Consider the following 113761-nt stretch of genomic DNA (forward strand, 5'->3'; position numbering starts at 1 on the left):
CCCGCCCAGTTCCGTCAGTGCCGAAAACTGCGACTGTCCGCCCGGCCGTCGCTGATGCACCACAAGCTGCTGCGCCGTCCGACGAGCGATCTCCGGGCCGAGGTCGTCCTCGATCAGCGCGAGCGCCAGATCAATACCGGCTGAAATGCCCGCAGACGTCCAGACATCGCCATCCCTGATGAAGATGCGCTCCGCGTCCAGCCGGATCTTTGGATAGCGTCGGGCGAAATCCTCCGAATTGCCCCAATGGGTGGTGGCGCGACGCCCATCGAGCAAGCCGGCTTCGGCGAGGATATAGGCACCCGAACAGACGCTCGCCGTCCGTCGCGGCGTGACGCGCTTCAGCCATGCCAGCATCTCCTGAAACGCCGGCATGGAACGGATGATATCACCACCCGAGACGATGATTGTATCGAAACGCCCTCCCTGAAGCGGCCCGGCCGTGAGCTTCAGCGCGGAGGAACTTTCGATCTCACCTCCACCGGGCGCCATCAGCGTCAGCTTGTAGCTTTCCGGTCGAAACCGCTCGGCTATCTCGAAAGCCGTCGTCGGGCCAGCCACATCCAGTAGCTGGAAACCCGGAAAGATGACGATGGCGATCGCTCGGCGCATGGCAGGAAATGCCCGATTTATGTCATTCCAGACAGAACGTAGCAGTTGTAGTCTCGCTTTCAAGCCGGAACACGAAGGAACGAGCCGAGGCTAGCGATCATGAACTGGCGGCTTTTGTCGTGGAGCGTCCTGGGCGTGATCGCACTTTTGCTGGCGATCGGCGGCGTCTGGATTTTCTCGCTGCCTGCGGCGACGGCCGCGTCGGCCACACGACCGATTCCCTTTGCGGGAGGAGTGGGCCGATCGTCTGGCAGGCCAAGGGAGGATAACCAGCGATGAAGGTATTGATAGCAGGGGCCGGAATTGGCGGATTGAGCACTGCCCTTTTCCTGCATCGGGCGGGAATTGAGGTCGAAATCTTCGAACGCGCCGAGGAGGTGCGCGAGCTCGGCGTCGGCATCAACATGCTTCCGCATGCCGTCGGTCAACTGGTCGATCTGGGGCTGATGGCGGACCTCGACGAAGCGGGTATCCGCACGCGCGAACTCATCTATGCAAACCGGTTCGGGCAGGTCGTGTGGCAGGAATTGCGAGGCCTCGATGCCGGTTACGACGTGCCGCAGTTCAGCATCCATCGCGGCAAGCTGCTGGGGCTGATATACCGGGCCGTGGTCAACCGGCTTGGCCCGGGCGCCCTCAGGACCGGATGCCGGATAGATGGCTTCGAGCAGACCGCCGACGGCGTCACGGCATTTTTGACCGGGCGCGACGGCTCCCGTGGCGAGGTCCGGGGCGATCTTCTGATCGGCGCCGACGGGATCCATTCCGCCGTGCGAGCCGCGCTCTATCCCGCCGAGGGTTCGCCGGTCTGGAGCGGCATCATGCTGTGGCGCGGTGCTACGCAATGGCCAACATGGCGGGACGGGCGCACGATGGCGATCGCCGGCGGCAATTTCGCGAAATTCGTCTATTACCCGATCGAGGCGGATCCGGAAGAGCCAGAGAGACGCCTGACGAACTGGGCCGTGATGGCGAAGACCGCCGAGACGGGCACGCAACCTTTGCGACGGGAAGATTGGAGCCGATCCGGCATCATGGACGAAGTGCTGCCCTTCGTGCGCGACCGGTTCCATCTGGATTTCGTCGACCCGGCGGCGATCATCGAGGCGACGGGCAGCTTTTACGAATATCCCAACTGCGATCGCGACCCGCTGCCCCGCTGGTCGTTCGGGCGGGTTACGCTGCTCGGCGATGCAGCCCACCCCATGTATCCGGTGGGTTCCAACGGCGCGAGCCAAGCCATTCTCGATGCGAAAAGCATTTCCACGCATCTGCAGAAGGCCGGTGAAATCGAGGCTGCGCTTCTGGCCTATGATGCCGAGCGCCGGCCTGCCACATCCGATATAGTGCTCGCCAACCGACGGGGCGGACCGGAGGGCGTCATCGACATGATCGAAGCCCGCGCGCCCGGCGGGTTTGACGACATCGATGCAATCGCCTCCTACGAAGAGCGCAAGAGCGTCGTTCGCGGCTACGCTTCATTAGCCGGATTCGCGCGACCATGACCGCCTTTTAAGATATTAACGTCGTGACCAGCTACCGGGAGGAGTACCGGCGGCTTCGGCCCGAAGCATCGAGTTTGCGCTTTGCGAATAAGATATCGAGCACCTGCCGTCCTACACATAATTGTCACCTGAAGCTGTTACAGGCATAATCATCCGAATGAATTCAGGATTCATCCGAATGATTGAGATATCTGAAGCGCCAGCCATCCGCTCCAAATGGGGGCAATGGCAGACAGTCGAAGAACAGATCAGCAGGGACATCGCCTCCGGAACGCTTGGCCCCGGAGCCCGGTTGCCGACCGAGATCGAGATCATGCATCGGTTCGGCGTCGGGCGACATACCGTTCGGCGCGCGATTGCCGAACTCGCCAGCGCAGGAAAAGTCCGTGTCGAACAGGGGCGCGGCACTTTCGTGGAAGAGCAGTCCGTCATCCGCTATAACATCGCGCGCCGGACGAGGTTCAGCAAGAACCTCAAGGAACAGGGGCGCGTTCCCTCGGGCCAGCCGGTCGAGGAACTGGAAATCCCGGCGCCGCCCATCGTGGCCGCCGCGCTTCGGATACCGGAAAGTGACCCGGTCTATATGATCGTCCGGCGAGGCTTTGCCGACGATGTCCCGATCACCGTCAGTCGCGCCTATCACCCGGTCAGCCGGTTTCCCAACATGCACATTCGCCGGCATGCGGGCGTATCGGTGACCGAAATCTACCGGGACTTCGGCATTCCGGATTACCTGCGCCATCACACCACGATCTTCACCCGCCTCCCGATCACCGAGGAGGCACGCCTTCTGGCACAGTCGCAGGAACAGCCGGTGCTCGTGGTCCAGAAGGTCGATGTCGACATGCAAGGCTGCCCGATCGGTTATTCGGAAACCGTCTGGGCGGGAGAGCGTATCCAGTTCGCGATCGATTACGACGAAGAGCCCGGCAACGCCGATGCGGCGGCCGGTGCCTAGGAAGAGTAAGGAAGCATGACTGATCTCAAAGACTCAGAGCCGCTCATCGGCTCATACAGCCACGGCGAGACACTGAGCATCATGGCAGCCAGCCGGCCCGCCCGGATAAAGGCCTGCGCGGAAGCACTTCTGGATGGGCTCGGGGATGTGGACGTGCTCGTCAACCGCACCGGCCTTGCCATGCTGCCGATGGTCGACACGGTCCGCGACACGGCGTTCCATCTTGGCGAAGTCCTGCTCGCCGAAGCCCATATCCGCGTGCCCGAGCGAAACGTCGAGGGCTATGGCGCGGTCATCGGCCGCGACCTGGAGCATGCCATGGCGATCGCCGTCATCGATGCGGCAATCGCGGCGGAGCATTCCGGCGAGCTGGTGCTCGAATTTCTCGACTCCGAAAAGGCCCATCAGGAAGAGGGCGATCGCGAGCGGCTGAGGAAGGTCGAGGCGACACGCGTGCAGATGGAGACCTTCTGACCATGACCTTGTCCATCCTTCCGACCGCCGGGGACATCCGCACCAATGCGGCTTTCGAAGAGCTGATGTGGGCGCTCGCCCGTCCCGGGCTGGAGCGCCGCCTTCCCACAGCCGGCTTTCGAGCCATAGCCGAAACCCTCATCGATCGTGAATGTACGTTCCACGCCGCGGATGACGTCGCGCTTTCCGAACTGCTCATGCTGACGGGCGGGAAACCCGCCGCCATCGAGAACACCGACTATGTCTTCGCGCCGCTCGCAACTGCCGAGGATGTGGCCATGCTCTCGGGGTTGCGCATCGGCACGCTCGCCTATCCAGACGAGGCAGCCACGCTTTTTGCGTCAGCCCGTTTCGGCGCGGGACAGGCATTGCGTCTAATTGGTCCCGGCATACGCGGATCGCTCACCATCCGGATCGACGGCGTCCATCCGTCCTTCTGGCGGATGCGCGCCAGTTCCATCCACTATCCGCTCGGATGGGATCTCTACGTCCTGGATGGCGACCGGCTGATCGGCATCCCCCGCTCAACCAAGATCGAGGTGTTGTGATGGCCTATGTGGCAACGAGAGGCGGCGAACGCGCCATCGAACAATCCGAGAGGTTCTACCGAGGAGATCTCGGCATCATCACCCGCGAGCGGGTGGATGCCATGCGCGAGGGCCTTCCCTACCTGATCGACAGGCTGATGGGAGAAGCCTCGCTCTACGAACCCGACCTTGCCGCGCTTGCGTTGGCGCAGGCTGGAGGCGACCTCTACGAGGCGGTGCTCCTGCTGCGGGCCTACCGGACGACCCAGCCGCGGCTTGCCGTTGCAGAACCGGTGACGCAGCCGGATCTCTTCACGGTCCGGCGCATTTCCGCCGCCTTCAAGGATATTCCCGGCGGACAGATTCTCGGGCCTACGCTCGATTATTCCCACCGCCTGCTGCAGGTCGGCGTGCTGAACGGCCAGAACTACGAACCGCCGGCGGTCGAGCCCGCGAAGGAACCCGCACCGGCGACCCAGCCCTCGCTCGCTGCCTGGCAGAAGGCGCAGGGACTTATCCCCGACCATCCGGCTCAAACCGTGCCGCCGGAGGACATTCCGGATGTTACCCGCGAACCGCTGCTTTTCCCGACAAGCCGCGCCCACAAGCTGCAGAGCCTGGCGCGCGCAGACACGGGCGGGACTTTGGCGCTCGGTTATTCGACGATGCGGGGCTACGGCTCGGTTCACCCGACTGTCAACGAACTGCGGCTTGCCGAAGCACCGGTGCGCATGCGCCATCCACGCGGAACCATCTTCAGCGCCGGCCGCGTCCGCATCAGCCAGACGGAGGTGATCTCCAAGGCGAGGGAACTGGAGCTCGGTTTTGCGGCTACCTTCGGCTGGAACGAGGTGAAGGTGATCGCCGCCGCGACGCTCGATCTTGCTTCGAACCAGCCGAACCCGCATCCGGCGTCGAACGAGGAATTCGTGCTCTATCATACGGAGCCGGTCGAAGGTTCCGGTTTCTGCATCCACTTCAAGCTGCCGCATTACGTGACGTTCCAGTCGAGCCTCGACGCCTTGCGCCGGGTCAAAACGGACCAGCAGGAAGCCGCCATCGCAAAGGCAAAGCCCGAGACGGAAATGCAACCAGAGGAAGACGAGGTTTTGCTGTGAAAATCAATGAACTGACCAAGCCATGGTCGGCCTTCAACTATGGCTTTCTCGATGAATCGGCCAAGCGCGAAATTCGCCGACGCACGCTCAAGGCTGTTGCCATTCCCGGTTACCAGGTGCCCTATGCAAGCCGCGACGTTCCGATTGCCCGCGGCTGGGGTACCGGCGGGCTGCAGGTAACGCTCACGCTTCTCAAACCGGACTCGGTGGTGAAAGTGATCGACCAGGGGGCGGACGATTCGGTCAATGCCAGCAGCATCCGCAAGTTCCTCGCCAAGGTCGGCGGCGCCACCGAGACGAGTGATACGACCGAGGCGACGATCATCCAGTCCCGCCACCGCATTCCGGAGGAAAAGCTCCGCGAGGATCAGATTCTCGTGCTGCAGGTTCCCAATCCGGAGCCGCTGCGCCCGGTCCAGCCTGACATGTCGATCGCCCGCGAAATGCATGGTGATGCCGACTATGGCCAGCTCTGGCTGATCCTTTATGAGCAACTCGTCAGATCGGGGCGGATCATGCAGGGATCGAGCTATCCCAGCATGGTCAACGGCCGCCATGTCATGACCCCGTCGCCGATCCCGCGCTGGGACGTGCCCAAGCTTAACCAGGCGGACCACCTGACGATCCTTTCGGCGGGGCGGGAAAAGCGCATCTTCGCGGTGCCGCCCCATACCAGCGTCGAACCGCTCGTTTTCGACGACGTGCCCTATCGCGTCGAGGATCACCAGGACAAGACCTGCTACCGCAGCGGGGTCGAAGGCTTCTTCATGAACGAGCTGCCGCAGGACGACGGCTCGTCGCTCTATGAGCTCTCCGACAGTCATTTCGGCATCAAGAGCATCCGCAAGGCGGAAGGCGAACCGGTGACGCTCGGCGAAACCTGGTACAAGAACGGAAGGATGGAATGATGGCCGACGCATTCTTCGATGGCCGCACGCCGGCCATCCGGCACCGGCCTCCGCGACTGATGACGGCAGCGCCCATCCTGACGATGGGCGGCATCAGCCGTACTTACGGCGACGTGCAGGCGCTTCGAAGCGTCGATGTGATCGTCTATCCAGGGGAAGTGCTCGGCATCGTCGGAGAATCCGGCTCCGGCAAGTCCACGCTGCTGAGGATGATGAACCTCGAGGATACGCCCGATGCCGGCACCTATCACCTGGCGCTTCCCGGGCGGGTAGACGACAATCTCTTTACGCTCGACCGCTTCCAGCGGAGGATGCTCAGAGCGCACCATATCGGCATCGTCTACCAGAACCCGCATCTTGGCCTGCTGATGAAACACAGCAGCAGCGGCAATGTCGCCGAGCGATTGCTGATCGCCGGCGAACGCAACTTCGCTGCCTTACGCCAGCGCGCCAGGGAAGCGCTCGACGCCTCCGAATTTCCGCTGACGCGCATGGACGCGCGGCCTTCCGAACTGTCGGGCGGAATGCAGCAGCGCGTCCAGCTCGCCAAGGCGATCGCGCTCGAACCGGCATTGCTTCTGCTCGACGAGCCGACGACAGGTCTTGACGTCAGCGTCCAGGCCCTCGTCCTCGACACGCTGAAGACGTTGCAGCGCGACCGCAACATCACCATGGTACTCGTCTCGCATGATCTCGGCGTCATACGCACGATGGCAGACCGGGTTATGGTGATGCGGAGCGGCGAGGTCGTGGAGCAGGGGCTCGCCGACCAGATATTCCAGGACCCACAGCATGCATACACCCAGCAGCTCGTGCATGCGAAACTCTGACGTGAAGAGGCGAACGTGAACATTCACACATCCGCGACGCCGTCACCTGCGCCGGTGCTGCGCGTCGAAGGCCTTTCGAAACAGTTCGAAATGCATCATCTGAAGCGTACCCTGTTTGCCTTCGAAAACATCGGCTTCGAGCTGAACGAGGGCGAGTTCATCCTGTTGAAGGGGGAAAACGGCGCGGGCAAATCCACCCTTCTGCGGACCCTCTATCGATCTTACCTGCCGCGCGCGGGGCATGCCTATTATCACACGCGGGAAGGCGTCATCGACCTCGCGGCCGCCGCCGATGTCGACATCGCCCTACTGCGCCGGCGGGAGATCGGTTTTGTCACGCAGTTCCTCAACGCACGTCCGCGCGTGGCCGCGGACGAGATCGTCGCCGAGCCCCTCAGGCTTGCCGGCACGCCGCGCGCCAAGGCCCTGTCGGAAGCCCGCCGCTGGCTTGCCGCCTTCGGTGTCAAGCCGCAGCTCTGGCCAGCCTATCCCTCGACATTTTCGGGAGGAGAACAGCAGAAAGTCAACCTTGCGCGCGCGCTCATCCTGCCGCAGCGCCTTCTGCTGCTCGACGAGCCGACGGCCTCGCTCGACCGCTCGGCGCGCCGGGCGCTGGTCGGGCGCCTGGCCGAACTCAAGGCCTCCGGTGTTGCAATGATCGGGGTCTTCCATCATCCCGAAGACGTAGCCGGTCTGATCGACCGGGAAATTCAACTGGAAACAATCAGGATTGCAGATGGGGCAGAAGAGGATGTGGCTGAGTGATTTCGAGATCGTCCTGCGCGATCGGGTGATAGAATGCGGGGCTGTCAGGATCGAAGACGGGCTGATCGCCGAGATCCGCGATACGCCCGTAGCGGATGCGGATATCAGTGGCGATGGCCGGCTCCTCCTGCCCGGTTTCGTCGACATGCATGGCGACATGATCGAGAAGGAGATCGAGCCCCGCGCCAACGTGCGCATGCCGCTCGAACTCGGCATCTACGATCTCGACAAGAAACTCGCGGCCAACGGTGTCACCACCGCCTATGCGGCACTCGCCTTCACGCCGGCTACCTATGGCCATGTCCGCTCCGTCGAGCATACGACCATGATGATCGAGACGTTGGGGAAAATGCGCGACGAACTCCTCGTCGACCATCGGGTCCATGCCCGTTTCGAGATCACTTTCCCATCCGCGGTGGAAGTCGCCGAAAAGCTGATGGCGGCCGGCGCGCTCGGCCTGATCTCGCTGATGGATCACACGCCGGGACAAGGCCAATATCGCGATCTCGAAATCCACACCCGCAACATGGCGAAGGCGAGGAAGATCGACTACGCGGCCGCCGTCGAGATGGTGAAGGAGCGAATGGCCCAGCGCGAGGCCCATGGCGATGCAACGCATGTCGTCACGGGACTGGCGGAACTGGCCAGGGAGAAGGGCGTCTCGATTGCCTCGCACGACGACGACACGCTCGAAAAAGTATCGCTGATGCACGGCCTCGGGGTGGCGATCAGCGAATTTCCGATCACGCTCGAAGTGGCCGCCGAAGCCCGTCGCCTCGGCCTTGCGACCGCCATGGGCGCACCAAACGCGCTGCGCGGCCTTTCTTATTCCGGAAATCTCTCGGCGCGCGAGGCCTTTGCGGCCGGCGTGCTCGATATTCTCGCCAGCGATTATCACCCCTCCGCGATCCTGCCCGCCGTGCTGGCGCTTGCGGAGATCGGCGACGGCGGATTGCCGGCTGCCGTGGCGCTCGCCAGCGCGAATCCGGCGGCGGCCCTCGGACTGTCGGATCGCGGCCGTATCGAAGAAGGGTTGCGCGCCGATCTCGTCATCGCGGAAAGAGGCAGGATGCCGAGGTTGCGCGTCACCATCCGAGCGGGGCAGGAGGTCTGGTCGGATGGGGCCGTTGGCAATCGTCGCAGAGTGGCTGCATGAAAAGCATCTCAGGCCGGCCCCAAAGGCCCGGCCTGCGCACGACAGGCGGTTATTTATTCCAATAATTAGAGCAATCATTTGAAAGTTTCGAACGTTTACGGCCGTTTTAGGAATAAATTTTTGAATTTTCCTAAAATATAATAATTCTGTCATGCACGACAGCTAAGAAATACTTCCAGCAAGCAGGCGTTAACGTCCCTTCGATGGGAGACCAAATCCATATTGTCTTTTTGGGTGGGATAGATGCTGGAACTATACTCGCTGAAGAAATCCTTTGGGCAGGTGGATGCTGTCGATGATGTGACGGTGACCATCGATGCCGGCCAGATGGTCGGCATCATCGGAAGAAGCGGTGCGGGCAAATCGACGCTGCTACGGCTGGTCAACCGGCTGGTCGAGCCTTCGAACGGAAAAATCCTTTTCAATGGGCGAGATATTACCAAAATGAAGGGGCGCGACCTGCGTTTGTGGCGTGCGTCATGTGCCATGATCTTCCAGCAGTTCAATCTCGTGGAGAGGATGGATGTCCTCACCAATGTCCTGATCGGCCGCGTCGCGCATCAAGGTTTTCTGCCAACGATAGCGCGGCACTTTAGCGAAGCGGAGAGGGCCATGGCCGTCCACTCGCTCGATCGTCTCGGCCTTTTGCCGCAGGCCTTGCAGAAGGCGGGGACGCTGTCCGGCGGGCAGCAGCAACGGGTAGCCATCGCCAAAGCCCTGGTTCAACGTCCCGAAATCATGCTTGCCGACGAGCCGATTGCGTCGCTCGATCCGGCGAACGCGACCCGCGTCATGGAAGCCCTGCGGAAGATCAACCGGGAGGACGGGATCACGGTTCTTGTCAATCTCCACACGCTTGATACGGCGCGGGCCTATTGCGACAGGATCGTCGCCATGCGCGCCGGCCGCATCGTCTTCGAAGGCCTGCCCAACGAACTGACACGCGACCGATTGAACTCGATCTATGGCGTGGGCGACGATGCAGATTTCGAAATCGATGAATCCGTGACATCAACAGCCATCGCTCCTCCGGCAGGCTCTCAAGCCAGGCAGACGACAATGGCCTGACGCCAAACCCCCGGCAATAGCGCCGGGTACAATCAATCCCTGGAGAAACATAATGAAGAACGTCCTCTTGACGATGGCCGTAACGGCCGCGCTTGCCCTTGCCGGCTCCGCCCATGCACAGGAATGGAAACAGATCTACAAGACGATCCGCTACGGCGTCCTCTCGGGCGAAAACGAGAAGGATCGCGTCGCCCGCTGGAAGGGCTTCGAAACCTATCTCGAAAAGCAGCTCGGCGTTGACGTGGAAATCTTCACCGCCGGCAATTATGACGGCGTGATCCAGGCGCTGGCCGCCGACCAGATCGAATTCGCCTCGCTCGGCTCATCGGCCTATGCCGCCGCCTATACCGAGACGGATGGCGGCGTCGAGCCGCTGCTCGCGGGCGTCGACAAGGATGGATCAAGCGGCTACTTCTCGGTCGTCACCGTCCGCTGCGATTCCGGTTACAAAAGCATCGACGACCTGAAGGGCAAGGTTCTTGCCTTTGCGGATCCGGATTCCACGTCCGGTTATGCGGTTCCCTATTTCAACCTGGTGAAGCAGGGTTACGATCCAAAGACCTTCTTTTCGGCCGTTCCGTTCTCCGGCTCGCATGAAACCGGCGTGATGGGCGTATTCAACAAGCAGTTCGATGCTGCCGCCACCTATATCAATACCGAGAAGAACGGCATTCCGCAGCGCATGGAAACCAAGGGCATGATCCCTGCGGGGCAGATCTGCCGTATCTGGCAATCGCCGGAAATCACCAACGGTCCGCTCACCGCCCGCAAGAACCTGCCGGCCGACCTGATCGCAGCGGTCAGGACCGCCGTCAAAGACCTGCCGAAGAACGATCCCGCCGTCTACAAGGAAATCACGTCCGGCGACCCGACGGTGAACGGCTATATCGAGGTCGACCACAAGCGCTACGAATGGATCATCGAGATGCGCGACTGGCTGAAGAAGCAGCGCCGCCAGGGCTGATCCGGGAGAAAGGCGCGCGGCACCGGAAAGGCCGGTGCCGCCGATTTGCGGGACATCGATGATGAGCGATCTTTCCCAAACGATCCACGGTTTCGAGACCGAATATGCGAAGACCCGGAGGAAGGCGCTGCGCCTGCAGGTCGCCTCCACGCTCCTCTTTGCCGGCGCCGTGCTGTTTTCGGCCTATGTCGGCGGTTTCTTCGGCTTTACCGACGTCACGCTGCCTTCCGGCGAGCGCGTTTCGATGCCGAAGCTGTGGGCCGGCCTGCCGCGACTTGGCGAATATCTCGAAAAGACCATCCCGACGCTGAGATTGACAAGCCTCGGACCCGACCTCGCAGAGTGGTTCTGGCGCTGGGAGACATGGTTGCGCCTGCTTGGGGAAACGATCCTCATCGCCTATGCGGCAACTGTTCTCGGCGTCGCGGGAGGTTTCCTGCTCAGCTTTCTCGCGGCGCGCAATCTAAGCCCCGGCCGGTGGCTCTCGATCCTCGTGCGCCGCTATCTCGAGATCATCCGCACCGTTCCCGAACTGGTCTGGGCACTCATCTTCGTCTTCTGCTTCGGTGTCGGCCCGCTTGCCGGGATGCTTGCGATCGGAGTTCACGCAACCGGCTCGCTCGGCAAACTCTATTCGGAAGCCAACGAGAATATCGACATGCGGCCACTCGACGGCATCAAGGCATCCGGTGGAAGCTGGTTCCAGCAGATGCGCTACGGCGCCGTGCCCCAGGTCATTCCGAACGTGATCAGCTATACGTTGCTGAGGTTCGAGATCAATGTCCGGTCCTCCTCCATCATCGGTTATGTCGGAGCGGGCGGGCTTGGCCAGGAAATCCGTACCGCAATGTCCCTGCAGGAATATACAGACCTCTCGGCGCTCTTCGTCATCATCCTCGTCAGCGTCACCATCATCGATTTCCTGAGCGAGAAACTGCGCCACAGAATTATCGGCCTCTCGGAGCACTGGACATGACGCGCGCTTCCGATTTCCATGATATCGATCTCGTGAATGCCGCCATGGCCCGCCTGCCGGATGCGTTCCGCCGCCCCCTGTCGCGGCGTCTCGCACCGGCGATCATCACGACTGTGCTGATCGCCCCGCTTGCCTATAGCGCCGCGGCTTTCGGCGCCACGCCGGGAAGGCTCATCGAGGGCCTGTCACGGCTCGGCAATATCCTTGCCTTCATGTTCCCGCCGCATCTGTGGACCACCTGGCCGGAATGGAGCGAAATCCTCGAAGGCCTCGGCGAAACCGTCGTGATGGCTTTCCTCGGTACGCTGCTCGGGGCTGTCGTCGCCCTGCCGCTCGCCTTCCTCGGGGCGAAGAACATCATGCCGCTCACCTGGCTTCGGCTGTTGTCCCGCCGCGGATTCGATACGCTGCGTGCCGTGGAACAGATCATCCTAGCCCTGATCTTCATCCGCGCCTTCGGGCTCGGCCCGCTGGCCGGCATTCTCGCCATAGCCGTCTCGGAGGTCGGCACCTTCGCTAAGCTGTTCTCCGAGGCGATCGAGAATACGTCGCGCAAGCCCGTCGACGGCGTGAAAGCGTCCGGCGGTAGCAACGTGCAAGCCATACGCTACGCGATCATGCCGCAGGCACTGCCGGTGATCCTGTCGATCATTCTCTATAATTTCGAATCCAACGCCCGCTCGGGCACGATCCTCGGCATTGTCGGCGCCGGCGGCATCGGTTTTCTGCTGGCCGATCGCATGCACGCCTTCCGATGGTCGGAGGCCTGGTCGATCATCTTCCTGATCATCGCCACCGTGTATCTGATCGACGCCGCATCGGCCTGGATTCGCAAGAAACTGATTTGACGCGTACTACCGCGACCGATGGGCGGCGAATTCGCGTGTCGCCCAATCGATGAACACGCGCACGCGCGGCGAAAGCTGGCGGTTGCGAGGGTAGAGAAGCGAAACCGGCGTCTGCGTCGGAGGGAAATTTTCCAGGACCTGCACAAGCTCACCGGACCGAAGGGCTTCCTCGGCATGATAACGCGGGATCTGGATCAGCCCCAATCCGAGCGTTGCCGCAGCGACATAACTTTCGGCGGCAGTCACGGTCATTGTCGCCGGCAGAACGATTTCACGTACATGGCCGTTGACCGTAAATTCGAGCGGCAGGACGCTTCCGGTCGCCGACGACCGAAAGCCGACCATCCGGTGTCGGTCCGGCAACCCCTCCGGATGCTCCGGCGTACCGTATCTTTCGATGTAGTCGGGCGATGCCAGCGTTACCTCCTCCAGCATGGCGACCCGCCGGGCAACCATGTCGCTGTCCTGCGGGATGCCGACGCGCAGCACGCAATCGATGCCTTCACGCACGAGGTCGGCCAGCCGGTCACCCTCGCTCATGATGACTTCGATATCCGGGTAAGTCTTCAGGAATTCGGGGAGGGCGGGAAGGATGAAGTGCCGGGCCAGCGTGCCATGCACGTCGATCCGCAGGATGCCTTTCGGCTTGACACCGGCAAACGCCCCCTCAGCGTCCTCGATATCGGCGAGAATGGCAAGGCAGCGCCGGTAATAGGCCTCTCCGTCGAGTGTCGGGCTGACATGCCGGGTCGTGCGCTGAAGCAGCCGAACGCCCAGGCGCTTCTCAAGTTGCTTCACGGCATCGGTGACCGTCGAGCGGGGAAGACCGGTATCCTCTGCCGCCAGAGTGAAGCTGCGCCGTTCGACAATACGGGTGAACACCTGCATGGCGTCAAACCGATCCATTATTTGTTCGCCTTTTTCGGATAGTGATGCTGAATAATGAATGATTATCCGCGAAAGAGAAAGGTCCATCTTCCCCTCATCAACAACGCGCTGCGGCGCATTCGATGAAGGAGAACAGGAATGTCCGAGAACAGCAACAAGGTCGCCATCGTTACCGGCGCCTCGCGCGGCATCGGTGCCGCAATTGCCGAGCGGCTGGCCAGAAACGGCATGACGGTCGTCATCAACTACGCGGGCTCCGTCGGGCCGGCGGAGGAACTGGCCGCCCTGATCGAGAAGGCCGGAGGCAAGGCACTGACCGCACAAGCGGACGTAAGCGATCCGGCCGCCGTCGCGCGCATGTTCGATGCGGTGGAAGCCGCGTTCGGTGGTATCGACGTCCTCGTCAACAATGCCGGCATCATGAAGCTGGCAACCATTGCCGACGGTGACGATACGCTGGTCGACAGCGAGATCGCCATCAACCTGAAGGGCAGCCTCAACACCATGCGCGAGGCCGCGCGGCGGCTGCGCGACGGCGGCCGGATCATCAACCTGTCGTCGAGCGTAGTCGGCCTCTACCAGCCGACCTATGGCGTCTACGCCGCGACCAAGGCGGCAATCGAAGCGGTCACTCACGTGCTCTCGAAGGAGTTGCGGGGCCGCAATATCACAGTCAACGCGGTCGCCCCCGGTCCGACGGCAACGGCGCTCTTTCTGGACGGCAAGCCGCAGGCGGTGATCGACCAACTCGCCAAGCTCGCGCCTCTCGAAAGGCTCGGCCAGCCGGAAGACATCGCCAGTGCGGTCGCCTTTCTCGCCGGCCCGGACGGTTCCTGGATCAACGGCCAGATCCTCCGCTCCAATGGCGGGATCGTCTGATCCGCAAGCCAACACCCGAAACCTCGCAACACAAGGAGATCAGACCATGAGCAAGAAGATCATTCTCATCACCGGCGCCTCCAGCGGCTTCGGCCGCCTGACCGCCGAGGCGCTCGCCCGCGCCGGCCACACCGTCTACGCTTCCATGCGGGATATTGCCGGCCGCAATGCCGCCAATGCCACCGCGATCACGGAACTCTCCAGGAACGAACATGTCGATCTGCGTGCCGTGGAACTCGACGTCCAGTCACAGCCGTCGGTCGACAAGGCGATCGCGGCGATCATCGCGGAGGCCGGCCGTATCGATGTCCTGATGCACAATGCCGGACATATGGTCTTCGGTCCGGCCGAAGCCTTCACGCCCGAACAATATGCCCAGCTCTACGACAGCAATGTGCTCGGCACGCAGCGTGTCAACCGCGCCGCCCTGCCGCATATGCGCCGCCAGCATGAGGGCCTGCTGGTCTGGATATCGAGTTCAAGTTCCGCCGGCGGCACGCCGCCCTATCTCGCCCCCTATTTTGCAGCAAAAGCGGCAATGGATGCAATCGCAGTGCAATATGCCCGTGAACTGTCGCGCTGGGGCATCGAGACGTCGATCATCGTTCCCGGCGCGTTCACGTCCGGCACCAACCACTTCGCGCATGCCGGCGCGCCGGCCGATCAGGCGGTCGTCGGCGAATACGAGACCGGCCCCTATGCAGGCTTCGGCAAGCAGGTGCAAAAGGCTTTTGCGGAAATCGTGCCGCCGGATGCCGATGCATCGGCCGTCGCCGATGCGATCATCGAGGTCGTCGGCATGCCGTTCGGCAAGCGCCCGTTCCGGGTGCATATCGACCCGACCCAGGATGGTGCCGACGTGGGCTTCGCCGTGCTCGACCGCGTCCGGGCCGAAATGCTGCACAGGGTCGGCCTCTCCGACCTTCTGAAGCCACAGCTTCCGGCCTGACAAGGAAATCCTGCGATGGCAGGGTCCTTATGGCCCCGCCATCAATCTTACGGTCAGCTCCGCAGAACGCGGTAGACCGCCGGGATGACCAGCACCGTGAGCAGTGTCGACGAGGCAAGCCCGAAGAGCAGCGAGATCGCCAACCCCTGGAAAATCGGATCGGCGAGGATGACCGCGGCGCCGATCATCGCCGCAAGCGCGGTGAGCAGGATCGGCTTGAAGCGGATCGCACCCGCCTCCAGCAGCACGTCGACCAGCGGCCGATCAGGTCCGCCGGCATGGCGGATGAAGTCGGCGAGCAGGATAGAATTGCGCACGATGATGCCGGCCAGCGCAATGAAACCGATCATCGAGGTCGCCGTAAACGGGGCGGCGAACAGCCAGTGCCCCAGCATGATGCCGATGAAAGTAAGCGGAATCGGCGTCAGGATGACCAGCGGCAGCTTGAACGAACCGAACTGGGCGACCACGAGGATGTAGATGCCGAGGATCGCTACCATGAAGGCGGCCCCCATGTCACGGAAGGTCACCCAGGTCACCTCCCACTCGCCGTCCCATAGGAGCGTCGGATGGGTCTCGTCGTCAGGCTGTCCGTGAAGAGAGATGACGGGCTTTGGCAGACTGCCCCAGTCGGTCTTGTCGATAGCGTCCTGCACGGCGAGCATGCCGTAGATCGGCGCCTCGTAGGCACCCGCAAGCTCGGCCATCACCATCTCGGCCGCGCGGCCATTGTGCCGGAAGACCGGATAGGATGCCGGTTCGCGCTGGACATCGACTACGTCGCCGAGTTCGACCACACCACGCCCGCCCGGCAGCGTATTGGCAGGCACCGGCGTCGCCAATGCACGCTCACCGACCGTAGCGGCCTCCTTCGGCAGGGCGATCCGGATCGGGATCGGCTGGCGACCGCCGCGATGGGAATAACCGACCGTCGTGCCGGCATAGAGATAGTTCAACGTATCATAGACGTCGGACTGTTCGACCCGGTAATATTCGAGATTGTCCTGGTCGATGGCGATGCGCGTCCGTTCCGACTGGTTGTGATAGCTGTCGTCGACATCGACGATGAAGGGGACGCTTGCGAAGGCTTCACGCACCTTGCCGGCCACCGCGCGGCGGGTTTCCGGGTCCGGGCCATAGATTTCGGCAAGCAGGGTGCCGATCACCGGCGGGCCGGGCGGCGGCTCCACGATCTTCAGCACGGCGCCCTCCGGCAGGTCCAGCACCTTGAGGCGCTCGCGCAGATCAAGAGCGATGGCGTGGCTTGCGCGCTCCCGCTCGCCCTTGGGCGAAAGGTTCACGGCCACTTGACCCTGCTCGGGGTTGGCCCGCAGATAGTAGTGCCGTACCAGGCCGTTGAAATCGAAGGGCGCGGCCGTTCCCGCATAGGCCTGGAACGAGACGATTTCCGGAACCGGGGCGAGCCTTTCGACGACGGCCTGCAGGGTGCGGTCCGTATCCTCCACCGACGATCCCTTCGGCAGGTCGAGGACGACCTGGAGATCGGACTTGTTGTCGAACGGCAGCAGCTTCACCGTCACGTGCTTCGTGTAAAGGAGCCCGAGCGAAGCCAGCGTAGCGAAGCCGACGATTAGGAGAAACGCCCAGGAACGCGCCTTGGTCTTGAGGATCGGCCGGGCGGCCGCGACGTAGAGCCGGCCAAGCATGCCACCTGCTGCACCTTCCGTATCATGCCCCGCGCCCGCATGTTCCCTGCTGATCTTCAGCATCAGCCACGGAGTGAGGATCACAGCGACAAAGAACGAAAACAGCATGGCCGCCGAGGCGTTCGCGGGGATCGGGCTCATGTAGGGGCCCATCATGCCCGACACGAAAAGCATGGGCAGAAGGGCCGCGACCACCGTCAGAGTCGCGACGATGGTGGGATTGCCGACCTCGGCAACCGCATCGATGGCGGCTTGCGTTCGCGAACGTCCGTCATGCATCGCCCAGTGGCGCGCGATGTTCTCGATGACGACGATCGCGTCATCGACCAGGATGCCGATCGAGAAGATGAGAGCGAAGAGGCTGACGCGGTTCAGCGTATAGCCCATGATCCATGCCGAAAACAGCGTGAGCAGGATCGTCGTCGGGATGACGACCGCGACGACCGCGGCCTCGCGCCAGCCGATGGCAACGGCGACGAGCACGACGATGGAGACCGTCGCCAGGCCGAGATGGAACAGAAGCTCGTTGGCCTTTTCGTTCGCGGTCTCACCATAATTGCGCGTGACCGTCATCTCTACATCGGCCGGGAATATCTGGCCGCGCACCTGCTCGAGGCGTTGCTGGATTTCCTCCGCGATCACCACGGCGTTGGTGCCGGGTCGCTTGGCAATGGCGAGCGAAACCGCCGGTGCCCGGTTGAGCCCGTCCGAGGCCTTGCGGATATCCGTGACGCGGTTCTCCGCGGGAGACGTCGCAAGGACGACCCTGGCTACATCGCGTACGTAGACAGGACGCCCGTCTCGCGCGGTGAGCAGCAGGTTGCCGATCTCGGGCAGCGCCTGCAGGGTCTGGCCGGCGACGACGGCACGCTGGCCGCCATCGTCACGGATCGTCCCGATGCGGAACGAGCGGTTAGCTCCTTCGATCTTGGCGGCAAGCTGCTGCAGCGTGATGCCGTAGAGCGAGAGCTTTTCGGGGTCTGGCTCTACGCGGAACTGCTCCGGCTGCTCGCCGACGATGTAGGTAAGGCCTATATCGGGCAGTTTCGAAACCTCGACCTGCAGTTCCCGCGCCAACCGCGTCAGATCGTTCGCCGTCCAGCGCGAGGCGGCTTCCTCGTTCGGCCGCAGGGTGACGACGACGATCGCCACGTCATCGATTCCGCGGCCGACGATCAGCGGCTCGGGAATGCCGACCGGGATACGGTCCATATTGGCGCGGATCTTCTCGTGCACGCGGAGAATGGCCGCATCCGCATTGGTGCCGACCTCGAAACGCGCGGTGACCAAAGTGCCATCGTCCTCGGTCTGGGAATAGACATGCTCGACCCCATCGATGCTCTTGACGATGGTCTCGAGCGGCTCGGTGACGAGCTTGACTGCATCCTCCGCCTTGAGTCCGTTCGCGTCCACGTGGATGTCAACCATCGGCACGGAGATCTGCGGCTCCTCCTCACGCGGCAGCGTCAGCAGCGCGACCAGACCGAGCGCCAGTGCGGCGAGCAGGAAAAGAGGTGTCAGCGGGGAGGTGATGAAGGCGCGGGTAAGACCGCCAGCGAAACCAACTTTCATGGCAGCAGGATCCGATCGCCGTCGCGCAGGCCCGAGAGGATCTCGGTGCGCTTCATGCCGTCTTCTTCGAAGGTTTCTCCCAGGATCACGGCGACATCCATTTCACCGTCGGCTGTGGCGACCTTCACATAATCGACACCATGGACGGTGCGGATTGCCTCGGGCGGCACGGCAAGAGCCGTGCGCTTGCCGACCGGGATCGATACGAGCGTGCGCTCCTTGACGAAGTAGTCACCAATGCCTTCGACCTCGACATCGGCGATCACGCGCCCGTCGCTGATTTCCGGATAGACCTTGACGATCCGCCCTGCATGGGTGGCGTCGGCCTGGCCGGGCGACTGCGTGAGACCCCGTTCCCCGACCATGACTTCGGCGCCCTGCACGATTTCCGTCGCGTGGCGTTCCGGCAGCGACAGACGCAGATAATACGGGCCCGGAGCGACGCGAGCGATTTCCTCCCCAGCCAGAACGACGGAACCGAGGGTCACCGGCACCGTGAGTACCCTGCCTGTCGCCGGTGCGAGAACCTCGCCTTCCCGGGCATTCTGCTCGATCACGGCCTTCTCGGCCGTGGCGACGGCAACCTGATTGGTGGCTACCTCGAACTGCGTCCTTGCTTGATCCAGTCGAGCCTGACTTCCTGTGCCTGTTTCCCTAAGCTGCTGCGATCGTTCAAGCTCGATGCGCGCGTTGGCAAGTTGCGAATTGAGAGCCTCGATCCTGGCGTTCGCGGCGTTGAGCTGAAGCGCAAGCTTGTCATCGACGATCAGCGCTATTGTCTGGCCTTCTCTGACCTGGTCACCTTCGCCAACGCGTATCTCGCGGACGGAGCCGCCGATGCGGGTACGGGCCGGAACCACGATATGGCTTTCGACCTGACCGAAAACGGCCTTCATCTCGTGAATCGTGATAGGCTTGACGATGAACTCCGCAGCCCGGGCCCCCTGGGCTGCGAGAACCGTCGTCGCGATGAGGGCGGCACCGGCAAGGGGAATAAAAGATCGAAACATGGATACTGTTCTTTCGGGGAGCGGCATTGCCTGCTGCTCCCCATGTTGGAGGGATAGGGTCGGATCACCCGCTTCCGCTGTTCAGTGGAACGCGGTGCCGGCCTTGATTCCGAGCTTCTTGAAGACGATGGCCGCCGGGCAGAAGCCGGTGACTGAAGCCTGGATCAGGTTCAGCCCGACGAAGACCGTCAGCAGATACCACCACGGCGACACGTAGAAGCCGAGCGCCAGGGACACGAGGACCATGAAGCCGGCAAACATCATGACAGCACGATCGATTGTCATTGTTTTCTCCTTCTGCTTTCCCGGACGGCGTTCATTCGGCCGTCTCCATGTGGATTTCCTTCAGCTTTTTGATTCCGAGCAGATCGAGCACGAGGTTTTCATAGAAAGTGTCGCTCTTGCCCTGCCGGACCTTGTGAAGGAAATATTTCTCGAAGCCGACCTTGGCGGCGTGTACCCAGCGCCCCTGCGACGACCAGTTGACGTTGCGCGGCGGTATCTGCGGCTGGGCGACAAAGGCGATGCCGTCATCACCGAAATCGGCAAGGCAGACAGCATTCCAACTCGCAACGGCCTTCGGTTCTCCGCCCTTGACGAGGGCCGCGATGTTTTCCGCCGTCGCCGTGACCATGGATTCGATCATGAACCCCGTCTTCGGCACGCCGACCGCCAGGGGCGTCTTGCCGACAGGCGGGATGGCGACGCACACTCCGACCGCAAAGACATTCGGATAGGCCGGATTACGCTGATGCTTGTCGATGACGACGAAGCCGCGCGGATTGGTCAGTCCTTCTATGCCCGCGACCGCCGGCACGCCACGGAAGGCCGGTAACAGCATCGAGAAGGAAAACGGCAATTCGTGCGCCGTCTTGACGGAACCATCATCATTCACTTCCTCGACGAACAGCTTGTCCCGCTCGACCCTGGTAGTCCTGGCATTGGTGATCCATTTGATGTGTCGTTCCCTGAGAGCGCTTTCGATAAGCCCCTTGGTGTCGCCGACGCCGTCCAGGCCAAGATGGCCGATATAGGGTTCCGGCGTCACGAAGGTCATCGGCACCCGGTCACGGACGCGCGCGTTGCGGAGCGCGGTGTCCAGGATGAAAGCGAATTCATAGGCCGGACCGTAACAGGAGGCGCCCTGTGCGGCGCCGATCACGATCGGGCCCGGTGCCTTGACGAACTTGTCGAAGGCCGCCTTGGCCGCCACGGCATGATCGGTATGGCAGATGGATTGGGTATACCCATCCGGGCCGAGTCCTGGAATCTCGTCGAAGGCGAGATCCGGCCCCGTTGCGATGACCAGATAATCGTAATCGACGATATCGCCGCCGTTGAGTCGGATCCGGTTCAGGGCCGGCTCAACACGTTCGGCCCCTTCCGGGCGCAATGCGATGTCCCGCTGCTTCAAAACGGGAATGAGATCGACGGCGATATCCTCCGGCTGCCTCCAGCCGACGGCGACCCAAGGGTTCGACGGCACGAAGGAATAGGTCGAACCCAGGTTGACGACCGTGACGCGATCATCGCGCCGGAGCTTGGCCTTCATTTCGTAGGCCATTATGATTCCGCCGAGACCTGCACCAAGAATGACGATGTGAGACATGGCATTTCCTCCAGAGCCGTTTGCCTTATTCTTCCTGTGTCGCGCCAATCCGCCTTGATCCTGCTCAATTTCGCCGGACTGGTGGTGGAATCCGGCACCAGACTGGCCTCCTCGCCTACCTGGCGCGGTTCGAATGCCTTGCATGTAACATTCAAAGATTATAAATTCAAGAATATGAATGTAGAGAATATGATCCCAGCCGCCGAGTCGGCAGCCGAGCTGATGCGCAGCCTGTCCCATCCACAGCGCCTGCTGGTGCTGTGCGCTCTGGCGGAGGGAGAAAAATCCGTCGCCGAGCTGCGTCAGGAGCTCCTGATCGAACAGGTGCCCATGTCGCAGCAACTCATGCGGCTGAGAGCGGATGGGCTTGTCGAGGCGCGCCGCGAAGGAACCACGGTCTATTATCGCATCGCACGTCCCGAAGTGTCGGTCGTCGTCGGCGCGCTCTATTCGGCATTCTGTGGGGGTTTGGGCCTGAAGAAGTGACTGAAGTGAGAAAGACCGCTTCGGTGAAATCGTAAAGAGAGAGGCGCCATCGCAGGATGGCGCCTCTGCAGGTTCGCTATTGTGAGCGACCATCTGCCGTGGTCGAAGCGGATTGGGACCGCTTCTGCGCCGCATCATCCATCAGCTCGTACCACATGGCGTTGAGGACGGCGAAGGCGGCGGCAAGCGGCAAGCCAAGAAGCCATGCGAAATACCACATTCCAGTTTTCCTTTCCGTTCAGTAAGCGTGGCCGGTGCCGTCGCGGATTTCCTTTTCGTCGACCTTGCCCCACAAAACCCGGTAGACCCAGGCCGTATAGGCGACGATGATCGGTACGAAGATCACCGTCACGACGAGCATGACGAAAAGCGTGAGATGGCTCGACGAAGCATCCCAGACCGTCAGGCTCGACCGGGGATCGACCGACGAAGGCAGGATGACGGGAAACATCGACAATCCGACCGTCGAAATGATACCGAGGATCGAGACGGATGTGGAAAGTATTGTCAGGATTTCCCGCCGGCCACGCATGAAGACGAGGCCGCCCGCCGCGCCGAGAAAACCCAGGGCGGGCGCGATCATCATCCAGCCGTGAGCTGCATAATTTTCAAACCAGACGCCGGGAGCCTGTTCGGCGGTCTTGCCGAGCGGGTTCGACGGGCCGGTGGTCACGATCTCGCTGGTAATCCGGTAGCCGTCGATGCCGAGCCACAGCCACAGTCCCCCGATCGCGAACAGGGCGATCGTCGCGATCGCAGCGATGCTGCCATAGCCGCGTGCGCGCACGGCAACAGGCCCCTCGGTTTTCAGGATCAGCCAGGCCGCGCCATGCATGAGGAGCATGGCCACGGAAAGGAGCCCGCAGAGCAGGCCGAACGGATTGAGCAGTTCGAACAGCGTTGTGCCCTCATAATAGATACGAAGATCGCCGTCGAAATGGAATGGAACGCCCTGGAGGACGTTGCCAACGGCAACGCCCATAACAAGCGCCGGCACGAAACCGCCGATGAAGAGCGCCCAGTCCCAGGCGGACCGCCATGCCGCGCTCTCACGCTTTGAACGGTATTTGAAACCGACCGGACGCAGGATGAGCGCGAACAGGATCGCGAACATGGCAAGGTAAAAACCCGAGAAGGAAACCGCATAAAGCGGCGGCCATGCCGCAAAGATCGCGCCCCCGCCGAGGATCAGCCAGACCTGGTTGCCTTCCCATACCGGCCCGACGGCGTTGATGACGACGCGCCGCTCGACATCCGTCCTGGCGACGAAAGGTAAAAGAGTGGCTGTCCCGAGATCGAAGCCGTCCATCACGGCAAAGCCGATCAGGAGCACGCCGAGCAGCAGCCACCAGATGATGCGCAGGGTCTCATAGTCGATCAAATCATGCAGGATCATTGTCTTACTCCACGGCTACGAGGGAGGGCGATACGAGTTCGGCTTCCGGTTCATCATCCGGTTCCGGCCCCTTGCGGATTGCACGAACCATCAATGCCATCTCGATGATGAACAGCACCGTATAGATCAGTACGAAGCCGATGATCGTCAGGAGCACGGTCGAAGCGCCCAGGTTGGAAACCGCGGCGGCTGTCGGCAGCACGCCCTCGATAATCCAGGGCTGGCGGCCGAACTCCGCGACAACCCAGCCAAGTTCGGCGGCGATCCAGGGCAATGGTATCGCGAAGGCGGCCACACGCAGCAGGAAGGGATAGCGATCGAGCATACGCCGCGCGGAAAGATAGAAGAACAGAGCGGTCAGTGCGATGAAGAAGAAGCCCAGTCCGACCATGATGCGGAACGACCAGAAGAGCGGCAGAACGCCCGGCACGGTATCCCAGGCGGCGCTGTCGATCTGCGCATCCGTCGCCTGGCGCGGATCGTCGACATACCGCTTCAGGAGCAGCGCATAACCAAGATCGGAGCCACGGTCCTCGAACGCCTTGCGCACTTCCGGGGCGACAGTACCGCTCTCTCCCCCCGCGCGGATCTGCTGAAGAGCGTCGAAAGCGATGATGCCATTGCGAATGCGGATCTTCGCATGCTCGACCAAGTCCTCGATACCGGGTATCTCGGTTGTCAGCGAACGCGTGCCGATCAGCCCCATGACCCAGGGGACGTGGATCGCATAATGGGTCTCGCGGGCTTGCTGATCCGGCAGACCGATCAGTGTGAAGGCGGCCGGCGCCGGCTCGGTCTTCCACATCGCCTCGATGGCGGCGAGCTTCATCTTCTGATGCTCGGTGGAAAGATAACCGCTTTCGTCACCCAGCACGACGACCGAGAGCGACGAGGCAAGGCCGAAGGAGGCCGCTACGGTCATGGACCGTTTCGCCAGTTCGGCGTACCTGCCGTTCAGCAGATACCAGGCCGAAACGCCGAGCACGAAAATCGAAGCTGTGACATAGCCGGCGGAGACCGTGTGCACGAATTTTGCCTGGGCGACCGGATTGAAAAGAACGGCGAAGAAGTCCGTAACCTCCATGCGCATGGTCTGTGGATTGAAGGCCGAGCCGACCGGATTCTGCATCCAGCCGTTGGCGATCAGTATCCACAGCGCAGAGAAGTTGGAGCCGAGCGCTACCGCCCAGGTCGCGATGAGATGACCGACTTTCGAGAGCTTGTCCCATCCGAAGAAGAAAAGGCCGACGAAGGTCGCTTCGAGGAAGAAGGCCATCAGCCCCTCGATCGCAAGCGGGGCGCCGAAGATATCGCCCACATAGTGGCTGTAATAGCTCCAGTTCATGCCGAACTGGAATTCCATCACGATGCCGGTGGCGACGCCTAGAACGAAGTTGATGCCGAACAGCGTGCCCCAGAACTTCGTCATCTGCCGCCAGATCGTCCGGCCGGTCATCACATAGACCGTTTCCATGATCGCCAGCAGCACGGAAAGACCGAGCGTCAGAGGCACGAAGAGGAAATGGTAAAGTGCGGTAATCGCGAATTGCAAACGCGATAGTTCTACGATGCCAAGGTCCATTTCAGTTTCTCCGTTTGCTCCGGTCTGCTGCCACTATGGCAAAAACCCGGCAGGCCGCACTTGATTATCGTCAAAGTCTGGTTAGTCGGGTCGCAACGCGTCGAGGGCGTCGGTGAAATCAGGCTCACCCCGCCGCACGACGGCGATTATGGTTCCGCGATCCATGATGGCCAGACGATCGGCGATCGCAGCTTCCCGCCGGATATGCGTCGCGATGACCATCGTTCGGCCCGCCGATCTCGCGTCGAGACGGTCAATCACGTCGCGCGCCGTTGCGCCGTCCAGCCCTTCAGTAGGCTCGTCGAGCAGCCAGAGCGGCGTAGCGCGGAGGAAGAGTCGTGCGAGGGCAAGCCTACGTGCCTGTCCTCCTGAAAGGCCGTGACCGCCTTCCCCGAGCAGGGTCTCAAGTCCCGCCGGCAAAGCCTCAACATCGCGTCGCAAACCGGCTGCATCCAATGCATCCCACAGACAGATGTCGCTTGCCTGCGGATCGGCAAGGCGGAGATTGTCGCGCAGGCTGTCCTGGAACAATTCGGTACGCTGTGTCAGGAGCGTCGCTTTGAGACATTCAACGCGCCCGGCTTCGACGCCAATCTCGCCGGCGATAAGCGCAAGAAGGGTCGACTTGCCCGCGCCACTCGGCCCGATCAATGCTATACGCCCGCCATCGCGGATCGAAAACGTCATGTTACGCAATGCCGGCGCCGAAGTGCCGGGATGCCGGACCGCGACGTCCTGCAGGCGAACGGCGGCGCCGGGCGGTGGCGCGATGTCGACTGGCGCCAACCCTCGGTCTTCCAGCCGGGGCGAGATCCGATACGCGGCAAGCAGCGTGCGGCCGAGTTCGATCGCGCCTCGCCGCAGGGCGCCGAAAGGTTCGAGCGCCGCGAGCGCCAGCATCAGACCGAGTGCAGCGACCGGAGCACCGATCGAGCCGGCCTCCACGAGGAATGCCATTGCGACAAGGGTCGCGGCAAGCAGCAGCGCGCTCGCGATACCGAAACCCGCATCGGACCACGTTTCGATGCGGTTCAGAGCATCATCGCTCCCTGAGAGGTAGCGGTCGACAGCCGCAAGGCTTTCCTGGCGTGCCCGGAGCCGACCGGCCATGATCCACTCACGCTGGCCGGCAACGAGGTCTATGACCTGCGAGCGGAAGACCTCAAGGGCGCAGGCGCGACGCTGGACAGGCCGCCTCGCGGCCATGGCCGCCGCGACCGGTATGCCGATCCCGGCGATGATGAGAAGCGTGGCGACGGCAAGCCCCAAGAGCGGGTGCATCAGCCCCAGGGCGATGCCGCTCGCCAAGGCAACCAAAAGGGCGCCGGCAATCGGCACCAGCACACGCAGATAAAGCGAATCGAGTGCGTCGATATCGAGCGTCAGGCGAAAAAGGAGGCGCGCTGGTCGCTTGGCGAGCTCGCCCGCGGCGCCGGACACCGCCCAACCTCGAAACAACCGTTCGCGCAGGTCCGAAAGGATCCGCAGCGTCGCGTCATGCGTCGTCAGTCGCTCGCCATAACGGGCCGCAGTGCGCGCCAGTGCGAGAAAGCGGATGCCCGCCGCCGGCGCGAAAACATCGAAGGCGAGTGCCGTCGTTACCGACAGTCCGGCTATTCCGGTGGCGGTGATGAACCAGCCGGAAAGGCCAAGGAGCGCAATGCCGGACAGCACAGTCACGACCGAGAGAAGCGTACCGGCAAGAAGCATGGCGCGATTGCCGGACAGGAACAGGGCGGCGATCGGACGAAGCTGGCGGACAAGTCGTCTCATGCCACCCCCTCCGGGTTCATCGTCGTCAGATCAACGACGCGATCCATGCGTGCGGCCAATACGGGGTCATGGGTGGCGACGATCAACGTGCGACCTCGGGCAAATGCGATCAAAGCATCGGTTATGCTGCCGGCAGTGATGGTATCGAGATGGGCAGTCGGCTCGTCGGCGAGGACAAGCCCGGCTTGCGGGGTCGCTATGACGCGCGCCAGCGCCAGTCGCAAGGCTTCTCCGCCTGAAAGGCCGACACCGTTTTCCCCGACCGGAGCCGGCCCCCTCCTCGCGGCAACCTCTCCGAGGCCGGCGAGATTCACGGCCGCCCGGACTGCCTGTCGATCGATATCAGGCCGCCCGAGCGTCACGTTGCCAGAAAGAGTGCCGGCAAAGACATGCGGATTCTGCCCGATCCAGGCGATGTTCCGACGCAGCCGCGCCGCATTATCGGCCGAGAGCGCCTCTCCTCCGATCAGGATGCGCCCGCTTTCGGGAAGGGCGAGGCCGGCGATCAGCGCAAGCAATGTCGACTTGCCCTTGCCGCTCGGCGCAAGCAGGGCAATGTGCTCTCCCGACGCAACGCCCAGGTTGAATCCGTCGAATACGAGACTACCGTGCGGAGAATAGCGAAAGCGGAGATTTTCGATACGCACGGAGGATGCCGTGTAACCGGCTGTCGTGGGTGGCCGTTGATCGGTTTCCGAACCGGGCAGTTCCGGGCCTTTTTCCGACAGGCGACGGAGCGCATCGAGCGCCGCCTCTCCTGCCGCGCGATCATGCCATACGGCGGAAAGATCACGAAGCGGTTCGAAGAAGGCCGGTGCGAGCAGGAGAATGAACAGGCCCTCGCCAAGCGACAGCTTTTCTCCCCACGCGCCGAAGGGAAGCTGCCCGAGAAGGTGGAAGCCGACATAAACCGCGACCATGGCAACGCCGAGCGCTGCAAAAAGCTCAAGGACAGCCGACGAAAGGAAGGCGATCCTCAACACGGCCATGGTGCGCAGACGCAGGTTTTCGGCATTGGTTCTCAGTCTCGATGCCGTCACCTCCACCGCCTCCAGGGCGCGGATCGTCGCGAGGCCGCGCAGGCGATCGAGCAGAAAAGCGTTCATGCCGCCCATTTCGGCAAGCTGCGCCTCGCTCGCAGCCTTGGCCCGCCATCCGACCAATGCCATGAAGATCGGAATCAGCGGCGCGGCTACAAGCAGCACAAGGGCTGCGACCCAGGAATAGGCCAGCAAGGAAAGCAGAATTGCGAGCGGAACGACGGTCGCCCGCAACCGCGCCGGCTGGAAGCGTGAGAGATAGGGCACGATGGCTTCGGCCTGCTCAGCCAGCGTGCTGGCGGCGAGGCCGGAGGCCGGTCGTAGCGGATCAAGCGGAGAGCGGGAGGCGAGAATTCCAACGGCACGGGCGCGACATTGAGACAAGGCGACGCGTGCCTCTTTAAAAGCCACGCGATTGCCGAGCGCGGCCAGAACGGACCTGGCGATACCAAGCAGGAGGACACCGCTCGCGTACCAGAAAACCGTGCCGACAGTTCCTCCTGCGGCAAGACTTCCAATGCTCAGGCTCAACAGGCCGGCCTGCGGGAGCCAGAGCAGCGAGGCAAGGACCTGGAGAACCGGCCCGAGGCGCGACAGGCGAATCGGATCGGATCGTCCGGAGGAAATATTACCGTCATCAACTTCGGTCAGCGCGGTTTCGATGACGCTCTCCCCCGAACGCGAAGCGGTAGTCCCCATACGTGCCACCCGCGGCGGAGCGGCGAGCGCGCCGGTCGACGCCATCGTCATTGCTCCCCGTTTGCCGGTTTCCGGCGACCAATGGAGACGATCCTGTCCTTGGCCTCCAAGAGCTTGGTGACCTTCGATCCGAGTCCGAGCAGCATCGCCAACCGATCCGTATCGAGCTGTTTGACGTCATCGTACCAGTTCGTCAGGCGCTCAATCAACGCATGCATTTCCGCCATGCGTTCCTGCGCGAAACGCTCGTCGTCACCGGTGGGCTGCTGCATCAGGATCTCGCGTAGGACCGAGAGCGTGGGATCGATCTCGCGCTTCTTCCTTTCCTCGGCAAGTGTTCGCAGAATCTGCCAGACATCATCCGGCGTGGTGAAAAAATCCCGTCGGTCGCCAGGCAGATGCTTGAGGAGCACGAGGTTCCAGCCCTGGAGCTCGCGCAGGCTCATCGAGACGTTGGAACGGGAAATGCCGAGCGCCTCGACAATCTCATCGGCGCAGAGCGGCTCGGGCGATACATAGAGCAGCGCATAGATCTGACCGACCGTGCGGTTGATGCCCCAGCGGCTTCCCATCTCGCCGAAATGCAGCACGAAAGACTGGACGATGGGAGGAAGGTTCATAAAATTCAATCCAGACAGAGATTTCAGAAATTTCTGAAATTCATATACTCAGCGTGCTGCATCTGCGCAAGAAGGAATCCTCCTTCAGACGCTCACAAGAGCTTGAGGGAGCCGCCGACAAAGCGAGGCACGAACGCGATAAGACAGGCGACGCGAGACCGGAATGGGCGGCAAGGTTCCGTGCCGGGTCGTCCGGCAATGTCGGGGCGCCAACAACGCGGCCGGCAAGAAGGATCCTCCGCGACCGGGCTGCCGTATCACCCCTGTTTCGGAGATTTGCATCTGCGATCAAATTTAAAGTGGAGATTTGTAGACAACATTAATCGCGCGGATTAGGAATGCTCCCCGACACAGCAACCAATCGGGGACAGATGATGGTTCGGCTTATCCGTATTGCCTCTCGCGGCCTTCTCGCAGCTGCCTTCTCCGGCCTGCTGGCTGGCACCCTTGCTCAGGGCGTCGCGGCAGAGGAGATCGTCTTCAAGGATCAGGAAAACCGCGAGGTCCGCCTCGCCAAGGCAGCCGAGCGGATCGTCTCGATCGTCATCCCGATGGCATCAACTGTCATCGCGCTGGACGGTTCGACAAGCAAGCTCGTCGGCATGAACCCGACCGCCAAGAGCGCCGTGACGGAAGGCATTCTCGGCAAGATCTTCCCAGAAGCAAAGGATATTCCCTCCGATGTGACCGCGCCGAACTTCGTGCCGAATGTCGAGGCGCTGACAGCCACCAATCCCGACCTCGTCATCCAGTGGGGCGGTCGCGGCAACGATATCGTCGCACCGATCACCAATGCCGGGCTTACCGCCATGCTGATCCTCTACGGCACCGAAGAGCTGACCCGTGAATATATGACCATGGCCTCCACGGCACTCGGCAAGCCGGAGCGGATCGGCGAACTGGTCGAATGGCGCGACCGCGTCCAGAAGGATATCGAGGCGAAGGCCAAAGCCATCCCCGAGGACAAGCGCCCCAACGTGCTCTATGTCGGCCGAGCGCTCTCCGACATCACGGCGTCGGGCACCAAGGGCAATTACAATGCCTGGTATATCGAACTCGTCGGCGGCCGAAACGCATCTGCCGAACTGAACGGCACGGTTGCGATCAACAAGGAACAGATCGCCGAGTGGGATCCCGACGTGATCCTGCTGAATGCCTTCGAGGCCAAACTTGATGTCGACTGGGTCTACAACGATGCGATCCTGTCGCTCACCAAGGCTGCAAGGAGCAAGCGCGTCTACAAGATGCCGCTTGGTGGCTATCGCTGGGATCCGCCGAACCAGGAGTCGCCGCTCTCCTGGATGTGGGCAGCCAATCTGATCCAGCCCGACGTCTTCAAATACGATGTCCGCGGCGAGATGAAGACCGCATACAAGACGCTCTACAATTACGAGCTTAGCGACGCGGATATCGACGATATCCTCTGGACCAAGCAGCAAGGCGATGCTGCGAACTATACGCAGTTCAAGGTGGAATAAGATGGCGGTCGTGACGCAGGATGGGACGGCCCCGGTTGCCCGTCATTCACATATCGCAAGGCAGACGGCCGTCTTCGCCGCGCTCTTGGCGCTCTTCACCGTCGCCTTCGTGGTCAGCCTCTGCGTCGGCCGCTTCTCGGTGCCGGCGGGCCGGGCGCTGGAGCTCATCTGGCTCGGCATCATCAATCCGGCGCGGGAGCTTGCTAGCATCGACGAGCGCATCGTGCTGCTCGTCCGGGCGCCGCGCGTCGTTCTGGCGGCGCTTGCCGGTGCCGGGCTTGCCGTGGCCGGCGCCGCGCTTCAGGGCGTCTTCCGCAATCCGCTCGTCTCGCCGGATATTCTCGGCATTTCCCAAGGAGCGGCCTTCGGCGGAGCACTGGCGATCATGCTCGGCATCTGGGGTTTTCCGCTGATCGCCATGGTCTTTGTTTTCGGCATGGCGGCGCTCATCCTCGTCGGCATGCTCTCACGCATCAATGGCCGGACGGAGACGGTCACCGTCATTCTTTCCGGCCTCGTCATCAGTTCGATGTTTTCGGCAGTCGTGTCGCTTCTGCAATTCGTCGCCGATCCCAACACCTCGCTGCCAGCCATCGTCTATTGGCTGATGGGGTCATTCGCAACCGCCACCTGGGAGCGGACCCTGATCGCGGCACCCGGCCTCATCCTCGGAGCCGTCCTTCTATGGATGCTCCGTTTCCGCCTCAATATCCTGTCGCTGGATGAGGCCGAAGCGCAGAGCCTCGGCGCCAATACGACCCGCGAGCGCTGGCTGGTCTTCGGGCTGATCGCGATCATCGTCGGCAGCCAGGTGGCGGTCTCCGGCATCATCGGCTGGATCGGCATCGTCATCCCGCATGCGGCCCGCCTGCTGGTCGGCCACGATCATCGCGCGCTGCTGCCGGCCTCGGTCGTCCTCGGCGCCGGGTTCATGGTGATCATCGATACGCTCGCCCGCACCGCGACCGCCGCCGAAATCCCGCTTGGCGTGATCACCGCGCTGGTCGGCGCGCCGATCTTCGCGGTCCTGCTGCGCAACCACTACCGTGAAAGGACCGGATCATGATCGGCCTTGAGGACGCCATCGTCCGTTTCGGCGCACGGACGATCATCGACGGCTTGAGCTTCTCCGTACCGGTCGGCAGGACGCTCGCCATCCTCGGCCCCAACGGCCGCGGCAAGACGACGACGCTGAAAGCCATGCTGGGTTTCCAACTGCTGGATGCCGGCCAGCGGATCGCGCCGGAGATTGTCGGTTACGTGCCGCAGACCGGCACCAGCAACCAGCGCTACCGGGCGATCGATATCGCCGTCATGGGCCGTGCCGCCCATCTCGGCCTGTTCGGCCAGCCAGGCCCGAACGACTTTGCCATCGCTCATTCGGCGCTGGAGAAAGCCGGGGCTGTCCGATTCGCCGATCATTTCTTCGACCGGCTGTCCGGAGGCGAAAGGCAGCTCGTACTGCTTGCCCGTGCATTGGCGACCGGCTCGGAAGCACTGGTTCTCGACGAGCCCGCCGCCGCCCTCGACCTTCATAACCAGGAACGGCTGCTGACGCTGCTCAACGCACTGCGCGCACCGCGCGACAAGGCGATCGTCTTCACCACCCACGATCCGAATCATGCTCTGACCGCCGCCGACGATGCGCTGCTGATGATGCCCAACGGCCAGCCGCCGCTGTTCGGCCCCGTTGCCGAGACGATCACACCGGACCATCTGGAGCGCCTTTACGGCGTGCCGATGCGGGTCGTCGAGATTGACGGCCCCTCCGGAGAAACCCACCGGGCAGTTCTGCCCGCCTTTGCAGGAATCCGCGCCGCATGACCATCCTGATGATCCAGTCTCACTACCAGGAGCCGTTTGCCATGACGGCACCGCTCTTTGCGGATGCCGTCGCCTCGGGAGTCATGAAAGTGGTGCGCGAAATGGAACTCACCGAGGAACATTTCGACACAGCCCGCGGCCTGATCACCACCACGCATCTCGACCAGATCGGCTTCCAGCGTTTCTCATCGGCGGTCGCGGGTTTCCTCGATCGCGGCGGCCGGTGGATCCATCACGGTCATATCCTGCGGCCGATCCTGCCGGGGCTCGGGACTTACATACCCATGCCCCAACCGAAACGGCCTGATTTCGACCAGACCCGGCTCCACGATCACCCGATCTTCGCCGGGATCGACCAGAAGAAGCTCGAAACGAATCGCGGCGTCGCCGGCTTCTATGGCCGAGGACACAATCCGCCGCCGGAAGGTGCAGTCGTCATCAATGCGCTCGGGTCGGCTAAAATCCCGGTCGATTGGGTGTGGGCGCGGCCCGAGGGGGGCGAACTCCTCTCCCATGCGGGAAACGACTTCTGGGGTTGCGGCGACGATCCCGAAATCAAGAAACTGCTTGCCCATCGCTCCGTCGCGTGGCTTTCCGGAGAATTGAACTGATGAGCATCCTCGCGATCCATCCTGGCGCCTACTATCATATCGAGACGCTCGAAGCACCGCGTTATGCTCATTACTTCGACAGGCTCGTGCGGCCAGAAGACCTGTCCGGCGAGGATCTTGCCGAACACGCCGTTGTCTTCATTCCCTGCCGCACGCCTGCAGACCGGCTGGCGCCGCATGCCGACCAGTTCCGCGCCTATCTGGACCAGGGTGGCACGATCGTCGCCACCGGCGAGACGGCCCTGGAAGTCTTCCTGCACGGCATCACCTTCACGCCCCAGCCGACGAACTGGTGGTGGTGGCTGACACCCGGCGCCGACCTCGGCGTCCGCATCGCCTCGCCAGATCATTCTCTCTTCGGCCGCCTCGGAGAGAGGGACCTCACCTGGCACCTCCACGGCTGGTTCGACCCGCCTGATGGCTCGCAGGTGCTCGCCATCAATGGCGAAGGAAAGCCGATCTTCTATGTGGACGAGGTAACGACGCCCGGCCGCATGATCATCACCAGCCTCGATCCGTGCTTCCATCACGGATCGCATTTCATGCCGGCAACGACTCGCTTCCTGGACGGTTTCCTGCCCTGGATGCGCGAAGAGCTGGACGGAGCACCACGAAAATGACCGATAGAATCGATGTTCTCGAGAACGGCAAGCCGCTCTCCTACACCTATGCCGACATCATGCACTTCCACGGCTTCGGCTTTCCGGGTGGCGTGGCGCATGCCTTCAAGGTGATGCAGCGCGGCTTTCCCCTCGTCAGCCCAGACGGCCTGCCGGAACGGCGCGAGATCGTCACTCGCACCGCCTTTCGCGGTCCCGGCGGACGCGACGCCTTTGAAATGGTGACGCGCGGCCTGACTGAGGGACGCTATGCGGTCGATCACGCGCTGGAGAAGCCGGAACGCGGCGATGTCCTGCAGCGCTATGTCTTCGAGCTCACCTATCGCGGCAAGACGGTCACCCTGCAGCTCAAGGACGGCCATGTGCGGGAAGAATTCATCCGCCTCGGCCAGAAACCGGACCGCAGCCCGCAGGAGGAAGAGCGCCTGACCTACCTGAAGCAGGAAATGGCCGACCGGCTGCTCGCAGCTCCGGCCGACGCCCTTTACGAAGAGGCCTGATCGATCAGGCCTTGAACAAGTTCCTGAACTGGGATGGCTGGCAGCGGAGATATTGCGGCGCGGGCTTGACCTGAGCGCCGAGTTCCGCTGCCGCATGCCAGGGCCAGCGCGGATCGTAGAGCACGGCACGCGCCAGCGCGACGATGTCGGCATCGCCTGTCGCAACGATCGCCTCTGCCTGCACGGGCTCGGTGATCAGACCGACGGCGACGACCGGCATTTTGACCGCGGCCTTAACGGCACGAGCCAATGGAACCTGGTAGCTGGGGCCAAGCGGGATCTTCTGGTCGGGATGCAGACCGCCGCTCGATACGTGGATCGCATCGCAACCCCTCTCATCCAGCATCTGGGCAAAAGCGACGGTCTGGTCGATGTCGAGACCGCCCTCGACCCAGTCGGTTGCGGAAACACGCACCGTCACCGCCTTGTCGGATGGGAATGCCTGACGCACCGCATCAAAGACTTCAAGCGGGAAACGGGCGCGATTTTCGAGGGAACCGCCGTATTCGTCGGTCCGCTGATTGGACAGCGGCGACAGGAACTGGTGGAGCAGGTAGCCATGCGCGGCATGGATCTGGATCGCATCAAGACCGATCCGGGTCGCGCGCACGGCGGAAGCCGCAAAGGCGTCGCGCACACGCTTCAGCCCTTGTTTGTCGAGAGCGACCGGCGGAACGTATTTCGGGTTGAACGGGATCTCCGAAGCCGACTCGGTCTGCCAGCCATTCGGATGATCCGGAGCGATCTGGCCGCCGCCGGACCAGGGGCGATCGGTCGAAGCCTTGCGGCCGGCATGGGCAAGCTGGACCGAAATCGGCATGTCCGACCATTTGCGGATGCCTTCGAGTACCCGGGCCATCGCGGCCTCGGTCGCATCGTCGTAAAGCCCGACATCCGCATAGGTAATACGGCCTTCCGGCACGACGCCGGTCGCCTCGATCGTCAACAGCGCTGCACCCGACAATGCAAGCTGACCGAGATGGATCAGATGCCAGTCGGTCATGCAGCCGTCTTCTGCCGAATACTGGCACATGGGCGCGATAACGATGCGATTTTCGAGTTCGAGGTTGCGGACGCGGAAGGGCGTGAAGAGAACGGGCTGGGCCATGGCTGATTCCTTTGTGCGATCGATGGCACTCGAGGTGGGAGGAGGTTTGCGCCGGAGATCGGTTCCAGCTTTTTTTGGCAAATCATGCCTGCCGCTTCAAGTCACACTGAAGGGAGGCGTGCCCGGCCGCCGCCCTTACACCGTTTCTTGAAAGACAGCAGGTGCCGCAACGCTGTCGAATCGCCTTTCGGCATGCAAGCGGACCGCGTGCCGGACGATCCGACTGCACGTCGACGGCCATGCCGTTGATGCAAATCAAAGCGTCTCTGTTTGCCATATGTCAGCAGATCATGGTCAGCAATCCATCAACCAGCACCGCGCTCCCGCGTTGCGAGGCCAAAGACCATGAATCACGTCTCAGAAACCATCTGGTTGGCGATAGGCACGTTCCTTGCCCTGCTTGGAGCAGCCTATGCCTATGATAGTCTGTTTGCCGCCCACATGTGGGTCCTGTTCTTCGTGCTGCTCGTCAGCACGATCCTCATGCTCCGCCGGATTTCGTTTGCTTCGGCAGGACAGGCACCGGCTGCAGCGATAAAATCCGAATATTTCGACGAAGTCATCAAATACGGCACCATTGCTACAGTCTTCTGGGGCGTTGTCGGCTTTCTGGTCGGCGTCGTCATCGCTCTGCAGCTTGCCTTTCCGGATCTCAATATCGAACCCTGGTTCAATTTCGGCCGCATGCGCCCGCTGCATACCTCGGCGGTCATCTTCGCCTTCGGCGGCAATGCGCTGATCGCAACCTCTTTTTATGTGGTGCAACGCACGTCGCGCGCCCGGCTCTTCGGCGGTGACCTAGCCTGGTTCGTCTTCTGGGGCTATCAGCTCTTCATCGTCATGGCGGCGACCGGCTATCTGCTCGGGATCACCCAGAGCCGCGAATATGCGGAGCCTGAATGGTATGTCGACCTTTGGCTGACGATCGTCTGGGTCGCTTATCTGGTGGTTTTCCTTGGCACGATTCTCATGCGCAAGGAGCCGCATATCTATGTAGCAAACTGGTTCTATCTCGCCTTCATCGTCACCATCGCCATGCTGCACGTGGTGAACAACCTGGCTATTCCGGTTTCCTTCCTCGGCGTCAAAAGCTATTCGGCCTTTTCGGGTGTCCAGGATGCACTGACACAGTGGTGGTACGGCCATAACGCCGTCGGCTTCTTCCTGACCGCCGGCTTCCTCGGCATGATGTACTATTTCGTGCCGAAACAGGCTGGACGCCCTGTCTATTCCTACCGTCTGTCGATCATCCACTTCTGGGCTCTGATCTTCATGTATATCTGGGCCGGTCCGCACCACCTGCACTACACCGCGCTTCCCGACTGGGCACAGACGCTCGGCATGGTGTTCTCGATCATGCTGTGGATGCCCTCCTGGGGCGGCATGATCAACGGCCTGATGACACTCTCGGGCGCCTGGGACAAGATCCGCACCGACCCGATCATCCGCATGATGGTCATCGCCATTGCCTTCTACGGCATGTCGACCTTCGAAGGCCCGATGATGTCGGTCAAGGCCGTCAACTCGCTCAGCCACTACACGGACTGGACGATCGGACACGTGCATTCCGGCGCGCTTGGCTGGGTCGGCATGATCACCTTCGGTGCAGTCTATTACCTTACACCGAAGCTCTGGAACCGTAACCGGCTTTACAGCCTCGACCTCGTCAACTGGCATTTCTGGCTCGCCACGCTCGGCATCGTCGTCTACGCCGCCGTCATGTGGGTCGCCGGTGTGCAGCAGGGTCTGATGTGGCGCGAATACGACGATCAGGGCTTCCTGGTCTATTCGTTCGCCGAAACGGTGGCGGCCATGTTCCCCTACTACGTGCTGCGTGCCGTAGGAGGTGTCATGTATCTCGCCGGCGGGCTCATCATGGCCTTCAACATCACCATGACCATCCTCGGTTACGAGCGGCGCGAACGGGAAACCGGTGCGGCACCCGCCCTCCAGCCGGCGGAATAAGGAGGACCCATGTCCATTATCGATAAACACAAGTTCATCGAGCGCAATGCGACATTGCTGCTCGTTGGCTCGCTGCTCGTCGTATCAGTCGGCGGCATCGTGGAAATCGCTCCGCTCTTCTACCTGGAGAACACCATCGAAAAGGTGGAAGGCATGCGGCCCTACTCGCCACTGGAGCTAGCCGGTCGCGACATCTATATCCGCGAGGGCTGCTACGTCTGTCACAGCCAGATGATCCGCCCCTTCCGGGACGAGGTCGAACGTTATGGCCATTACAGCCTGGCAGCGGAATCGATGTACGATCACCCGTTCCAGTGGGGCTCGAAGCGCACCGGTCCGGACCTTGCCCGCGTCGGCGACCGCTACTCCAACGAATGGCACGTGCAGCACCTGACCGAACCGCGCGACGTGGTCCCGGAATCGGTGATGCCGAGCTATGCCTTCCTCAAGCAGATCCCACTGAAGGTGACCGACGTCTCCATGGAACTCAAGGCCAATCGCACGGTCGGCGTTCCCTATACGGATGAGATGATCGAGAACGCGAAGGCGGATCTGTCGGCGCAGGCCGACCCGAATGCCGACACTTCGGCACTGCTTGCCCGCTATCCGAAGGCCAAAGTTGGGGACTTCGACGGCGACCCCGCCAACCTGACGGAGATGGATGCGCTCGTCGCCTATCTGCAGATGCTCGGTACCTTGGTCGACTTCTCGACCTACGATGACGCTGCCGGCTACCGATAGGAGACAAGAGATGGAACTCTACACGGCCATGCGTCACTTCGCCGATAGCTGGGGTCTGCTGGCCATGACCCTCTTCTTCATCGGCGTTCTCGTCTTCACCTTGCGCCCTGGTGCAAAAGCCTCTGCGAACGAGGCTGCCCAGATCCCTCTGAAGGAGGATTGAAACATGGCGGACAAACATATCGATGACCTGAGCGGCGTCGAGACCACCGGCCACGAATGGGACGGTATTCGCGAACTCAACAATCCGCTACCGCGCTGGTGGCTCTGGACCTTTTACGGAACGATCCTCTGGGCTCTCGTCTATACCGTGCTTTATCCGGCGTGGCCGATGCTGACGGATGCGACCAAGGGCGTACTCGGCTATTCAAGCCGTGCCGAGTTGGCCGCAGACGTCGGAGCGGCGAAGGCCGCACAGGGCGTCGTTCTGGAAAAAATCTCAAGTTCGTCGCTTGAAGATATCCTCGCCGATCCGCAGCTCTCGCAGTTTGCGACGGCGGGCGGTGCGGCGGCCTTCCGCGTCAACTGCACACCTTGCCACGGCACCGGTGCCGCCGGCGGCCAGGGCTATCCCAACCTCAACGACGACGAGTGGTTGTGGGGCGGCGATGTCAATGCCATCTACCAGACAATCTCCCATGGCATCCGCGACACTGTCGATCCCGAGACCCGGATCTCCGAAATGCCGGTTTTCGCCGACATGCTGCAACCCGAGGAAATCCGCCAGGTCGCCGCTTATATCATCAGCCTGACCAGCGCGCCGCAAGATCCTTCGCTCATCGATGCGGGCAAGCAGGTCTTCGCCGACAACTGCGTCTCGTGCCACGGTGAAAACGCGGAGGGCAACCGCGAACTGGGCGCCCCCAATCTTGCCGACGCCATTTGGCTGAAAGCAAGCACCGAGGCGGAAATCGCCGCCCAGGTACGCTCCCCGAAGCACGGCGTGATGCCGGCCTGGACCGGTCGCCTCGGAGATACGGCAGTCAAGCAGCTCGCCGTCTATATCCACTCGCTGGGTGGCGGGGAATAAATTCCGCCCCTCGCCATGGGTGATTCAGATTGTCAGAAGGTCGCGCCGAAACCACCGGCGCGGCCTTCTTCTATTTCAGTCAATCCCTGGTCCAGATCGAAGAGTCGATCTTGCCCTTGAGTTCCGGATAATCCGCCGCATGGAAAACCGGTACGGCGCCGGCTTTCCGTTGATCGAAATAGTCCTGGGTGAGCTTCACCACGGTTCCGGAGAGCAAGAGGATGGCGATAAGGTTGATCGTTGCCATCAGGCCCATCGAAGCGTCTGCCGCATCGAAGACCGTCGTGACACTTTCATAGGCACCCCAAATGACCATTGCCAAGACCGCCAACCGCATGATCGCAAGCCCCATCCTGTTGCCGGCCCCGAGGAAAGTCAGCGCGTTCTCGGCATAGGAATAGTTGCCGATGATCGAGGTGAAAGCGAAGAAGAAGATGGCGATGGCGATGAAATAGGTCCCAAAGGCTCCGATATGCGCGTTCATCGCGGCCTGGGTGAGTTGCGTGCCGGTGACGCCGCTACCGGGAACGAGCGTGCCGGAAAGCAGGATCATCACCGAAGTCGCCGTGCAGATGAGGATCGTGTCGATGAACACGCCGAGCGCCTGCACGAAACCCTGCGAGGAGGGGTGGTGTGGATCGGGGGTGGCGACAGCCGCAATATTGGGGGCTGACCCCATGCCGGCCTCGTTGGAGAACAGGCCCCGTTTAACCCCGTTCATCATCGCGGCCATGATGCCGCCGGTAACACCGCCTGCTGCCTCCTGCCAACCGAAAGCGCTGCCAATGATCATGCCGACAACGCCCGGAACGAGGTTCGCGTGGGTGATCAGCACATAGATTGCCATCAGCAGGTAAGCAATTGCCATGAATGGAACGATGACTTCGGCGACGCGGGCGATCTGCTTGATGCCGCCGAAGATCACGACACCCGCAAGAATGGCCAAACCGATGCCGACGCCGATCTTCGGCAGGCCGAATGCGCCCAGCATGGCATCTGCAATGGAATTGGCCTGGACGGCATTAAAGACCAGGCCGAAGGACAGGATCAAGCAGATGGAGAAAATCACCCCGGCCCAGGGAGCCCCTAGTCCCCGCGCGATATAGAAGGCCGGCCCGCCGCGATACATGCCCTCTTCGTTCTTGATCTTATAGAGCTGGGCAAGGGCGCTTTCGGAATAGGCTGTCGCCATCCCTACAAGGGCGACCATCCACATCCAGAAGGTGGCGCCAGGTCCCCCAAGGTAAAGGGCCACGGCAACCCCGGCGAGATTTCCGGTGCCGACCCGCGAGGCGAGGCTGACGGTCAAAGCCTGGAACGGGCTGATCCCAGCCTTGTCTTCGCTCTGGCTCCTTCCCAGAACCCGGAACATCTCCCCGAAATGCAGAATCTGGATGAGCTTCAGCCGGATGGTGAAATAGAGGCCAACGGCGAGAAGCCCATAGATAAGGACATAACCCCAGAAGATCGTGTTGAGAAATCCAATTACAGCAGTCATTTCTTCCCCTCTCACTGCATCTCCAGTTCTCTGGAACAAAAATGAGAGTAGGGCGGCCGCCTGAAATGGGAAGCACCTCGCTGCAGTTCAATCGACAGCTATGTGTCGGAGCGTCATTCCGGCAATGACGGCAAGGCGAAGCTGTTTTGTCGCATCCGGTGCCTGCGGCGAGGCGGCGCATCGTTGACATAAGTCAAGGAGACTGGTGGCCGTCAGTGCGAGAAGGCAAGGGACAAAGGATCCTTCTCATGAATCTCTACACCGCGCCTTCTTCCGAACCCGCCGGCCAGATGGTTGAACGCATCGACGTCAAGTCGGCGCATCCGCCCAAGAAAGCCGGCGAACCACTTTATGAGAAACGCAAGAAGATTTTCCCCAAGCGAGCCGAGGGACAGTTCCGCCGCTTCAAATGGCTGGTGATGCTCGTCACGCTTGGCATCTATTATCTGACACCCTGGATCCGGTGGGATCGTGGCCCGTTCGCGCCCGACCAAGCGGTCCTAGTTGACCTTGCCACTCGCCGGTTCTATTTCTTCTTCATCGAAATCTGGCCACAGGAATTCTTCTTCGTCGCAGGCCTCCTGGTCATGGCGGGTTTCGGCCTGTTCCTCGTGACATCCGCCGTCGGGCGAGCCTGGTGCGGCTACACCTGTCCCCAGACGGTCTGGGTCGATCTCTTTCTCGCCGTCGAACGCTTCTTCGAGGGAGACCGGAACGCACGCATAAAGCTCGATGCGGCGCCATGGACCTTCGACAAGATCGGGAAGCGCATCGCGAAGCATTTCACCTGGATCGTCATTGCCGTCGCGACTGGCGGCGCCTGGATTTTCTATTTCGCCGACGCGCCTTCCCTCGCCTTCGATTTCATCACGGGCAATGCGGCCCCTGTCGCCTATTCCACCGTCGCCATCCTGACGGCAACGACCTACGTCCTCGGCGGGTTGATGCGCGAGCAGGTCTGCATCTACATGTGTCCCTGGCCACGCATCCAGGCCGCCATGCTCGATGAGAACTCGCTCGTCGTGACCTACAACGACTGGCGCGGCGAACCGCGCACCCGCGGGGCCAAGAAAGCCGCAGCCGCGGGCCTCCCGGTCGGTGATTGCGTTGATTGCAACGCCTGTGTCGCCGTCTGTCCCATGGGCATCGACATCCGCGACGGCCAGCAGCTTGCCTGTATCACCTGTGCGCTCTGTATCGATGCTTGTGACGGCGTGATGGACAAGATCGGCAAGCCGCGGGGCCTGATCGCCTATGCGACCCTCAATGAATATGACGCGAACATGGCTCTCGCTACGAATGGCGGCGCAACGACCATCGACCCGGCTCGCGTGCGCAACCCGGACGGATCCTTTGTCGACAAGGTCCGTCATTTCGACTGGAAGATCATCCTCCGCCCGCGGACCCTTCTTTATTTCGGCGTATGGACTGCGGTCGGCCTTGGTCTCATCTACGCGCTCCTTTCACGCGATCGACTGGAGATCAATGTCCTTCATGACCGCAATCCGCAGTTCGTGCTGGAATCCGATGGTTCGATCCGTAACGGCTATACGGTCAGACTGCTCAACATGATTCCCGAGCCGCGCACGATCCTGATCTCGATGGATGGGCTGCCGGAGGCAACCATGAAGATCACGGGGGTCTCCGACGTGCCCGGCCGCCTCTTTGCCGTGCAGGCCGAACCGGACAAGGCATTGGCCCTCAAGGTCTTCGTGACGCTTCCAAAGGATGCGATCTCCGACGAGGCCAAGGATTTTCACTTCATAGCCGAAGATCGGTCCAGCCACGAAAAGGACGATCACGGAGCAGTCTTCAACGCTCCTGAAGGCAGACACTCGGGAGGAAGGAAATGAGCACAACGCGCGTGAACACGAACCATCAAAAATCCTTCATTTTCACCGGGTGGCATATGGCGGGCGTCATGGTGCTCTTCTTCGGCACCATCATCTCGGTGAATTTCTACATGGCGTATAATGCCATCACGAGTTGGAGCGGATTGGTAGCTCAAAACACCTATGTCGCCAGCCAACAGTTCAACGGCAAGGCTGCCGAGGCGCGCGCGCTCTCAGCGACCGGTGTTACCGGTAAACTGAATGTCGCCGGCTCCGACCTTCGTTATGAGGTTTTCCATCCGAAGGACGGACCGGTCGCGGCAGATAGCCTGATACTGCAGTTCAAGCGACCGGTCGGGGAGCACCAGGACTTCGAGCTCGATCTTGCGCCTGGGACCAAGGGAGTTTTCACCGCCACGCATGAACTTCTTCCCGGCCAGTGGATCGTCGATGCCAGCGCCTTCAGGGACGGCAAGCGCATCCTGCATCAGGCCGAGCGCATTGCTGTTCTCCGGGGGCAATAATGAGTTGCTGCGCACCAGGCACCGAAGGTTCACTCGGGCGTTCTCTGCCCTCCTCGGACGAGCTTGTGCTGTCGAGCCGGGCTGTGGGGGCCGGGCTGCGTCAGACCGATCTCAGCGTGCCGCAGGTCCATTGCGGCACCTGCATAACGACAATCGAAAGGGCGCTGAAGGCGCTTCCGGCAGTCGAGCGCGCCCGCGTCAATCTTTCCACGAAGCGCGTATCCGTTGTCTGGAGAGAGAAGGTCGGAGCCGAGCTCACGGACCCGGTCACGCTTGTCAGGGCCATCATCGATGCGACAGGCTATGACGCCCACCTCTTCTCGAATGTTGAGGATACGGGCGGCAGGCTGCAGCGCGAATTCATTCGTGCCGTTGCCGTCTCTGGTTTTGCCGCGGCCAATATCATGCTGCTCTCCGTCTCCGTCTGGTCCGGTGCCGATGCCGCCACCCGCGATCTCTTTCACTGGATCTCGGCCATGATCGCAGCACCCGCACTGATCTATGGCGGCCGCTTCTTCTATCAGTCGGCCTGGCAGGCGCTCCGGCGAGGCCGCACCAACATGGATGTGCCGATCGCGCTCGCCATCACGCTTTCCTACGCGGTATCCCTCTGGGAAACGATGCATCATGGAGAACACGCCTGGTTCGACGCTACGGTATCGCTGCTCTTCTTCCTGCTGATCGGCCGTACGCTGGACCACATCATGCGCGACCGGGCGCGCGCCGCGATCAGCGGACTTGCAAGGCTCTCGCCGCGCGGCGCCATGGTCATCAGCACGGACGGTTCACGGGAATATCGGGCAATCGAGGAGATCGCACCGGGCGACCGCATTGCGATTGCCGTGGGTGAACGCGTTCCAGTCGACGGGATCGTGGAAAGCGGCGCAAGCGACATGGATGTTTCGATCGTCAATGGCGAAAGTGCCCCCCGGCCTATCAAGGCGGGCGATACGGTCCAGGCCGGGACACTCAGCCTCACCGGCATGCTCGTGCTGAAGGCGACAGCGGCAGCCAGGGATTCTTTCCTCTCCGAGATCATCGCGCTGATGGAAGCAGCCGAAGGCGGCCGAGCCCGCTATCGCCGCATTGCCGATCGTGCCGCGCAATACTATTCGCCCGCGGTTCATCTTCTGGCGCTTGCAGCTTTCCTTTTCTGGGGCTTCATCGGCGGGGACTGGAAACAGGCGATACTGATCGCCATCGCGGTACTCATCATCACCTGCCCCTGCGCGCTCGGCCTCGCCGTACCTGTGGTGCAGGTCGTGGCGGCCGGGCGGCTGTTCAAGAACGGTATCATGGTCAAGGACGGTTCCGCCATGGAGCGGTTGGCCGAGATCGATTCCGTACTCTTCGACAAGACCGGCACACTTACCCTCGGCAGGCCGAAACTGGTCGATGCAGGCAAGGCAGCACCACACCATCTGGCACTGGCCGCCAGCCTTGCGGCGCATTCGCGCCACCCTCTCTCCAGGGCACTCTATGATATCGCCTCCGGCCCCATGCCGGTTTTTGACGAGGTTGTCGAGCTGCCGGGCAAAGGGTTGGAAGCCCGCACGGTCAATGGAATCTACCGATTGGGTAATCGCCGTTTCGCCTGCGAGACAGCAAGTTTCGACCCTTCGGCGGATTCGACACTCGAAGTCGTGCTGTCGCATAATGGAGAAGAACTCGCCTGCTTCCGTTTCGAAGACGAGCTACGACCCGATGCCCGGGCCGTCGTCGACGATCTTTCGGCTCAAGGCCTGGCGAGTGGTATTCTCTCGGGTGATCGTACGAGCGCCGTCCGCAGCCTGGCATCGCGCCTCGGCGTGGATCATTGGCGGGGGGAGCTTACTCCGAAGGACAAGGCGGAATTCTGCCGTTCGCTGACGGAAAAGGGACACAAGGTGCTCATGGTCGGCGACGGCATCAACGACGCGCCGGCCCTGGCGGCGGCGCATGTCTCCATCGCACCGGCAACGGCCGCAGATATCGGACGGCAGACGGCCGACTTCGTCTTCATGCACGAGAGTCTTGATGCGGTGCCGCTGGCGATCGACATCTCGCGGCGCGCAGGCCGGCTGATCCGCCAGAACTTTGCGCTTGCCATCGGTTACAACATGATTGCTGTGCCGATCGCGCTTGCCGGATATGCGACGCCGCTCATCGCTGCAATCGCCATGTCGACTTCGTCCATCATCGTCGTCGCCAATGCACTGCGACTTAACCGGCTTGGCAACGCGCAAAAGACGGCGTCTGCCGGAGCTGAAATCAATCCGGCACATCCCGGGGAGGCTCGGCTCGCATGAACATGCTGATCTATCTCATTCCCATTGCGCTCTTTCTCGGAGGTCTGGGGCTTCTCGCTTTCCTCTGGTCGCTGAAGAGCGGTCAATACGAGGATCTCGATGGAGCAGCCTGGCGGATTCTTGAAGAGGACCCCCCTGAATGAGCCTGTCACCTCACCGGCGCCGAGTTATCCTCAGCGTTCAAGGGGCCTGAAACCCTAAATCTGGTGATTAGGCTTAGTCCAGAAGTTCCCGGAGCCGCACTGCAAGCTCCCGCGCCGTGTAGGGTTTCTTGAGCCAGCTTCCCGATTGGGCAAGTTCGCGTCCGGCGATTGCCGGCTCGGCATAACCCGACGTGAACAGCACCCTGATATTCGGCCGCCACGCACGGACCTCCGCCGCCAGTTCGTCGCCTGTCATGCCGCCCGGCATGACGATGTCGGTAAACAGCAGCGCGATGTCCTCGTTCTGGGCGAGCCGGTCGAGCGCTTCCACGCCATTCGAGGCTTCGATGATGCTATAGCCGAAGTCCGTCAAACGCGAGACCGCCACACGACGCACTCTGGGATCGTCCTCAACGACGAGGATCTTCTCCGTTCCACCGGGGATTTCGGCGATCTTACGGGAACCGTCATCCGGCAACCCCACGCCTGCGTTTGCTCTTTGCGTTGCCGGCAGGAAAATCCTGACACTGGTGCCCTGCCCCGGCTCACTGTAGAGCTGGATATTGCCGCCGGACTGCTTGGCGAAACCATAGACCATGGAAAGGCCAAGGCCGGTTCCGGAACCGACACCCTTGGTGGTGAAGAACGGTTCGAAGGCCTTTTCCTTCACCTCCGGCGTCATGCCCGTGCCTGTGTCCGTCACCGAGATCAGCACATAGTCGCCGGTGCGCATATGCGGATACATCTGGGCATAATCGACGTCCAGCTTGACCCTTGAAATGTCAATCGTCAGCTTGCCGCCGCGCGGCATGGCATCCCGCGCATTGAGGGCAAGGTTAAGAAGCGCGTTCTGGAACTGCGACGCATCGACGAGCGCCTCGTTGGAGGTGCCGTTCACGATAGTCCGAAGTTCGATGGTTTCCCCTAGCGTCCGCCGCAAGAGATTTGCAAATCCGGAGACAAGGCCACCGACATCCACCAGTTCCGGATTGAGGGGCTGGCGGCGCCCGAAGGCCAGAAGCTGGCCGGTCAGCTTGGCGCCGTCCTCGGACGCGTCCTGCGCCTCGTGCAGCAGAGCCAGCAGCTTTTCATCCGAGAGCTTGTTCTCGATCATCTCGAGATTACCGCTGATGACGGTCAGCAGGTTGTTGAAGTCGTGCGCCAGCCCGCCGGTGAGCTGGCCGATCGCCTCCATCTTCTGCGATTGCCTCAGTTCTTCCTCGATCTTGTGGCGGCTGGTGAGGTCGCGGATGAAGCCGGTGAAGATGCGCTTGCCATTGGTGATCGCCTCGCCCACCGCAAGCTCCATGGGAAACACAGATCTGTCTTTCCGCTGTCCTATGACGACGCGACCGTACCCGATGATGCGGCGCTCGCCTGTCCGAATATACCGGGCAAGATAGTTGTCGTGCACCTCTTTGGCTGACGCTGGCATCAGCAGGTTAACGGAGCGCCCGACAACCTCCTCAGAGGAATATCCGAACAGCCGCTCCGCTGCGGCGCTGAAAGACGTGATGATACCGGTTTCGTCAATGACGACCATCGCCTCAGGAACCGTATCCAGGATCGACCGCAGATGCGCCTCCCGTCCGGCAAGATCGTTCTGGACCTTTTTCATATCCGTGATGTCGTTGTTCGTCTGGATGATGATCGCAGCACCATCGCGCGACGAATTGACAGCCACCCATCGGGTTGCCGCGAATATTGGATGACCGTCCTTATGGTGATGAACGACCTCTCCCTCCCATACATGGTGGGTTTGGATATGCCGGCGGATTTCATCGAGCGGAAGTGGAAATTGTGCTGCGAGCAAGTCGTAGACCACCTTGCCGATCGCTTCGCTCCTCTGCCAGCCATAAAGCTGCTCGCAGCCGCCTGTCCATCGGCTGATGACACCATCCAAACCATGGACGATCAGATTTGCGTCATCGAGCACATTCGCAACAGCGTTAAGGAGATTCTCAGTGGTCGCGACGATGGCCGTATTCCCGCTCATGGTGGATCCGTGAATGATGCTCGTCAGTGGCGCCGGCGATCCCCTTGAACCATCAGGTCACGAAGCATTTCCGGACATTCGCTGTCATCGCCGGCAAGCTGGGCAAGCATTCCGGGCTTTTCGATCTTGATGAAATGACGGGCAGCGGGATTCACGACATTGACGACCCCCTTGCCGATGAGCTTGGTGATGGTGCGGGACACCGTCTCGATCGTGAGACCCAGATAGTCGGCCATGTCCTGGCGCGTCATCGGCAGTTCGAGAGTAGTATCGCGATTGCCTGCGGCTATTGTGCGCTGCAGGTGCTTGAGGAGAAACGTGCAAAGCCTTTCTTCGGCCGTCTTGCTCGACAGAAGCACCAATTGATCCTGAACCGCAGCCATCTCGTCACAGACACGAGAGAAAACCTCGGGGCGCAGGTCATCCGAATCCGCGACTGCCTCATCGAAAGTTTTGCGGGCAATCCGACGAATTTTGGTCGGAGTGATTGCTTCGGCGCTGTAGAGATACCGTTCCTTCAGGGAAACACCGACAATGTCACCCGCGTAGAGGAAGCCTGTGATGACCCGTCGGCCGTCCGACAGAATCCGAAAGATCCGGAGCGTGCCTTCGACAACTTCGAAAACGTGTTTCGCCTCGTCACCTTCGAAGAAAAGCGACTGGCCTACCGCCAGATGTTCGATCGGCTGCCTGGAAAAGAGCCCATGCAGGCTTTCGGCCTCCTTGAAGAGAGCTGCCTTCGCCACCTGGTGAGCATTCGCATAGCTGCTGAGAAACACTGTTTTCGCCTCCGTTCTTTCTACGGAGGATTTGACCTTTTCAAGTAACACGCGGATGCAAGGCGTGTGAAAAATGGTTCGATTTGGTAACAGTCTGTAACAAACGGGTCTACAAAACGTGCCAGCGGATCACACGTGGCCGGCAATGTGCTTCGGCAGATAACCCTGCCGGGCAGCGGCCCGCAATTCGACGCACTGCGCATTGCAACCCAGAAGGGCGGAGCTTCCGTGAAACGGAGCACTCTTTCCTGACGCAACGCCGTCGCTAATCGGGGATCAGCACACGTTGACAATCTGCCGTCGAGAGGCCCGCAAAGGCGAGATCACGGATTTCAGCTGCATCCCTCCCCTGCAACGGGACAGGACCTGCCGGCAATCCCCGTGCCGCTGGCCTGCCGCCGGCAACGGGAAGCAGGGCGAGCTCTTCGCAGGTGCCGTCATCCGCCAAGGTCAACCGGATCGCGGCGCTGCGCCAGACGTCGACGCCCCTTTCGTCATAGGTTGCGGAGCGTCGGGTGTGAAAGACGAAATTGCCGAGGCCGGGGATGATCGCCTTGCCGCGATGGAAAGTGACCGGCTGCATGACAGGCGCGCCCGAGCCGAGGATCACGTCTGCACCGTCTTCGATCAGGCCCCGGCAGATATCGGTGAACCAGTCCGGCGGCTTCTTCCAATCCGAATCCCAGTGATGGCCGTGGATCGCCACCGCAACGAGATGCCCGGCAGCCTTGGCGGTGTTCATGCCTGAAACAAGCCGCTGCATATCGTCTTCGTCGGCCAACCAGTGAGCGGCGATCGCCTGGCCCGAAACCACAGACGTGCCGAAAACTTCGAGGTCCGTATCTCTCCAGGTTTCATAACCGACCGCGGCGCGGGCGGCGGCGCGCTTGTCGTCCCCAAGGGCGCCGACGATCTGCCGTAGCGTTTCAAACTCCGTCGGTGGCACCCTGACGGTGCGTTTCATCCGAAGCGGCGCGATGCCGGCGCGATCGGCCGATGCATAATTGATATCCGGCTGCGGGCCGAGATCGACGGAGAAGATCGCCAGCGACTTCCCTTGCTTAGGCACGATGGCCGGTGCGGCGGCCTCGTCGATATTCACTCCGCTGCCGGCGAGTTCCAGCCCAGCCTGCTCCGCCATAGCCCGCGTCGCGGCGATGCCCGGCGGGCCGAGATCGAAGGCGTGGTTGTTGGCATGCGTCAACGCATGAAAGCCAAGTTCCCGCACGGAAGTGAGCGCGTCCGGCGACGCGAGATGCAATGTCTTCGTCTTGGTCGGCCAGGCGCCTGACATCTCGACCGTCGCCTCCAGATTGGCAAAGGTGGCGTCCGCCTTCAGGAAGTCCCTGACCTTGCGATGCCCCTCGCCCGTGAGATCGAGCGGGCTGTGGATGAGGATTTGGCCGGTGACGGCAATGATAATCGACATGGCTAATTCGCGAAGGGTTTCAGCGCCATCATCGCTTCACCGCGGACGATCGGCAAGCGGATCGCCGATGGCCGCGCGGCGTCACAAAATACGGAATTGCGAGCGATCTGCGTTGTGCGCCCCCGGCCTTCCGGGGCGTAGGTATTCGGGTTGACGTCGTATTTCGGGAAATTGGACGAGGAAATGTCGAGCCGGATGTGATGCCCCTTGGCGAAAAGATTGGCCGTCGCGAAAGGCTCTATCGTCACCTTGAAAACCTCGCCCGCGACGATCGCCTCTGGTTTTTCCCAGGATTTTCGGTAGCGGCAGCGGATAATCCCGTCGGTAATGTTGAGCGCATAACCGGTCGGATAGTCCTCGCTCGGTGGATAAACGTCGACAAGTTTCGCGGTGAAATCCGTGTCCGGCGCATCCGAGGAAACGTATAGCTCGACGATGATCGGGCCGACGACGGCGACGTCCTCTGCCAGTATCTCGGTCTCGAAGGAGAGCACGTCTGCCCGGGCAGAAAGAGGCAGTCCTGGGTGCTTCGAGCCGTAGAACTTCTCGCCTTCGCGCTGGTCAAAGCCGCCACCCTCAAAGATCGGCTGGCCGCTGGTCAGAGAACCACCGATGGTCGGCACGGGATTCTTCGGGTCGTAGTCGTAGACGAAAGGCTCGATATCGGCTTTCGGCTCGTCGGTAGAAAGCGAGCCATTCTGGTGAATGTAGAAATTGCGATATTCCGTTCCCGGCAGGGGCCAGTCGGCCGCTTCGATCCAGCGGCCTCCGTGATCCAGATGACCGTCCTCGTTGCGGATACCCGAGCCGCCGCCCATGACGAAGGTGCGCACTGCCGGTTCCTGCGACACGCCGTTTTCCTCACCCTTCAGCCATCGGTCGAACCAATTGCGGCGGAAAGCAAGCCAGCTTTCGACCACATTTCCTCCAAGCGACGCGGCCGCACCGAAGGAGGTGTCACCAGCGAAGGTCGTGTTGCGGTTGCCGTGCAGCCACGGCCCCATGATGAGTTGAAGCGGCCTGCTCTTCTTGCTGGAAAGGCCGCGAAAATTGTCGAGCGTCGATCTGACATAAGCGTCATACCAGCTCGACATCAGAACAATCGGCACCTCGGGGAAGGTATCGTAGAAGCCTTCCATATAGAGGCCAACGCGGCGCCAACTCTCATCGAACGTGCCGCTGCGCCATTGGTCAAGCAGATAGCTTTCATATTCCGGCATCCAGCGGACCGGTGAAACGCCTTCGCTCCAGGGCATGACGCTGAACCAGGCCTTGATATCTTCTGCTTCGATGGCGGCACGAGCCAACTCATCACCCTCGCCGATCGCCTGATTATAGGCCCATGTCGCCTGCTTGAGTTCGAAGGCGCCGCCCTGGCGGATGCCGCACTGATAAGCATTCGAAAAGCCGCCTGAATCCATCACCATACAGGCAAGGCCAGGCGGGTTAAGGCAGGCGAGCGCGGCTTGCGTATGCGCCGCATAGGAAAGCCCCATCGTGCCGAACCGGCCGTTCGACCAAGGCTGCTCGACCAACCAGCGGGCGGTATCGTAACCATCAGCGGCTTCGGAGATGTATTTGCTGAATTCGCCTTCGGAATTATAGCGACCGCGGCAATCCTGATAAACAACGGTGTAACCGGCGCGGACGAAATAGGAGGCAACCTCGTGGCGCTTCATCGGCGTGGACATGCCCACTTCGATCTCGGATCGGGAGCGTTCCGTCTTACCGTAAGGGGTGCGTTCCAGGATCGCCGGCAGCCGGGCCTCGATCACTTTGCCGTCCTTGGCCGGCTGGTAGATGTCGGTTGCAAGCCTGATACCGTCTCGCATCGTCACCATCACATCGCGTTCGACGACCACGTCGTCGGCTATCACCTCGCGGCGCGATGCCGTCAGGGTATCCATGTCCGTATCCTCAAAAATTGCCAGGAAAAGACCCGAACCGGCTCGCCACATCCCGACGCCGGCCCGGGGATGCCGCGTGCCGAGAGAACCAGCACGACGGCTTATCTCTTGCACTGCGGCTTACTCGGCGAGCCCCGCGAGCGTCGCGCTCGTGTCTTCCGTCATGTTGGCAATGTAGGAAAGATTCGCCTTGCCGGCCCAGTGGACCTTTTGCCAGTAGAGCGGAATGACCGGGACATCGGCAAAGACGGCCTTGGTCGCCTTCTGCAGCAATTCCACGCGTTTCTTCGCATCGAACTCGGCAGTTGCCGTGCGCATCATCTCATCGAAGGCCGGATTGCTGTATTTGACGCGATTGAACGAGCCGGTGCCGGCTTCCTTGTTCGCCGTCATCAGCAGGTTGCGCAGTCCCGTTGCAGATGTCGGCGTCGAGTTGCCGAGCGAGAAGATGAAGGCCGAAAATTCGCCTGCTGAGGCACCCTTGGTGTAGACATTGTAGGGCTGCGCCACGACACCATTCACTTTGAGCCCGCCACGGGCGAACATCTGTCCGAGCGCCTGAGCGACCTCCGCATCGCCGGGGAAGCGGTCATTCGAAGTATGGATGGTGACGCCGAAACCGTCCTTGTAGCCCGCTTCCGCCAGCAGCTTCTTCGCATTGTCGGCATTGAATGCCGGTGCGGCAATCGAGGGATCATTGCCCGCGACGCCGGTAGGCACGAGCTGGCCTGCCGGTTCGGCAGAGCCGTCCAGGATGCGGTCGATGATCAACTGACGGTTGATCAGTTCAGAGAGCGCGGTGCGGACCTTCACGTCCTTCAGCGGGTTCGTGTCGAGCGGTTTGCCATCCTTGTCGGTGATGAAGGGACTTTTGTCGCGGGCGCTGTCAAGCGCAAGGTAGATCATGCGGGCAGAGGCAATCGAAAAGACCTTGAGGCCGGAAATACCTTCAATTGTCTTCACATCGCCCGGCGGCACGGCGTCGATCAGGTCGACCGCGCCGGAGCGAAGTGCCGCGACACGCGACGCGTCGTTCGAGATGAACTTGATCGTGACATTGTCAAAATCCTGTTTCTCGCCCCAGAAATCGTCATTGCGGGTCAGGACCAGGTTGTCGCCTGGCGTCCAAGACTTGAACCTGTAGGCGCCCGTGCCGATTGCTGCCTCGCCGCTGTTGAAGTCCTCGATGGAAGCCCCCTCCGCGACCTTCTTCTCGACGATGTAGACGAAACCGATCTGTTCCATGAAGTCCGGTGTCGGCTTCTTGGTCTTGAACTCGATCGTCAGATTGTCCAGTGCCTTCATGCTGTCGATCGAGGCCACGTTGCCGGAAAACGGCGCCGGGCTGTTCGGAATGTCCTTGGCGCGGGTCAGCGAGAAGATCACGTCCTCGGCCGTCAGCGGGTTGCCGTCATGGAACTTGACGCCTTCGCGCAGCGTCACATGCCAGGTGAGAGGATCGAGGTTTGTCCAGGAGACCGCCAGCGCCGGCTCGACGTTGATCGCCGCGTCCGTTTGTACAAGACGATCAAAGATCTGCATGGCAATGTTCTGATTGTTGCCGGTGCGTGAGAACTGCGGGTCGATCGCCGACGGTTCGGTGGCGCTGCCGAGTACCAGGTCGGCGGCCTGAGCCGAGCTCAGTGCGATGACGGTGGCAGCAACCCCCGCCAGCAGGAATTTCATCGGTTTCATAAGTCTGTTCCCTTCCTTTTTAGATAGCCGGTTTAGATGGCCGGTTCGGCCGTTGCATTCTTCGTTTCAATCGCAGCCAGATCGTTCAGGTGGCAGGCGCTGACATGACCGACCGCATTCTGTTTCAGGACCGGCCGCTCCACACGGCAGCGGTCGAACGCCTTCGGGCAGCGGGGGTGGAAATGGCATCCCGGCGGCGGATGAAGCGGTGACGGGATTTCCCCCTTGATCGGCGTGAAAATGCGGTGGCGGTCGGCAACCGTCGGCAGCTCGCGAATGAGGGCCTGGGTGTAGGGATGTTTGGGATCATCAAAAAGTTCGTCGGGCGTGGCGCTTTCCACGACGCGGCCGAGATACATGACGACCACCCGGTCGCAGATATGCTTCACCACGCCAAGATCGTGGCTGATAAAGAGGTAGGTCAGGCCGAATTCCCGCTTCAGGTCCATGAAGAGGTTGAGGATCTGCGCCTGGATGGAGACATCGAGGGCTGCGACGGATTCGTCGCAGACCAGCAGTTTGGGTTTCACCGCCAGCGCCCGGGCGATGCCGATGCGCTGCCGCTGGCCACCGGAGAATTGATGCGGATAACGATCGAGATAGGAAGCGTCGAGGCCGACGCGCTCGGCGAGCGACGCGACATAATCACGAACCTCCCGGCCCTTGACGATGCCGTGTACCCGTGGCGCCTCACCGATCAGGTCGATCACCCGCTTCCTCGGATTGAGCGTCGACATCGGATCCTGGAAGATCATCTGGGCGGAAAGCCGCATGGCGCGTTTGTCGTCACCCTGCAGCGAGGTCAGCGGCCGGCCCTTCCAGCGTACCTCGCCGCCGCTCGCTGGCATGATGCCGGCCATCACCCGGCCGAGCGTCGATTTCCCGCAGCCCGATTCGCCGACAAGGCCGACCACCTCGCCCGGATAGACCGCGAGATTGACTTCGTCGACCGCATGTACGGTCTTTTCCTCGAGGCCCGCCCCGAAGAGATTGGCGATCTTTTCCGCATAGTCGAGCTTGCGGGAAAACCGCCGGCTGACGTCTACGGCTTCCACGAGCGGGGTCGTCATGCGACGCTCCAGAGGTGAGGGTGGAAACAGCGGAACTCGCGGCCGGCGGCGATTTCCGGCATCGGTTCGGTGGCGCAGACATCGGTGGCCCGGGCGCAGCGATCACGGAAGGCGCAGCCGGAAGGGCGCGACAAAGGCGACGGCGCGAAACCGGGGATCGGACGAAGCGGCTCGCCGCGCGGAACGGCAGCCGGAACCGCGCTGAGCAGCCCGGACGTATATGGATGACGCGGCTCGGTCAGCACGCCGTCCACCTGGCCAGCCTCGACGATCTTGCCCGCATACATGACCATGATCCGGTCCGCGAGTGCGGCGACGACGCCGAGGTCATGGCTGATCCAGATCAGCGCCATGCCGAATTCGGCAGCTAGCCGCTTGATCTCGAAGAGTATCTGCGACTGGATCGTCACGTCGAGCGCCGTCGTCGGTTCATCCGCAATGATCAGATCCGGCCGGTGCAGGAGCGCAATGGCAATCGCCACGCGCTGGCGCATGCCGCCAGAGAACTGGTGCGGATAGGCATCGAGCCGCTCCTCCGGCGAGGGAATGCCCACAAGGCCAAGTGCATCGCGCGAACGGGCCCAGGCCTCGGCGCGCGAGACCTTGCCATGGGCCAATACTGTCTCGATCATCTGGGTGCCGATCGAAAGCACCGGGTTCAGTGTCATCATCGGATCCTGGAAGATCATCGCGATGCGTTTACCCCGGATCGTCCGCATGGCGGCTGGCGACAGCTTCAACAAATCCTCGCCTTTGAACAGGATCTGCCCGGAAACGACGCGGCCGGGCGGATCGACGAGGCCGAGGATCGAAAAGCCGGTGATCGACTTGCCGGAGCCGGATTCGCCGACCAAACCGACGATTTCCTTCTGGCCAACCGCGAAGCTCACGTCATCGATGGCCTTCAGCACGCCGCGACGGGTCATGAAATGAGTGGAAAGGTTCTTGACTTCGAGAATCGGGGTCATCGTGCTCACCTTTCGCCCAGTCTCGGGTTCAGCACCTCGCGGAGGCGGTCGCCGACGATGTTGATCGAGAAAACGAGCACGAGCAGCAATAAGCCGGGATAGACGCTGATCCAGTATTCGCCGGACATCAGAAGCTGATAGCCGTTGGCGATCAGCAGGCCGAGCGAGGGTTCGGTGATCGGCAGACCGATGCCGAGGAAGGAGAGCGTCGCCTCCGCCGAGATGGCATGCGCGACCTGCAGCGTGCCGATGACGATCAGCGGTGGAAGACAGTTCGGCAGGAGATGGCCGATCAGGATGCGCGGCGTCGAAATTCCAAGCGTTACCGCCGCCTCGACATAGTCCTTGTTCTTCTCGACCAGTGCCGCACTCCTGACGGCGCGGGCGAAGGTCGCCCATTGCACGAGGATCAGTGCGAAGATGACCTTCCAGAGTCCCTGCCCCAGCAGAGCCAGCAGCATCAGCGCGACAAGGATGGTCGGGAAACCGAGCATCAGGTCGACGATGCGCATGATCAGCGCATCAATGCGGCCGCCGAAATAGGCGGCGATCAGGCCGAGCACCGTGCCCACCACCAACGCGACGAGGCCGGAGAACACCCCGACGCCGAGGCTGGTCCGCAGACCATAGATCATCGCCGAGAACATGTCGCGACCCTGGCCGTCGGTGCCGAGCCGATAAATAAGACCATCCATGCTTTCCGAGCCCGGCGGCAGCTTGGAATCGAGAATGTCGAGGACCGCGAGGTCGAAGGGGTCCTGGGGAGTCAGATAGGGGCCGACGATCGCGGCGAAGAGCAGGATGATGCAGACAATCGCGGCAATAACAGCTTTGGGGCTCTCGGCAATGCCCATGACGAGCCGGCCGAACAGAGTATCGTCACGGAATGAAGAAACGCGCGCATTCATTGGGCATCTCCCAGCCGGACGCGCGGATCGACCAGCGAATAGAGGACGTCGACCACGAAGTTGATGAAAATGAAGAGGCTGACAATGACCAGCAGGTAGGCAACCACGACCGGCCGATCGAGCCGCATGATCGAGTCGATCAGCAGCTTTCCGATGCCTGGCCAGGCGAAGATCGTTTCGGTCACGACCGCAAAGGCCAGCATGCTGCCGAGTTCGAGGCCGACCACCGTGATCAGCGGAACCAGGATGTTCTTGAAGACGTGGACGAAGACGATACGCTTTTCGGACAGGCCCTTGGCCCGGGCGAATTTGACGAAATCAAGCGGCATGGTTTCACGAACGCCGGTGCGGGTCAGGCGGATCACCAGCGAGAGTTTGAAGAGCGACAGGTTGATCGCCGGCAATATGAGATGAGCGAGACCATCCAGCGTGAAGAGGCTGGATCGGATGCCGAGGAATTCTCCCATCTGGCCGCGTCCGGTGGACGGCAGCCAGCCGAGCCAAACGGAAAAGATCATGATCAGCATCATGCCCTGCCAGAAACTTGGCAGCGAGAAGCCGAAGATCGAGCCGGTCATGATCGCTTCATCGGTGGCGCTATTCGGCTTCAGACCGGAGAGAAGGCCGAGCGGAATGCCAAGGACCAGCGCGAAAACGAGGCCGGTCAGCGTCAGCTCCAGTGTTGCCGGCAGGCGTTCGAAGATCAGGCTGATCGAGGGACGGTTGAAGACGAAGGAACGGCCCAGGTCGCCGTGCAACGCATTCCAGGCAAAGGTCAGGAATTGCTGCCAGAGCGGCTTGTCGAGGCCGAGCGATGTGATGACCTGCGCGCGTTCGGCGGGGCTCGCATCCGGCGAAATCAGCATCTCGATCGGATCACCGATCGCATAAATGCCGATGAAGACGATAATGGCCGTTACGAGCAGGACGGCGATACTCTGCAGGAAGCGACGGATGACAAAGACCGTCATGACATGCGCTCCCGCTGATCCATCCCGGCGGGACAGAGAATTTTCATGGAGAATGTTCCCCTGTTCTATTTGTTGAAAATGACGATAACGGCGCGCGAAAGATGCGCAATATTATGATTGGAATGCATGAACCTATGCATTTTGTGCGCGGAAACCTGTTTCGCTCTTCGCTTGTCTTCGTTGCAGCGTTACCTCTAAGATCGCGCCATGAACTTCAAGCAGCTCGAAATCTTCAAGACAATCATGGATACCGGCTCGACCATGGCGGCAGCCGCTCAGCTTGGCCTGTCGCAGTCGGCAATCAGCCGCCAGCTCGCTTCGCTTGAAGAGCAGATCGGGCGGGAACTTTTCCTGCGCGACAAAGGCCGGCTCATTCCGCGGCCCGAGGCGCATCTCCTTGTCGGTGAAGTGGATGACGTCGCCCAGAGCGTCGCGCGGCTGAGGATCAAGATCGGCGACGTCCGGACCGGCGCCTTCGGCGAGGCGCTCGTGCGCGTCGCCTTCCCGCACAGCCTGTCGACCACCATGCTGCCGCCCATCGTCGCCCGCTTCAAATCCGACCATCCACGTGTAACCGTGGAGATCCTGAGCGGGCCTTATGACGCAATCGAACGGATGGTCCGCAACCGGGTCGCCGACCTTGGCTTCGTCCGCTTGCCGCCGGAGGAGCATTCGTTCGATGCCCGGCCGCCTTTGTGAGCGGCACGACCTGTGTCATGCCGGCCGGCCATCCGCTCGCAGCCAAGCAGACGATCGACGTCAACGACCTCGCCCGCAACGACCTGATCCTGCTCGGCCGGCAGCGCGTCAACCGCAATGAGCTGGAGCATGAGCTGCGCCGGATGGTGCCGACCTATCGCTGCAGCCTGGAGGTCCATTCGGTCGAAACCGCCTGCGCCTGCGCCGCACAAGGGCTCGGCATCGCGATCGTGCCCTCTCTCATCGCCAACTTCTTCCGCAGCGACGCGATCGCCATGCGGCCTTTCCTGCCCGACAAAGTCTCCGATTACGGCATCATCACCATGCCAGGGGCGCCGCTGTCATGGACCGCCGAGGCCTTCATCAACATCATCAAGACAAATGCAACCGAAACGGCGCCTTGAATATCTCAGACCGGTCATCAGGTCAGTGCAAGCGCATCCTTGAGGCCCAGGCCCTGCTTGAGCTGGAGATCGAGATCGGCCTCGATGTGATCGATGTGATGAATCATGAGCTGGGTGGCCTGTCGGCCATCGCCTTTTTCAAGCGCGTCGAGAATGGCGGAATGTTCCGCATGCCCACAGCTCGACACACCGGAACGCCCGTATAGCGCGATAACAAGCGAGGAGCGCGCGACAAGCTCATCCATGAATTTCTGCAGGATGAGATTGCCTGCGACGGAGGCCAGCATGAGGTGAAAGTCGCCCGACGCCTTGATCTCGGCACGGCGGGCGGCGGGGCCGCGCTCGTTCATATAGCGCTCTTCTTCCTCAAGCTGACGGCGGAACTGTTCGATATCGGCAGGTGTGATGCGCTCAATAGCCGCCGCTACGATTCCCGGCTCGATCAACCGGCGGGAGGCGAAGATCTGTTTCGCCTCCTCCGGAGAGGGATTGGAAACGAACGCGCCGCGATTGCGCTCGGTTTTCACCAGCCCCTCGAACGCGAGCATCTGAAGCGCTGCACGCGCCACAGTGCGGCTGACATCGAAGAGAGAGCCCACCTCGCTTTCGGAAAGCTTCGTTCCCGGCGTGAGCCGCCGATCGATGATCGCATTGCGCAATGCTTCGCGGATCGCCAGCGAGCGGTCCTCGGGCGATGTCTCGGTGAAGGTGATCTTCTCGTTGATAGTCATGTCGTGATCCGATGCGGACCCTTTGTAACGCGAGCGGTCGCAAAATGCCAAGAGGATTGTTTTTGATCGAATCCCAAGATTGCATACGATTTATCCACATAATCGAAGCCGATCGCACGATTTTTGCGCAACACCTGGAACGAGCGTTCGTTTCCGGAGATAAATACAAGTCTTCCCAAAAGCTTAAATGAACTGGCACGGTTGATGCTTGGCAATATGCGACGCAAGTGGAGCGCCGGATGAGCAAAGCAGCCCAAATCGACATCGCCTCAGTCTCGAAGATCTACGGCACTACCACCGCCGTGCATGCCATCAGCCTGAAAATTCCGGCCGGTACCTATTGTTGCCTGCTCGGACCTTCCGGTTGCGGCAAGACCTCGACGCTTCGGATGATCGCAGGGCACGAGAGCATCTCCTCCGGCGATATCCGCCTCGGCAATGCGGTCGTCACAGACCTGCCGCCCGCGAGACGCGGTACGGCGATGATGTTCCAGTCCTATGCGCTCTTCCCGCATCTCGACCTCGTCGACAACGTCGCCTTCAGCCTGAAGATGAAGGGCGTCAGCAAGGATGAACGGCACGCCAAGGCGCTCGACATGCTGAAGCTGATGCAGCTCGAAGCCTATGCGACGCGACGCCCTGCCCAGCTTTCCGGCGGCCAGCAACAGCGCGTGGCGCTTGCCCGCGCATTGATCACCGATCCGGAAGCGCTGCTTCTCGACGAACCGCTTTCCGCACTCGATCCGTTTCTGAAAATCCGCATGCGCGCGGAGCTTAAGAAGCTTCAAACTTCGCTCGGCATCACCTTCGTACATGTGACGCACAGCCAGGAAGAGGCGATGGCGCTCGCCGATCTGATCGTCGTCATGAACGACGGTCGCATCGAGCAGGCCGCCCATCCACGCATGGTCTTCGAGCGACCGGCGACGGCCTTCGTCGCCCGTTTCATGGGCGACCACAATGTTATCTCCGGCCGCGTGATCGAGAGTTCGGAGAACATGCTGAAACTGTCGGTGCCGGCCGGCGGTGAATTTCTCGCCACCAATACCGGCGCAGCCGGCCTGACGGATTCCGCCGATATCGCTGTGCGGACCGATCGTGTCCGGATCGGCGAACCGTCGGAAAAGGGCCTGGGCTTCACCGGTTCGGTCACCAACGTCGAATATCGCGGGTCATCCGTGAAACTGTCGGTCAACGGAGCCGGCGTCGAGGACTTCACGGCCATCCTTTCCGACACTGCATTCTTCGCCAATCGAGTCAAGGTCGGAGAAGCCATCCCGTTGTGCTGGAACCGTGAGGACGTGGTCGTTCTCGGCCGCCTCAAGCACTGACGCCGCCTACAAAAATCCAACCAGAGGAGAACAAGGGCAATGACTGACACAACCAAGACCAGCAAGGGCATTTCGCGCCGCTCGCTGCTGAAAACCGCTTCCGCTGCAGCCGGTCTTGCCGCCGGTTCCGGCGCCATCAGCGGCTTTCCGACTATCTGGGCGCAGAATCCGATCACGCTGCGCCAGTTCGGCACTGGTGTTTCAAACCTCAACGCGATCGCCGAAAAGTGCAGGGCCGACCTCGGCATCACGCTCGAAATGACGGCAACCGACTCCGACGCTGCGGCGCAGCGTGCCGTCACCCAGCCGAATTCCTACGACATCGCCGACATAGAATACTGGATCCTGAAGAAGGTCTATCCGGCCGGCGTCATCCAGCCAATGGATGTGAAGAAGCTCAAATATTACGACAAGGTCGTGCCGCTCTTCAAAACCGGCAAGTTGAAGCCCGACAGCGTCATCGCGCAAGGCACTGCGCCGCACACCGTCGGTTTCGTGGAAAAGCCCGGCACCAAGACCTTCGCAAAGTCCGAGACCCAGTGGTTCACCATGATGCCGACGATCTACAACGCCGACACGCTCGGCATCCGTCCGGATCTCGTCGGCCGCGAGATCACCACCTGGGCAGACATCATGGACCCGAAGTTCAAGGGCAAGACTTCCATCCTCAACATCCCGTCGATCGGCATCATGGACGCGGCGATGATCATGGAGGCCATGGGCAACATCAAATATGCCGACAAGGGCAATATGACCAAGGAAGAGATCGACAAGACGATCGATTTCCTGATCAAGGCCAAGCAGGGCGGTCAGTTCCGTGCCTTCTGGAAAAGCTTCGACGAGAGCGTCAATCTCATGGCATCCGGCGAAGTCGTCATCCAGTCCATGTGGTCGCCTGCCGTTGCCGCCGTCCGCTCCAAGGGCATCGCCTGCAAATACCAGCCGCTCAAGGAAGGCTATCGTTCGTGGGGCGGCGGTCTCGGTCTCGCCGCGCACCTTTCCGGCGCCAAGCTCGATGCGGCTTATGAATACATCAACTGGTACACGTCTGGCTGGGTCGGTGCCTATCTCAACCGGCAAGGCTACTACTCGGCGGCGATGGAAACCGCCAAGCAGTTCATGAGCGAAGACGAGTGGGGTTTCTGGGTCGAAGGCAAACCGGCCAAGGGCGATATCGTCGCGCCGGACGGCAAGGTGATGGAGAAGGCCGGCGCGGTTCGCGACGGCGGATCGTTCGATGAGCGCATGGGCAAGGTCGCATGCTGGAATTCCGTCATGGACGAGGACCGCTACATGGTCCGCCGCTGGAACGAGTTCATAGCAGCCTGATCCGTCAGCAGTTGCGGCAGCCACGAGTGTCTCCTTTTCCCCGTACGAACGGGGAAAAGGCGCCCGGCGGGGCGGATGAGGGGCAAGACCCACAGGAGCAGCCATCATGGCGACGATGACATCCTCGGAAACGGGAAAAGCCGAAGGCGGGCGGGCGAAAGGTTTCCGCCTGTCGCCCGTCCTGATCTCCTATCTCCAGGCGGCGCCACTGACGCTGATCCTCGGCGGCTTCCTGCTCATCCCGATCCTGATGACCGGCATCGTCAGCTTCTGGGACTACGATTTCGCCCAGATGTATCCGGACTTCGTCACCTTCAACTACACTGAGACGCTCGGCTCCTGGGTAACCTGGAAAACCTATCTCAACACCTTGAAATTCGCCTTCCTAGTCTGGGCGGTCACGCTCTTCATCGGGTTCTGGGTTGCCTATTTCCTTGCCTTCCATATCCGCACCACCGCCATGCAGATGGTGCTGTTTCTCGTCTGCACCGTTCCCTTTCTGACGTCCAACATCATCCGCATGATCTCCTGGATACCGGTTCTCGGGCGCAACGGCCTCGTCAACTCGGCACTGACCAATGCCGGCATCGTTTCCGAACCGGTCGAATGGCTGCTCTATTCGGATTTCGCCGTCGTGCTCGCCATGGTGCATCTCTACACGCTCTTCATGGTGACCCCGATCTTCAATACGCTGATGCGTATCGACAAGACGCTGGTCGAGGCCGCGCGCGACGCTGGCGCATCGGGTTGGCAGGTCCTTACAAACGTCATCATCCCGCTTGCCAAGCCCGGTATGGCGATCGGCACGATCTTCGTCGTGACGCTGGTCATGGCGGACTTTTCCACCGTGCAAGTCATGTCCGGTGGCCAGAGCGCCTCCGTAGCGCTGATGATGAAGAACCAGATGTCGCTGCTTCAATATCCGGCCGCGGCAGCGAATGCCGTCGTGCTGCTCGTCCTCGTCCTCCTTATGGTCGCGGGCATCCTGCGCATCGTCGATATCCGCAAGGAGCTCTGACATGCATTCCGAAAAACGCTCCCGCGAATTCTATATCCTGGCGATCTTCTTCGCAGTCTTCGTGCTGTTCCTCTACGGCCCGCTCTCGGCGATCCTGATCCTGTCCTTCCAGGGGCCGAACGGCGGCCTCACCTTCCCGCTGAACGGCCTATCGCTGCACTGGTTCTTCAACCTGTTCGAGACCCAGGCGGTCGGTGATTTCGGCGGCTCTTTCCGTCGTTCGCTGATGCTGGGGCTGATGGTGATGATCGTAACGGTGGTCGTATCGTTGCTGGCCGGCCTCGCCTTCCGCCGCAGTTTCACGGGCGCAACCCCGCTCTTCTATCTCTCGGTCGCCAGTCTCGTCGTGCCCTCAATCATCATCTCGCTCGGCATCGGCGTGCTTTTCCAGCAGATCGGCCTTCAGCCGGCCTGGTATTCCTCGGCCTTCGGGGCTCATCTGACCTGGACGCTGCCCTTCGGCGTGCTGATCATGTTCGCCGTCTTCAACCGCTTTTCGCCGGCCTACGAGGAAGCCGCGCGCGATCTCGGTGCGACCTCATGGCAAACGTTCCGCCATGTCGTGCTTCCGATGATCGCGCCGAGCCTCGTCGGCGTCGGCCTGTTCGGTTTCACCCTCTCCTATGACGAGTTCGCACGCACCCTGATGACTGCCGGCACCTTCAACACGCTGCCACTCGAAATCTACGGCATGACGACCAATGTCACGACGCCGGTGCTTTACGCCCTCGGCACGGTGACGACCGTGTTTTCCTTCCTCGTTATTGCCGGCACGCTGGGCTTCATCGTCCATCTCAACCGACGCCGCCAGCGTTCGTGAACGCGAAATCATGCGCATCCTTGTTGTCAATCCAAACACCACCTCCAGCATGACCGCGACGATCGCCGATTCCGCGACGCGTGTCGCCAATGCCGACACTGAGATAGTCGCGGTCACCTCCTCCATGGGGCCGGTCTCCATCGAAGGCTATTACGACGAAGCTTTCGCCGTTCCCGGCCTTTTGATGGAAATTGCCAAGGGCGAGAAGGCAGGAGCGGATGCCGCCATCATCGCCTGCTTCGACGACACCGGCCTCGATGCCGCCCGCGCGCTCGCCCATATTCCGGTCATCGGCATCTGCGAAGCGGCGCTTGCCGCGACTGCCTTCATTGCCCAGCGTTTCACCATCGTCACGACCATGGAACGCTCGCGCCTGCCGCTCGAACATCTTGTCCATCGCTACGGCATGGCGGGCCGTTGCAAGGTTCGCGCCGCCGACATCCCGGTTCTCTCCCTCGAAGATCCAAACTCCAACGCACGTGACCGATTGCGCAGCGAGATCGCCACCGCGTTGCGCGACGAGGACAAGGCGGAAGCGATCGTGCTCGGATGCGCCGGCATGGCCGATCTGACGGCCGAGTTGCGGGCGGAGTTCGGCGTACCCGTGGTCGATGGCGTTGCCGCCGCCGTCAAGCAGGCCGAGGCACTCGTCACGCTCGGGCTTTCCACGGCCAAGCGCGGCGCCTATGCTTCGCCGGTGCCGAAACCTTACAAGGGGCTGCTCGAAGCATTCGAGCCGCGTAAGATCGCCGCCTCATGACCACCGATCCGATCATCCGCCCGCTGACGCTTGCCGAGACCACGACGCTCGTGGATTGGGCGCGCAGCGAAGGCTGGAATCCGGGATTTGCCGATGCACCGGCCTTTTATGCCGCTGACCCGCAAGGGTTCATCGGCTGCTTCGTCGATGATGAAATGGCCGCCGGCATCTCCGCCGTGCGGTACGGGGCCGATTTCGGCTTCATCGGGCTTTACATCGCCCATCCCGATTTTCGCGGTAAAGGCTATGGCCGCAGGGTTTGGGACGCAGGCATGGCGCATCTCGAAGGAAGAACTGTCGGCCTTGACGGCGTTCCCGAGCAACAGGCGAATTATCACAGTATGGGTTTCGAAACAGCCTATGAGACGTTCCGGTGGAGCGGCAGCCTCGTTGGCGATGCGGCCGACGAGGTGGTCTGCATCACTGCCGCTCTCGCTACTACCGTGACTGCTTTTGACCGAAAATTCTTCCCGTCGGAGCGCGATGCTTTTCTCGCCGAATGGCTGAAGCCGCCGAGGCTTGCCAAAGCAGTCCTCGAGGATGGTGAGATCCGGGGCTACGCAGTCGGCCGGAAATGTCACGACGGCTATAAAATCGGCCCTCTGTTTGCCGAAAGCATAGCTGACGCCGAACTGCTTCTTGGGACTTGCGCCGCCGAAGCGGGAGGTGCCCCTTTGCACATCGACGTCCCGGCCTCACAGGCCGAGTTTTCCGGCCGACTGGCGGCCTACGGTTTTTCCAAAGGTTTTACGACGGCGCGCATGTATCGCGGAAAGGCTCCCATTGTGCAAAGGCAAGGTGTCTTCGGTATCACGACACTCGAACTCGGCTAGTGGGCGAATATTGCAACGTCTACATAAGTCTCGGTCAGTGTCTCACAACAGCGCCGGTTCAAGCTATCGAGACGGCCGGCCGGTTTGAAAACCTTTCGATCATGTCAGGGCTTGTCCCGCACTTCCGATCGCTTCGCCGGAGCGCATGACAGACCGGCGGCCGCCCGAGCGGCCACGATCAGGAAAGAGCTACCTCCCGCACCTCCTTGAAGAGCACGCTTTGGTCTGTGAGGTATTTTGCGAATATCGGCAGGCTCGCACCGCCGATCGCTCGCGCCTGGGAACCAACCTGACCCTCGATGATATCGGGAATGATCACACCCTGAAGGTCCAGCTTCGCAACGGCTTCGATGGTGGACGTCACGATGCGCTTTCGCACCCAGGGAGGAAAACCGCCGTCGATCACGGCCGCGCCGAAATCGATGATCGACGCCGCGGCAATGATCGCCTGGGCAAGCGCATCTGCGGTCTGCTGGATCCAGATGTCTAGCGCTTCCCCGAAATCGATCCAGTCGTCGGCGGAATACCAGAGCGGCTGCGGATCGATATTCCGTTCCCGCAAGAGGTTTTCCAGCACGAAGATCGACGCTATGTCCAGCAGCTGCCGCGTTTCACCGGCTTTGCCGCGAACCGGCAGCGGGCCGACTGCGCCAGCCGTTCCCGTGCGGCCGGAGAAGATCGCCGAGTTCAACACAATTCCGCCGCCAATAAACGAACCGATGAAAAAATATACAAAATCGGGATAGGCGGATCCCACGCCGAACACGAGTTCTGCGCCGCAGGCGCTGGTTGCATCATTTTGCAGATAGACAGCATGCCGGACACGGCTTGCTATCTCCGTCTGCAGGTCGAACCCGCGCCAGGTATCCATCGCTCCTTCCGGAGCGCCCACTTCATCTGCCCAGTTCCAGAGCTCGAACGGTGCCGCAATGCCGATCCCTGCTATGCGACTTCGCTGAACATCGTCAAGCTGACCTTCAAGCCGTGCGATCCCCGCCGTGATGATTTCGAGTATTTTCCCCGGCAGCGGATATGCGTAGGTCTCATGATGCTGCAGGCGAATCCTGCCGACGAAATCCATCAACACAAGGTCAGCGCTGCGGCGACCGATCTTCACCCCGAACGAGTAGACCGCATCCGGATTAAGGCGCATCGGCACAGAAGGCTGGCCGACCCGTCCGCGCACGGGTTCTCCGCGCAAAAGCAGACCATCTTTCTCAAGTGCGCGCATAATAACGGAGACTGTCTGCGCAGAAAGCCCGCTGCGCCTTGTGATATCTGCCTTCGACATAGAGCCGTGGAGGCGCACCAGCGAGAGGACCAGCCTTTCATTATAGGCCCGCACGCGCACCTGATTGGAGCCGCCGGTAAAATTGCCCAGCAGCGTATGGCCTTGTGCCACACCATCTGAAACCGACATCGGCTCTTTCCTCCCGGAATACTCACTCACCTGGCACCATCATGCACGACCACGCACATCCGCTTGACGCTCCGCCGCAAACCAAAAGCGCATGATGCCCAAAATCAGATTCTCAACCTCCACCTCTCGTGGACTATGGCACGCAAAATAAATAATTCAATCGGAATTAATTATTGACAGGCTATTTCAACTCGTTCTTAATTATTGGGTAAAGGCATAGGGAGGCTCCGGGGAAACGCCTGTCGAACTTGAACGCCCGTGTCGCTTATTGGTCCGTGTAGCGGACAGTTTTTAACTCTGGGAGGAGACCATGAAGAAATCCATACTTTCTGCCGCATTCGGTGCTTTGGCCTTGGGCGTCGCGTTTTCCGCGCCCGCGAAGGCCGCGGATGTATCCGCCTGCCTGATCACCAAGACTGACACCAATCCCTTTTTCGTGAAGATGAAGGAAGGCGCGACCGCCAAGGCCAAGGAACTTGGCATGACGCTGAAATCCTATGCCGGCAAGATCGACGGCGACAGCGAAAGTCAGGTTGCGGCGATCGAAACCTGCATAGCGGACGGCGCCAAGGGCATCCTCATCACCGCATCCGACACCAAGGGCATCGTTCCGAATATCAAGAAAGCGCGCGATGCCGGAATTCTGGTGATTGCGCTCGATACACCGCTTGAACCCATCGATGCTGCAGACATGACCTTTGCGACGGACAACCTATTGGCCGGCAAGCTCATTGGTCAATGGGCGAAGGAAACGCTGGGCGATCAGGCCAAGGATGCCAAGGTTGCCTTCCTCGATCTCACGCCCTCACAGCCCTCGGTCGACGTCCTGCGCGACCAGGGTTTCATGATGGGCTTCGGAATCGACACCAAAGACCCAAACAAGATCGGCGACGAGGACGATCCGCGCATCGTCGGCCACGACGTCACCAACGGCAACGAGGAAGGCGGCCGTACGGCGATGGAAAACCTTCTGCAGAAGGATCCGACCATCAATGTCGTACACACGATCAACGAGCCTGCCGCCGCTGGTGCTTATGAAGCTCTGAAGGCGGTCGGCCGCGAGAAGGATGTGCTGATCGTCTCCGTCGATGGCGGTTGCCCGGGCGTCAAGAACGTCGCGGACGGCATCATCGGCGCGACGTCGCAGCAATATCCGCTGCAGATGGCGGCCCTTGGGATCGAGGCGATCAAGAAGTTCGCCGACACCGGTGAGAAGCCAAAGCCGACCGAAGGCAAGGATTTCTTCGATACGGGTGTGACGCTCGTTACCGACAAGCCCGTATCCGGAATCGAGTCCATTGATACGAAGGATGGCCTCTCCAAGTGCTGGGGCTGATCCTTCTATGACCTGGGTGGGGATGCGCTGCCATCCTCACCCAATCTTTGACAGAAGACCGAAGAAAGCGCAGCCTGAATATCCCCTGCTGCGGACCACGTGTCCGGCTGAGGGGATCCCGTGGGAGCGGGTCTTCAAGCGGAGGAGTTTCGATGAGCGAGCCAACGGCCGCCGCGCCGCATCACGATTATGAAAAGGTTCTCAAGGATAGTGCTGCGGAGGTTGCATCCTTCGACACACATGAGAAGACGGCCGTCCAGAGATTCCGGCATTTCCTGCATACAAGCCCGTCGGCGGTATCGCTGATCGTGCTCGTCGTATCGCTGCTGGTCTTCGGAACCCTATTGGGCACGAAATTTTTCTCGGCCTTCTCGCTGACGCTGATCCTTCAGCAGGTGGCTATCACCGGCATTGTTGGGGCAGCACAGACGCTCGTGATCATGACTGCCGGCATCGATCTGTCGGTGGGCGCGATCATGGTGCTTTCATCGGTGGTGATGGGGCAGTTCGCCTTCCGCTACGGCTTTCCTACAGAACTCGCCATCCTGTGCGGTTTCGCGGTGGGCGCGCTTTGCGGCTTCATCAACGGCATCCTGGTTGCTCGCATGAAGCTGCCGCCCTTCATCGTCACGCTCGGCATGTGGCAGATCGTGCTGGCCAGCAACTTCCTCTATTCCGCCAATGAGACGATCCGGGCACAGGAGATCGAAACGACGGCGCCCCTCCTACAGTTCTTCGGCAGTACATTTCGTATCGGCGGGGCGGTCTTCACCTATGGCGTGATCGCCATGGTGCTGCTCGTGTTGCTACTCTGGTACGTGCTGAACCACACGGCCTGGGGACGTCATGTCTACGCGGTTGGTGACGATCCGGATGCCGCGGAACTTTCAGGCGTCAACGTCAAACGCATGCTGATCTCGGTCTATGTACTTTCAGGCGTCATCTGCGCGCTCGCTGGCTGGGCCTTGATCGGCCGCATCGGCTCGGTTTCACCGACGGCTGGCCAGTTCGCCAATATCGAATCCATCACCGCGGTGGTAATCGGCGGCATATCACTGTTCGGCGGACGGGGCTCAATTCTCGGAATGATGTTCGGTGCGCTGATCGTCGGCGTTTTTTCGCTCGGCCTCAGGCTCCTCGGCACCGATGTTCAATGGACCTACCTCCTGATCGGCGTCCTGATCATCCTCGCCGTGGCGGCCGATCAATGGATCAGAAAGGCAGCAAGCTGATGGCCCAGGAATCCAATACGCAACCCATTCTCACCGCACGCGGACTCGTCAAGCGCTATGGGAGGGTCACGGCTCTCGACCATGCCGATTTCGACCTCTATCCCGGCGAAATTCTGGCGGTCATCGGCGACAACGGTGCAGGCAAGTCCTCGCTGATCAAGGCAATCTCCGGCGCGGTCCACCCGGATGAAGGCGAGATCCGCATGGAGGGCAAGGTTGTCCACTTCTCCTCGCCCAACGAAGCGCGCAAAGCCGGCATCGAGACCGTATACCAGAACCTTGCGCTTTCGCCGGCACTTTCCATCGCCGACAACATGTTTCTCGGCCGGGAAATCCGCAAACCGGGCTTCATGGGCAAGGTGCTTCGCAAACTCGATCATGCCGCGATGGAGAAATTCGCCCGGGCGAAACTTTCCGAACTCGGTCTGATGACGATCCAGAACATCAACCAGGCCGTCGAGACCCTGTCCGGCGGCCAGCGTCAGGGTGTTGCGGTGGCGCGCGCCGCTGCCTTCGGCTCTCGGGTAATCATCCTGGACGAACCGACCGCGGCGCTCGGCGTGAAGGAAAGCCGCCGCGTGCTGGAACTCATTCTCGACGTCCGGTCGCGCGGCATTCCGATCGTCCTCATCTCTCATAACATGCCGCATGTCTTCGAAGTTGCCGACCGCATCCACATCCACCGGTTGGGGAAGCGGCTTACGGTCATCAATCCCAAGGAATACACGATGTCCGATGCGGTCGCGTTCATGACAGGCGCCAAGGCGCCCGCTCAACCGGCGGCGGCGTGATCGCAGATTTTAGGATTTTCGCTGCAAGGCCGGAATTGCCTCTATCTCATGGCGAAGAGTTCCTGATGGAACCGTTGTGAGACGGGCATTCCCTGTGCAGCGAAGTCGCGACGCAGGACTTCGCCAAAGCCTACCGGACCGCAGAACCAGATGCTTGCCTCGCGCCAGTCCGGCACTGCGGCACGGATGCGCTCGCCAGTCAGAAGGCCGTCGCGGGAATCGACCAGAACATGCAGGCGGATATCTGCCGCTTCGGCATCTCCCGTCAGCTTGGCAATGGCTTTCTCGTCATAGTCGGCGGTCGTGTGAAACAGATCGACAACCGGCCGCCGACAGTGATCGAGGTTCGTTCGTCGCTCCAGCGCACGATGCTTCATGGCTGCGATGAACGGCGTTATGCCGATGCCCCCACCGACCCAGATTTGCCTCGACTGGCCATTGTCGAAATCGAAGCAGCCATACGGCCCTTCGACCTTCATCTCCTGCCCTATGTGCAGTGTTTCACGCAGGCGGCTGGTATGGTCGCCCAATTCCTTGGTGACGAAGGTGATGCGCCGCTCCTTATCATTCCAACCTGAGGCGATGGTATAAGGATGCGCACCTTCGGATGTGTCTGAAGTCACGAATGCAAACTGGCCGGCCTCGTGGCCGGGCCAGCCCTCCGGCACCTCGACCTCCGTCTCGAGCGCTCGAACGCCCGGGTAGTAGTGAAATGAGGTAATCCTCCCCCGAACCTGCCGTCCCGCGCCGACACGTCCCAACAGCACAATCACCGCGCTGTAGGTGCCTGCCGCCAGAAGCAGGCCTGTGACCACCCCGACAGGTGACGTCCAATAGCTGAACGTTGTCAATACCACCGAGTGAAACACCAGTACCAGATACACGAGGGCCAGCAGGCGGTGGGTTTTGTAGAATAGTTTATAAGGAAACTGCCTGATGAGCGCCAAGGCGATCAACAGTACCACGGCATAGAACGCCCACTCGCCTACTCCTTCCGCCGAGCCGCGCAGCGTCATGAAGAATTGCTCGATGGGATTTTCGATCTCTGCCCTTGCGCCGCGGGCCGGCCGTACAAGCCATCCCAGGCTCGTCGCCCATTTCGGAGTCTCGCTCCATAACCAATGGACTATGGATATGGCCAAGGCCGCGATGCCGAACCACTTATGTAGGCGATACATCTTGTCCAGTCCGCCCAGCCAGGGCTCCGGCAAGCGCGGACGCAGCGCAAGAACCATTGCGACACTCATGCAGCCTATCGCGACGATGCCACTGTATTGCATCATCGCAGCACGAAGCGCAAAGACGTTAGTCGACTGAAAGACAGAGGGCTCCGCCAACAGCCATAACCCGCTCAACAACACGAGAGCACCCCAGAAGGCGAGTCTGATATTCCGCATGGCTATCACTCTCACTGATGACCGGGTTTGCGTATCGTGGAGCGCCACTGCATGTCGTTGACGCATATCAAGGCCCGCGAGTACGAGCGCCGTGATTCAAAGAAAGTTGGCGCGCTCACATTGGAGTCGACATGCTGTGGTATAGATCGAATACCTGCTGGCGGCTGAACTCGCTGCCCGGCGTCGTGACGGCCGCAGCGCCTGCTGCGATTCCTAGTCGGAATGCTTCATCGAGCGGATAATTCTGCGTCAGGGCCCAGACCATTGCGCCCGTGAAACTATCCCCCGCGCCGACAGAAGATCGAACCGGGACGGCGAGCGCGGGTTCTTTGATGACTTTGTCGGCGCTTGCGACAAGCGCTCCCGCCTGTCCCATTGTAACAACCATATACTTCGCCGCGCCGCGTCTTACGATCATCTGCGCGGCCTCTGCCACCTGCACTTCATCCAGGGAGTGACCGACGACATATTCCAGCTCGTCGAGGCTCGGTTTCACAAGATAGACTTGAGTCTCGGAAAGTGTCTCCTTCAGCGCCTCTCCCGAAGCATCGAGAACAAACCGGCTCCCCTTCTCCAGGAACAGCTGCGCCATCCTGGCATAGGTGTTCGTCGGTGCACCGCGTGGCAGACTGCCGCTCGCCACCACATAGTCTGCGGTCGAAGCCTCAAGCGTCTCGAACATGACCTCCACTTCCCGTTCGGAAATGACGGGGCCTTCGGGAACGAAGCGATATTCAAGACCGGTCGATATTTCCTGCACCATGAAAGCAACGCGAACGGCGCCACTCATCGGCACAGGCCGAAGAGTAACGCTCATTCCCTTCAAGGCATCCTCAAGAACATTGCCCGTCGCTCCCCCGGAGAAATAGATCAGATCCGGATGCTCACCAAGTTCAGCCAGGACCCGGGCCACGTTGATACCGCCGCCGCCGGCATCCTGCCGCTGGTTGCGTGTCCGCATCTTGCGAGTCGGGACCAGCTTGTCCACATCGCTGGCAATGTCGACAGTGGGATTGAGTGCGATACAAAGGATCCGAGACAACGCACACCTTTCGTCACTGTTTCGACCTCGTCGTCCAAGTGGCTCTGACCAGACCGGTACCTGTAGCTGGCCGAGAACCTATCGCGCAAGAAAGACAGGGCGGCTCGGATGTTCCAGCATCGACCGGGTTACACCGCCGAAAATGCGTTCGCGCATGCGCGAATGACCATAGGCACCCATGACGATCATATCCGCCGCAACGTCATCGGCATATTGTTTCAGCGTCTCTGCAACCGTCCGGCCGTCGCTCCTCAACACATCGGCACTGAAGTTGACGCCATGCCTGGCGAGATAGATGCCGATTTCCGCCCCCGGCTGCTCAATCCCGGGTTCAGGATCGACCATGCCCCCGTGAACTTTGCTGGCGGCTTTCAAAAACTCGAGTCCCTGTTTGGCGGCTTTCGCCGCTTCCGGGGTGTCATTCCATGCCAGCACCACGGAGTCGGGTTTTAAGGTGGGGATCGCATTCCGGGGGATGATCAGGACCGGTACTCCCGAATGAAAAAGGGCGCCGTCGACGACCGCACTTTTCAATGGGCTGTCGGCCGCCAGTTCAGGACCGATAACCAGCAGGTCGGCATAACGCGCCTGATGCGCAACGACATTGTCGACATAGGTCCATTCGGTATAGATATCGATGATATCATGAGGAACTTCCGCTTGCTGCAAAAGGTCCTTTATTTTCGTGCTCCGCTCAGCCAGCTTTGCTCTATCGGCGTCTCTTTCTTCCAGCCATGCCACTGAAACATGTTCGGCATATTCGCCGAGCGGCGGCGGTGCTGCAATGGCGAGCAGCAGGACGGAGAGATGCGCACCGGACGACCGGGAGAGTTCGACTGCCGCACGAAGATCACTGTCCGCGTGATCGCACCGGATCACGCTCAAGATGGTTGTAAACGGCATCACCCTTCCTCCTCTCATCATTTAAAAGAAATCCTGGTACCATCGGCACCCCGGCACCTTGATTTCCGTCAACTCGGCTTCTGGGGAATCAACTAATTGATTGTCCATAGAGATCCACGCCGCGCCGAAGCGGCCGATTGTTATGGAGGCTAGCATTGAAACGCGACCCGAAGATTACGTTTCACGGAGCAGCCGGCACCGTTACGGGTTCCTGCTTCCTTCTTGAGACCGGCGAGAGCCGCGTCCTCCTGGATTGCGGAATGTTCCAGGGCTCGAAGACCGAGAAGGAACTAGATTACCGCCCTTTTCCGTTCTCGCCGGCTTCATTGGATGCCGTCATTCTCACGCATGCACACATCGATCACAGCGGGCTGCTGCCCAAGCTTGTGAAAGACGGCTTCACCGGTCCAATCTATTGCACTCCGGCGACGCTGGATCTCTGCGCAGTCATGCTGCCGGATTCCGCACATATTCAGGAAATGGAAGTCGAACAGCTCAACCGGCGAAACGAGCGGCGGGGCCGCAAGCCCGTCAATCCGATCTATAACGCGGCGGACGCCGCGGCAACGCTGGTGCAGATGAGGCCTCATCCTCTTGAACAATGGGAGGAGCTCTCACCGACTATCCGCTTCCGTTTCTGGAACGCCGGACATCTTCTCGGTTCAGCCTCCGTCGAAGTCGAGATTGGCGCCGGATCCGAGCGCCGGCGGCTTCTCTTCTCCGGCGACATAGGCCCCCACCACAAGCTGCTCCAATTCGATCCGGATGCTCCTGCAGGTTGGGATTATGTGATCTGTGAAAGCACCTATGGCGATGTCGACCGCAACGACCCCTCCGATGAGGGGCGACGAAAGATGTTGCAAGACGAGGTAAACCTGGCCGCCCGCCATCGTGACGGAGCTCTTCTCATTCCGTCATTTGCGGTCGAACGTACCCAGGAACTTCTGGCTGATCTCGTCTATCTCATGGACAAGGGAGAGGTCGCCCGTTGCCCGATTGTCATCGATTCGCCTCTAGCTCTTCGAGCCACCGAAGTCTTCAGGGAACATTCCCGCGAACTCGAGCATGGCCATCTTCTGCTGCGCGCGCTCGGAGCCAGGAACGTCCGGTTCACCCAAACCGCCGAACAGTCCAAGGCAATCGACAACATGCGAGGCTTCCACATCGTTATCGCCGCGAGTGGCATGTGCGAAGCCGGCCGGATTCGACATCGCCTGAAAAACTGGTTGTGGCGGGAGGAGGGTACCGTTCTTCTGGTCGGCTATCAGGCCACTGGAACACTGGGGCGTTTCCTGGAAGACGGCGCCTCGACCGTTCGGATTCAAGGCGACGAGATCGCGGTGCGAGCGAACATTCGCAGGCTCGATGTCTACAGTGGCCACGCCGACGGGCCGGAACTGGCCGAGTGGATTGCAGCGCGCCTGCCGGTAAGGAAAGCCGTCTTCCTGGTTCATGGCGAACTGCCGGCAATTGCTGGAATGAGAGAGCGCATGTCGCTGCTACGGCCCGAATTGACTGTGGTGGAACCTTACCTCGATGCAACCTACGACCTCACTTCCAAGGGCGCCGTAGACATTTCGGATGTCCAGGTCCCACCCCGGCTTGGCGCGCTCCAGGTCGGCCGCAAAGACTGGCATAACGACTTTCAATCGCTGGTCCTGGATTTGCAGGAAAGATTGGATGAAGCGGCCGATGAAAAGGCGCGTGGCATAATCCTCCGCAAAGTCAGACGCGCGCTTGATGAAGCCGATTGATAGTCTTTTGCTTCAACTTACGGCACCAGCACGGCGGCGCCGCTCAGACGCCCCCCTCTAAGATCGTCAAGCGCCTTGTTCGCTTCGGCAAGAGGATAGACGACGGTATGCGTTTTCACATTCGCGGCGGCGGCAATCGGGAAGAACTCCATCGCATCGTCTCTCGTCAGGTTCGCCACGGAGGCCACCTTTCGCTCGCCCCAGAGAAGAGCATAGGGCATCTGCGGAATATCACTCATATGGATGCCACCACAAATGACCCGTCCGCCCTTGCGTATTGCCTTCAAAGCCAACGGCACCAGATCACCGACCGGCGCGAAGATGATCGCCGTATCGAGAACAGCCGGCGGCGTTTCATCTGAACCACCAGCCCAGGTCGCGCCCAGACTTAGGGCAAAGGTCTGTGCCTGCCGATCGTCAGGCCGTGTGAAGGCATAGACCTGCCTGCCTTGCCATACGCAGACTTGCGCGATGATGTGGGCGGCGGCTCCAAACCCATAAAGCCCTATTTTCTTGCCTTCTCCCGCCTTTTTCAGGGAACGCCAGCCGATCAAGCCCGCACAGAGAAGCGGTGTAAGGGAAACGGGATCGGCTTCCTGGGGCAGATCGAAGGCATAGGCTGAATCTGCGACCACATGGGTGGCAAAACCACCGTCCCGGGTATAGCCGGTGAAGAGCGGCTCGTCGCAGAGGTTTTCCGCATTCGACCGGCAGTACGAGCAGTGACCGCAGGTATGACCGAGCCAAGGGATGCCGACCCGCGAACCGATGCGATGCGGGGAAACCCCTTGCCCGACTGCTTCAACGATACCGACGATCTCATGGCCGGGCACAAGGGGGAGTTTCGGGTTTGCGAGATCTCCCTCGACCACATGCAGATCGGTCCGACATATCGCGCACGCCTCCACCCGGACGAGCAGTTCGCCGGATTGCGGTTCAGGATCCGGCCGTTCCGCCAGTTCCAGTGGCTTGCCGACCTCATGCAATACCATCGCCTTCATGGCGTAACCTCGTCCTCGTCTGCCCCAGACCTCAGCGCTGCAGTTCACCCCGCTTATCGGGCCACATGATCGAGTCGCTTTCTTGATTCCGGAAACCATATTGCTGCGAAGGCAGTAACAGGAGAATTGCCAGGACCATCAGAACCATCGCAACGAGAAGCCAGAACACCAGCCGGCTCATGATGAAGCGGCGAAGTTGCATCCCGAAGTCCTCGATATGCATGTCTCTTGCTCCGCCATAACGTCTTCGGATCGATCGAAGTGCTTATGTTTGCAGTCTAGCGAAACATTGCAGGCATCATTTGATGCATCTCAATGAGCGGGCACGATGTTGACCCACGCTCCAAGGCATCGATGATTGACGTTGCTCCGAAATCGCGAGCTGCTCCCTATCGCTTGAACCGAAGATGAGCCTTATGATCGATAACATGAGAGGAAGACTTTCATCGACACCGGGCACTTCAAGCTTGCCTCTCGTTGGATACATGCGACCATTATCGCAGTGAAGCGCAATCTGATATGGAGACTGACGTGGGAAAAGAACAAAAAGCACGCAAAAAAGCAGCTGCGGAAGCAGATCGTGCAAAAGAGCAGGACGATTATCTCGAAGAGGCGCTGGAGGAGACATTTCCAGCAAGCGACCCCATAGCGCCCGGTCATCCGCAGGAACGGCCGACCGGTTCACCGAGCAAGAAGTCCGATTGAACGTCTTTCGCTCGGAGCCAGGATATTCTGCGTTGCCATGTTCAAGGATTCTGTAAGTCGCTCTTTCGTGACCAAGGTCAATGAATCAAACAATTGGCCCGCTATCATTCAGGGTGTCTTCCTCACCGACGATCGAGGCGTTCTCGGTGATTTTCGAAGAATAGCAACGCGCGTTGCGGTCCTTTTCCGATTGTAACCAGGCATCGGCTGCCGTCATTTAATTGCGAGTTGGTCCAGCACGTCCTGATCGGAAAGCTGCGAGAAATCCTGGTAATAGGCCCCGACAGCGCCGAAGCCGGACGGAGCCTCAAGGCAGATCACCTCGTCCGCCTCTCTTTGAAGTTCGGCGACAAGGTCGGCAGGAGCGACGGGAACTGCCAAAACGATCCGGGCAGGGTGGCGCATTCTCAAGGCCTTGAGCGCAGCTCTTGCGGTCGAGCCCGTGGCCAACCCGTCATCGACGACGATCGCAATTCTTCCTTCAAGATCATCACCTGCCAAGTGCCCCGCATAGACTTGCTGCCGGCGATGAATCTCTTCAAGCTCCTCTCTGCAACGCGCCTCGAAGACCTGGCCGGAGACGCCCGCGAGCGCGATAACTTCGTCGTTGCGTACGACGACGGGTTTTTTGCCGTCGATAATAGCGCCCATGGCAAGCTCGGGATTCCGAGGCAGGCCCACCTTCCGCACGAGAAGCAGTTTAAGCGGTGCTTTCAGCGCCACGGCAACTTCTGCCGCTACGGGAACACCTCCCCTGGGAAGGGCAAGAACGATGCATGGCTGCCCTTGATAACTCTCAAGCGCCTGCGCAAGTTGTCGCCCTGCCTGCCTGCGATCATGGAACATTCAGTACCTACCCGTGCAGCAGCAAAAATGACGTCGTGGCATTCTGCAGATTGCACTTTCGCGTTTATTATTCATGACACCACGATAAGAACGGCTCCACCTTGACAAGCATCAAGGTCTTTTGCCGCCAGTCGATTAGCTTCTCAAAAACTGAATTCGTGGATGACGACGCCAGCCGTCGAAACCGAGGTTCAAAATGAAGGCGATGGCTGCTGCCGTTGACAAAGATACGACTGAGAAGCTGCAGGCATCCGTACCAGCTCTGCCTGACCTCAATCTCGGGGTAGCAACCAAGCTGCGCGAATATGCGGATCTCCTTGTTCAACAGGGCGAGGGAGGATTTCGCTCCCGCGCCTATTACAAGGCAGCGGATGTGATTACGGCCTTGAAGCGCCCCCTTAACGAGATACTCACCGAGGAAGGCCGCATGGGTCTGGTTGCTCTCCCTGGCATTGGATATGGAATTGCGGCAGCCATCACAGAGATTTTGACGAGCGGCCATTGGAATCAATTGGCAAGGCTGCGTGGCGATCTGGCGCCCGAGACCCTGTTCCGGACAATCCCCGGCATCGGTCCCAAACTGGCCGACCGTCTGGCCGACGAGGGGCATGTCGAGAGCCTTGAAGACCTCGAATACGCCCTGCATTTCGGCGATCTCGCTGTGAAAGGAATTGGCGAGCGGCGAAAACGCATGATCGCTTCCGCGCTTGCCGAGCGGCTTGGGCGACCCACCGTTATTGCGAGCGGCCAAAGGGCGGCACCTTCCGTTTCACTGCTTCTCAATGTCGATCGAATGTATCGGGAGAAGGCGGCGGTCGATCAATTGCCCAAAATCGCCCCTAGACGATTCAATCCGAAAGCTGAAACATGGCTGCCGATCATGCATACCCGCCAGAATGGCTGGCATTTTACCGCTCTCTACTCGAACAGCCGTCTGGCGCATGAATTGAACAGGACGAATGACTGGGTCGTGATCCATTATCAGCGTGACGGCGAACCGGAAGGCCGGTGTACGATCGTGACGGAAACGCGTGGTCCAACAGCCGGAAAGCGCATCGTAAGAGGCCGGGAAAACGAGCAGGAAGAAAAGGAGCCCCAGAGATGAGGCAAGGAATTGGTAGCGAAGAGGTCGTGGCACCGGAACTGGCAATTCCGCTCGAAACGATCTGCTTCATCATCATCAAGGCGCGCGAGTTCGACGTGAAGGAAGGCGTGAGCGAACCCGACCCCGGTTCGAACCCCATCGACGACAACGAGGTGGCTGTCCTGCAGGATCATCCGGATGATCCGGTGCAAGAAGAACTGACGTCCGTCATTTCGGACCTTTCCGACGACGCGCAGGTCGATCTCGTCGCCCTCATGTGGCTTGGCCGTGACGGCTATACGGCAAGTGACTGGGCAGACGTGCGCCAACAGGCAGCGGATGCACACAACGAGCGTACTGCAGCATATCTCTGCGGCAATCCTTTGCTTTCCGATCATCTGGCCGCCGGGTTGGACGCCATCGGCCTATCCTGTGAAGATTACGAGAGAGAACACCTATAGCGGCCGTCAAAGGCGGATGGCGGGGCGGCGGTACCGCGCGTCATTCCGTTGGAACGTTCTCGGCAAGCTCTCTCAGCCAGACCTTTGCCTCGCTGTCGGACGGAGCGCGCCAGTCGCCTCTCGGCGAAAGCGAACCGCCGGACGAAATTTTCGGCCCGTTGGGCAATGTCGATCTCTTGAACTGGCTGGAGAAGAACCGCTTCAGGAACACTTCAAGCCAATGGCGGATTTCGGCAAGCGAATAGGCAGGCCGATCGGCAGCGGGCAAATCGACCGGCCAGACGCCGCTTTCCACATCGCTCCAGGCATGATGGGCCAGGAAGGCGATCTTCGAGGGCCGGAAGCCGTAACGGGTCAGATAAAACAGGTTGAAATCCTGCAATGCATAGGGGCCGACGATGTCCTGCGTCGACTGAATGGTTCCTTTTTCGTCAGGCGGCACCAGTTCCGGGGAGATTTCGGTCGCCAGGATGGCAAGCAGGATCTGCGCCGTCTCGTCGCTCACGTCACCCGATCCGGCTACAAAGCGAATAAGGTGCTGGATCAGCGTCTTGGAGACCGAGGCATTCACGTTGTAATGCGACATGTGATCGCCGACACCGTAGGTGCACCATCCAAGCGCCAGCTCCGACAGATCACCCGTGCCCACGACAAGGCCACCGTTCTGGTTGGCAAGCCGGAACAGGTAGTCCGTCCGCAGCCCTGCCTGGACATTTTCAAAGGTCACGTCGTAGACCGGCTCGCCCTTGCTGAACGGATGGCCGAGATCCGCAAGCATCTGACGCGCGGCGGGCCGGATATCGATCTCCATCCCCGTTACGCCCAGAGCATTCATGAGCGCCCAGGCGTTGGATTTCGTGCTGTCGGACGTCGCAAAGCCGGGCAAGGTGTAGGCAAGCACGTTCTTTCGGTCCAGCCCGGCCAGATCCATGGCACGCGTCGTCACCATCAATGCCTGCGTGGAATCGAGCCCGCCTGAAACGCCGATCACAGCGCGCTTGAGGCCTGTTGCGGCAAGCCGTTTCGCGAGGCCCTGAACCTGGATGTTGTAGGCCTCATAGCAGTCTTCGCGCAGGCGCGAAGGATCGGCAGGCACATAAGGATATCGCTCGACGCGGCGGCGCAGCGGCACAGGTTCGGTGGGGTGATCGAGTGAGAAGGACACCGTCCGGAACGGGCGGTGCCCATCGAGTTCCTCCCGGACACAGTCTCCAAAGCTGTTGACCCGCATGCGTTCCTGCCGCAGCCGGCCGAGATCGATGTCGGCTGCAACGAATGCGCTGTCATGCGGGAAGCGCTGCGTTTCGCCAAGGAGGTTGCCATATTCGAAAACCGCCGCATGGCCGTCCCAGGCCAGATCCGTGGTCGACTCCCCCGGCCCAGCCGCCGAATATGCATAGGCCGCGATCGCGCGCGAGGAGTGGCTGGCGCATAGCAGCCGGCGCGTCTCCGCCTTGCCGATCGTGATATTGCTGGCGGACAGATTGAGCAGCACTTCCGCACCGGCCATCGCCGCCCGCGTGGATGGCGGCAGCGGCACCCAAATGTCCTCGCAGACCTCCACCCCGAAGGTGAAGGGAACCGAACCGTTCGACCTGAACAGGAGGTCGACACCAAACGGCACGTTGTGCCCGGCCACCTGAATTTCAGCATTGGTCACCCCTGCCCCGGGCGAAAAGTGGCGGCGCTCGTAAAATTCGCGATAGTTCGGCAGATAGCTCTTCGGAACCGCCCCCAACACGGCGCCCCGGTGAATAACCACGGCGGTATTGAAAAGGCGCCCATCGCGCCGCAGCGGCGCTCCGACGACGAGGACCGGGTAGAGGCTCTCGGAGGCTTCGGCGATCCTGACGATCGCCCCCTCGACCGCGTCGAGAAGCACGTCCTGGAAGAGGAGATCGTCGATGGCATAAGAGGACAAGCCGAGTTCGGGAAAAAGCATGACAGCCACCCCCTCGGCATTGCCCTGCCGGGCCAGGCGAAGGGTTTCGGCAGCGGCGAAATCGGGATCGGCAACCTGGGCACGCGGCACACAGGCGGCGATCCGCAGGAATTCATGGCTGTAGAGAGAAAAGAACTGGTCCATCGCCGTGCTCGTTATTTTCGGTTGCCGTTGAAAATACCAGCCTTCGCCCGATTGTCATCGTCCTTCCGATGTTATCGGACATTGTCAACCGAAGGCTCGCCTCTCGCGATGTTTCTCAGGTTTCTGACACCAGTGGCAAAAAAGTTCGCAGTTGGCGTAAACTGCGCTTCGTGTCACATCATGCGTCGAACGCCATTGCACAGGGAGTTTTCTTGACCATCGGACTTGCCCACGCCGAACTGATTGCGGTTCTTGCGGCCGTTACAGGAGAGGAGCCGCGCGTCATGACGATAAGGTCCGGCGATGCATTGCCATCCGGTCCCTTCGAACTGGGGCACAGAAGTCTCCAGGCAGGCTTGAGAGAATGGGTTCGGGATCAGACGGGTCACCCTGTCGGCTATCTGGAACAGCTCTACACCTTTGCCGATCGCGGCCGTACCGGGGAGAATATCGACGGCCGAACCATCTCCATCAGCTATCTCGGTCTTGTCCGGGAACAGCCGGCGCCGGGGGCAGGGAGACCGGAATGGCATGGTTGGTACGAATATTTTCCCTGGGAGGACCACCGGAAGGGAAGACCGGATATCCTGGCCGATATTGCCAATCGCCTGCAGGACTGGGCGGATACGGAACCGGCGCGCCATGAATATCGCCAGCGCCGCATCGATTTCGCGTTCGGCCTTCATGGCGCCGCCTGGAACGAGGACCTTGCGCTCCAGCGATATGAGTTGATGTATGAAGCCGGGCTGGTGACTGAGGCCGGATACCCATCGGAACGTGGTTTTGGCCGCTCGATGTTTGCCGATCACCGTCGTATTCTCGCAACGGGCATTGCCCGGCTGCGCGCCAAGATCAAGTATCGACCGGTCGTCTTCGAGCTGATGCCGGAAAAATTCACGCTCCTGCAACTGCAGCGCACCGTCGAGGCCTTGGCTGGACTAACGCTGCACAAACCGAATTTTCGCAGGCTAATCGACCAGCAGGAACTGATCGAGGAGACCGGAGAGACGACCGCCGAGACCGGCGGCCGCCCGGCCAAGCTCTTCCGCTATCGCCACGCGATCCTTGAAGAACGGGCGCTATCCGGCTCGAAATTTCCTCTTTCACGCAATTGACATAAACTCAAAACGAGAATATCCATTTGCAGCCATAATACTCACTTTGAGTATAAAAGGAGCTGCTCATGAATTCCCCCCTTTCGGTATCCTCTCTCTACGACCGCGTCAGCCGCGTCATGCCCAAGGCCGAATGGATGGCTCATGAGGCGGATGTCGAGGCAATCATCGATCTGAAGCGCCGGCGCAATGCGGTCATCCTCGCGCACAATTATCAGACGCCCGAGATCTTCCATGGCGTGGCGGACATTGTCGGCGACAGCCTGGCGCTTGCCCGCAAGGCCGTGGAAGTGGATGCCGACGTCATCGTGCTCGCAGGCGTTCATTTCATGGCCGAGACGGCCAAGCTGCTGAACCCGGAAAAGACGGTGCTGATCCCGGACATGGGCGCAGGCTGTTCATTGGCGGAATCCATCACGCCGGAAGACGTGGCATTGCTCAGACGAGCGCATCCGGGCGTGCCGGTCATTACCTATGTCAACACGTCCGCCGCCGTAAAGGCCGCCTCCGATATCTGCTGCACCTCGGGCAATGCCAAACAGGTGGTGGAATCTCTCGGCGCTCCGAAAGTGCTGATGATCCCCGACGAGTATCTGGCGCAGAACGTGGCGCGGGAGACCGATGTCGAGATCATAGCCTGGCACGGGCATTGCGAGGTGCACGAACTCTTCAATGCCCAGGACGTCCGCGACCTGCGCGAAGCCCATCCAGGCCTCATGGTTCTCGCCCATCCGGAATGTCCGCCGGATGTCGTGGCGGAGGCCGATTTCGCCGGCTCGACTGCGGTCATGTCGGATTATGTCGGCCAGAAGAAGCCGGCGCGCGTCGTGCTGCTGACGGAATGTTCGATGAGCGACAATGTCGCGGTTCATCATCCTGATGTCGAGTTCGTGCGGCCCTGCAATCTTTGCCCGCACATGAAACGCATCACGCTCTCCAACATCCGCAAGGCTTTGGAGGAAAATCGCCACGAGGTGACCGTCGATGCGGCGGTCGCCACGGCTGCGCGGCGCGCGGTGGAAAGGATGCTGGCGATATGACCGAGGTCCTGAACCATCTTGCCGGCCGCGTTGCGATTGTCGGAAGCGGGCTGGCAGGCCTCGTGACATCCTTGAGGCTGGCACCGCAGCCGGTCGTGCTCATCACGCGGGCGGAGCTTGGCGCGGAAACGTCCAGCGCCTGGGCGCAGGGCGGCATCGCCGCAAGCCTCGGCGAGGACGACAGCGCCGACCTGCATCTGACCGATACACTGGCGGCGGGTGACGGGCTGTGCGATGCGGTTGCGGCAGCTTCGATCCTGCGGCAGGCGCCTGCTGCAATCGCCATGCTGGAAAGCTTTGGCGTCACTTTCGACAGGACGACCAACGGCGCATTCTCGCTTGGGCTTGAAGCCGCTCATTCCCGCCGCCGGATCCTGCATGTCGGAGGTGACGGCTCCGGCGCGGCAATCGTCCGTGCTCTGGTAGAGGCCGTCCTGCGGACGCCGTCGATCACGGTGTTGACCGACTTCGAGGTGCGGCGGCTGTTGGTCGAGGAGGGAATTCTCCGCGGCCTGCTCGGTGCAACGCGCAATGGCGCGGCAATCCTTCCGACCGCGCATATCGTAATGGCGACCGGCGGCATCGGCGGACTTTATGATGCCACCACCAATCCCGTCGGAAATTTTGGCCAGGGCATCATGCTAGCGGCACGCGCTGGTGCCGAGCTTACGGACATGGAATTCGTGCAGTTTCATCCGACGGCGCTTGATTCTCAGAGACGCCCCTTGGCGCTGGTAAGCGAGGCGGTCCGTGGCGAAGGCGCAACGCTGGTGAATGAACGGGGCGAGAGGTTCCTTGCAAGCGAAGCCGGTGCAGAACTTGCACCCCGTGACGTCGTAGCACGTGCAATCAGTGCCGAGCTCGCCCGCGGCGGCCGCGTCTTCCTCGATGCGCGGAGGCCACTCGGTAGCCGTTTCGCCAGGCGCTTCCCGCAAATCGACGCCTTGTGCCGGGAGGCAGGCGTTGATCCCTCTTGTGAACTCATCCCGATCAGGCCGGCGGCGCACTATCACATGGGCGGCATTGCAACGGATGACAATGCGCGAAGCAAACTCCAGGGGCTCTGGGCCGTTGGGGAGACCGCATCGACCGGCCTTCACGGAGCCAATCGGCTTGCCAGCAACTCGCTTCTCGAAGCCGCTGTCATGGGCATGCGCGCCGCGCAGGATATCGCCGGCATGGCGGCCGTTGCGCCGCAGCGGGTACGGGGGATCGCCCTTCCCGCACCAGCTGATGTCTCCGCCGTCCGGTCGATCGTCTCGCGCCATCTTGGAGTGCTACGCAATACCGGCGCCATTCACGGCGCAATCGCAAGCCTGCTGCCGCTTGCCGAAAGCGAGGGACCTGCCTCCGACCCCGCAATGGTCGCACTGTTGATTGCAGTCTTTGCGTCAATGCGGCGGGAATCGCGCGGCGCGCATGCCCGCACGGATTTCCCGCTCAAGCTTGCCTACGCCGAACGCCGGAAAATGAGCCTCGACGAGGCGCTCGAGATTGCCCGCACGACCGCTTCCCATCCTCTTGCCAGGAGCGCCTGATGTCCTTCGTTTCTCCTCCCCGGCTGATCGTCGAACCGCTGGTGCGTGCCGCACTCGTCGAGGACCTTGGCCTTGCCGGCGATGTGACTTCGGCGGCCGTCATCCCCTCCGAGCATCGCTCGACGGTCGTCATGGCTGCGCGTAAAGCCGGCGTGATCGCCGGCCTTGATGCCGCCTCCCTCGCCTTCGAACTCGTCGATCCCGCGATCACAATGGCCCGGCATGTTCAGGACGGGACGATCGTGGAGCCAGGTGATACCATCGCCACGATCGAAGGCCCGTCCCGCAATCTGCTAACGGCGGAACGCACCGCGCTCAATTTCCTCGGCCACCTGTCGGGCATCGCGACCGTTACGGCTGGTATCGTGAATGCGATAAGAGGCACCAGAGCGTCGGTGGTCTGTACACGCAAGACAACGCCGGGGCTTCGGGCCCTCGAGAAATATGCCGTCCGGGCCGGCGGCGGCATGAACCACCGCTTTGCGCTTTATGACGCCGTGCTGATCAAGGACAATCACGTTGCGATCGCCGGCGGTGTCGCGGAAGCCATCCGGCGGGCCAGAGCGAATGTCGGGCACATGGTGAAGATCGAAGTGGAAGTCGACACGCTCGACCAGCTTAGCGAAGCCATGGAGATCGGCGTCGACGCCGTGCTACTCGACAACATGACGCCAGAACAGCTCCTCGAGGCCGTAACGATCGTCGGAGGCCGGGCGATTACGGAGGCCTCCGGCGGCATCACACCGGAGACGGCAGCAGCCATCGCTGCTTCGGGCGTCGACCTCTTGTCCGTCGGCTGGATCACCCACAGTGCACCGACCCTCGATATTGGCCTCGACTTCCACTCCTGAAGACCCTGGCGATGCAGAGAGCACGACCAGGCAAGTTAGCCGGCCTTGCGAGTTGAATTCCTGTCGGACGATGCTATAAGGCCCGCCTAGCTTGTTGCAGGTTTCATCTGCTGGTTGGAGAGGACGCCATGTCTCACGACGCCCTCTTCCAATTGGGGATGGGCTCAGTCGAACTTGATGCCCCCCGAACGGAAGAATTCTTAAAGACGCCCGTCATCGGAGCGCGCCTGGGAGTATTTCGTCTCGTCTTCACGAGAACGAGACGAAGCGCCATTGCGCTGGTCCGCACGGCCATGCGACAGCGCGGCATGAGTGCGAAAGCTCTGGTCCAGCCCCGGATCGCCGTCACCATCCCCTCCTGATCCCTTCCGTCATCTCCGGCAGAAACGATCGCCCGAACCGCCTTCCGCGGTCCTGACGCCCGTTTTCACGCCGACGTTACATTATCGCGGCAAAAGGCCGACACACCGAACGCGAACGAGTTTTCAAGATGCAGCTCACGACCCCTTATTACCTGATCGACAAGGCGAAACTTCTCCGCAACATGGAGAAGATCGCCCATGTTCGCGAAAGATCGGGCGCCAAGGCATTGCTGGCGCTGAAATGCTTCGCCACCTGGTCGGTCTTCGATTTCATGCGCGACTATATGGACGGCACGACTTCCTCGTCCCTTAACGAAGTCCGCCTCGGCCACGAACGCTTTGGTAAGGAAACGCATGCCTATTCGGTCGCCTACGCCGATTACGAGATCGACGAGGTGGTTTCCCATGCCGACAAGATCATCTTCAATTCGATAGGCCAGCTTGAGCGCTTCGCGGACAAGGCTGCCGGCATCGTTTGCGGCCTCCGCCTCAATCCGCAGGTGAGCTCGTCGAGCTTTGATCTTGCCGATCCTGCCCGCCCCTTCTCCCGCCTTGGCGAATGGGATGTTGCAAAGGTTGAGAAGGTAATGGACCGCATCAGCGGCTTCATGATTCACAACAACTGCGAGAACAGTGATTTCTCGCTCTTCGACCGCATGCTCGACCAGATCGAGGAAAAGTTCGGTCCGCTTCTGAGACAAGCGGAATGGGTGAGCCTCGGGGGCGGCATCCACTTTACAGGCGAGAATTATCCCCTCGATGCTTTCTGTGACCGGCTGAAAGACTTCTCGGACAGATACGGCGTGCAAGTCTACCTGGAGCCGGGCGAAGCCTCCATCACCAGATCCACCACCCTGGAGACCACCGTTCTCGACACGATCTACAACGGCAAGCATCTCGCCATCGTCGATAGTTCGATCGAAGCCCATATGCTGGATCTTCTGATCTACCGCGAAAGCGCGAAAGTAGCTCCGAATGCCGGGCCGCATCGATACATGGTTTGCGGCAAATCCTGCCTGGCCGGCGATATCTTCGGCGAATTCGATTTTCCGAACGAACTGAAGGTCGGCGACCGCGTCTCATTCCAGGATGCGGCCGGTTATACGATGGTCAAGAAGAACTGGTTCAATGGTGTGAAGATGCCGGCGATCGCCATCAGGGAGCTGGATGGCAGCATTCGAACGGTCCGCGAATTCACCTACGTGGACTACGAGCAGAGCCTCTCCTGAGGCACATCGGATAGAAGGAGATATCCTCAAAATGAAGAAAAATGTCCTCATCATCGGCGCCGGCGGCGTCGCACAGGTGGTGGCCCACAAATGCGCCCAGAACAACGATGTCCTCGGGGACATCCACATCGCTTCACGCACGAAAGCGAAATGCGACAAGATCATCGCTTCGGTTCGCGAGAAGAACGCGATGAAACAGCCGGGCGTGCTCGAAGCTCATGCACTGAATGCGCTGGACATCGAGGCGACCAAAGAACTGATCAAAAAGACCAATTCGCAGATCGTCATCAATGTCGGCACCGCCTTCCTCAACATGTCGGTGCTGCGCGCCTGCATGGATACCGGCGTCGCCTATATCGACACCGCGATCCATGAAGAGCCGAATAAGATCTGCGAAACTCCGCCGTGGTACGGTAACTACGAGTGGAAGCGCGCTGCCGAATGCGAGGAAAAGGGCATTACCGCCATCCTCGGCGCCGGCTTCGATCCGGGCGTCGTCAACGCCTATGCGCGCCTTGCCAAGGACGACTATCTCGACAAGGTGACGGACGTCGACATCGTCGACATCAATGCCGGCAGCCACGGCAAGTATTTCGCCACCAATTTCGACCCGGAAATCAACTTCCGCGAGTTCACCGGCGTCGTCTATTCCTGGCAGGGCGGCGAATGGAAGGTCAACAAGATGTTCGAGATCGGCAAGGACTACGACCTGCCGGTCGTCGGCACGCGTCGCGCCTATCTCTGCGGCCATGACGAGGTCCACTCGCTGGCGAAGAACATGGATGGCGCCGACGTGCGCTTCTGGATGGGCTTCGGCGATCACTACATCAACGTTTTCACAGTGCTGAAGAACATCGGCCTGCTGTCCGAACAGCCGGTCAAGCTTGCCGACGGCTCGGAAGTCGTGCCGCTCAAGGTGGTCAAGGCCTGCCTGCCCGATCCGGCTTCGCTTGCCCCGGAATACGAAGGCAAGACCTGTATCGGCGATTTCGTGAAGGGCATTAAAGACGGCAAAGAACGGACGGTATTTATCTATAACGTCGCCGACCACAAGGCGGCCTATAACGAAGTGGGCTCGCAGGGTATCTCCTACACCGCCGGCGTCCCGCCGGTTGCCGCCGCCATGCTGATCGCCACAGGCGAATGGGATGTGAGGAGGATGGCAAACGTGGAGGAACTTCCTCCGAAGCCCTTCCTCAGCATCCTGAACAGGATCGGCCTGCCGACCTGGATCCGCGATGAGGACGGCGAGCGGCCGCTAAATTTCTAAACCGGATCGGCCGGAAAGGCTGCAGAGTTTCCGCCCCGGCCGACCAGAAACCTCGTCTTGTTGACGAGCCCGAAGGGGTCGCCGCCGGCGGTCCCTTCCAAACTGTCAATTCCGGTTGGCATTCAGTCATGTCTAGACCGAAATGATCTTTTGCTCCCTGACTGACCGAAGGGCTGCATCCGCCAGGGCAAGCGCGGCCAGTCCATCCTCGACGGAAGGCGATGGTGCCGAGCCGGTCTCAAGGCTGTCGATGAAGGCGGAAATTTCCGCAGCATAAGCCGCCGTATAGCGGGTCATGAAGAAGTCATGCAGCGGAGGGCGTGTAAAACCGTCCTTCGTGGCAAGCTCGATGGAAACGGGCCGCTGGTTTTCCGCCGCAATGGAACCAAGGGAGCCGTGCACCTCGATCCGCTGATCGTAGCCGTAACTGGCGCGACGGGAGTTCGAGATCATGCATTGCCGGCCGCTGGCCGTGGTCATGATGACGCTCGCACTATCGTAATCACCCAACGCGCGGATCTTCGGATCGACCAGGACCGTCCCGGACGCCATCACGCTCGCAATCTCCTCCCCGAGCAGGAAACGAGCCATGTCGAAATCATGGATGGTCATGTCGCGAAAGATGCCGCCGGAAACCTTGATATAGTCCGCCGGCGGCGGGCTTGGGTCGCGGCTGATGATGGTCACCATCTCCACGTTGCCAATCCTGCCGTCATCGATCGCCTTGCGGACGGCCCGGAAATGCGGATCAAAGCGGCGGTTGAAGCCAAGCATCACCTTCGCCCCGGTCTTGCTGATGGTCTCGGCGCAGGCTCTGGCGCGCGCCACATCGAGATCGATCGGTTTTTCACAGAAGATCGCCTTGCCGGCCATGGAGAACCGCTCAATCAGATCGGCATGCGTATTGGTCGGCGTGCAGATGATCACCGCGTCGATATTGCCATCGGCTTCGACGGCATCGATGGTGCTGACCGCGCAGCCGGTGCTGTCGGCGATCGATTTCGCCGCATCCGCCACGGCATCCACGACGCAGACGAGCTTCGCCCGCTTGTCCTCCGCGATCGCGCGTGCATGCACCCTGCCGATTCGGCCTGCTCCCAAGAGTGCCAGTTTCGTCACCATGATTTCTCCTCCGCAGGCTTTGCGAATACCCAAGCCTCACGGCATCGCACGACTGCTTGTTCGATTATCGGGATGATGTTCTTGTCAGACTGTCCAAGCGCTAATTTGGAATATATGTTCTATTTTGCTAGATTGGGATTTCGTTTGTGTCAAGCACTGAAACAGGAAGGGTGACCATGGGAGATATCGGCGTGCCGACCACCATAAAGGCATTCGAGGAGCGGTTGCTGGAAGTATCCGAAAGCCTTCCCAAACGGCTGCGGCAATGCGCCGACTATGTTGCCGCCAACAAGGATCGCATTGCCGTGTCCACGGTTGCCGAGATGGCCGAAGGCGCAGGCGTTCAGCCCTCCGCCTTCATGCGCTTCTGTCAGATCCTGGGCTTTTCCGGTTTCTCCGAAATGCAGCGGCTATTTCGCGACTCCTATGTCGGGGGGTGGCCGGACTATTCGACCCGGTTGGACCATCTGCGGGAGAAGGCGGAAGGCAGCCCTTCCGCCTTGCTCGCGGAATTCGTCGAAGCAGGACGGGCCTCACTTGAAAATCTGCTGAAGACGATAGAGCCGCACGCTCTGGAGCAAGCGGTGAAAATTCTTGCCAGGGCGCAGATGATTCACATTATCGGCATGCGCCGCTCTTTCCCGGTCGCGAGCTACATGGCGTATGCATTCGAGAAGATGAATGTGCCAGCCATGTTGCATAGCGCGGTCGGTCGGCTGGAGAATCGGAATGCAGTTCGAGACGGAGACGCCCTGCTGGCGATTACGTTTTCTCCCTACACGGCAGACACGATCGACATGGTCGAGGCAGTCTCCGCCCACGGCTTGCCGGTTGTTGCCATTACAGACACGATCGTCAGCCCGCTGCGCAAGTTTCCAGCAACTATTCTTTCCGTATCCGAGGTGGATTTCGGTGCTTTCCGTTCGCTTTCCGCCACGCTCTGCCTCGCCATCACGTTGGCGGTAGCCGTCGGGACCGAACGTCCGGAGAAATGAATTTTTGTATTGTAAATAAAGAAAATGGAATTTAAAATCCAAATCCAGGAGAAATGATGGAAATTGGCAGCTTCCGTCAGTAGCGGGCCGGAGGTTAGCTCCAAGCTGCAGGGAGGATCCGGCTTGTGTCACTCGATCTGATCACGATCGGCCGATCATCAGTCGATTTGTACGGAGTACAGGTCGGCGGGCGGCTGGAGGATATGGCCTCCTTCAACAAGTATATCGGCGGATCACCGACCAACATCGCCGCCGGGACTGCCCGCCTCGGCCTGAAATCGGCGCTCATCACCCGCGTCGGCGACGAGCATATGGGCCGCTTCATCCGCGAGCAGCTCGAACGCGAAGGCGTCGACGTCCGTGGCGTCAGAACCGATCCCGAGCGGCTGACAGCGCTGGTCCTGCTCGGCATTCGCGATCAGGAACAGTTCCCGCTGATCTTCTATCGCGAGAACTGTGCCGATATGGCCATTTGCGAGGACGATATCGACCCGGCCTTCATCGCGGAAGCTCGCTGTGTCTGCGCCACGGGCACGCATCTGTCACACCCTCGCACGGAGGCTGCCGTTTTCAAGGCACTGAAACTGGCCCGGGAGAACGGCGCTCGCACTGCGCTTGACATTGATTACCGGCCGAATCTGTGGGGGCTGGCCGGCCATGACGCGGGCGAAAGCCGCTTCATCGAATCCCGGCACGTTACTGCAAAGCTACAGTCCACGCTCTCCTTGTTCGACCTTATCGTCGGCACCGAAGAAGAGTTCCATATCGCCGGCGGATCGACCGACACGCTGGAAGCGCTTCGAGCGGTCAGAGCGGTTTCGAAGGCGACACTGGTCTGCAAGCGCGGTCCGATGGGGGCTGTTGTCTTTGACGGCGAGATTCCGGATTCTCTCGACAAGGGCCAGACCGGCCAAGGCTTTCCGATCGAAGTCTTCAATGTGCTTGGAGCTGGTGACGGCTTCATGTCCGGCCTCCTCAAAGGCTGGCTGAGCGGAGAAGACTGGCCGGCCAGCTTGAAATATGCCAACGCCTGCGGCGCCTTCGCCGTTTCGCGGCACGGCTGCACTCCCGCCTATCCGAGCTGGGAGGAGCTGCAATATTTCTTCCGCACCGGCATTCGCAACAAGGCGCTCCGCAAGGATGAGGCACTTGAACAGGTCCACTGGTCCACGAACCGCAACGGGGATTGGCCGGAAATGCGGGTCTTTGCGTTCGATCATCGCATGCAGATCGAAGCGATCGCGAAAGAGGCCGGAGCCGATCCAGCGAAGATCGATGCCTTTAAGAGCCTTTGCCTAAGAGCCACGCTCGATGTCGCGGCAGGACGCCCCGGCTATGGCATCCTCTGCGACAGCCGTCTGGGGCGCGAGACGCTCTACAAGGCGACTGGAACCGGTCTCTGGATCGGACGCCCGGTGGAGTTGCCGGGCTCGCGTCCCCTCGTTCTGGAGCCGGAGCTCGGGCCGGATCTTGGCGGCCTGTCTGAATGGCCTATCAACAACGTCGCCAAGGTGTTGTGTTTCTATCATCCCGACGACGACGCTCAGATGAAGCGGCAGCAGGAGGAGATGGTCTCACGTCTGTTTGCGGCCACCCGAAGGAACCGGCTGGAATTCCTCCTGGAGGTAATCCCTTCAAAAGTCGGACCAATGGATGATGGAACCGTCGCCGCGGTGATCGAACGTCTCTACGAGATCGGGGTCTATCCGGACTGGTGGAAACTGGAGCCGATGAAAACAGCAGCATCCTGGTCGAAAGCCTGCGACGCGATCGTCAAACACGATCCTTGTACCCGAGGCATCGTGGTGCTCGGATTGGATGCACCCATCGAGGAACTGAAGGAGAGCTTTCGCACCGCCGCCCGTTTTGATCTCGTCAAGGGGTTCGCAGTCGGGCGCACAATCTTCGGCGATAGTGCGCGGAAGTGGCTTGCCCGGGAGATCACAGACGAAACGGCTATCGCCGACATGGCAGCCAGATATCGCGAGTTGTGCGCGATCTGGGACCGTGCGCGCGAGGACAGCCGCGAGGAGAAAGTGGCATGAAAACGATAAGGCTCACGGCCGCGCAAGCGATGGTGCGTTATCTCGCCAGTCAAATGACCGAGGAGGGTGAATCTTTCATCGCCGGGATGTGGGCGATTTTCGGTCATGGCAATGTCGCCGGGATGGGAGAAGCCCTTGCGGGAATCAAGGACAAATTGACGACCTATCGCGGCCAGAACGAGCAGTCGATGGCCCATGCCGCCATCGCCTATTCCAAGCAGTTGCGACGCAGGCGCGCCATGGCGGTGACGTCATCTATCGGCCCTGGAGCGACCAATATGGTGACTGCGGCCGCGCTTGCTCACGTCAACCGTCTCCCGGTTCTATTGATTCCGGGTGACGTCTTTGCCAACCGGGGTCCCGATCCCGTCCTGCAGCAAATCGAGGATTTCGGCGATGGCATCGTCACGGTGAATGACTGCTTCCGTCCGGTGAGTCGTTACTTCGACCGCATCACGCGCCCGGAGCAGCTGCTGACCGCATTGCCGCGAGCCATGCGGATCATGACCGATCCTGCCGAGTGCGGTCCCGTGACCCTCGCCTTCTGTCAGGACGTCCAGGCCGAGGCCTACGACTATCCCGAGAGCTTTTTCGAGAAGAAGACCTGGTATCGGCGGCGGCCCCGCCCCGACGAGCACGAGTTGCGGCGCGCCGTGGATGCCATCAAGGCGGCCAGGAAGCCGGTCATCGTCGCAGGTGGAGGCGTGCACTTCTCGGATGCAACAGAAGAGTTGAAGGCATTTGCCGAGCGCCATCGCGTTCCCGTGGTCGAGACTCAAGCCGGCAAATCGGCTTTGCCCTGGGATCATGACGCCAATTTCGGCCCGGTGGGCGTGACCGGCGCATCAAGCGCCAATGCCGTCTGCGCGGACGCAGACCTCATTATTGGCGCCGGCACGCGTTTCCAGGATTTCACAACCGGCTCCTGGGCTCTGTTCCGCTATCCCGAACGCCGCATCCTGTCACTGAACGTGCAGCCTTACGACAGCACCAAGCGCGACGCGATCCCGCTCGTCTGTGATGCGAAAGCGGGGCTTGCGCTTCTCAGCGAGGCGCTGGGCGACCATCGCTTCAGCGAGTTTCCCGCCAACCTGAAACAAGCTTGGCTTGCCGGCTCCGATGCGATCACCGCCGCACCAAAAGATGCGAACACCCTGCCGACAGACATGCAGGTGATCGGCGCAATCCAGCGTGCGGCGGTCGACAATACCGTCGTCATGTGCGCCGCCGGCACTATGCCGGGAGAATTGCATCAGCTCTGGAAGGCCGGGCGGCCCCTCTCCTATCACATGGAATACGGCTTTTCCTGCATGGGATACGAGATTGCCGGAGGGCTTGGTATCAAGATGGCCGAACCGGACCGCGACGTGATCGTCATGGTCGGCGACGGCTCGTACATGATGATGAACTCGGAGCTCGCGACCGCCGTCGCCATGGGCGTCAAGATCACCGTCGTTATCACCGATAATCGTGGTTACGGCTGCATCAACCGGCTGCAGATGGCGACAGGCAGCGCCGAGTTCAACAATCTCTACGAACACACCAGCCAGACCCACGCAATGCAGATCGATTTCGTCGCGCACGCCGCCTCCATGGGAGCGCGGGCGGTCAAGGTTGCATCCATTGCGGAGCTGGAGATCGAGCTGGAGATGGCGCGCGATGCCGAAAAGGCGACCGTGATCGTTATCGACACCGATCCCTATCCCACACCGGATGTCGGTGGCTTCTGGTGGGATGTCGCAGTCCCCGAGGTTTCGCCTCGCAGCCAAGTCAACGAGGCCCGCCTCCGCTACGAAACGGCGCTGAAGGAAAGACGCTAGCATGATTCTCTACGGCACCAATCCCATCGCCTGGTCGAACGACGACGACCGTTCGCTCGGCGCCCATATCAGCCTCGACCAATGCCTGGACGAAGCGTTTAAAATCGGATTCGACGGCATCGAGAAGGGGCACAAATTCCCGCAGGAGCCGCAAGCTTTGAAAACCGCACTGGAACCGCGCGGGCTGTGTTATGTATCCGGCTGGCATTCGCTGAACCTGCTTACGAATTCGGTCGAGGAAGAAAAGACCGCCATGCAACCGGCGCTCGATCTCCTCAAAACGATGGGCTCGAAGGTGATCATCGTCTGCGAAACCTCGAACGCGATCCACGGCGACGACAACAAAGCGTTGAACAACCGGCCGAAACTCGCCGAGGATCAATGGAAATCCTTTGGTGCGGGTGTCGAGACGCTGGCCGAATATGCGGCAAGCCAGGGAATTACGCTGGTCTATCACCATCACATGGGAACGATCGTTGAAAGCGAAGACGAAATCGACAAGCTGATGGAGAATAGCGGCCCGCACACCAAGCTCTTGCTCGATACCGGCCATTGCCTGTTCGGCGGCGGGGATCCGGAGCGCGTCGCGAGCAAGTACATGGCGCGCGTCAGTCATATCCATGCGAAAAACGTGCGGCCGGAAATCGCCCGTCAGGTTCGGGAGGGGAACCTCTCCTTCCTTGAAGGTGTCCGGCGCGGCGTCTTCACGGTTCCCGGCGATCGGGAAGGGGGCGTGGACTTCTCGCCAGTGCTGAAGATTGCCGCCGAACACGGCTACCGGGGCTGGCTTGTGATCGAAGCCGAGCAGGACCCGGATGTGCGCAACCCGTTCGAATACCAGAGCCTCGGGCTTTCCTCGCTGAAGGCGATGGCGAAGGCTGCCGGGCTGGACAAGGCGGAGGCGGCTGCATGACAAACCTGCTTCGAAAGCCGAAAGGCATATCCGGCAAAGTCCATGGCGTGACGCCCAAGGATGCGGGGTGGGGATATGTCGGTTTCGGACTCTATAAACTGAAACCCGGCGAAACCGCCGCGGAGAAGACCGGAGACAAGGAAGCCATCCTTGTGCTTGTCGAAGGCAAGGCCGAGATCAGCGGCGGGGGCAAGAATTTCGGAGAACTCGGCGACCGGATGAACGTGTTCGAACGCAAGCCGCCGCATTGCGTCTACATTCCCGCAGATTCCGAGTGGAGCGCCTGCGCCACCACCGACTGCGAACTGGCTGTCTGCACCGCACCGGGAAAACCCGGCCGCGAGGCAATGGCGATCGGTCCCGAAGGCCTGACGCTCAACACGCGCGGCAAGGATGCCAATATGCGCTACATCTATCCGATCGCGATGGAGGAGCGCGATGTGGCCGACAGCCTGCTCGTGACGGAGGTCTTCACTCCTCCCGGAAACTGGTCCTCCTATCCTCCGCATCGGCATGACGAGGACAATTTCCCTGACATGACCTATCTGGAAGAGACCTATTATCATCGGCTCAATCCGTCGCAGGGTTTTGGCTTCCAGCGCGTCTTTACGGAGGATGGTTCGCTCGACGAGACCATGGCCGTCTCGGACGGCGACCTGGTTCTGGTGCCCAAGGGGCACCATCCCTGCGGCGCGCCCTACGGTTATGAGATGTACTACCTCAATGTCATGGCCGGCCCGATCCGCAAATGGCGGTTCAAGAATCATCCGGACCACGACTGGATTTTCCGGCGCGACAATCCGTGACGCGCCGTTCGATATTCGCATGCCGTTCGGGAGGATGAGATGACAGGTTTGGGCGTCGGCCTGATCGGCACAGGCTATATGGGCAAATGCCATGCCCTGGCGTGGAATTCGGCTGCCGGCGTGTTCGGCGATGTGGAGCGGCCGAGGCTGGTGGCACTCGCCGAAGTGAATGCCGACCTCGCCGCCCGCAAGGCCGCCGAGCTGGGCTTCGCCACTTCGACGGGTAACTGGAGGGACGTCATCGACAATCCGGACGTGGACGTCGTCTCCGTCACCACGCCGAACGCCTTTCATGCAGACATGGCGATCGCCGCGCTCGAAGCCGGAAAGCATGTCTGGTGCGAGAAGCCGATGGCGCCGCTGCTTGCCGATGCAGAACGCATGCAGACGGCGGCCGCGCGATCCGGCAAGGTCGCCGCGATGGGCTACAATTATATCCAGAACCCGATGATCCGTCATATCAAGGCGCTGATTGACGCGGGCGCAATCGGTACCGTCAATCATCTCCGCGTCGAAATGGACGAGGATTTCATGGCCGATCCACAGGCCCCCTTCTATTGGAAGAGCGAGGCAAGCTCTGGCTATGGTGCGCTCGACGATTTCGCCGTGCACCCCTTGTCATTGCTCTTCGTCCTCTTCGGTCATGTGGAGGCAGTCATCGCCGACATTGTAAAACCCTATGCCGAACGGCCGATTGCCGATGGCGGATCGCGCGCGGTCGAGAACCATGATATCGCAAGCGTCCTGCTGCGGCTTGAGGGCGGCATCTCCGGCGTGCTCATGGCCAACCGCTCCGCCTGGGGTCGAAAAGGCCGCATCGCCTTGCAGATCTTCGGTTCCACAGGTTCGATCCTCTTCGATCAGGAACAGATGAACGAGATCGAACTCTTCCAGAATGCCGGGGGAAAAGCGGAACAGGGCTTCCGCAGGATTTTGGCTGCTCCGGTCCATGCGCCCTATGATCGCTTCATCCCCGCACCCGGCCACGGCCTTGGCTTCAACGACCTGAAGATCATCGAATGCCGGGAATTGATATCGGCGATCAGAGGCGAAAAAGCGCACCTGATCCACTTCGATGACGGCTTGAGGATCGAGCGCAGCATCCACGCCATGGCCCGTTCCTTTGCAGAACGCCGCTGGGTCCGCCCCCTGGAAAGCTAAGCGCTCTCCAGGGAATGGAGATGCAAGGACATGAAATCCATGCTGGCCCTCAATGCTGCGGCCGGATCGTCGAGTTCATGCACCTCTTCGGCAAAGGGCTCAAAGGAGAATGATCCTTCATAGCCACCACGGAGCAGCGTGCGAATCTGGCCAAGGTTATCGAGACGATCGCCTGCATCCACCAGCACTCGGTGGGAGTCGCGCAAACCGCCGACCGGCGTCCTCCTATCGGTCACGCCTGAAATATGCACCAGGCCGGTCAGCTGCGGAAAGAAATCCGCTTCTTCCGCGAGCATGTGGTGAAAGGTATCGTGAACCAGCCGGAAGGTCTTTTCGAAACCAAGTTCTCCGATTGCGTCAGCCGCTTCCCTCTTCGAACGCAGCGAGCAGCCGACAAAACCCAGGGGCTCGACAAGCCCAATGAGGCCCGCATCGTCGAGCAGCGGCCGCAACTGCCGCAGCGCGATCCTCAGGTCGCCGAGCCTGTCCTTGCCGGCATGGCTATGACCATCATTGACGGGAACGAGGACAAGCGCCTTCGCACCGCAAGCCTCGGCATAGGACACAAGGGCGCGCGCCTCGGTCTCACGCGCACCATTCCACTTGTTGAAGCGCTGCAATGCATTGATCGAAAGAATCGAGAGGTTCCGCTCCTCGGCGGTCGCTTTGACGTCTGCGGGAGGCGTACCGTCGAGGATTGCCCGACCGGGAAGATCGTTGCGGATTTCGACGGCGCTGATGCCCAGCCTCTTTGCAAGATCGAAAAACGAGCCGAGCGGCAGGCGGGTCGCCGCTATATGATTGAGGCCGAAGGCGATCGCCATCGCAGATGTTCCTTGTTCAGCGCTGGGCACGCTTCTTTTGGCGATAGACATCGGCGACGACAGCGGCAACGATGATCATGCCTTTGACGATCTCCTGATAATAAGCATCGACTCTCAGGAAGGTGAAGCCGGAGGTCATGACGCCAAGGATGATGGTGCCGATGACCGTGCCGGTGATCCGTCCTGCACCGCCGGCGAGCGAAGTGCCGCCGATGACCGCTGCAGCGATGGCATCGAGCTCATACATTACACCCATGCCAGCCTGCGCCGTTTGCGCACGGGCAGCAGTCACCACACCGGCAAGTCCGGCAAGCATGCCGGCAATTGCATAGACCTTGACGATATGCCGTTCCACATCGATGCCCGATACCCGCGCCGCCTGGACATTCGCACCGATGGCATAGGTAAACTTGCCGTAGCGGGTATATCGCAGCGCCACGTGGAAGATGACCGCAACCAGGAGGAAGACCACGACCGGCCATATGCTTGTTCCGACGAAAGTGAACTGCTCGGTGAGACCAGAGACCGGCTGGCCTTTGGTGTACCACTTCGAAATGCCGCGGGCGGTCACCATCATGCCAAGCGTGGCGATGAAGGGCGGAATTTTTGTCTTGGCGATCAGCTGTCCATTGATGTAGCCGGCCAGAAGTCCCGCCAGAATGCCGACCCCGATCGGAATGAAGAACGGCAGGTCCGTCAAGCTCGGGTAGAGTGCGCGCGGCCAGGTGGAGGACTGGGCGAAGCTGGCGGACAACATGGCCGTCATGCCGACGACCGATCCGGACGAGAGATCGATCCCACCGGTGATGATGACCTGGGTCACCCCCACCGCAATGATCCCGATCACCGATACCTGCAGGATCATGATTGTCAGTCGCTGCTGATTGAGCAGGAAGCTCTGCCCGACGAAGATCCAGCCGAGCAGTTCATAGACCAAGGCTATGCCGATCAACACGAGGAAGATGTTCACCTCCGGCGGCATCCGCCTCCGGCGATGGGCGGTCTTGACCTTCAGGTCAGGTTTGACAAGGCTTTCGCTGCTCATTTTTCCTCCCCGAAGCCGCCCTAGTGTGAGGCGAGTTCCATGACTTTGACCTGTGTTGCTTCCTCCCGGGTCAGAAATCCGGTAACGCGACCTTCGTGCATGACCATGATCCGGTCGCTCATTCCGAGGATTTCCGGCATCTCCGAGGAGATCATGATGACAGCGACGCCTTGTTTCGCCATTTCCGTGACGAGACGGTGGATCTCGGCTTTAGCGCCGACATCAATGCCGCGCGTTGGTTCGTCAAGGATCAGTATGCGCGGATTGGTCAGCAGCCAGCGCCCGATCAGGACCTTCTGCTGATTGCCGCCGGAGAGGTTCTCGATCTTCTCCTGCAGGCTCGGGGTCTTCACCCTCAGCTTGCGACACATATCCTCACATGCCGCAGCAACATCCGTTTCATGAACGAAGCCATTACTCACGAACTTGTCCTGCAGGACGGCGATCTGCATGTTCTCGAGAACATCGAGAATCAGCAAGCAGCCGGTGTCCTTCCGGTCTTCTGTCAGGAAAGCCATGCGATGACGGATGGCCGTGGTCGGATTGTCGATTACGACTTCCTTGCCGTCGATCGAGATCGTGCCCGATGTCGCAGGCGTGACACCGAACAAAGTCTCCGCGACGTTGGAACGCCCCGAACCGACCAGACCCGCAACGCCCAGGATTTCGCCGGCGCGCACCTCAAATGACACATCGCGGAAGATGCTTCCGAGCGTCAGTCCTTTGACCGAAAGGACGATCTCGCCGAGCGGTACGTCCTCCTTCGGAAACATCTGCGTGATCTCGCGGCCGACCATCATCCGAATGATGTCGTCGCGAGTGACGTCCTTGGAGGAGCGGGTGCCGATATATTTTCCGTCCCGGAAAACGGAAAACTCGTCCGCGATCTCAAAGAGTTCGTTCATCTTGTGAGTGATGTAGACGATGCCGATGCCTTGGTCGCGAAGACTGCGGATGATCTGGAAGAGGTGGCTGACCTCTCGCTCGGTCAGCGCCGAGGTCGGCTCGTCCATGATCAGGACGTCGGATTCATAGGAAACCGCCTTGGCGATCTCGACCATCTGACGATTGGCGACGGAGAGTTCCTTGACCGGAGTCTCAGGATCGATTGCTATGTTGAGACGCTGGAACAGCTCCTCCGTCCTGCGGCTCATCTCGCCATGATCGATCAGACCGAACCGGTTCAACGGCTCCCGACGGATCCAGATGTTCTCCGCCACCGTCATGTAAGCCATCAGATTCAGCTCCTGATGGATCATGGCAATTCCGTTTTCCAACGCGTCGAGAGGGGAATCCAGGCGGATATCGACCCCCTTGAGCTGTACGCGCCCCTGGTCTGGCTTGTAGATCCCCGCAAGTATTTTCATCAGCGTCGATTTACCCGCGCCGTTCTCGCCCATCAGCGCATGGACACTGCCACGTTTGAGGCGAAAGGAGACGTCGTCGAGCGCGACGACACCCGGGAATTCCTTGCGGATACCCTCTGCCATCAGCAGGAACTCCGCGTTCGGGATCGCACCGCTCTTGCGTATGGCGGCCATGGTTGCAGGGCTGACGGCCATTTTCGTCTCCTCCTCTCGCAAAAAAGCGAAGCATGGGCCATGCCGAAGCGCAGCCCATGCAGAACGGATCAGTTCTTGGCGATGAAATCCTTGACGTTTGCGGGCGTGACGAGCTGGAAGGGGATGTAAACCTTCTTGTCCACCTCCTCCCCTTTGGCAAGTTTCAGCGCAGCATCCAGCGCACCCTTGCCCTGGCCCGCGGCATCCTGAAACACAGTCGCATCCAGGTCACCCGCCTGCATGGCGGCAAGCGCGTCCTGGGTGGCGTCGACACCTGCGACGACGACGTTCTTCATATCCTTGCCGGCGGCCTTCAATGCTTGGATCGCGCCAATCGCCATCTCGTCATTGTTGGAGATCACGGCGTCAAATTCGATTCCACTGGAGAGCCAATTGGTGACAAGATCAGCACCTTGCGTGCGTTGCCAGTTGGCCGTCTGCTCCTCAACGACTTTCATGCCTTTGCATTCATCAGCAGCGACGACGTCATGCACCGCCTTGGTGCGCATACGGGCGCCCTGGTTGGAAAGTTCGCCCATCATGATAACGACATTACCCTTGCCGCCCAGCAGCCGACATACTTCCTTGGTTTCAAGCGTGCCAGCAACAATTTCCTCGGATGCCACGAAAGCCTGCTTGTCAGGCAGACTATCCACATTCACCGGTTCGCGGTTCACGTAGACCAGCGGAATGCCCGCATCCGCAGCAATCTTGGACATGGCCGTGGTGGCATCGGTATCAACCGGGTTGACGATAATCGCATCAACTCCGGCGGCGATAAAGTTCTGAATCTGACTCTGCTGCTTGGCGACATCGTTCTGCGCATCTTCGACCTGAAGTGTCACACCGTCGAGCGTCTTCGCATAGTCCTGCATGCCACTGCGCAGAACAGTCAGGAAGTTATCGTCGAACAACGCCATCGAAACACCAATGGTTTCAGCATGAGCCGCCGTGTTCAGCAAAACCGACAGAGCAGCGCTCAGGAAAAGCTTTTTCATGTGATGTCCTCCTCTGGGGTGTCCGGGCACCCGTCCATCCGGAAACCAGCCCTCCCGGCCGGTTGCATATCCGCACGCCACGCTCCCGACGCGGCAGCAAAACGGAATAAATGAACCGTTACTTTAGAAATGCAGATGATTTATTCCATTTTTCCGAAAACTAGTCAATGGTGGCCGCTGGAAATCGATTGCTGGCAGTCACCATAACGGAATGCGCGGCGCCTTTTTCGATACCCCAAACCGCATCACCATCCCATCGCCTCCCATCAATGACATGCGGCCGATATAAAATTCTTAATTCCTATATAATTTGGAATTATATATTCCAATTCGCATCTTCGAGGCTGAGTTTCTGAGACAACCGCCGAGGATTGTCTTTCCAAACCTGATTTTGCATTTGCAAATGCAAATGAAGAGCCGGCTAGGGCGAAGACGCGCTCCACGGCCACACCTTGCTTCCGGCTTTGATGTTTTATCGGCCGGGTATCCGCTGCATGCCGGCAAACTCATTTCGCTAGACTATTGAAAATATTTGGTACGAATAAAAAATTCCAATATTAATTGACAGAACGGAATTATCTAATAGGTTGTGCCTGCCAATACGAGGGACAAGTGCCGGAACCGGATCATGGAGAAACGAGATAAGCTCTTCATCTTTGATATCGGCGGCGTTTTCGTGAAGCTTGATCCGGCTTCACGTGACCGGGCCATATCACGGGCCGGGGACACCGATCTCTCATTCCGCTACAGCGATGCTCCGGAGGCAATCTTCCGGAATTTTCGATTGGGGCGATCAACGGAACCCGATTACGTGCGCAAGCTCGCCGACATGTTCGCAGTGTCATCAGATCGCATTTACGAAGCCGAACATGCCTACGTTGCCGAAGGATACGGCGAATTCATAGACTTTGTCCGGCGGCTGCGAAGGCACCATCGGGTCGTGTGCCTGAGCAACAATCAGGCCATTCACTGGCGCTACATAAGCGAGAATCTTCTAGGCCCTGGCTATTTCGACCATGAATACCTTTCACATGAAATAGGCCTGGAGAAGCCTGACCACATGATTTTTCAGGAAGTGTCACGAACCGAGCGATGCTCCGACAAGGAAGTCGTCTATGTCGATGACATCGAAGAAAATATCATCGCAGCACGGAAGATCGGATGGCAGCATTGCATCGTGCATCGCGATCCGGTTGAAACGGCGAGAATGCTTGAGGCGCTTGCCGCCGATCAGCCCTTGAACTGAAAAGGATGGAGTCCCGCCATGGCACGGATGACCCTCAATGGCATCAGAAAGAATTTCAACGCTGTCAATGTGCTGCACGGCATCGATCTCGAAATCGCCGACAAGGAATTCATCGTTTTCGTTGGGCCGTCGGGATGTGGAAAGTCGACGCTGCTCAGGCTGATTGCCGGTCTCGACTCGATCAGCGCAGGTGAGTTCCGCGTCGACGACAGGCGCATGAACGAGGTGGCGCCTTCCAGGCGCGGAATTGCCATGGTCTTCCAGTCCTACGCGCTCTATCCGCATATGGATGTCTATGAGAACATGGCTTTCGGCGCGCGCCTGATGGGGCTGGACGGGATCGAGATCGATCGTCGCATCGATGAGGCGTCCAAAATGCTACGGCTCGACCCGCTGCTCAAGCGCAAGCCGCGGGAACTCTCCGGCGGGCAGCGCCAGCGCGTCGCGATTGGGCGTGCTCTGGTCAGAAAGCCAAAGGTCTTGCTGCTGGACGAGCCGCTATCCAACCTGGACGCAGCGCTCCGCTCCGATGTGCGGCTTGAGATCGCCAGGCTTCACCGGGAGATCGGCGGCACGACGATCTACGTCACCCATGATCAAGTCGAAGCCATGACGCTGGCCGACCGTATCGTCGTCATGAATAACGGCAAAGTGGAACAGTTCGGCAGCCCGCGGGAACTCTACGAAAGACCTGCGAACACATTCGTCGCGACTTTTATCGGCTCGCCGCGCATGGCGCTCCTCAACGTCGAGCGGAGCGGCAATAACCTCGGACTTGCCGGATCAGGCTCCGTTAGGCTCGACAGGCTTCCGCCCTCGGATGAGCGGGACCTGGTCATCGGCGTTCGGCCTGACGCGCTCACGGTTTCTACCGGCGAGGCGACCAGCGGTTTCCGGGGCAACGTCGTCTACACCGAATACCTGGGCGACAATACCTATGTCTATGTGAGGCTCGGCGACGGAACGCTTGTCAGCGTCCGGTCCTCCGACGGAACAGCTCTTAAGCCCGACGCGCCTGTCGTGGTGAGCGTCGCTCCGGAAGCGGTGCATTATTTCAGCCGGACAACGGGGGAGAGGTTGGCGGCCTGAAACCATGTTTGTCTCCTATAAATATCAAAGAGGAAGGAACCAGATGAAAAAGCTAGTTTTGAGCACGATAGCCGCGCTGGGAGCTTTGGCGACGGCTCTGCCGGCGGCCGCGCAGGAATTGACGTTCTGGAGCTGGCGCCAGGAAGACAAGGCGCAATACGAAAAGTTCATCGACGCATTCGAAGCGAAGAACCCGGGCATCACCGTCAAATTCGAGGCTTTCGAGGCGACCAATTACAACACCATCCTGTCGACGGCACTCGCCGGCGGGTCGGGCCCGGACGTGATGTTCGCCCGCGCGTATGGCGGCCTTGAGACGGTCGCAAGTGGTGGTTACCTGCTACCCCTCGACAAGGACAACGTGCCTGCTTTAGCAAATTTCGCACCGGCTGCGCTCGCTGCTGAGAGCATGCGTTCAGACAAGACGACCTATGCCGTGCCTTTCGCCAGCCAGACCATGCTGGTCATCTACAACAAGGACGTCTTCGAAAAGAACGGCATCAGCGAGCCGCAGACCTGGGACGAACTTGTCCAGGTATCGGAAAAGCTGAAAGCGGCAGGCATCATGCCGTTCGCAAACGGAACGGCGACTGCGTGGCAGAATGAAGTGGTCGTTGGCGGCATCGCCTCCACGATCATGGGTCGCGCCTTCTATGACGATCTGATGGGCGGCAAGGCCGACTTCACCGACAAGCGCTATGTCGAGGCGCTTACCAAGCTTAAGGAAATCAGCAAATATTTCCCCGACGGTTTCATCGGCCTCGATTATGCCTCCGCGCAGCAGCTCTTTTCTTCGGGCATGGCGGGCATGTTCGTCGGCGGCTCCTACGAACTGTCGAATTTCAAGAAACAGAATCCCGATATCAAGCTCGGCATCTTCGCCACTCCCGGCCTGAAGGCGGAAGACGAAAAGCTCGTCGCGCAGTATTTCGATGGCGGCTATGCCGTCAACGCCAAGACAGCAAACAAGGAAGCGGCGCTCAAGTTCGTGAATTTCCTTGCCAGCCAGGAGTTCGGGCAGATGTTTGCAGACGGCTTGAACAACATCTCGGCTGTGCCGGGTGTTACGTTCAGGAATGAGCTCCTGGGCGAAGTGGCGGAGCTCAACAAGCACTCCATCCCCTATATCATGCTGGTGCATTTCCGTTACGGTGAGCCATCGGGTTCCGTCCTCTTGCAGAGCGAGATCCAGAAACTACTCAGCGGCAAGGCGACCCCGGAAGAGGTCGGCAAGAACCTGACGACCGGGCTTGCCAACTGGTACGCCCCCTTCAAGAAGTGATCCAGATGCAGGGGCAGCAACCGCTGCCCCCTCCTAACATGAAGAGAGTTGTGATGCCCGGATCGCCTCTTATGGCGCGCAGGCTATGGATTTCGGCGCTCATCGTGCCGCCGCTTGCCTTCGTTGCTCTGTTTGTCGTCTACCCTATCGCTTCGGCCTTCGCCTATGCCTTTTTCCAATGGCATGGATTGGCGCGAGGCGAATTTGTCGGCTTCGCAAACTTCTACAAGGTCCTGTTCACACAGCCTTATATGGAATGGACGGTCAACGCTTTCCTGCACAACGTCCTGGTCTTCTTCGCGCTGATGGTGCTGCAGAACGGCGTCGGCTTCCTGCTTGCCTATTGCCTCTGGCGTGAGTTGCCGGGTGCAGCGTTCCACCGCATCTCCGTCTTTCTTCCCGTAGTGCTCTCGACCATTATCGTCGGCTTCCTATGGAAGCTTTTCCTCCATCCGCTTTTCGGAGTGGTGAATATCTCGCTTCGCGGCGTCGGGCTTGGCAGTCTTGCGCAGCCCTGGCTCGGGCAGGACTCCACCGCGCTCTGGGCGCTGATCGCTGCCAACGCCTGGCACATGGTGGGCTTTCCGACCTTGGTTTTTCTCGCTGGCATGCAGCGCATTCCAGGTGAAATTCTCGATGCGGTCCGGATGGAGACCGAGAGCGAGTGGGTCAAGATCAGCAAGATCGTCTGGCCGCTGGTTGCGCCGAGCGCGACCGTCGTCTTCACGCTGCTCTTCGTCGGCAGCTTCAACTGGTTCGAACTGCCTTATGTGATGGCAGGCCTCGACGGTTCCCCGCATGGCGCCACCGACGTGCTCGGCCTCTATTTCTATCGGACGGCATTCGGCAACCAGTCAGGCGCAGCGCAGGATTTCGGCGCGGGCAGCGCGCTCGCGGTCCTCATTTTTCTCTTCATTGCCATTGTGGCGGGTTTCATCACGTTCAGGCTGCGCGCCAGAGAGATTCAGATATGAGCGCTGCTTCCGAAAGCTACTACGACCGGCGGGGCGTTCTGTCCGCGCTCGGCCGGGACGGTCTTATTCAGATCATCCTGATCCTGAACACAGCAGTCATGCTTGCCCCCATCGTCATCATGGTCTTTGCAGCATTCAAGACGAATGCACAGATCTTCCAGTCGCCCTTTTCGATCCCCGATTTTTCCAACGTCACCAATATCGTGAAAATCTGGACCGAAACCAACTTCTTGAGATATCTCCTCAATTCGGTGATTGTGACGACCTCGGCGATCGTCATCATCCTGGCTCTCGGCACGATGGCGGCTTATGGGATCGCAAGATACCGGTTCTGGGGCGCAAGCTTCGTGCTGATGTTCTTCCTTGCCGGACTGACGCTGCCGTTGAAGCTTGCCATCATCCCGCTGTTCATTCTCATGCGTGATCTCGGCATCCTGAACACGCAGCTCTCATTGATCCTGATCTACGTCGCGATGGGCCTGCCAACAACGGTCTTCATCATGACCGGCTTCATCCGCACGTTGCCTAACGAGCTCGAAGATGCCGCGCGCATGGATGGCGCGAGCGAGCCGAGGATCATGTGGTCGATCATGCTGCCGCTGGTGCGACCGGCGCTTGTCATTTCTTGCATTCAGAACGTCGTTCCTATCTGGAACGATTTCTTCTTTCCCCTGATCTTCATCCAGAAGGACAACCTCAAAACGCTTCCTCAGGGGCTTACGACTTTCATGGGCGAGTATACGACCGACTGGGGTGTGCTATTTGCCGGTCTGTTGCTGTCCTCTGCACCGGTCATCATCGTCTACATCATCATGTCGCGTCAGTTCATCAACGGCATGACAGCGGGCGCGGTGAAGTAGAACGGGGCTCGTCCGGAGCGATGGTGAAAGTCGAGGCGGAGCACCCTCGGCATGGCTACCGCGTACTGCCGCCGAAAGACGGGCCCAACTGCTCTCAGACAATGCTGACGTTTGCACGAAAATTTGATCACGGGATACAAGCTCAGGAAGAGAGCGAATAGCCATCTCATGCGTGTTCGCATCCAGAGGGCATGGGAGGCCCGCTCGTCCAGAGATAGACGAAATACCCCACCATCCTTGATGAATATCAAGAATTTCCTTTTCCCGCCTCCCGAATACTAAACTAAAAATGGAAATATTTCCTGCCAATGAAATGTATGTTTAGAAGCCAAAATTATACCAATCTGATTTTCCATCTAGTGACTTTGACATATGCTCGCTTGAGGGTGTATTAGATATTAGAGAATATAAAAAATCTAATTTAACCAGAAAATCAGAAATCTACTCCTTATGGCTGACAGAATAGGAAGCTTTGATAACAAGTGAAATCAGGGGGAATCCGACTATGGACATGGAGCAAGAAAAAAGGACGGGCTCAATAGTTCTGATTGACATCCTTGAGATGCGGCGCGCCTGCCTTCTATCCGCACTCGAGCCGTGGGCGCGTAACGCAGCTTTTGAGCTTATATCTTATGCACCCGACGATATTCATAGGTTCAATGATGACTATGGGGATCTCATTCGCCTAGTGATTATCAATATGGGAGGAGCATCACTAAGCGATCACAAGCAACAAGAATTGCTCATGGCAGTAAAAACGGCGTTCAAGGGCCCTTATGCCGTTATCTCGGATAGGCATGATCCAAATGACGCTGTCGTAGTTGCAGGCTTAGGCTTTCAGGCATTTCTGCCTGCAGCTTTGCCTCTTGATATAGTAAAACGGGCCTTAAGCTTTATCATCCATGGGGGGACTTATTTCCCTCCTGAAGCGTTCCTTGCAAGCCTCTCGGCATCGGTGACCGCCGGCGCTAGTCTGCATCATCGTTCATCTGAAACCTCGGCGACCCTTACGCAACGCCAGCATGAAGTGCTTGAACGTCTACGGTTCGGAAAATCGAACAAGCACATCGCTCGGGAACTGAACATGCAAGAGGCTACGGTGAAGGTTCATGTCCGGCAAATCATGCGAAAACTCGGGGCGACGAACCGAACGCAAGCTGCATTGCTTGCACAATCTACGATGCATCCTGCGGGCTCGGGTCTTGCTTCCGATCACGTTTTCAATGAAATCCCACCAGACCTGTTGGGCAGCCTATCAACACGGGAAAGAATGGCTGCTGTGCCGCCCAGGGGTTGAATCCATTCACCGCTTCAGCTCCGTCCTTGGCAATCACCTGAATAAAAGCGCCGACAGGCCGATTACGGAAATGCGTGCTTCGAAGTTTCGCATCAGGGCTTGCGGTAGCGCTTGATTCATCTGAGCGATGTCGTCAAATCCGGAGCCGAAAGCCTCCGAAGATTTATCCGCCCACGAGAGGTGTGAGAAAGCTGCTTTCGAGAAGGCGTTGGCTCGGGACCCGATTGTGAGCCACGAAACCCTCCGTGCCCAGTTCACCTTGACGAAGCAGCAAGAGCAGGCTCGCAGCATAGCCCGAAGCAACGGCGGTCATGGCATTAAACGGACCGAGAGCGGAATTCGGGCGGAACTTCACGGATAGCGAACGTTCAACCTTCCGATTGTCGCTCAATCCTTTCGCCGTCAGGAAGAGCAGCAACACGTCGTCCTCGATGATCGGAAGACCATTCAAGAACAGGGACCGCAGCATGTCGCGCCGAAATTTCAGGCCGAGGTCGTCCAGCAGGAAGCGCATATAGTCGAGATGACCTGGATAGCGCAGCGTCTTGAACGTAACGTTCCTAGCCTTCATTTGACGGAACAGTTCGAGATCCTTGAGACCGCCTGACGTGGTGAACCCCTCATAGGCAACGCCATCCAGCATGATCCGCTCGATATCCTCCAACGGTGTGAGAGTTGTCATGCGACCGTCACGGATGGCTTCACAGGGCTTCGTATATTCGTCGATCAGACCGTCAACATCCCAAATCTGCCCGTAACCCAGACGGTTGGTGGGAAAGCGTGGTATGGAGCCAACCCGGATGGTCAGATCCTGGATCGGGCCAGAATCGGCAATGAGGCCGGTCGCGATGTTTTCGACGATACCGGGTGCAACGCCGCAGCCATTCAGAATAACTCGTTGGCGGGCAAGGGGTTCGAGTATCTGCCGCGTATCGGGCTGGAGAGGGGAGAAATCGAGAAAGTGTGTCCCGGCCCCTACCGCAGCCTTTGCGATTTCCGGCACGAGACGCTGAGGTACAGCCGCTACGGTTGCATCTCTTTCCCGCAGGAGAGCCGGCAGTTCGTCCCACCGGCGGAAAAGATGAGACTTCACCGACAGGTGTCGGTCACGAAGCCCATCGAGCGCCTGCTCCGACGGGTCTATCACCAGAACCGAGAACTCTTCCCGTGCGCTTAAGGCGATTGCCAACGCGGAACCGATCTTGCCCGCTCCGAAAATCGTGACCTTGAATACTGTCATGTTCCCCTCAGCCTCTGAAACGCGCCACAAAAGCCTGAAGGCGTGGATTCTGTGGATTAAGGATGACGTCGTTGGCGGATCCGGCTTCGGCGATGACGCCTTGATCCAAGAACAGCACGCGGTTTGCGACATCAGCGGCGAAAGCCATCTCGTGCGTGACGATAGCCATCGTCATGCCTTCTTCGGCAAGACGGCGAATGACAGCCAGGACTTCACCGACGAGTTCCGGATCAAGGGCACTCGTCACTTCATCGAGAAGGAGCACTTCCGGCTGCATTGCCAATGCACGGGCTATGGCGACGCGTTGCTTCTGCCCACCGGAGAGATGGTTCGGATAGGCAGCGTGCTTCTCTGCGAGGCCGACTTGGGCGAGCAGGTCCATTGCACGCTCCTCGGCCTCCCGTTTCGATGTCTTGCAAACGATGATCGGGCCTTCGGTCACATTCTGCAGGACGGTCTTGTGAGGAAAGAGGTTGAAGTGCTGGAAGACCATGCCGACATGACGCCTCAAGGTGCCGATGCCGATTTCCTCGCCATTATCGCGGAACCGGTCGCCAACCTTCTTCTGGCGAAAGCGGATCGTGCCTTCGGTCGGGATTTCCAGCATGTTGAGACAGCGGATGAAGGTCGACTTTCCCGAACCGGAAGGACCGATCAGCGCGACGACCTCGCCGCGCGTCAGGCTGAGGTCGAGGCCTTTGAGGACATCGTGCGTGCCATAGCTCTTGCGCAGCGCAATGGCTTCGATCACGGACGCATCGGTGTGATTGTTCATTGTCATGATCGTGTTCCCGCTCTCTTAGTCGCTTACCCGAAGGCGCCGCTCGATCCAGTCGGCTGCCTGTGTCAGCGGCAGCAGCATGAGAATGTAGAGCGCGGCCATCACCGTATAGGATTCCAAGGGTCGGTAGGTCTGACCGTTGACCACGGCTGCCATGTAAGCGAGGTCTGCAACCGAGATGACCGAGACCAGCGACGTGTTCTTGAACTGGATGACCGACTGGTTGATGAAGGAAGGCAGGACGCGCTTCAGCGCCTGGGGCAGGATAATGCGTGTCATCGACTGCCATGGACTCATGCCGATTGCTGCTGCAGCTTCCCGCTGGCCGCGGTCAATGGAGACGATCCCGCCGCGGAAAATCTCGGCATAGAAGGCGCCGACATAAAGCGAAAGCGTGAGCATGCCCGCCACCCGATTATCGATCGAGCCGCCGACTAGCAGGGGAAAGGCATAGTAGAACCAGAGAAGCTGCACCAGAAGCGGAGTGCAGCGAAATATCTCCTGGTAGATTCTTGCGATCGTCCTGAACATCCACCAGCGCGACAGGCGCGCAGCGCAGGTGGCAAAGCCGATGATGACGCCGAAGAAGATCGAACCGATCGTATAGAGGACGCTGATCCAAAGGCCGTAGAGAAACAGATCGTAGAACTGCCAGACCGAATGAAAATCCCAGTTATAGGTCATTGCGCCGCTCCGGCTTCGCGCTGGGCTTTTTCCGGCGCCCTATAACACCGTGCGCTGCTGGTCTTGGCAGTCATATGCGTTCCCCTGGTCTTTGAGAGCCGCCCAGCCTACGGGCAAGGCCTTGCTCCATGCAGTTTCCTACGTCGATTGGCGCCGAACAATGCAAAGCTCTCCGGCCGGCTTATCGTATTTCTTGGAAGGCTGCGGAAGCGGCGCTGAACCTATTGAGAATACCGGCCAGCTTTTCACGGTTGAAATCCGAAACCGACACAAGGGGAAGCCGCATTTCCGGCCCGGCCAAATTGGCCAAGGCAAGTGCCGCTTTTACCGGTCCCGGGTTGGACTCGATGAACATGCCGTCAGTGAGTTCCGCAATCAATTCATGAAGCGCAAGAGCACGTGCCGCATCTCCGGCCTGCCAAGCTTCGAGAAGCAGCGCCATTTCGCGGGGCGCGACGTTGGCGACAACGCTGGTTACGCCAATGGCACCGAGCGACAGGAAAGGAAGCGTCAGACCATCATCGCCCGAGTGGATTATCAGCTTGTTGCCGCACGTGCGGCGCAACTGGGTGATCCGTGCCGCAGAGCCGCCGGCCTCCTTGATGGCGACGATATTGGGATGGAGATCCATCAGCGTCGCGCAAGTTTCGGGCGCAATCTCCACGCCGCACCGGCCCGGAACGGAATAAAGCATGATCGGCAGGCTGGTGGCTTCCGCAGTTGCACTGTAATGGGCAATGAGACCTGCCTGTGTGGGCTTGTTGTAATAGGGCGTGACAATCAGCAATGCATCTGCGCCGGCCTTTTCCGCACGCTTGACTTTGTCGATGGTTTTCCTTGTGTCGTTGGAACCGGCGCCGGCCATGACCATGGCCCGGCCAGCCGCAAGTTCCTTTGTCCGGGCGATCAGCCGATCGGCTTCATCATCCGAAAGCGTAGCTGCTTCTCCGGTCGTGCCGACCGGCACGAGGCCGGCAATACCGGCAGCGATCTGGCGTTCGACCAATGCGCCGAACGTGGAAAAGTCGACGGCATCACCTTTGAAAGGCGTTGCGAGTGCCGTGAAGACGCCTCTGAAGCGGGCGACGAGATCGTTCATCGAATTGATCCTTTCTTTGTCAATCTGCCAGGCTGTCGGAAAGGCTGTAGCGACCGGACGGACTCGCCCGCGAGACCAGCCATTGGGCTGCCGCCAACGCACCTTCCGCATAGGCGGCGAGCGTGTGCACCCGATATGTGAAAATCGCTTGGGCCGATCCCAGGTCGAGACGGACTTCGTTAATGCCGACAGTATCGCCCTCGCGGTGAACGATGATCGGCGGCTCAGGCGCTGAAAACCCCATAGCGCGGCTTCTGGCCTCGTGCAGCTGTTGTGCCAGAAGCATCGAAGTTCCCGAAGGATTGGCTTTCTTGCGCGCGTGATAAGTCTCTGCGATGGAAGCATCCGCTTCCGGCATGCGGTTGGCAAAGCCAGTGGCGGCAAGGCGGAAAGCCTCGAAGCCGTGGGCAAAATTGGCGCTCACCAGGATCGGGCGATAAGCAGCGTATCTCGTGAGTTGCTCATCCTCTTCAACGCTGAAACCGGTGGTGCCGATGACAACCGGGATCGGTTTACTACCGATATCCGCCTGCAGGTTCATGCTCGCTGCGGTCGTCGAAAAATCGATCATCACGTCGCAATGGCTCTTTATAGCCGCCTCGGGCGGGCGGTATTCGATACTGCCGCCATTGACGGGCATGCCGACCAGTCTGGAGCGAGGGGAGACGAGTGCTGCGGCGAGCTCCAGGCCCGGATTGGCAAGAATGAGCTCCACGAGATGTGTTCCAACCCTTCCAGAAGCGCCGACGACTCCGATACGCATCTTCGCCTCCTCAATCGATCACGACCTTGGGCTCCGACATCTCGCGAAGCGCGATGCGGACACCTTCCCGCCCCAGGCCGGAGCGCTTGACGCCACCGAAGGGCACATGCTCAGCGCGGAAATCCGGCCCTTCGTTGATCATCACGCCGCCGACCACGAGATCACGCGAAAACATCTTGATGAGCGCATGGTCGTTGGTGAAAACACCGGCCTGCAGGCCATAAGCACCGGAATTCACCTCGGCGATGGCCTCAGCCGAGTCGGAAAAGCTGCGGATAGCGATGACCGGCCCGAAGGTCTCTTCGGCAATCAACGGTGCGCCCGGTTCCACGCCGGAAATAACCGTCGGGGCAAAGAGCGTCTTCTCACGCGTGCCGCCGTGCAGCAGCCGGGCGCCGGCGGCAATGGTTGCATTGATCCGATCTTCGACCTGCCCGGCCGCCGCTTCGTCGATGACCGGCCCCATGTCGGTATCGTCCCTCGACGGATCGCCGAATTCGACCGCACCGACTGCAGCCAGGAGTCTTTCGGTAAACTCTTTCTCGATCGCCTGGTGCAGGTAGAGTTTCTTGACGGCAGCACAGCTCTGGCCGGCGATTTCGAAACGATGGCCGATCGCTGTGGCGACGGCCCTATCGAGATCGGCATCCGGAAGCACGAACAGAGGATCATTCCCCCCTAACTCCATCAGGCAACGCACAAGCCCGCTGGCATTCTTGAGCGCAAGGCCCGCTGCCGGCCCACCGGTGAAGGACAGGAGATCGATCGGCGCGCGGACGAGCGAGAGAGCCGCCTCGGCGCCACCGTGAACGATCTGGAAGATATCCTCAGGCCACCCGGCCTTCAGCGCCAGTTCGCGCAGGCGGGCGGCGGCGAGCGGTGCCTTCGGCGACGGTTTCGCCACGACGGCATTGCCTGCGGCAATCGCCGGACCGAGTTTGTGGCAGAGAAGGTTGAGCGGATAGTTGAACGGCGTAATGGCACCTACGACGCCGACCGGCTC

At 60.3% G+C, this 113761-nt stretch carries 108 protein-coding genes (2 of these 108 cut by a window edge); 64 read left to right on the forward strand and 44 right to left on the reverse strand.

The genetic code is table 11. The features are described 5' to 3' along the window. Together J2046_RS07295 and J2046_RS07300 are read right to left on the reverse strand one after the other, a co-directional pair. A protein-coding gene (locus tag J2046_RS07295) for a GlxA family transcriptional regulator (protein WP_210050586.1) crosses the window boundary here: on the reverse strand, positions 1–612 show its 5' portion. It extends 321 nt beyond the left edge of the window; the window shows 612 of its 933 coding nt (coding positions 1–612); its start codon is at positions 610–612; its stop codon lies beyond the left edge, outside the window. Between the two features lie 59 nt (positions 613–671). Next, on the reverse strand, positions 672–821 hold the full coding sequence (locus J2046_RS07300; RefSeq protein WP_210050587.1) for a hypothetical protein: 150 nt from the start codon (positions 819–821) through the stop codon (positions 672–674). A gap of 66 nt (positions 822–887) precedes the next feature. Here J2046_RS07300 and J2046_RS07305 point away from each other — a divergent pair, with 66 nt between their 5' ends. The 13 genes from J2046_RS07305 to phnE (J2046_RS07365) all read left to right on the forward strand — a co-directional run bounded on the left by J2046_RS07305 (position 888) and on the right by phnE (J2046_RS07365) (position 12709). Then, positions 888–2117 carry a flavin-dependent oxidoreductase gene (locus J2046_RS07305; RefSeq protein ID WP_210050588.1) on the forward strand — a complete coding sequence of 410 codons (1230 nt, stop codon included), beginning with the start codon at positions 888–890 and terminating at the stop codon, positions 2115–2117. Positions 2118–2295: 178 nt separating this feature from the next. Beyond that, on the forward strand, positions 2296–3075 hold the full coding sequence (phnF, locus tag J2046_RS07310) for a phosphonate metabolism transcriptional regulator PhnF (protein WP_210050589.1): 780 nt from the start codon (positions 2296–2298) through the stop codon (positions 3073–3075). Between the two features lie 15 nt (positions 3076–3090). After that, entirely contained in the window at positions 3091–3549 is a 459-nt protein-coding gene (locus J2046_RS07315; protein WP_210050590.1) for a phosphonate C-P lyase system protein PhnG, read from the forward strand. A 2-nt stretch (positions 3550–3551) separates the two neighbouring features. After that, entirely contained in the window at positions 3552–4097 is a 546-nt protein-coding gene (gene phnH, locus J2046_RS07320; protein WP_233469604.1) for a phosphonate C-P lyase system protein PhnH, read from the forward strand. Further along, positions 4097–5194 carry a carbon-phosphorus lyase complex subunit PhnI gene (locus tag J2046_RS07325; protein WP_210050592.1) on the forward strand — a complete coding sequence of 366 codons (1098 nt, stop codon included), beginning with the start codon at positions 4097–4099 and terminating at the stop codon, positions 5192–5194. The genes phnH and J2046_RS07325 overlap by 1 nt, the downstream gene beginning before the upstream one ends. Next, positions 5191–6102, forward strand: coding sequence for an alpha-D-ribose 1-methylphosphonate 5-phosphate C-P-lyase PhnJ (locus J2046_RS07330; RefSeq protein WP_210050593.1), 912 nt, complete (start codon positions 5191–5193; stop codon positions 6100–6102). The genes J2046_RS07325 and J2046_RS07330 overlap by 4 nt, the downstream gene beginning before the upstream one ends. Beyond that, the gene (locus J2046_RS07335) at positions 6102–6932 is read left to right on the forward strand and encodes an ATP-binding cassette domain-containing protein (RefSeq protein ID WP_210050594.1); all 831 of its coding nucleotides are present in this window, start codon (positions 6102–6104) and stop codon (positions 6930–6932) included. Before J2046_RS07330 ends, J2046_RS07335 begins: the two co-directional genes overlap by 1 nt. A gap of 15 nt (positions 6933–6947) precedes the next feature. Further along, positions 6948–7697, forward strand: coding sequence for a phosphonate C-P lyase system protein PhnL (locus tag J2046_RS07340; protein WP_325169731.1), 750 nt, complete (start codon positions 6948–6950; stop codon positions 7695–7697). After that, on the forward strand, positions 7684–8853 hold the full coding sequence (locus J2046_RS07345) for an alpha-D-ribose 1-methylphosphonate 5-triphosphate diphosphatase (RefSeq protein ID WP_210050863.1): 1170 nt from the start codon (positions 7684–7686) through the stop codon (positions 8851–8853). Before J2046_RS07340 ends, J2046_RS07345 begins: the two co-directional genes overlap by 14 nt. 243 nt (positions 8854–9096) lie before the next feature. Further along, entirely contained in the window at positions 9097–9921 is an 825-nt protein-coding gene (gene phnC / locus J2046_RS07350) for a phosphonate ABC transporter ATP-binding protein (RefSeq protein ID WP_210050595.1), read from the forward strand. A 52-nt stretch (positions 9922–9973) separates the two neighbouring features. Further along, positions 9974–10885, forward strand: a complete 912-nt coding sequence (gene phnD / locus J2046_RS07355; protein WP_210050596.1) for a phosphonate ABC transporter substrate-binding protein — start codon at positions 9974–9976, stop codon at positions 10883–10885. A gap of 61 nt (positions 10886–10946) precedes the next feature. After that, positions 10947–11861, forward strand: coding sequence for a phosphonate ABC transporter, permease protein PhnE (gene phnE, locus J2046_RS07360; protein ID WP_233469605.1), 915 nt, complete (start codon positions 10947–10949; stop codon positions 11859–11861). Further along, positions 11858–12709 carry a phosphonate ABC transporter, permease protein PhnE gene (gene phnE / locus J2046_RS07365; protein WP_233469606.1) on the forward strand — a complete coding sequence of 284 codons (852 nt, stop codon included), beginning with the start codon at positions 11858–11860 and terminating at the stop codon, positions 12707–12709. The genes phnE (J2046_RS07360) and phnE (J2046_RS07365) overlap by 4 nt, the downstream gene beginning before the upstream one ends. 6 nt (positions 12710–12715) lie before the next feature. Here phnE (J2046_RS07365) and J2046_RS07370 read toward each other — a convergent pair whose 3' ends face one another. Continuing rightward, on the reverse strand, positions 12716–13615 hold the full coding sequence (locus J2046_RS07370; protein WP_210050597.1) for a LysR family transcriptional regulator: 900 nt from the start codon (positions 13613–13615) through the stop codon (positions 12716–12718). Between the two features lie 120 nt (positions 13616–13735). Here J2046_RS07370 and J2046_RS07375 point away from each other — a divergent pair, with 120 nt between their 5' ends. Both J2046_RS07375 and J2046_RS07380 read left to right on the forward strand, forming a co-directional pair. Further along, positions 13736–14476: an SDR family oxidoreductase gene (locus J2046_RS07375; protein WP_210050599.1), complete on the forward strand. Its 741-nt coding sequence runs from the start codon at positions 13736–13738 to the stop codon at positions 14474–14476. A 46-nt stretch (positions 14477–14522) separates the two neighbouring features. Then, complete coding sequence (locus J2046_RS07380; RefSeq protein WP_210050601.1) at positions 14523–15425, forward strand: SDR family NAD(P)-dependent oxidoreductase; 903 nt, start codon at positions 14523–14525, stop codon at positions 15423–15425. A 53-nt stretch (positions 15426–15478) separates the two neighbouring features. Here the strand turns inward: J2046_RS07380 and J2046_RS07385 are convergent, their stop codons facing one another. From J2046_RS07385 to J2046_RS07400, 4 genes are all read right to left on the reverse strand, one after another. Continuing rightward, positions 15479–18664, reverse strand: coding sequence for an efflux RND transporter permease subunit (locus tag J2046_RS07385; RefSeq protein ID WP_210050604.1), 3186 nt, complete (start codon positions 18662–18664; stop codon positions 15479–15481). Then, the gene (locus J2046_RS07390; RefSeq protein WP_210050606.1) at positions 18661–19674 is read right to left on the reverse strand and encodes an efflux RND transporter periplasmic adaptor subunit; all 1014 of its coding nucleotides are present in this window, start codon (positions 19672–19674) and stop codon (positions 18661–18663) included. Before J2046_RS07390 ends, J2046_RS07385 begins: the two co-directional genes overlap by 4 nt. A gap of 81 nt (positions 19675–19755) precedes the next feature. Continuing rightward, entirely contained in the window at positions 19756–19959 is a 204-nt protein-coding gene (locus tag J2046_RS07395; RefSeq protein WP_037152328.1) for a YgaP family membrane protein, read from the reverse strand. Between the two features lie 31 nt (positions 19960–19990). Beyond that, the gene (locus J2046_RS07400) at positions 19991–21283 is read right to left on the reverse strand and encodes an NAD(P)/FAD-dependent oxidoreductase (RefSeq protein WP_210050607.1); all 1293 of its coding nucleotides are present in this window, start codon (positions 21281–21283) and stop codon (positions 19991–19993) included. 54 nt (positions 21284–21337) lie between these two features. On the opposite strand from J2046_RS07400, the gene J2046_RS07405 reads away from it, so the two are divergent. Further along, positions 21338–21769 (forward strand): ArsR/SmtB family transcription factor, encoded by a 432-nt coding sequence (locus J2046_RS07405; protein ID WP_325169732.1) that lies wholly within the window; start codon positions 21338–21340, stop codon positions 21767–21769. Between the two features lie 76 nt (positions 21770–21845). Here J2046_RS07405 and cydX read toward each other — a convergent pair whose 3' ends face one another. The 6 genes from cydX to J2046_RS07435 form a co-directional block, all read right to left on the reverse strand. Next, complete coding sequence (cydX, locus tag J2046_RS07410; protein WP_210050608.1) at positions 21846–21989, reverse strand: cytochrome bd-I oxidase subunit CydX; 144 nt, start codon at positions 21987–21989, stop codon at positions 21846–21848. Between the two features lie 18 nt (positions 21990–22007). Then, the gene (cydB, locus tag J2046_RS07415; RefSeq protein ID WP_210050609.1) at positions 22008–23165 is read right to left on the reverse strand and encodes a cytochrome d ubiquinol oxidase subunit II; all 1158 of its coding nucleotides are present in this window, start codon (positions 23163–23165) and stop codon (positions 22008–22010) included. 4 nt (positions 23166–23169) lie between these two features. After that, a complete protein-coding gene (locus J2046_RS07420; protein WP_210050610.1) occupies positions 23170–24747 on the reverse strand; it encodes a cytochrome ubiquinol oxidase subunit I in 1578 nt (525 codons plus the stop codon). A gap of 81 nt (positions 24748–24828) precedes the next feature. After that, a complete protein-coding gene (gene cydC / locus J2046_RS07425; protein WP_210050611.1) occupies positions 24829–26520 on the reverse strand; it encodes a thiol reductant ABC exporter subunit CydC in 1692 nt (563 codons plus the stop codon). Then, positions 26517–28304: a thiol reductant ABC exporter subunit CydD gene (cydD, locus tag J2046_RS07430; protein ID WP_233469607.1), complete on the reverse strand. Its 1788-nt coding sequence runs from the start codon at positions 28302–28304 to the stop codon at positions 26517–26519. Before cydD ends, cydC begins: the two co-directional genes overlap by 4 nt. A 2-nt stretch (positions 28305–28306) precedes the next feature. Next, positions 28307–28879 carry a GbsR/MarR family transcriptional regulator gene (locus J2046_RS07435; protein WP_210050612.1) on the reverse strand — a complete coding sequence of 191 codons (573 nt, stop codon included), beginning with the start codon at positions 28877–28879 and terminating at the stop codon, positions 28307–28309. Positions 28880–29253: 374 nt separating this feature from the next. Between J2046_RS07435 and J2046_RS07440 the strand changes: the two genes are divergently transcribed. From J2046_RS07440 to J2046_RS07465, 6 genes are read left to right on the forward strand one after another with little or no spacing between them, the layout of a single operon-like run. Further along, positions 29254–30357, forward strand: a complete 1104-nt coding sequence (locus tag J2046_RS07440) for an ABC transporter substrate-binding protein (RefSeq protein ID WP_210050614.1) — start codon at positions 29254–29256, stop codon at positions 30355–30357. Between the two features lies 1 nt (position 30358). Next, a complete protein-coding gene (locus J2046_RS07445; RefSeq protein WP_210050615.1) occupies positions 30359–31423 on the forward strand; it encodes a FecCD family ABC transporter permease in 1065 nt (354 codons plus the stop codon). After that, complete coding sequence (locus J2046_RS07450) at positions 31420–32181, forward strand: ABC transporter ATP-binding protein (protein WP_210050617.1); 762 nt, start codon at positions 31420–31422, stop codon at positions 32179–32181. The genes J2046_RS07445 and J2046_RS07450 overlap by 4 nt, the downstream gene beginning before the upstream one ends. Further along, positions 32178–32792: a hypothetical protein gene (locus tag J2046_RS07455; protein WP_210050619.1), complete on the forward strand. Its 615-nt coding sequence runs from the start codon at positions 32178–32180 to the stop codon at positions 32790–32792. The genes J2046_RS07450 and J2046_RS07455 overlap by 4 nt, the downstream gene beginning before the upstream one ends. After that, positions 32792–33412 carry a hypothetical protein gene (locus J2046_RS07460; RefSeq protein WP_210050620.1) on the forward strand — a complete coding sequence of 207 codons (621 nt, stop codon included), beginning with the start codon at positions 32792–32794 and terminating at the stop codon, positions 33410–33412. The genes J2046_RS07455 and J2046_RS07460 overlap by 1 nt, the downstream gene beginning before the upstream one ends. Beyond that, a complete protein-coding gene (locus J2046_RS07465) occupies positions 33409–33912 on the forward strand; it encodes a hypothetical protein (protein WP_210050621.1) in 504 nt (167 codons plus the stop codon). Before J2046_RS07460 ends, J2046_RS07465 begins: the two co-directional genes overlap by 4 nt. A 4-nt stretch (positions 33913–33916) precedes the next feature. On the opposite strand, the gene J2046_RS07470 is transcribed toward J2046_RS07465, so the two are convergent. Continuing rightward, entirely contained in the window at positions 33917–35020 is a 1104-nt protein-coding gene (locus J2046_RS07470) for an NADH:flavin oxidoreductase/NADH oxidase (protein WP_210050622.1), read from the reverse strand. Positions 35021–35365: 345 nt separating this feature from the next. Between J2046_RS07470 and ccoN the strand changes: the two genes are divergently transcribed. The 4 genes from ccoN to ccoP are packed head-to-tail and all read left to right on the forward strand — an operon-like array spanning position 35366 to position 38756. Beyond that, positions 35366–36985, forward strand: a complete 1620-nt coding sequence (gene ccoN, locus J2046_RS07475) for a cytochrome-c oxidase, cbb3-type subunit I (protein ID WP_210050623.1) — start codon at positions 35366–35368, stop codon at positions 36983–36985. Positions 36986–36994: 9 nt separating this feature from the next. Further along, positions 36995–37726: a cytochrome-c oxidase, cbb3-type subunit II gene (gene ccoO, locus J2046_RS07480; protein ID WP_210050624.1), complete on the forward strand. Its 732-nt coding sequence runs from the start codon at positions 36995–36997 to the stop codon at positions 37724–37726. A 10-nt stretch (positions 37727–37736) separates the two neighbouring features. Further along, positions 37737–37889, forward strand: coding sequence for a cbb3-type cytochrome c oxidase subunit 3 (locus J2046_RS07485; protein ID WP_210050626.1), 153 nt, complete (start codon positions 37737–37739; stop codon positions 37887–37889). 3 nt (positions 37890–37892) lie between these two features. Then, positions 37893–38756 (forward strand): cytochrome-c oxidase, cbb3-type subunit III, encoded by an 864-nt coding sequence (gene ccoP / locus J2046_RS07490; RefSeq protein ID WP_210050628.1) that lies wholly within the window; start codon positions 37893–37895, stop codon positions 38754–38756. A 79-nt stretch (positions 38757–38835) separates the two neighbouring features. Here ccoP and J2046_RS07495 read toward each other — a convergent pair whose 3' ends face one another. Next, entirely contained in the window at positions 38836–40254 is a 1419-nt protein-coding gene (locus tag J2046_RS07495) for an alanine/glycine:cation symporter family protein (protein ID WP_210050630.1), read from the reverse strand. A gap of 248 nt (positions 40255–40502) precedes the next feature. Here J2046_RS07495 and ccoG point away from each other — a divergent pair, with 248 nt between their 5' ends. The 4 genes from ccoG to ccoS are packed head-to-tail and all read left to right on the forward strand — an operon-like array spanning position 40503 to position 45041. Continuing rightward, positions 40503–42107, forward strand: a complete 1605-nt coding sequence (gene ccoG, locus J2046_RS07500) for a cytochrome c oxidase accessory protein CcoG (protein WP_210050632.1) — start codon at positions 40503–40505, stop codon at positions 42105–42107. Then, positions 42104–42610 (forward strand): FixH family protein, encoded by a 507-nt coding sequence (locus J2046_RS07505; RefSeq protein WP_210050633.1) that lies wholly within the window; start codon positions 42104–42106, stop codon positions 42608–42610. Before ccoG ends, J2046_RS07505 begins: the two co-directional genes overlap by 4 nt. After that, on the forward strand, positions 42610–44898 hold the full coding sequence (locus tag J2046_RS07510) for a cation-translocating P-type ATPase (RefSeq protein WP_210050635.1): 2289 nt from the start codon (positions 42610–42612) through the stop codon (positions 44896–44898). Before J2046_RS07505 ends, J2046_RS07510 begins: the two co-directional genes overlap by 1 nt. Beyond that, the gene (gene ccoS, locus J2046_RS07515; RefSeq protein ID WP_210050636.1) at positions 44895–45041 is read left to right on the forward strand and encodes a cbb3-type cytochrome oxidase assembly protein CcoS; all 147 of its coding nucleotides are present in this window, start codon (positions 44895–44897) and stop codon (positions 45039–45041) included. The genes J2046_RS07510 and ccoS overlap by 4 nt, the downstream gene beginning before the upstream one ends. Before the next feature lie 73 nt (positions 45042–45114). Here the strand turns inward: ccoS and J2046_RS07520 are convergent, their stop codons facing one another. The 9 genes from J2046_RS07520 to J2046_RS07560 form a co-directional block, all read right to left on the reverse strand. Continuing rightward, on the reverse strand, positions 45115–47037 hold the full coding sequence (locus J2046_RS07520) for a hybrid sensor histidine kinase/response regulator (RefSeq protein WP_210050637.1): 1923 nt from the start codon (positions 47035–47037) through the stop codon (positions 45115–45117). A 23-nt stretch (positions 47038–47060) separates the two neighbouring features. Beyond that, positions 47061–47816 carry a helix-turn-helix domain-containing protein gene (locus J2046_RS07525; RefSeq protein ID WP_210050638.1) on the reverse strand — a complete coding sequence of 252 codons (756 nt, stop codon included), beginning with the start codon at positions 47814–47816 and terminating at the stop codon, positions 47061–47063. A gap of 265 nt (positions 47817–48081) precedes the next feature. Continuing rightward, entirely contained in the window at positions 48082–49245 is a 1164-nt protein-coding gene (locus tag J2046_RS07530; protein ID WP_210050639.1) for a CapA family protein, read from the reverse strand. Positions 49246–49247: 2 nt separating this feature from the next. Next, entirely contained in the window at positions 49248–51152 is a 1905-nt protein-coding gene (locus tag J2046_RS07535; RefSeq protein ID WP_233469608.1) for a CocE/NonD family hydrolase, read from the reverse strand. Positions 51153–51272: 120 nt separating this feature from the next. After that, positions 51273–52847, reverse strand: coding sequence for an ABC transporter substrate-binding protein (locus tag J2046_RS07540; RefSeq protein WP_210050640.1), 1575 nt, complete (start codon positions 52845–52847; stop codon positions 51273–51275). Between the two features lie 32 nt (positions 52848–52879). Further along, positions 52880–53917, reverse strand: a complete 1038-nt coding sequence (locus J2046_RS07545; protein WP_233469609.1) for an ABC transporter ATP-binding protein — start codon at positions 53915–53917, stop codon at positions 52880–52882. Continuing rightward, positions 53914–54885 carry an ABC transporter ATP-binding protein gene (locus J2046_RS07550; protein ID WP_210050641.1) on the reverse strand — a complete coding sequence of 324 codons (972 nt, stop codon included), beginning with the start codon at positions 54883–54885 and terminating at the stop codon, positions 53914–53916. The genes J2046_RS07545 and J2046_RS07550 overlap by 4 nt, the downstream gene beginning before the upstream one ends. Positions 54886–54890: 5 nt before the next feature. After that, positions 54891–55793 carry an ABC transporter permease gene (locus J2046_RS07555; protein WP_210050642.1) on the reverse strand — a complete coding sequence of 301 codons (903 nt, stop codon included), beginning with the start codon at positions 55791–55793 and terminating at the stop codon, positions 54891–54893. Next, positions 55790–56764 (reverse strand): ABC transporter permease, encoded by a 975-nt coding sequence (locus J2046_RS07560; protein WP_210050643.1) that lies wholly within the window; start codon positions 56762–56764, stop codon positions 55790–55792. The genes J2046_RS07555 and J2046_RS07560 overlap by 4 nt, the downstream gene beginning before the upstream one ends. A 207-nt stretch (positions 56765–56971) precedes the next feature. Between J2046_RS07560 and J2046_RS34115 the strand changes: the two genes are divergently transcribed. Together J2046_RS34115 and J2046_RS34120 are read left to right on the forward strand one after the other, a co-directional pair. Then, complete coding sequence (locus J2046_RS34115; RefSeq protein WP_210050644.1) at positions 56972–57463, forward strand: LysR family transcriptional regulator; 492 nt, start codon at positions 56972–56974, stop codon at positions 57461–57463. After that, positions 57460–57867: a LysR substrate-binding domain-containing protein gene (locus J2046_RS34120; RefSeq protein WP_210050645.1), complete on the forward strand. Its 408-nt coding sequence runs from the start codon at positions 57460–57462 to the stop codon at positions 57865–57867. Before J2046_RS34115 ends, J2046_RS34120 begins: the two co-directional genes overlap by 4 nt. Before the next feature lie 17 nt (positions 57868–57884). On the opposite strand, the gene J2046_RS07575 is transcribed toward J2046_RS34120, so the two are convergent. Beyond that, positions 57885–58598 carry a GntR family transcriptional regulator gene (locus tag J2046_RS07575; protein ID WP_210050646.1) on the reverse strand — a complete coding sequence of 238 codons (714 nt, stop codon included), beginning with the start codon at positions 58596–58598 and terminating at the stop codon, positions 57885–57887. A 239-nt stretch (positions 58599–58837) separates the two neighbouring features. Here J2046_RS07575 and J2046_RS07580 point away from each other — a divergent pair, with 239 nt between their 5' ends. The 6 genes from J2046_RS07580 (at position 58838) to J2046_RS07605 (ending at position 64689) form a co-directional block, all read left to right on the forward strand. Next, on the forward strand, positions 58838–59929 hold the full coding sequence (locus J2046_RS07580) for an ABC transporter ATP-binding protein (protein ID WP_210050648.1): 1092 nt from the start codon (positions 58838–58840) through the stop codon (positions 59927–59929). A 39-nt stretch (positions 59930–59968) separates the two neighbouring features. Beyond that, positions 59969–61258, forward strand: a complete 1290-nt coding sequence (locus tag J2046_RS07585) for an ABC transporter substrate-binding protein (RefSeq protein ID WP_210050649.1) — start codon at positions 59969–59971, stop codon at positions 61256–61258. A gap of 106 nt (positions 61259–61364) precedes the next feature. Beyond that, positions 61365–62276, forward strand: coding sequence for an ABC transporter permease (locus J2046_RS07590; RefSeq protein ID WP_210050651.1), 912 nt, complete (start codon positions 61365–61367; stop codon positions 62274–62276). Between the two features lies 1 nt (position 62277). After that, complete coding sequence (locus J2046_RS07595; protein ID WP_210050653.1) at positions 62278–63096, forward strand: ABC transporter permease; 819 nt, start codon at positions 62278–62280, stop codon at positions 63094–63096. Positions 63097–63106: 10 nt separating this feature from the next. Continuing rightward, complete coding sequence (locus J2046_RS07600) at positions 63107–63856, forward strand: aspartate/glutamate racemase family protein (protein ID WP_210050654.1); 750 nt, start codon at positions 63107–63109, stop codon at positions 63854–63856. Next, positions 63853–64689 carry a GNAT family N-acetyltransferase gene (locus J2046_RS07605; protein WP_210050655.1) on the forward strand — a complete coding sequence of 279 codons (837 nt, stop codon included), beginning with the start codon at positions 63853–63855 and terminating at the stop codon, positions 64687–64689. The genes J2046_RS07600 and J2046_RS07605 overlap by 4 nt, the downstream gene beginning before the upstream one ends. Before the next feature lie 178 nt (positions 64690–64867). Here the strand turns inward: J2046_RS07605 and J2046_RS07610 are convergent, their stop codons facing one another. After that, the gene (locus J2046_RS07610; RefSeq protein WP_210050656.1) at positions 64868–66109 is read right to left on the reverse strand and encodes an ROK family transcriptional regulator; all 1242 of its coding nucleotides are present in this window, start codon (positions 66107–66109) and stop codon (positions 64868–64870) included. A 310-nt stretch (positions 66110–66419) separates the two neighbouring features. Here J2046_RS07610 and J2046_RS07615 point away from each other — a divergent pair, with 310 nt between their 5' ends. The 3 genes from J2046_RS07615 to J2046_RS07625 all read left to right on the forward strand — a co-directional run bounded on the left by J2046_RS07615 (position 66420) and on the right by J2046_RS07625 (position 69468). Continuing rightward, positions 66420–67445 (forward strand): sugar ABC transporter substrate-binding protein, encoded by a 1026-nt coding sequence (locus J2046_RS07615; RefSeq protein ID WP_210050657.1) that lies wholly within the window; start codon positions 66420–66422, stop codon positions 67443–67445. A 152-nt stretch (positions 67446–67597) separates the two neighbouring features. Further along, a complete protein-coding gene (locus tag J2046_RS07620; RefSeq protein ID WP_210050658.1) occupies positions 67598–68677 on the forward strand; it encodes an ABC transporter permease in 1080 nt (359 codons plus the stop codon). Next, positions 68653–69468: an ATP-binding cassette domain-containing protein gene (locus tag J2046_RS07625; RefSeq protein ID WP_411828477.1), complete on the forward strand. Its 816-nt coding sequence runs from the start codon at positions 68653–68655 to the stop codon at positions 69466–69468. Before J2046_RS07620 ends, J2046_RS07625 begins: the two co-directional genes overlap by 25 nt. A 41-nt stretch (positions 69469–69509) precedes the next feature. On the opposite strand, the gene J2046_RS07630 is transcribed toward J2046_RS07625, so the two are convergent. The 3 genes from J2046_RS07630 to J2046_RS07640 all read right to left on the reverse strand — a co-directional run bounded on the left by J2046_RS07630 (position 69510) and on the right by J2046_RS07640 (position 72648). Further along, positions 69510–70865 carry a ferredoxin reductase family protein gene (locus J2046_RS07630; protein WP_210050659.1) on the reverse strand — a complete coding sequence of 452 codons (1356 nt, stop codon included), beginning with the start codon at positions 70863–70865 and terminating at the stop codon, positions 69510–69512. A gap of 115 nt (positions 70866–70980) precedes the next feature. After that, entirely contained in the window at positions 70981–71907 is a 927-nt protein-coding gene (locus J2046_RS07635) for a 1-phosphofructokinase family hexose kinase (protein ID WP_210050661.1), read from the reverse strand. A 78-nt stretch (positions 71908–71985) separates the two neighbouring features. Next, entirely contained in the window at positions 71986–72648 is a 663-nt protein-coding gene (locus J2046_RS07640) for a universal stress protein (RefSeq protein WP_210050662.1), read from the reverse strand. Positions 72649–72965: 317 nt separating this feature from the next. Between J2046_RS07640 and J2046_RS07645 the strand changes: the two genes are divergently transcribed. After that, entirely contained in the window at positions 72966–74564 is a 1599-nt protein-coding gene (locus J2046_RS07645; RefSeq protein WP_210050664.1) for an MBL fold metallo-hydrolase, read from the forward strand. A gap of 17 nt (positions 74565–74581) precedes the next feature. Here J2046_RS07645 and J2046_RS07650 read toward each other — a convergent pair whose 3' ends face one another. Then, positions 74582–75565, reverse strand: coding sequence for a zinc-dependent alcohol dehydrogenase family protein (locus J2046_RS07650; protein WP_210050666.1), 984 nt, complete (start codon positions 75563–75565; stop codon positions 74582–74584). A 31-nt stretch (positions 75566–75596) separates the two neighbouring features. Beyond that, a complete protein-coding gene (locus tag J2046_RS07655) occupies positions 75597–75788 on the reverse strand; it encodes a hypothetical protein (RefSeq protein WP_210050667.1) in 192 nt (63 codons plus the stop codon). A 308-nt stretch (positions 75789–76096) separates the two neighbouring features. Here J2046_RS07655 and J2046_RS07660 point away from each other — a divergent pair, with 308 nt between their 5' ends. Next, a complete protein-coding gene (locus tag J2046_RS07660) occupies positions 76097–76270 on the forward strand; it encodes a hypothetical protein (protein ID WP_233469610.1) in 174 nt (57 codons plus the stop codon). 213 nt (positions 76271–76483) lie between these two features. Here J2046_RS07660 and J2046_RS07665 read toward each other — a convergent pair whose 3' ends face one another. After that, entirely contained in the window at positions 76484–77116 is a 633-nt protein-coding gene (locus tag J2046_RS07665; RefSeq protein ID WP_210050671.1) for a phosphoribosyltransferase, read from the reverse strand. A 205-nt stretch (positions 77117–77321) separates the two neighbouring features. Here J2046_RS07665 and J2046_RS07670 point away from each other — a divergent pair, with 205 nt between their 5' ends. Together J2046_RS07670 and J2046_RS07675 are read left to right on the forward strand one after the other, a co-directional pair. Beyond that, positions 77322–78221, forward strand: a complete 900-nt coding sequence (locus J2046_RS07670; protein WP_210050673.1) for a helix-hairpin-helix domain-containing protein — start codon at positions 77322–77324, stop codon at positions 78219–78221. Then, the gene (locus J2046_RS07675) at positions 78218–78661 is read left to right on the forward strand and encodes a DUF3775 domain-containing protein (protein ID WP_210050674.1); all 444 of its coding nucleotides are present in this window, start codon (positions 78218–78220) and stop codon (positions 78659–78661) included. Before J2046_RS07670 ends, J2046_RS07675 begins: the two co-directional genes overlap by 4 nt. Before the next feature lie 40 nt (positions 78662–78701). On the opposite strand, the gene J2046_RS07680 is transcribed toward J2046_RS07675, so the two are convergent. Beyond that, positions 78702–80747 (reverse strand): NAD(+) synthase, encoded by a 2046-nt coding sequence (locus tag J2046_RS07680; RefSeq protein WP_210050676.1) that lies wholly within the window; start codon positions 80745–80747, stop codon positions 78702–78704. Positions 80748–80959: 212 nt separating this feature from the next. On the opposite strand from J2046_RS07680, the gene J2046_RS07685 reads away from it, so the two are divergent. The 7 genes from J2046_RS07685 (at position 80960) to J2046_RS07715 (ending at position 88152) form a co-directional block, all read left to right on the forward strand. Continuing rightward, positions 80960–81862: an NUDIX hydrolase gene (locus J2046_RS07685; protein ID WP_210050677.1), complete on the forward strand. Its 903-nt coding sequence runs from the start codon at positions 80960–80962 to the stop codon at positions 81860–81862. Between the two features lie 68 nt (positions 81863–81930). Next, positions 81931–82902, forward strand: coding sequence for a quinolinate synthase NadA (gene nadA, locus J2046_RS07690; RefSeq protein WP_210050678.1), 972 nt, complete (start codon positions 81931–81933; stop codon positions 82900–82902). Continuing rightward, positions 82899–84440, forward strand: coding sequence for an L-aspartate oxidase (locus J2046_RS07695; RefSeq protein WP_210050679.1), 1542 nt, complete (start codon positions 82899–82901; stop codon positions 84438–84440). Before nadA ends, J2046_RS07695 begins: the two co-directional genes overlap by 4 nt. Continuing rightward, positions 84440–85291, forward strand: coding sequence for a carboxylating nicotinate-nucleotide diphosphorylase (gene nadC, locus J2046_RS07700; RefSeq protein ID WP_210050680.1), 852 nt, complete (start codon positions 84440–84442; stop codon positions 85289–85291). Before J2046_RS07695 ends, nadC begins: the two co-directional genes overlap by 1 nt. A gap of 128 nt (positions 85292–85419) precedes the next feature. Beyond that, positions 85420–85653, forward strand: a complete 234-nt coding sequence (locus tag J2046_RS07705; protein WP_210050681.1) for a hypothetical protein — start codon at positions 85420–85422, stop codon at positions 85651–85653. A gap of 128 nt (positions 85654–85781) precedes the next feature. Continuing rightward, the gene (gene nspC / locus J2046_RS07710) at positions 85782–86882 is read left to right on the forward strand and encodes a carboxynorspermidine decarboxylase (RefSeq protein WP_210050682.1); all 1101 of its coding nucleotides are present in this window, start codon (positions 85782–85784) and stop codon (positions 86880–86882) included. A gap of 31 nt (positions 86883–86913) precedes the next feature. Beyond that, positions 86914–88152, forward strand: coding sequence for a saccharopine dehydrogenase family protein (locus J2046_RS07715; RefSeq protein WP_210050683.1), 1239 nt, complete (start codon positions 86914–86916; stop codon positions 88150–88152). A 132-nt stretch (positions 88153–88284) separates the two neighbouring features. Here J2046_RS07715 and iolG read toward each other — a convergent pair whose 3' ends face one another. Next, positions 88285–89274, reverse strand: a complete 990-nt coding sequence (iolG, locus tag J2046_RS07720; protein ID WP_210050686.1) for an inositol 2-dehydrogenase — start codon at positions 89272–89274, stop codon at positions 88285–88287. Between the two features lie 176 nt (positions 89275–89450). Between iolG and J2046_RS07725 the strand changes: the two genes are divergently transcribed. The 6 genes from J2046_RS07725 (at position 89451) to J2046_RS07750 (ending at position 97014) form a co-directional block, all read left to right on the forward strand. Continuing rightward, positions 89451–90269, forward strand: coding sequence for a MurR/RpiR family transcriptional regulator (locus J2046_RS07725; protein WP_210050687.1), 819 nt, complete (start codon positions 89451–89453; stop codon positions 90267–90269). A 125-nt stretch (positions 90270–90394) separates the two neighbouring features. After that, on the forward strand, positions 90395–92314 hold the full coding sequence (locus tag J2046_RS07730) for a bifunctional 5-dehydro-2-deoxygluconokinase/5-dehydro-2-deoxyphosphogluconate aldolase (protein WP_411828478.1): 1920 nt from the start codon (positions 90395–90397) through the stop codon (positions 92312–92314). Then, on the forward strand, positions 92311–94134 hold the full coding sequence (gene iolD, locus J2046_RS07735) for a 3D-(3,5/4)-trihydroxycyclohexane-1,2-dione acylhydrolase (decyclizing) (RefSeq protein ID WP_210050688.1): 1824 nt from the start codon (positions 92311–92313) through the stop codon (positions 94132–94134). The genes J2046_RS07730 and iolD overlap by 4 nt, the downstream gene beginning before the upstream one ends. Before the next feature lies 1 nt (position 94135). After that, positions 94136–95047: a myo-inosose-2 dehydratase gene (gene iolE, locus J2046_RS07740; RefSeq protein WP_210050689.1), complete on the forward strand. Its 912-nt coding sequence runs from the start codon at positions 94136–94138 to the stop codon at positions 95045–95047. Then, positions 95044–95853, forward strand: coding sequence for a 5-deoxy-glucuronate isomerase (gene iolB, locus J2046_RS07745; RefSeq protein WP_210050690.1), 810 nt, complete (start codon positions 95044–95046; stop codon positions 95851–95853). Before iolE ends, iolB begins: the two co-directional genes overlap by 4 nt. A 39-nt stretch (positions 95854–95892) precedes the next feature. Continuing rightward, positions 95893–97014, forward strand: a complete 1122-nt coding sequence (locus J2046_RS07750; RefSeq protein WP_210050691.1) for a Gfo/Idh/MocA family protein — start codon at positions 95893–95895, stop codon at positions 97012–97014. Here the strand turns inward: J2046_RS07750 and J2046_RS07755 are convergent. The 4 genes from J2046_RS07755 to J2046_RS07770 all read right to left on the reverse strand — a co-directional run bounded on the left by J2046_RS07755 (position 97011) and on the right by J2046_RS07770 (position 101443). Then, a complete protein-coding gene (locus tag J2046_RS07755; RefSeq protein ID WP_210050692.1) occupies positions 97011–97838 on the reverse strand; it encodes a TIM barrel protein in 828 nt (275 codons plus the stop codon). The genes J2046_RS07750 and J2046_RS07755 overlap by 4 nt on opposite strands. 16 nt (positions 97839–97854) lie before the next feature. Then, a complete protein-coding gene (locus tag J2046_RS07760) occupies positions 97855–98883 on the reverse strand; it encodes an ABC transporter permease (protein WP_210050694.1) in 1029 nt (342 codons plus the stop codon). Between the two features lie 20 nt (positions 98884–98903). After that, positions 98904–100445, reverse strand: a complete 1542-nt coding sequence (locus tag J2046_RS07765) for a sugar ABC transporter ATP-binding protein (protein WP_210050697.1) — start codon at positions 100443–100445, stop codon at positions 98904–98906. Between the two features lie 68 nt (positions 100446–100513). Next, a complete protein-coding gene (locus J2046_RS07770) occupies positions 100514–101443 on the reverse strand; it encodes a sugar ABC transporter substrate-binding protein (RefSeq protein WP_210050698.1) in 930 nt (309 codons plus the stop codon). A 628-nt stretch (positions 101444–102071) separates the two neighbouring features. Here J2046_RS07770 and J2046_RS07775 point away from each other — a divergent pair. The 6 genes from J2046_RS07775 to J2046_RS07800 all read left to right on the forward strand — a co-directional run bounded on the left by J2046_RS07775 (position 102072) and on the right by J2046_RS07800 (position 108191). Beyond that, positions 102072–102689 (forward strand): HAD-IA family hydrolase, encoded by a 618-nt coding sequence (locus tag J2046_RS07775; RefSeq protein WP_325169733.1) that lies wholly within the window; start codon positions 102072–102074, stop codon positions 102687–102689. 18 nt (positions 102690–102707) lie between these two features. Then, entirely contained in the window at positions 102708–103778 is a 1071-nt protein-coding gene (locus J2046_RS07780) for an ABC transporter ATP-binding protein (RefSeq protein WP_210050701.1), read from the forward strand. 43 nt (positions 103779–103821) lie between these two features. Next, positions 103822–105060: an extracellular solute-binding protein gene (locus J2046_RS07785; RefSeq protein WP_210050702.1), complete on the forward strand. Its 1239-nt coding sequence runs from the start codon at positions 103822–103824 to the stop codon at positions 105058–105060. 53 nt (positions 105061–105113) lie between these two features. After that, on the forward strand, positions 105114–106034 hold the full coding sequence (locus J2046_RS07790) for a carbohydrate ABC transporter permease (RefSeq protein ID WP_037152132.1): 921 nt from the start codon (positions 105114–105116) through the stop codon (positions 106032–106034). After that, positions 106031–106894 (forward strand): carbohydrate ABC transporter permease, encoded by an 864-nt coding sequence (locus J2046_RS07795; RefSeq protein ID WP_210050703.1) that lies wholly within the window; start codon positions 106031–106033, stop codon positions 106892–106894. The genes J2046_RS07790 and J2046_RS07795 overlap by 4 nt, the downstream gene beginning before the upstream one ends. A 505-nt stretch (positions 106895–107399) precedes the next feature. Continuing rightward, positions 107400–108191 (forward strand): helix-turn-helix transcriptional regulator, encoded by a 792-nt coding sequence (locus J2046_RS07800; RefSeq protein WP_210050704.1) that lies wholly within the window; start codon positions 107400–107402, stop codon positions 108189–108191. A 163-nt stretch (positions 108192–108354) separates the two neighbouring features. On the opposite strand, the gene J2046_RS07805 is transcribed toward J2046_RS07800, so the two are convergent. The 6 genes from J2046_RS07805 to J2046_RS07830 all read right to left on the reverse strand — a co-directional run. After that, positions 108355–109431, reverse strand: a complete 1077-nt coding sequence (locus J2046_RS07805; protein ID WP_210050705.1) for a saccharopine dehydrogenase family protein — start codon at positions 109429–109431, stop codon at positions 108355–108357. 7 nt (positions 109432–109438) lie between these two features. Then, positions 109439–110212 (reverse strand): amino acid ABC transporter ATP-binding protein, encoded by a 774-nt coding sequence (locus J2046_RS07810; RefSeq protein WP_325169734.1) that lies wholly within the window; start codon positions 110210–110212, stop codon positions 109439–109441. 18 nt (positions 110213–110230) lie between these two features. Continuing rightward, positions 110231–110896, reverse strand: coding sequence for an amino acid ABC transporter permease (locus J2046_RS07815; RefSeq protein WP_210050706.1), 666 nt, complete (start codon positions 110894–110896; stop codon positions 110231–110233). 181 nt (positions 110897–111077) lie between these two features. Then, a complete protein-coding gene (gene dapA, locus J2046_RS07820) occupies positions 111078–111995 on the reverse strand; it encodes a 4-hydroxy-tetrahydrodipicolinate synthase (RefSeq protein WP_210050707.1) in 918 nt (305 codons plus the stop codon). A gap of 19 nt (positions 111996–112014) precedes the next feature. Next, positions 112015–112758, reverse strand: a complete 744-nt coding sequence (locus J2046_RS07825; protein ID WP_210050708.1) for a 4-hydroxy-tetrahydrodipicolinate reductase — start codon at positions 112756–112758, stop codon at positions 112015–112017. Between the two features lie 10 nt (positions 112759–112768). Next, positions 112769–113761 carry the 3' portion of an aldehyde dehydrogenase family protein gene (locus J2046_RS07830; RefSeq protein WP_210050710.1) on the reverse strand. Its footprint extends 405 nt past the window's final position, so the window shows 993 of its 1398 coding nt (coding positions 406–1398); the start codon falls outside the window, past its right edge; it ends in the stop codon at positions 112769–112771.

Source organism: Neorhizobium petrolearium (assembly GCF_017873175.1).
Lineage (GTDB): Bacteria > Pseudomonadota > Alphaproteobacteria > Rhizobiales > Rhizobiaceae > Neorhizobium > Neorhizobium petrolearium.

Excerpts from the sequence above, each read along its gene's own strand:
- J2046_RS07305 (WP_210050588.1), top strand. The coding sequence starts at position 888 with ATGAAGGTATTGATAGCAGGGGCCGGAATTGGCGGATTGAGCACTGCC.
- phnF (WP_210050589.1), top strand. The coding sequence starts at position 2,296 with ATGATTGAGATATCTGAAGCGCCAGCCATCCGCTCCAAATGGGGGCAA.
- J2046_RS07315 (WP_210050590.1), top strand. The coding sequence starts at position 3,091 with ATGACTGATCTCAAAGACTCAGAGCCGCTCATCGGCTCATACAGCCAC.
- phnH (WP_233469604.1), top strand. The coding sequence starts at position 3,552 with ATGACCTTGTCCATCCTTCCGACCGCCGGGGACATCCGCACCAATGCG.
- J2046_RS07325 (WP_210050592.1), top strand. The coding sequence starts at position 4,097 with ATGGCCTATGTGGCAACGAGAGGCGGCGAACGCGCCATCGAACAATCC.
- J2046_RS07335 (WP_210050594.1), top strand. The coding sequence starts at position 6,102 with ATGGCCGACGCATTCTTCGATGGCCGCACGCCGGCCATCCGGCACCGG.
- J2046_RS07345 (WP_210050863.1), top strand. The coding sequence starts at position 7,684 with ATGTGGCTGAGTGATTTCGAGATCGTCCTGCGCGATCGGGTGATAGAA.
- phnC (WP_210050595.1), top strand. The coding sequence starts at position 9,097 with ATGCTGGAACTATACTCGCTGAAGAAATCCTTTGGGCAGGTGGATGCT.
- phnD (WP_210050596.1), top strand. The coding sequence starts at position 9,974 with ATGAAGAACGTCCTCTTGACGATGGCCGTAACGGCCGCGCTTGCCCTT.
- phnE (WP_233469605.1), top strand. The coding sequence starts at position 10,947 with ATGAGCGATCTTTCCCAAACGATCCACGGTTTCGAGACCGAATATGCG.
- phnE (WP_233469606.1), top strand. The coding sequence starts at position 11,858 with ATGACGCGCGCTTCCGATTTCCATGATATCGATCTCGTGAATGCCGCC.
- J2046_RS07370 (WP_210050597.1), bottom strand. The coding sequence starts at position 13,615 with ATGGATCGGTTTGACGCCATGCAGGTGTTCACCCGTATTGTCGAACGG.
- J2046_RS07375 (WP_210050599.1), top strand. The coding sequence starts at position 13,736 with ATGTCCGAGAACAGCAACAAGGTCGCCATCGTTACCGGCGCCTCGCGC.
- J2046_RS07380 (WP_210050601.1), top strand. The coding sequence starts at position 14,523 with ATGAGCAAGAAGATCATTCTCATCACCGGCGCCTCCAGCGGCTTCGGC.
- J2046_RS07385 (WP_210050604.1), bottom strand. The coding sequence starts at position 18,664 with ATGAAAGTTGGTTTCGCTGGCGGTCTTACCCGCGCCTTCATCACCTCC.
- J2046_RS07390 (WP_210050606.1), bottom strand. The coding sequence starts at position 19,674 with ATGTTTCGATCTTTTATTCCCCTTGCCGGTGCCGCCCTCATCGCGACG.
- J2046_RS07395 (WP_037152328.1), bottom strand. The coding sequence starts at position 19,959 with ATGACAATCGATCGTGCTGTCATGATGTTTGCCGGCTTCATGGTCCTC.
- J2046_RS07400 (WP_210050607.1), bottom strand. The coding sequence starts at position 21,283 with ATGTCTCACATCGTCATTCTTGGTGCAGGTCTCGGCGGAATCATAATG.
- cydX (WP_210050608.1), bottom strand. The coding sequence starts at position 21,989 with ATGTGGTATTTCGCATGGCTTCTTGGCTTGCCGCTTGCCGCCGCCTTC.
- cydB (WP_210050609.1), bottom strand. The coding sequence starts at position 23,165 with ATGATCCTGCATGATTTGATCGACTATGAGACCCTGCGCATCATCTGG.
- J2046_RS07420 (WP_210050610.1), bottom strand. The coding sequence starts at position 24,747 with ATGGACCTTGGCATCGTAGAACTATCGCGTTTGCAATTCGCGATTACC.
- cydC (WP_210050611.1), bottom strand. The coding sequence starts at position 26,520 with ATGAGACGACTTGTCCGCCAGCTTCGTCCGATCGCCGCCCTGTTCCTG.
- cydD (WP_233469607.1), bottom strand. The coding sequence starts at position 28,304 with ATGGCGTCGACCGGCGCGCTCGCCGCTCCGCCGCGGGTGGCACGTATG.
- J2046_RS07435 (WP_210050612.1), bottom strand. The coding sequence starts at position 28,879 with ATGAACCTTCCTCCCATCGTCCAGTCTTTCGTGCTGCATTTCGGCGAG.
- J2046_RS07440 (WP_210050614.1), top strand. The coding sequence starts at position 29,254 with ATGGTTCGGCTTATCCGTATTGCCTCTCGCGGCCTTCTCGCAGCTGCC.
- J2046_RS07445 (WP_210050615.1), top strand. The coding sequence starts at position 30,359 with ATGGCGGTCGTGACGCAGGATGGGACGGCCCCGGTTGCCCGTCATTCA.
- J2046_RS07450 (WP_210050617.1), top strand. The coding sequence starts at position 31,420 with ATGATCGGCCTTGAGGACGCCATCGTCCGTTTCGGCGCACGGACGATC.
- J2046_RS07455 (WP_210050619.1), top strand. The coding sequence starts at position 32,178 with ATGACCATCCTGATGATCCAGTCTCACTACCAGGAGCCGTTTGCCATG.
- J2046_RS07460 (WP_210050620.1), top strand. The coding sequence starts at position 32,792 with ATGAGCATCCTCGCGATCCATCCTGGCGCCTACTATCATATCGAGACG.
- J2046_RS07465 (WP_210050621.1), top strand. The coding sequence starts at position 33,409 with ATGACCGATAGAATCGATGTTCTCGAGAACGGCAAGCCGCTCTCCTAC.
- J2046_RS07470 (WP_210050622.1), bottom strand. The coding sequence starts at position 35,020 with ATGGCCCAGCCCGTTCTCTTCACGCCCTTCCGCGTCCGCAACCTCGAA.
- ccoN (WP_210050623.1), top strand. The coding sequence starts at position 35,366 with ATGAATCACGTCTCAGAAACCATCTGGTTGGCGATAGGCACGTTCCTT.
- ccoO (WP_210050624.1), top strand. The coding sequence starts at position 36,995 with ATGTCCATTATCGATAAACACAAGTTCATCGAGCGCAATGCGACATTG.
- J2046_RS07485 (WP_210050626.1), top strand. The coding sequence starts at position 37,737 with ATGGAACTCTACACGGCCATGCGTCACTTCGCCGATAGCTGGGGTCTG.
- ccoP (WP_210050628.1), top strand. The coding sequence starts at position 37,893 with ATGGCGGACAAACATATCGATGACCTGAGCGGCGTCGAGACCACCGGC.
- J2046_RS07495 (WP_210050630.1), bottom strand. The coding sequence starts at position 40,254 with ATGACTGCTGTAATTGGATTTCTCAACACGATCTTCTGGGGTTATGTC.
- ccoG (WP_210050632.1), top strand. The coding sequence starts at position 40,503 with ATGAATCTCTACACCGCGCCTTCTTCCGAACCCGCCGGCCAGATGGTT.
- J2046_RS07505 (WP_210050633.1), top strand. The coding sequence starts at position 42,104 with ATGAGCACAACGCGCGTGAACACGAACCATCAAAAATCCTTCATTTTC.
- J2046_RS07510 (WP_210050635.1), top strand. The coding sequence starts at position 42,610 with ATGAGTTGCTGCGCACCAGGCACCGAAGGTTCACTCGGGCGTTCTCTG.
- ccoS (WP_210050636.1), top strand. The coding sequence starts at position 44,895 with ATGAACATGCTGATCTATCTCATTCCCATTGCGCTCTTTCTCGGAGGT.
- J2046_RS07520 (WP_210050637.1), bottom strand. The coding sequence starts at position 47,037 with ATGAGCGGGAATACGGCCATCGTCGCGACCACTGAGAATCTCCTTAAC.
- J2046_RS07530 (WP_210050639.1), bottom strand. The coding sequence starts at position 49,245 with ATGTCGATTATCATTGCCGTCACCGGCCAAATCCTCATCCACAGCCCG.
- J2046_RS07535 (WP_233469608.1), bottom strand. The coding sequence starts at position 51,152 with ATGGATACCCTGACGGCATCGCGCCGCGAGGTGATAGCCGACGACGTG.
- J2046_RS07540 (WP_210050640.1), bottom strand. The coding sequence starts at position 52,847 with ATGAAACCGATGAAATTCCTGCTGGCGGGGGTTGCTGCCACCGTCATC.
- J2046_RS07545 (WP_233469609.1), bottom strand. The coding sequence starts at position 53,917 with ATGACGACCCCGCTCGTGGAAGCCGTAGACGTCAGCCGGCGGTTTTCC.
- J2046_RS07550 (WP_210050641.1), bottom strand. The coding sequence starts at position 54,885 with ATGACCCCGATTCTCGAAGTCAAGAACCTTTCCACTCATTTCATGACC.
- J2046_RS07555 (WP_210050642.1), bottom strand. The coding sequence starts at position 55,793 with ATGAATGCGCGCGTTTCTTCATTCCGTGACGATACTCTGTTCGGCCGG.
- J2046_RS07560 (WP_210050643.1), bottom strand. The coding sequence starts at position 56,764 with ATGACGGTCTTTGTCATCCGTCGCTTCCTGCAGAGTATCGCCGTCCTG.
- J2046_RS34115 (WP_210050644.1), top strand. The coding sequence starts at position 56,972 with ATGAACTTCAAGCAGCTCGAAATCTTCAAGACAATCATGGATACCGGC.
- J2046_RS07575 (WP_210050646.1), bottom strand. The coding sequence starts at position 58,598 with ATGACTATCAACGAGAAGATCACCTTCACCGAGACATCGCCCGAGGAC.
- J2046_RS07580 (WP_210050648.1), top strand. The coding sequence starts at position 58,838 with ATGAGCAAAGCAGCCCAAATCGACATCGCCTCAGTCTCGAAGATCTAC.
- J2046_RS07585 (WP_210050649.1), top strand. The coding sequence starts at position 59,969 with ATGACTGACACAACCAAGACCAGCAAGGGCATTTCGCGCCGCTCGCTG.
- J2046_RS07590 (WP_210050651.1), top strand. The coding sequence starts at position 61,365 with ATGGCGACGATGACATCCTCGGAAACGGGAAAAGCCGAAGGCGGGCGG.
- J2046_RS07595 (WP_210050653.1), top strand. The coding sequence starts at position 62,278 with ATGCATTCCGAAAAACGCTCCCGCGAATTCTATATCCTGGCGATCTTC.
- J2046_RS07600 (WP_210050654.1), top strand. The coding sequence starts at position 63,107 with ATGCGCATCCTTGTTGTCAATCCAAACACCACCTCCAGCATGACCGCG.
- J2046_RS07605 (WP_210050655.1), top strand. The coding sequence starts at position 63,853 with ATGACCACCGATCCGATCATCCGCCCGCTGACGCTTGCCGAGACCACG.
- J2046_RS07610 (WP_210050656.1), bottom strand. The coding sequence starts at position 66,109 with ATGTCGGTTTCAGATGGTGTGGCACAAGGCCATACGCTGCTGGGCAAT.
- J2046_RS07615 (WP_210050657.1), top strand. The coding sequence starts at position 66,420 with ATGAAGAAATCCATACTTTCTGCCGCATTCGGTGCTTTGGCCTTGGGC.
- J2046_RS07620 (WP_210050658.1), top strand. The coding sequence starts at position 67,598 with ATGAGCGAGCCAACGGCCGCCGCGCCGCATCACGATTATGAAAAGGTT.
- J2046_RS07625 (WP_411828477.1), top strand. The coding sequence starts at position 68,653 with ATGGATCAGAAAGGCAGCAAGCTGATGGCCCAGGAATCCAATACGCAA.
- J2046_RS07630 (WP_210050659.1), bottom strand. The coding sequence starts at position 70,865 with ATGCGGAATATCAGACTCGCCTTCTGGGGTGCTCTCGTGTTGTTGAGC.
- J2046_RS07650 (WP_210050666.1), bottom strand. The coding sequence starts at position 75,565 with ATGAAGGCGATGGTATTGCATGAGGTCGGCAAGCCACTGGAACTGGCG.
- J2046_RS07655 (WP_210050667.1), bottom strand. The coding sequence starts at position 75,788 with ATGCATATCGAGGACTTCGGGATGCAACTTCGCCGCTTCATCATGAGC.
- J2046_RS07665 (WP_210050671.1), bottom strand. The coding sequence starts at position 77,116 with ATGTTCCATGATCGCAGGCAGGCAGGGCGACAACTTGCGCAGGCGCTT.
- J2046_RS07670 (WP_210050673.1), top strand. The coding sequence starts at position 77,322 with ATGGCTGCTGCCGTTGACAAAGATACGACTGAGAAGCTGCAGGCATCC.
- J2046_RS07675 (WP_210050674.1), top strand. The coding sequence starts at position 78,218 with ATGAGGCAAGGAATTGGTAGCGAAGAGGTCGTGGCACCGGAACTGGCA.
- J2046_RS07680 (WP_210050676.1), bottom strand. The coding sequence starts at position 80,747 with ATGGACCAGTTCTTTTCTCTCTACAGCCATGAATTCCTGCGGATCGCC.
- nadA (WP_210050678.1), top strand. The coding sequence starts at position 81,931 with ATGAATTCCCCCCTTTCGGTATCCTCTCTCTACGACCGCGTCAGCCGC.
- J2046_RS07695 (WP_210050679.1), top strand. The coding sequence starts at position 82,899 with ATGACCGAGGTCCTGAACCATCTTGCCGGCCGCGTTGCGATTGTCGGA.
- nadC (WP_210050680.1), top strand. The coding sequence starts at position 84,440 with ATGTCCTTCGTTTCTCCTCCCCGGCTGATCGTCGAACCGCTGGTGCGT.
- J2046_RS07705 (WP_210050681.1), top strand. The coding sequence starts at position 85,420 with ATGTCTCACGACGCCCTCTTCCAATTGGGGATGGGCTCAGTCGAACTT.
- nspC (WP_210050682.1), top strand. The coding sequence starts at position 85,782 with ATGCAGCTCACGACCCCTTATTACCTGATCGACAAGGCGAAACTTCTC.
- J2046_RS07715 (WP_210050683.1), top strand. The coding sequence starts at position 86,914 with ATGAAGAAAAATGTCCTCATCATCGGCGCCGGCGGCGTCGCACAGGTG.
- iolG (WP_210050686.1), bottom strand. The coding sequence starts at position 89,274 with ATGGTGACGAAACTGGCACTCTTGGGAGCAGGCCGAATCGGCAGGGTG.
- J2046_RS07725 (WP_210050687.1), top strand. The coding sequence starts at position 89,451 with ATGGGAGATATCGGCGTGCCGACCACCATAAAGGCATTCGAGGAGCGG.
- iolD (WP_210050688.1), top strand. The coding sequence starts at position 92,311 with ATGAAAACGATAAGGCTCACGGCCGCGCAAGCGATGGTGCGTTATCTC.
- iolE (WP_210050689.1), top strand. The coding sequence starts at position 94,136 with ATGATTCTCTACGGCACCAATCCCATCGCCTGGTCGAACGACGACGAC.
- iolB (WP_210050690.1), top strand. The coding sequence starts at position 95,044 with ATGACAAACCTGCTTCGAAAGCCGAAAGGCATATCCGGCAAAGTCCAT.
- J2046_RS07750 (WP_210050691.1), top strand. The coding sequence starts at position 95,893 with ATGACAGGTTTGGGCGTCGGCCTGATCGGCACAGGCTATATGGGCAAA.
- J2046_RS07755 (WP_210050692.1), bottom strand. The coding sequence starts at position 97,838 with ATGGCGATCGCCTTCGGCCTCAATCATATAGCGGCGACCCGCCTGCCG.
- J2046_RS07760 (WP_210050694.1), bottom strand. The coding sequence starts at position 98,883 with ATGAGCAGCGAAAGCCTTGTCAAACCTGACCTGAAGGTCAAGACCGCC.
- J2046_RS07765 (WP_210050697.1), bottom strand. The coding sequence starts at position 100,445 with ATGGCCGTCAGCCCTGCAACCATGGCCGCCATACGCAAGAGCGGTGCG.
- J2046_RS07770 (WP_210050698.1), bottom strand. The coding sequence starts at position 101,443 with ATGAAAAAGCTTTTCCTGAGCGCTGCTCTGTCGGTTTTGCTGAACACG.
- J2046_RS07775 (WP_325169733.1), top strand. The coding sequence starts at position 102,072 with ATGGAGAAACGAGATAAGCTCTTCATCTTTGATATCGGCGGCGTTTTC.
- J2046_RS07780 (WP_210050701.1), top strand. The coding sequence starts at position 102,708 with ATGGCACGGATGACCCTCAATGGCATCAGAAAGAATTTCAACGCTGTC.
- J2046_RS07785 (WP_210050702.1), top strand. The coding sequence starts at position 103,822 with ATGAAAAAGCTAGTTTTGAGCACGATAGCCGCGCTGGGAGCTTTGGCG.
- J2046_RS07790 (WP_037152132.1), top strand. The coding sequence starts at position 105,114 with ATGCCCGGATCGCCTCTTATGGCGCGCAGGCTATGGATTTCGGCGCTC.
- J2046_RS07795 (WP_210050703.1), top strand. The coding sequence starts at position 106,031 with ATGAGCGCTGCTTCCGAAAGCTACTACGACCGGCGGGGCGTTCTGTCC.
- J2046_RS07800 (WP_210050704.1), top strand. The coding sequence starts at position 107,400 with ATGGACATGGAGCAAGAAAAAAGGACGGGCTCAATAGTTCTGATTGAC.
- J2046_RS07805 (WP_210050705.1), bottom strand. The coding sequence starts at position 109,431 with ATGACAGTATTCAAGGTCACGATTTTCGGAGCGGGCAAGATCGGTTCC.
- J2046_RS07810 (WP_325169734.1), bottom strand. The coding sequence starts at position 110,212 with ATGACAATGAACAATCACACCGATGCGTCCGTGATCGAAGCCATTGCG.
- J2046_RS07815 (WP_210050706.1), bottom strand. The coding sequence starts at position 110,896 with ATGACCTATAACTGGGATTTTCATTCGGTCTGGCAGTTCTACGATCTG.
- dapA (WP_210050707.1), bottom strand. The coding sequence starts at position 111,995 with ATGAACGATCTCGTCGCCCGCTTCAGAGGCGTCTTCACGGCACTCGCA.
- J2046_RS07825 (WP_210050708.1), bottom strand. The coding sequence starts at position 112,758 with ATGCGTATCGGAGTCGTCGGCGCTTCTGGAAGGGTTGGAACACATCTC.